This is a genomic window from Mesorhizobium sp. M00.F.Ca.ET.216.01.1.1 (genome assembly GCF_004010325.2).
In the GTDB taxonomy this organism is placed as follows: domain Bacteria; phylum Pseudomonadota; class Alphaproteobacteria; order Rhizobiales; family Rhizobiaceae; genus Mesorhizobium.
Window position 1 is genome coordinate 1 of sequence record NZ_SADR02000013.1, and the last position, 114983, is coordinate 114983.

General features: G+C 60.7%; 107 protein-coding genes and 1 pseudogene (1 of these 108 running past the window's edge). 48 read left to right on the top strand and 60 right to left on the bottom strand.

The genetic code is table 11. From position 1 onward, the window contains the following. Both EN859_RS17725 and EN859_RS17740 read left to right on the top strand, forming a co-directional pair. Positions 1-233 (top strand): transposase (locus EN859_RS17725; protein ID WP_145971997.1); only part of this gene is annotated, 233 nt, incomplete at its 5' end. Between the two features lie 1064 nt (positions 234-1297). Continuing rightward, positions 1298-2266, top strand: coding sequence for a glycosyl hydrolase (locus tag EN859_RS17740; RefSeq protein WP_127854356.1), 969 nt, complete (start codon positions 1298-1300; stop codon positions 2264-2266). Positions 2267-2303: 37 nt separating this feature from the next. Here the strand turns inward: EN859_RS17740 and EN859_RS17745 are convergent, their stop codons facing one another. Genes EN859_RS17745 through EN859_RS17775 form a run of 7 tightly spaced genes read right to left on the bottom strand, consistent with a single transcriptional unit; the run spans position 2304 to position 9738 of the window. After that, entirely contained in the window at positions 2304-2825 is a 522-nt protein-coding gene (locus EN859_RS17745; protein WP_127854355.1) for a DUF995 domain-containing protein, read from the bottom strand. 36 nt (positions 2826-2861) lie between these two features. Next, complete coding sequence (locus EN859_RS17750; protein ID WP_245525598.1) at positions 2862-3830, bottom strand: glycoside hydrolase family 26 protein; 969 nt, start codon at positions 3828-3830, stop codon at positions 2862-2864. A gap of 22 nt (positions 3831-3852) precedes the next feature. Beyond that, the gene (locus tag EN859_RS17755) at positions 3853-4443 is read right to left on the bottom strand and encodes a DUF995 domain-containing protein (protein WP_127854354.1); all 591 of its coding nucleotides are present in this window, start codon (positions 4441-4443) and stop codon (positions 3853-3855) included. Positions 4444-4455: 12 nt separating this feature from the next. Then, positions 4456-5829 carry a UDP-glucose/GDP-mannose dehydrogenase family protein gene (locus EN859_RS17760; RefSeq protein ID WP_127854353.1) on the bottom strand — a complete coding sequence of 458 codons (1374 nt, stop codon included), beginning with the start codon at positions 5827-5829 and terminating at the stop codon, positions 4456-4458. A 29-nt stretch (positions 5830-5858) separates the two neighbouring features. Beyond that, positions 5859-7649 (bottom strand): glycosyltransferase family 2 protein, encoded by a 1791-nt coding sequence (locus EN859_RS17765; protein WP_127854372.1) that lies wholly within the window; start codon positions 7647-7649, stop codon positions 5859-5861. A gap of 56 nt (positions 7650-7705) precedes the next feature. After that, on the bottom strand, positions 7706-8692 hold the full coding sequence (gene galE / locus EN859_RS17770; RefSeq protein WP_127854352.1) for a UDP-glucose 4-epimerase GalE: 987 nt from the start codon (positions 8690-8692) through the stop codon (positions 7706-7708). After that, positions 8692-9738: a UDP-glucuronic acid decarboxylase family protein gene (locus EN859_RS17775; protein WP_127854351.1), complete on the bottom strand. Its 1047-nt coding sequence runs from the start codon at positions 9736-9738 to the stop codon at positions 8692-8694. The genes galE and EN859_RS17775 overlap by 1 nt, the downstream gene beginning before the upstream one ends. A 371-nt stretch (positions 9739-10109) precedes the next feature. Between EN859_RS17775 and EN859_RS17780 the strand changes: the two genes are divergently transcribed. Continuing rightward, a complete protein-coding gene (locus EN859_RS17780) occupies positions 10110-11261 on the top strand; it encodes an AraC family transcriptional regulator (protein WP_127854350.1) in 1152 nt (383 codons plus the stop codon). Between the two features lie 27 nt (positions 11262-11288). On the opposite strand, the gene EN859_RS17785 is transcribed toward EN859_RS17780, so the two are convergent. The 6 genes from EN859_RS17785 to EN859_RS17810 form a co-directional block, all read right to left on the bottom strand. After that, positions 11289-11627, bottom strand: coding sequence for a hypothetical protein (locus EN859_RS17785; protein ID WP_127854349.1), 339 nt, complete (start codon positions 11625-11627; stop codon positions 11289-11291). A gap of 8 nt (positions 11628-11635) precedes the next feature. Continuing rightward, on the bottom strand, positions 11636-12205 hold the full coding sequence (locus EN859_RS17790) for an ATP-binding protein (RefSeq protein WP_127854348.1): 570 nt from the start codon (positions 12203-12205) through the stop codon (positions 11636-11638). Positions 12206-12209: 4 nt separating this feature from the next. Next, positions 12210-14579 carry a SpoIIE family protein phosphatase gene (locus EN859_RS17795; protein WP_127854347.1) on the bottom strand — a complete coding sequence of 790 codons (2370 nt, stop codon included), beginning with the start codon at positions 14577-14579 and terminating at the stop codon, positions 12210-12212. Then, on the bottom strand, positions 14576-15760 hold the full coding sequence (locus EN859_RS17800) for a class I SAM-dependent methyltransferase (RefSeq protein ID WP_245525599.1): 1185 nt from the start codon (positions 15758-15760) through the stop codon (positions 14576-14578). Before EN859_RS17800 ends, EN859_RS17795 begins: the two co-directional genes overlap by 4 nt. Further along, positions 15757-16284, bottom strand: coding sequence for a ubiquinone biosynthesis methyltransferase UbiE (locus EN859_RS17805; RefSeq protein ID WP_245525600.1), 528 nt, complete (start codon positions 16282-16284; stop codon positions 15757-15759). Before EN859_RS17805 ends, EN859_RS17800 begins: the two co-directional genes overlap by 4 nt. 96 nt (positions 16285-16380) lie before the next feature. Beyond that, positions 16381-18033, bottom strand: a complete 1653-nt coding sequence (locus EN859_RS17810; RefSeq protein ID WP_127854369.1) for an EAL domain-containing protein — start codon at positions 18031-18033, stop codon at positions 16381-16383. Positions 18034-18268: 235 nt separating this feature from the next. On the opposite strand from EN859_RS17810, the gene EN859_RS17815 reads away from it, so the two are divergent. After that, on the top strand, positions 18269-18463 hold the full coding sequence (locus EN859_RS17815; RefSeq protein ID WP_127854346.1) for a hypothetical protein: 195 nt from the start codon (positions 18269-18271) through the stop codon (positions 18461-18463). Here the strand turns inward: EN859_RS17815 and EN859_RS17820 are convergent. The 6 genes from EN859_RS17820 to EN859_RS17845 form a co-directional block, all read right to left on the bottom strand. Beyond that, positions 18443-19585 carry a hypothetical protein gene (locus tag EN859_RS17820; RefSeq protein WP_127854345.1) on the bottom strand — a complete coding sequence of 381 codons (1143 nt, stop codon included), beginning with the start codon at positions 19583-19585 and terminating at the stop codon, positions 18443-18445. The genes EN859_RS17815 and EN859_RS17820 overlap by 21 nt on opposite strands. 175 nt (positions 19586-19760) lie before the next feature. Further along, the gene (locus EN859_RS17825; RefSeq protein WP_127854344.1) at positions 19761-20285 is read right to left on the bottom strand and encodes a prepilin peptidase; all 525 of its coding nucleotides are present in this window, start codon (positions 20283-20285) and stop codon (positions 19761-19763) included. 1 nt (position 20286) lies between these two features. Continuing rightward, entirely contained in the window at positions 20287-20820 is a 534-nt protein-coding gene (locus EN859_RS17830; protein ID WP_127854343.1) for a tetratricopeptide repeat protein, read from the bottom strand. Positions 20821-20887: 67 nt separating this feature from the next. Next, positions 20888-21844 carry a type II secretion system F family protein gene (locus EN859_RS17835; protein WP_189502061.1) on the bottom strand — a complete coding sequence of 319 codons (957 nt, stop codon included), beginning with the start codon at positions 21842-21844 and terminating at the stop codon, positions 20888-20890. Between the two features lie 12 nt (positions 21845-21856). After that, positions 21857-22828, bottom strand: coding sequence for a type II secretion system F family protein (locus EN859_RS17840; protein WP_127854342.1), 972 nt, complete (start codon positions 22826-22828; stop codon positions 21857-21859). Next, entirely contained in the window at positions 22828-24213 is a 1386-nt protein-coding gene (locus tag EN859_RS17845; protein WP_127854341.1) for a CpaF family protein, read from the bottom strand. The genes EN859_RS17840 and EN859_RS17845 overlap by 1 nt, the downstream gene beginning before the upstream one ends. A gap of 532 nt (positions 24214-24745) precedes the next feature. Here EN859_RS17845 and EN859_RS17850 point away from each other — a divergent pair. The 11 genes from EN859_RS17850 to EN859_RS17900 all read left to right on the top strand — a co-directional run bounded on the left by EN859_RS17850 (position 24746) and on the right by EN859_RS17900 (position 33326). After that, on the top strand, positions 24746-24940 hold the full coding sequence (locus EN859_RS17850; protein ID WP_127854340.1) for a Flp family type IVb pilin: 195 nt from the start codon (positions 24746-24748) through the stop codon (positions 24938-24940). 74 nt (positions 24941-25014) lie between these two features. Next, positions 25015-26067, top strand: coding sequence for a Flp pilus assembly protein CpaB (cpaB, locus tag EN859_RS17855; protein ID WP_127854339.1), 1053 nt, complete (start codon positions 25015-25017; stop codon positions 26065-26067). Positions 26068-26124: 57 nt separating this feature from the next. Then, positions 26125-27570: a type II and III secretion system protein family protein gene (locus EN859_RS17860; protein WP_127854338.1), complete on the top strand. Its 1446-nt coding sequence runs from the start codon at positions 26125-26127 to the stop codon at positions 27568-27570. Continuing rightward, the gene (locus tag EN859_RS17865) at positions 27557-27841 is read left to right on the top strand and encodes a hypothetical protein (RefSeq protein WP_127854337.1); all 285 of its coding nucleotides are present in this window, start codon (positions 27557-27559) and stop codon (positions 27839-27841) included. The genes EN859_RS17860 and EN859_RS17865 overlap by 14 nt, the downstream gene beginning before the upstream one ends. Positions 27842-27905: 64 nt before the next feature. Beyond that, positions 27906-29438, top strand: coding sequence for a pilus assembly protein TadG-related protein (locus tag EN859_RS17870; RefSeq protein ID WP_127854336.1), 1533 nt, complete (start codon positions 27906-27908; stop codon positions 29436-29438). Between the two features lie 5 nt (positions 29439-29443). Beyond that, entirely contained in the window at positions 29444-29968 is a 525-nt protein-coding gene (locus EN859_RS17875; RefSeq protein WP_281015615.1) for a TadE/TadG family type IV pilus assembly protein, read from the top strand. Positions 29969-29970: 2 nt separating this feature from the next. Further along, positions 29971-30606, top strand: coding sequence for a TadE/TadG family type IV pilus assembly protein (locus tag EN859_RS17880; protein WP_127854334.1), 636 nt, complete (start codon positions 29971-29973; stop codon positions 30604-30606). Further along, complete coding sequence (locus EN859_RS17885; RefSeq protein WP_127854333.1) at positions 30603-31766, top strand: AAA family ATPase; 1164 nt, start codon at positions 30603-30605, stop codon at positions 31764-31766. The genes EN859_RS17880 and EN859_RS17885 overlap by 4 nt, the downstream gene beginning before the upstream one ends. Continuing rightward, positions 31750-32334 (top strand): L,D-transpeptidase, encoded by a 585-nt coding sequence (locus tag EN859_RS17890; protein WP_127854332.1) that lies wholly within the window; start codon positions 31750-31752, stop codon positions 32332-32334. The genes EN859_RS17885 and EN859_RS17890 overlap by 17 nt, the downstream gene beginning before the upstream one ends. Then, entirely contained in the window at positions 32331-32951 is a 621-nt protein-coding gene (locus EN859_RS17895; protein ID WP_127854331.1) for a hypothetical protein, read from the top strand. The genes EN859_RS17890 and EN859_RS17895 overlap by 4 nt, the downstream gene beginning before the upstream one ends. 27 nt (positions 32952-32978) lie before the next feature. After that, entirely contained in the window at positions 32979-33326 is a 348-nt protein-coding gene (locus EN859_RS17900; RefSeq protein ID WP_127854330.1) for a hypothetical protein, read from the top strand. Here the strand turns inward: EN859_RS17900 and EN859_RS17905 are convergent. The 6 genes from EN859_RS17905 to EN859_RS17930 form a co-directional block, all read right to left on the bottom strand. Then, positions 33301-33699, bottom strand: a complete 399-nt coding sequence (locus EN859_RS17905) for a hypothetical protein (protein ID WP_245525603.1) — start codon at positions 33697-33699, stop codon at positions 33301-33303. The two genes, EN859_RS17900 and EN859_RS17905, sit on opposite strands and share 26 nt — an antisense overlap. A gap of 300 nt (positions 33700-33999) precedes the next feature. Continuing rightward, positions 34000-34473: a DoxX family protein gene (locus tag EN859_RS17910; RefSeq protein ID WP_127854328.1), complete on the bottom strand. Its 474-nt coding sequence runs from the start codon at positions 34471-34473 to the stop codon at positions 34000-34002. Between the two features lie 11 nt (positions 34474-34484). Beyond that, positions 34485-35363 carry a DNA-binding domain-containing protein gene (locus tag EN859_RS17915; protein ID WP_348632929.1) on the bottom strand — a complete coding sequence of 293 codons (879 nt, stop codon included), beginning with the start codon at positions 35361-35363 and terminating at the stop codon, positions 34485-34487. After that, the gene (locus EN859_RS17920; RefSeq protein WP_127854326.1) at positions 35257-36282 is read right to left on the bottom strand and encodes a DUF692 domain-containing protein; all 1026 of its coding nucleotides are present in this window, start codon (positions 36280-36282) and stop codon (positions 35257-35259) included. Before EN859_RS17920 ends, EN859_RS17915 begins: the two co-directional genes overlap by 107 nt. A gap of 42 nt (positions 36283-36324) precedes the next feature. After that, on the bottom strand, positions 36325-36594 hold the full coding sequence (locus EN859_RS17925) for a DUF2282 domain-containing protein (RefSeq protein WP_127854325.1): 270 nt from the start codon (positions 36592-36594) through the stop codon (positions 36325-36327). 234 nt (positions 36595-36828) lie between these two features. Continuing rightward, on the bottom strand, positions 36829-37893 hold the full coding sequence (locus tag EN859_RS17930; RefSeq protein WP_245525604.1) for a hypothetical protein: 1065 nt from the start codon (positions 37891-37893) through the stop codon (positions 36829-36831). Between the two features lie 498 nt (positions 37894-38391). Here EN859_RS17930 and EN859_RS17940 point away from each other — a divergent pair, with 498 nt between their 5' ends. The 5 genes from EN859_RS17940 (at position 38392) to EN859_RS17960 (ending at position 42316) form a co-directional block, all read left to right on the top strand. Further along, positions 38392-38667, top strand: a complete 276-nt coding sequence (locus EN859_RS17940) for a hypothetical protein (protein WP_127854324.1) — start codon at positions 38392-38394, stop codon at positions 38665-38667. A 238-nt stretch (positions 38668-38905) separates the two neighbouring features. Next, the gene (locus EN859_RS17945; protein WP_127854323.1) at positions 38906-39820 is read left to right on the top strand and encodes a LysR family transcriptional regulator; all 915 of its coding nucleotides are present in this window, start codon (positions 38906-38908) and stop codon (positions 39818-39820) included. A gap of 191 nt (positions 39821-40011) precedes the next feature. Further along, positions 40012-40512 carry a cupin gene (locus EN859_RS17950; RefSeq protein WP_127854322.1) on the top strand — a complete coding sequence of 167 codons (501 nt, stop codon included), beginning with the start codon at positions 40012-40014 and terminating at the stop codon, positions 40510-40512. 91 nt (positions 40513-40603) lie between these two features. Continuing rightward, positions 40604-41806, top strand: a complete 1203-nt coding sequence (locus EN859_RS17955; protein WP_127854321.1) for an MFS transporter — start codon at positions 40604-40606, stop codon at positions 41804-41806. A gap of 45 nt (positions 41807-41851) precedes the next feature. Continuing rightward, entirely contained in the window at positions 41852-42316 is a 465-nt protein-coding gene (locus EN859_RS17960; RefSeq protein ID WP_127854320.1) for a DUF302 domain-containing protein, read from the top strand. Positions 42317-42374: 58 nt separating this feature from the next. Here the strand turns inward: EN859_RS17960 and EN859_RS17965 are convergent, their stop codons facing one another. Then, complete coding sequence (locus EN859_RS17965) at positions 42375-43289, bottom strand: LysR family transcriptional regulator (RefSeq protein ID WP_127854319.1); 915 nt, start codon at positions 43287-43289, stop codon at positions 42375-42377. Positions 43290-43553: 264 nt separating this feature from the next. On the opposite strand from EN859_RS17965, the gene EN859_RS17970 reads away from it, so the two are divergent. The 5 genes from EN859_RS17970 to EN859_RS17990 all read left to right on the top strand — a co-directional run bounded on the left by EN859_RS17970 (position 43554) and on the right by EN859_RS17990 (position 49172). Continuing rightward, positions 43554-44336, top strand: coding sequence for a 3-hydroxybutyrate dehydrogenase (locus tag EN859_RS17970; RefSeq protein WP_127854318.1), 783 nt, complete (start codon positions 43554-43556; stop codon positions 44334-44336). A gap of 27 nt (positions 44337-44363) precedes the next feature. After that, on the top strand, positions 44364-45521 hold the full coding sequence (locus tag EN859_RS17975) for a patatin-like phospholipase family protein (protein WP_127854317.1): 1158 nt from the start codon (positions 44364-44366) through the stop codon (positions 45519-45521). A gap of 52 nt (positions 45522-45573) precedes the next feature. Next, positions 45574-46968: an NAD(P)/FAD-dependent oxidoreductase gene (locus tag EN859_RS17980; RefSeq protein WP_127854316.1), complete on the top strand. Its 1395-nt coding sequence runs from the start codon at positions 45574-45576 to the stop codon at positions 46966-46968. 18 nt (positions 46969-46986) lie between these two features. After that, positions 46987-48333 carry an NAD(P)/FAD-dependent oxidoreductase gene (locus EN859_RS17985; protein WP_127854315.1) on the top strand — a complete coding sequence of 449 codons (1347 nt, stop codon included), beginning with the start codon at positions 46987-46989 and terminating at the stop codon, positions 48331-48333. A 140-nt stretch (positions 48334-48473) separates the two neighbouring features. Continuing rightward, positions 48474-49172 (top strand): peroxiredoxin-like family protein, encoded by a 699-nt coding sequence (locus EN859_RS17990; RefSeq protein ID WP_127854314.1) that lies wholly within the window; start codon positions 48474-48476, stop codon positions 49170-49172. Here EN859_RS17990 and EN859_RS17995 read toward each other — a convergent pair. Then, the gene (locus EN859_RS17995) at positions 49156-50061 is read right to left on the bottom strand and encodes a LysR family transcriptional regulator (protein WP_127854313.1); all 906 of its coding nucleotides are present in this window, start codon (positions 50059-50061) and stop codon (positions 49156-49158) included. The two genes, EN859_RS17990 and EN859_RS17995, sit on opposite strands and share 17 nt — an antisense overlap. A 444-nt stretch (positions 50062-50505) precedes the next feature. After that, on the bottom strand, positions 50506-51414 hold the full coding sequence (locus EN859_RS18000; protein WP_127854312.1) for a LysR family transcriptional regulator: 909 nt from the start codon (positions 51412-51414) through the stop codon (positions 50506-50508). A gap of 109 nt (positions 51415-51523) precedes the next feature. Here EN859_RS18000 and EN859_RS18005 point away from each other — a divergent pair, with 109 nt between their 5' ends. Continuing rightward, positions 51524-52003 (top strand): cupin domain-containing protein, encoded by a 480-nt coding sequence (locus EN859_RS18005; protein ID WP_127854311.1) that lies wholly within the window; start codon positions 51524-51526, stop codon positions 52001-52003. A gap of 129 nt (positions 52004-52132) precedes the next feature. Here the strand turns inward: EN859_RS18005 and EN859_RS18010 are convergent, their stop codons facing one another. The 4 genes from EN859_RS18010 to EN859_RS18025 all read right to left on the bottom strand — a co-directional run bounded on the left by EN859_RS18010 (position 52133) and on the right by EN859_RS18025 (position 54912). Continuing rightward, positions 52133-52540 carry a PIN domain-containing protein gene (locus EN859_RS18010; RefSeq protein WP_127854310.1) on the bottom strand — a complete coding sequence of 136 codons (408 nt, stop codon included), beginning with the start codon at positions 52538-52540 and terminating at the stop codon, positions 52133-52135. Beyond that, positions 52530-52760, bottom strand: coding sequence for an AbrB/MazE/SpoVT family DNA-binding domain-containing protein (locus EN859_RS18015; RefSeq protein WP_127854309.1), 231 nt, complete (start codon positions 52758-52760; stop codon positions 52530-52532). The genes EN859_RS18010 and EN859_RS18015 overlap by 11 nt, the downstream gene beginning before the upstream one ends. 154 nt (positions 52761-52914) lie before the next feature. After that, positions 52915-53580: a PQQ-binding-like beta-propeller repeat protein gene (locus EN859_RS18020; RefSeq protein ID WP_127854308.1), complete on the bottom strand. Its 666-nt coding sequence runs from the start codon at positions 53578-53580 to the stop codon at positions 52915-52917. 111 nt (positions 53581-53691) lie between these two features. Continuing rightward, positions 53692-54912: a helix-turn-helix domain-containing protein gene (locus EN859_RS18025; RefSeq protein WP_127854307.1), complete on the bottom strand. Its 1221-nt coding sequence runs from the start codon at positions 54910-54912 to the stop codon at positions 53692-53694. Between the two features lie 162 nt (positions 54913-55074). Here EN859_RS18025 and EN859_RS18030 point away from each other — a divergent pair, with 162 nt between their 5' ends. From EN859_RS18030 to EN859_RS39285, 3 genes are read left to right on the top strand one after another with little or no spacing between them, the layout of a single operon-like run. Continuing rightward, entirely contained in the window at positions 55075-55800 is a 726-nt protein-coding gene (locus EN859_RS18030; RefSeq protein WP_127854306.1) for an SDR family NAD(P)-dependent oxidoreductase, read from the top strand. Between the two features lie 22 nt (positions 55801-55822). Further along, the gene (locus EN859_RS18035) at positions 55823-56635 is read left to right on the top strand and encodes a thioredoxin family protein (RefSeq protein WP_127854305.1); all 813 of its coding nucleotides are present in this window, start codon (positions 55823-55825) and stop codon (positions 56633-56635) included. Then, the gene (locus tag EN859_RS39285; RefSeq protein ID WP_127854304.1) at positions 56632-56904 is read left to right on the top strand and encodes a hypothetical protein; all 273 of its coding nucleotides are present in this window, start codon (positions 56632-56634) and stop codon (positions 56902-56904) included. The genes EN859_RS18035 and EN859_RS39285 overlap by 4 nt, the downstream gene beginning before the upstream one ends. Here the strand turns inward: EN859_RS39285 and EN859_RS18045 are convergent. The 9 genes from EN859_RS18045 to EN859_RS18085 form a co-directional block, all read right to left on the bottom strand. Next, on the bottom strand, positions 56901-57752 hold the full coding sequence (locus tag EN859_RS18045; protein WP_127854303.1) for an ATP-binding cassette domain-containing protein: 852 nt from the start codon (positions 57750-57752) through the stop codon (positions 56901-56903). The genes EN859_RS39285 and EN859_RS18045 overlap by 4 nt on opposite strands. Continuing rightward, positions 57749-58810, bottom strand: a complete 1062-nt coding sequence (locus EN859_RS18050) for an ABC transporter ATP-binding protein (RefSeq protein ID WP_245525605.1) — start codon at positions 58808-58810, stop codon at positions 57749-57751. The genes EN859_RS18045 and EN859_RS18050 overlap by 4 nt, the downstream gene beginning before the upstream one ends. Next, a complete protein-coding gene (locus EN859_RS18055) occupies positions 58807-59670 on the bottom strand; it encodes an ABC transporter permease (RefSeq protein WP_127854302.1) in 864 nt (287 codons plus the stop codon). The genes EN859_RS18050 and EN859_RS18055 overlap by 4 nt, the downstream gene beginning before the upstream one ends. Before the next feature lie 4 nt (positions 59671-59674). Continuing rightward, positions 59675-60676 (bottom strand): ABC transporter permease, encoded by a 1002-nt coding sequence (locus EN859_RS18060; protein ID WP_127854301.1) that lies wholly within the window; start codon positions 60674-60676, stop codon positions 59675-59677. Between the two features lie 109 nt (positions 60677-60785). Beyond that, a complete protein-coding gene (locus EN859_RS18065; RefSeq protein ID WP_127854300.1) occupies positions 60786-62678 on the bottom strand; it encodes an ABC transporter substrate-binding protein in 1893 nt (630 codons plus the stop codon). A 217-nt stretch (positions 62679-62895) separates the two neighbouring features. Continuing rightward, on the bottom strand, positions 62896-64404 hold the full coding sequence (locus EN859_RS18070; protein WP_127854299.1) for an alpha-N-arabinofuranosidase: 1509 nt from the start codon (positions 64402-64404) through the stop codon (positions 62896-62898). Positions 64405-64519: 115 nt separating this feature from the next. Further along, entirely contained in the window at positions 64520-65494 is a 975-nt protein-coding gene (locus tag EN859_RS18075; protein ID WP_127854298.1) for a helix-turn-helix domain-containing protein, read from the bottom strand. 139 nt (positions 65495-65633) lie between these two features. Then, positions 65634-66005 carry a glyoxalase superfamily protein gene (locus EN859_RS18080; RefSeq protein ID WP_127854297.1) on the bottom strand — a complete coding sequence of 124 codons (372 nt, stop codon included), beginning with the start codon at positions 66003-66005 and terminating at the stop codon, positions 65634-65636. Between the two features lie 72 nt (positions 66006-66077). Further along, positions 66078-66911 (bottom strand): 3-keto-5-aminohexanoate cleavage protein, encoded by an 834-nt coding sequence (locus EN859_RS18085; protein WP_245525606.1) that lies wholly within the window; start codon positions 66909-66911, stop codon positions 66078-66080. 96 nt (positions 66912-67007) lie between these two features. Here EN859_RS18085 and EN859_RS18090 point away from each other — a divergent pair, with 96 nt between their 5' ends. The 9 genes and pseudogenes from EN859_RS18090 (at position 67008) to EN859_RS18130 (ending at position 77730) form a co-directional block, all read left to right on the top strand. Continuing rightward, positions 67008-67898: a MurR/RpiR family transcriptional regulator gene (locus EN859_RS18090; protein ID WP_127854295.1), complete on the top strand. Its 891-nt coding sequence runs from the start codon at positions 67008-67010 to the stop codon at positions 67896-67898. Between the two features lie 10 nt (positions 67899-67908). Then, entirely contained in the window at positions 67909-69240 is a 1332-nt protein-coding gene (locus EN859_RS18095) for an aspartate aminotransferase family protein (RefSeq protein ID WP_127854294.1), read from the top strand. A gap of 93 nt (positions 69241-69333) precedes the next feature. Then, complete coding sequence (locus tag EN859_RS18100; RefSeq protein ID WP_245525616.1) at positions 69334-70287, top strand: TAXI family TRAP transporter solute-binding subunit; 954 nt, start codon at positions 69334-69336, stop codon at positions 70285-70287. A gap of 71 nt (positions 70288-70358) precedes the next feature. Then, positions 70359-72974, top strand: a complete 2616-nt coding sequence (locus EN859_RS18105) for a TRAP transporter permease (RefSeq protein ID WP_127854292.1) — start codon at positions 70359-70361, stop codon at positions 72972-72974. Positions 72975-73066: 92 nt separating this feature from the next. Next, positions 73067-74362, top strand: coding sequence for an ABC transporter substrate-binding protein (locus EN859_RS18110; RefSeq protein ID WP_245525607.1), 1296 nt, complete (start codon positions 73067-73069; stop codon positions 74360-74362). 12 nt (positions 74363-74374) lie between these two features. Further along, positions 74375-75154, top strand: coding sequence for an ABC transporter ATP-binding protein (locus tag EN859_RS18115; protein WP_127854291.1), 780 nt, complete (start codon positions 74375-74377; stop codon positions 75152-75154). Then, entirely contained in the window at positions 75147-75857 is a 711-nt protein-coding gene (locus EN859_RS18120) for an ABC transporter ATP-binding protein (protein WP_127854290.1), read from the top strand. Before EN859_RS18115 ends, EN859_RS18120 begins: the two co-directional genes overlap by 8 nt. A 7-nt stretch (positions 75858-75864) precedes the next feature. Continuing rightward, positions 75865-76752, top strand: a complete 888-nt coding sequence (locus tag EN859_RS18125; protein WP_127854289.1) for a branched-chain amino acid ABC transporter permease — start codon at positions 75865-75867, stop codon at positions 76750-76752. Between the two features lies 1 nt (position 76753). Beyond that, positions 76754-77730, top strand: a pseudogene (locus tag EN859_RS18130) (branched-chain amino acid ABC transporter permease). A gap of 17 nt (positions 77731-77747) precedes the next feature. On the opposite strand, the gene EN859_RS18135 reads toward EN859_RS18130, so the two are convergent. Then, on the bottom strand, positions 77748-78878 hold the full coding sequence (locus EN859_RS18135; RefSeq protein WP_127854288.1) for a site-2 protease family protein: 1131 nt from the start codon (positions 78876-78878) through the stop codon (positions 77748-77750). 210 nt (positions 78879-79088) lie between these two features. Here EN859_RS18135 and EN859_RS18140 point away from each other — a divergent pair, with 210 nt between their 5' ends. From EN859_RS18140 to EN859_RS18155, 4 genes are all read left to right on the top strand, one after another. After that, positions 79089-80606 (top strand): alpha/beta hydrolase, encoded by a 1518-nt coding sequence (locus EN859_RS18140; protein WP_127854287.1) that lies wholly within the window; start codon positions 79089-79091, stop codon positions 80604-80606. Positions 80607-80719: 113 nt separating this feature from the next. Beyond that, positions 80720-81478 (top strand): SDR family oxidoreductase, encoded by a 759-nt coding sequence (locus tag EN859_RS18145; protein ID WP_127854286.1) that lies wholly within the window; start codon positions 80720-80722, stop codon positions 81476-81478. Beyond that, entirely contained in the window at positions 81475-82425 is a 951-nt protein-coding gene (locus tag EN859_RS18150) for a sigma-70 family RNA polymerase sigma factor (RefSeq protein WP_127854285.1), read from the top strand. Before EN859_RS18145 ends, EN859_RS18150 begins: the two co-directional genes overlap by 4 nt. 48 nt (positions 82426-82473) lie before the next feature. Beyond that, the gene (locus EN859_RS18155; protein ID WP_127854284.1) at positions 82474-83412 is read left to right on the top strand and encodes a LysR family transcriptional regulator; all 939 of its coding nucleotides are present in this window, start codon (positions 82474-82476) and stop codon (positions 83410-83412) included. On the opposite strand, the gene EN859_RS18160 is transcribed toward EN859_RS18155, so the two are convergent. The 3 genes from EN859_RS18160 to EN859_RS38140 form a co-directional block, all read right to left on the bottom strand. Further along, entirely contained in the window at positions 83363-84097 is a 735-nt protein-coding gene (locus tag EN859_RS18160; RefSeq protein WP_127854283.1) for an SDR family oxidoreductase, read from the bottom strand. The two genes, EN859_RS18155 and EN859_RS18160, sit on opposite strands and share 50 nt — an antisense overlap. A 243-nt stretch (positions 84098-84340) precedes the next feature. Beyond that, positions 84341-84985 carry a hypothetical protein gene (locus EN859_RS38135; protein ID WP_189502063.1) on the bottom strand — a complete coding sequence of 215 codons (645 nt, stop codon included), beginning with the start codon at positions 84983-84985 and terminating at the stop codon, positions 84341-84343. A gap of 21 nt (positions 84986-85006) precedes the next feature. Next, a complete protein-coding gene (locus EN859_RS38140) occupies positions 85007-85183 on the bottom strand; it encodes a hypothetical protein (RefSeq protein ID WP_189502065.1) in 177 nt (58 codons plus the stop codon). Between the two features lie 322 nt (positions 85184-85505). Between EN859_RS38140 and EN859_RS18175 the strand changes: the two genes are divergently transcribed. Next, the gene (locus EN859_RS18175) at positions 85506-86618 is read left to right on the top strand and encodes an OmpA family protein (RefSeq protein ID WP_127854280.1); all 1113 of its coding nucleotides are present in this window, start codon (positions 85506-85508) and stop codon (positions 86616-86618) included. Positions 86619-86674: 56 nt separating this feature from the next. Next, entirely contained in the window at positions 86675-87886 is a 1212-nt protein-coding gene (locus EN859_RS18180) for a caspase domain-containing protein (protein WP_245525608.1), read from the top strand. 10 nt (positions 87887-87896) lie between these two features. Here EN859_RS18180 and EN859_RS18185 read toward each other — a convergent pair whose 3' ends face one another. Further along, positions 87897-88496: a hypothetical protein gene (locus tag EN859_RS18185; RefSeq protein ID WP_245525609.1), complete on the bottom strand. Its 600-nt coding sequence runs from the start codon at positions 88494-88496 to the stop codon at positions 87897-87899. Positions 88497-88640: 144 nt separating this feature from the next. Next, complete coding sequence (locus EN859_RS18190; protein WP_127854278.1) at positions 88641-90275, bottom strand: caspase family protein; 1635 nt, start codon at positions 90273-90275, stop codon at positions 88641-88643. A gap of 267 nt (positions 90276-90542) precedes the next feature. Between EN859_RS18190 and EN859_RS18195 the strand changes: the two genes are divergently transcribed. Then, the gene (locus tag EN859_RS18195; RefSeq protein ID WP_127854277.1) at positions 90543-91073 is read left to right on the top strand and encodes an OmpA family protein; all 531 of its coding nucleotides are present in this window, start codon (positions 90543-90545) and stop codon (positions 91071-91073) included. 25 nt (positions 91074-91098) lie between these two features. Here the strand turns inward: EN859_RS18195 and EN859_RS18200 are convergent, their stop codons facing one another. The 7 genes from EN859_RS18200 to tagH form a co-directional block, all read right to left on the bottom strand. Continuing rightward, complete coding sequence (locus tag EN859_RS18200) at positions 91099-93432, bottom strand: M23 family metallopeptidase (protein WP_127854276.1); 2334 nt, start codon at positions 93430-93432, stop codon at positions 91099-91101. Next, positions 93429-93839 carry a DUF1036 domain-containing protein gene (locus tag EN859_RS18205; protein WP_245525610.1) on the bottom strand — a complete coding sequence of 137 codons (411 nt, stop codon included), beginning with the start codon at positions 93837-93839 and terminating at the stop codon, positions 93429-93431. The genes EN859_RS18200 and EN859_RS18205 overlap by 4 nt, the downstream gene beginning before the upstream one ends. A 107-nt stretch (positions 93840-93946) precedes the next feature. Further along, on the bottom strand, positions 93947-96286 hold the full coding sequence (locus EN859_RS18210) for a serine/threonine-protein kinase (RefSeq protein WP_127854275.1): 2340 nt from the start codon (positions 96284-96286) through the stop codon (positions 93947-93949). A gap of 4 nt (positions 96287-96290) precedes the next feature. Continuing rightward, positions 96291-97061 carry a protein phosphatase 2C domain-containing protein gene (locus EN859_RS18215; protein ID WP_127854274.1) on the bottom strand — a complete coding sequence of 257 codons (771 nt, stop codon included), beginning with the start codon at positions 97059-97061 and terminating at the stop codon, positions 96291-96293. Between the two features lie 153 nt (positions 97062-97214). Then, positions 97215-100778 carry a type VI secretion system membrane subunit TssM gene (gene tssM / locus EN859_RS18220; RefSeq protein WP_127854273.1) on the bottom strand — a complete coding sequence of 1188 codons (3564 nt, stop codon included), beginning with the start codon at positions 100776-100778 and terminating at the stop codon, positions 97215-97217. 22 nt (positions 100779-100800) lie between these two features. Then, positions 100801-102309 carry a type VI secretion system protein TssL, long form gene (gene tssL / locus EN859_RS18225; protein WP_127854272.1) on the bottom strand — a complete coding sequence of 503 codons (1509 nt, stop codon included), beginning with the start codon at positions 102307-102309 and terminating at the stop codon, positions 100801-100803. 302 nt (positions 102310-102611) lie between these two features. Then, positions 102612-103667 carry a type VI secretion system-associated FHA domain protein TagH gene (gene tagH / locus EN859_RS18230; protein WP_127854271.1) on the bottom strand — a complete coding sequence of 352 codons (1056 nt, stop codon included), beginning with the start codon at positions 103665-103667 and terminating at the stop codon, positions 102612-102614. A 314-nt stretch (positions 103668-103981) separates the two neighbouring features. Here tagH and tssI point away from each other — a divergent pair, with 314 nt between their 5' ends. The 3 genes from tssI to EN859_RS18245 are packed head-to-tail and all read left to right on the top strand — an operon-like array spanning position 103982 to position 107081. After that, positions 103982-106312 (top strand): type VI secretion system tip protein VgrG, encoded by a 2331-nt coding sequence (gene tssI, locus EN859_RS18235; RefSeq protein WP_127854270.1) that lies wholly within the window; start codon positions 103982-103984, stop codon positions 106310-106312. A gap of 8 nt (positions 106313-106320) precedes the next feature. Continuing rightward, the gene (locus EN859_RS18240) at positions 106321-106746 is read left to right on the top strand and encodes a DUF6484 domain-containing protein (protein ID WP_127854269.1); all 426 of its coding nucleotides are present in this window, start codon (positions 106321-106323) and stop codon (positions 106744-106746) included. Then, positions 106743-107081 (top strand): hypothetical protein, encoded by a 339-nt coding sequence (locus EN859_RS18245; RefSeq protein WP_127854268.1) that lies wholly within the window; start codon positions 106743-106745, stop codon positions 107079-107081. The genes EN859_RS18240 and EN859_RS18245 overlap by 4 nt, the downstream gene beginning before the upstream one ends. Before the next feature lie 44 nt (positions 107082-107125). Here EN859_RS18245 and EN859_RS18250 read toward each other — a convergent pair whose 3' ends face one another. The 6 genes from EN859_RS18250 to tssM (EN859_RS18275) all read right to left on the bottom strand — a co-directional run. Beyond that, complete coding sequence (locus EN859_RS18250; RefSeq protein WP_127854267.1) at positions 107126-107902, bottom strand: hypothetical protein; 777 nt, start codon at positions 107900-107902, stop codon at positions 107126-107128. A 125-nt stretch (positions 107903-108027) separates the two neighbouring features. Continuing rightward, positions 108028-109125, bottom strand: a complete 1098-nt coding sequence (locus EN859_RS18255) for a DUF4150 domain-containing protein (protein WP_127854266.1) — start codon at positions 109123-109125, stop codon at positions 108028-108030. Next, positions 109122-110147, bottom strand: coding sequence for a 3-oxoacyl-ACP synthase (locus tag EN859_RS18260; RefSeq protein ID WP_127854265.1), 1026 nt, complete (start codon positions 110145-110147; stop codon positions 109122-109124). The genes EN859_RS18255 and EN859_RS18260 overlap by 4 nt, the downstream gene beginning before the upstream one ends. Next, positions 110144-111244, bottom strand: a complete 1101-nt coding sequence (locus tag EN859_RS18265) for a DUF2169 domain-containing protein (RefSeq protein ID WP_127854264.1) — start codon at positions 111242-111244, stop codon at positions 110144-110146. The genes EN859_RS18260 and EN859_RS18265 overlap by 4 nt, the downstream gene beginning before the upstream one ends. Then, complete coding sequence (tagF, locus tag EN859_RS18270) at positions 111244-111786, bottom strand: type VI secretion system-associated protein TagF (protein WP_245525611.1); 543 nt, start codon at positions 111784-111786, stop codon at positions 111244-111246. Before tagF ends, EN859_RS18265 begins: the two co-directional genes overlap by 1 nt. After that, positions 111768-114983, bottom strand: the 3' portion of a protein-coding gene (gene tssM / locus EN859_RS18275; protein ID WP_127854263.1) for a type VI secretion system membrane subunit TssM. The gene runs 321 nt beyond the window's last position; 3216 of the gene's 3537 nt are visible here — the last part of the coding sequence; the start codon falls outside the window, past its right edge; its stop codon occupies positions 111768-111770. Before tssM (EN859_RS18275) ends, tagF begins: the two co-directional genes overlap by 19 nt.

Here is a 114983-nt window from a genome sequence, read left to right on the forward strand (position 1 = left end):
AGCTCATGGACAAAGCCGCCTATCTCGACTTCGTGGTCGAGATCATCCGTCGATCCGACGACCAGAAGGGCTTCCAGATCCTGCCCCGCCGCTGGGTCGTCGAGCGGACCTTCGGCTGGATGACAAGATGGCGCCGCCTCGTGCGCGACTACGAGCAGCGCATCGACGTCTCGCAAGCCATGATCCTTGTCGCAATGGGCGGCAATCTCATCCGCCGAAACGCTCACCCGTGAATTTCAAAACGGACTCTAAGTCCGGGTCTTGGCGGTGCGGCAAACACCGCCGAGTTGACCACTGCAGTCATCGCTGCACTATCTGGTGTAAGCAGCACTTGTTGCTCCTGAGCGGGCTAGGCATTGGCAGCGCGCCGGTTGCGAGCGTGTCGGATCTCCTCGACGCCGGAAAGTTGTCACGGGTCCTGCCCACATGGTCGACTCCCCTGGAAGCGCTTTACCTCTATTTTCCGAGCCGTCGTTACCAACCAGCGGCATTGCGCGCGTTCATCGCGTTTCTGAAGGGCCGCTCCTATGCTCCACTCCACCTGCATGGTAGGCACGATGGAAACGTAGATGAGCGGGATGGGAGGGTCGGCTGATTGCGATCCGATCGCGTCCGGCGCCGAATTCGCGACCTGGCCGAAGCACCTGGGCATCGACACCTTGCAGCCGAAAAAGGCTTTCGAACCAACCAAGTCATTGCGATTTGAGCCTGCACAACGACGGCACTGCGCCCAGGAGGCTGGCACTGGGGGCGCTTCCGGGCGTTGGAACGTCAAAAATTGCAACCGGGAGCCTTTCGAGGAGTGAAGAGATTTTGGTTACAAACAATCCACATATTTTTGGATGCGCATTAAGCACAATTAAATGTGTCAATGATATAAACGAAAGAAATAGCTGGGGTCACTCGTGATGGAAATATCGAAATCGCTACAGCAAGAACATGGCCGTTCGCTAGTATTTCTAGAGGCACTTAGAGATGGAATCTCGCGTGCTCTGCCGGGGGTTACGCTCGCCTCGGCAACAATTGCGGTACTAGTCTCCGGTTGTGCAATGGTTCCGGGCAAGGCAGTAACCGTGTCGTCCACATCGACAGAGTCTGGCTACCCGGATATGTCTGGTAGCGAAAGGAAGACGATGGCGCCTGAGAAGGCAATCAAAGGGACGCTGCCCATCAGAGTCGCAAGCCACAGCTTCCTTGGCCGCGCGCCCTATATCTGCAGTCCAAGCGGCTTTGGAAGGACGTCGGGTTGCTTTCTTCGCCGAGGCTAGCTTTCTGATACACAGCATAGGCAGGTTCCATGCCGCGTGCGACTATCCTGGCGCTGTGCCTTATTTTTCTGCAACTCGCGCTGCCGGCCGTGTCGGCCGCGGGGCCGGCCCCGGACATCGACACGAGGGAAACAACATCGATCGGACCAAATCGATCCATTGACAGGGCGACCGCGACATTTCGGTCGTTGTTGCTTGGCGTCTATGATCCGCACGACCAGTTGCAGGATTCGGACCGGTCCCGCATCGAGCATGTGTTTGTCTATTGGCAAGCCGTGGATGAGCCAATGCTCACGGCCAAAATGCGCTTCGCAGAGATGAAGGGGCGCACACTCATGGTGACAGTCGAACCCTATACAAAGGCAGCAAACTGGCGCGATGGCGGTGATCATCTGTTCGCGGACATTATGAGCGGGAGATTCGACCGGCAGATTGCTGCCGTTTGCAGTGCGGTAGCGAGCTATCAGGGCGGTTACTGGATCCGCTGGGGTCACGAAATGGAGCAGCCCACAGACCGCTATCCGTGGGCACGCGGCGATGCGCATGGCTACATAGCTGCCTATCGATACTTCGTCGATGCCTGCCGAACGATCGCGCCGCGCGCTCAGTTCGTTTGGTCGCCGAAAGGCGAGCGCGAGCTTGCTGCCTATTACCCCGGCGACGACTATGTCGACCTGATCGGCGTGTCTGTCTGGGGCTTGGAAAAATGGGACCGCGAGCGGTATGGCAAGCCGCGGGGATTCGCGAAGACTTTCGACCAGAAATACCGTCGCGTCGAGAAATTCGGAAAGCCCATCATCGTTGCGGAGTTGGGAGTGGCCGGTCGCAAGGCATATCGCCAGAATTGGATGTCCGAGATTTCCGCGCTCCCGGCAGGCAGCAGTCCATTCCCGCTGCTTGCCGGGATCGTCTACTTCAACGACAAGGAGCCGTACCACTGGCCGGGTGGATATGGCTCTCCGGATTGGCGCATGACTGCGTCAGACCTTGGACTGTAGCTGGCCCTTGCAAGCCAACCCAGCCGCAGCTGAATGTTTATCTGCTGGTGGCTGACAGCTTCGCCTCGATCTTGCCCAGGTTCGCGCTGACATAGTCGCCTGGGTGCAACTTGCGGTATTCATCGCCCACTTTGATCGGCGCGTTCTTGAACGCATACCATTCGCCGTCCGGCTCCCGCTTCTGGAACACGACACCATCCTTCTTGCGGTGGCTGAAGCACGTCAGAGCCGGCGCTGCGCCGCTTTTCACGTGCCATGTGGCCTTGAAGCAAAGCTTGCCTGGATCGGTGAGGAACCAGCGTCCGACACCGTAGGAACCTGCGCTGCCTCGGCCTGTCACGGCGGTGAACCGGCGCTGCTTTGACGGGAAATAGCCCGCCCCGTCCTTCCAGAGCCAGGATCGGTTTGAGTACAATCGAAAGAGCTCTTCGGTCGTCAGCGGTGTCGCCGCTTTCGCGGCGTTGCCCACTTTGCTCTGTGCCGCAGCAGCATCGAACGACCCCACGCCCACGCAACTGCCGATCGCAACGAGCGCCAGCAATTTCCGCAATTTCCGCATTTTCGTTTCTCCTGATTGCAAGGATATCTTCGGCGCCTAGTTCGTGGCCTGTCCAGTGACGACCCGCCAATCGGGGCGGCCATAGCCATCCGGCCAAGGATAGACCTCCCGATCGTTGAAGTAGACAACGGCGCTCAAGCTCGGGAACTCCGGGTGCTTCTGCGCAACAGTCGCAGCCCAGTTCCGCACGTAGGCCTGGTCGCCTTCGTAGCCCAACTCGGCCACCATGATCGGCTTGCCGAAGCCTTCGGCCAGCCGGTAGCCCGGCTCGAGCGCCTCAGCGAACGTCCGGTCCTTTCCGAAATGATCGCGGTCGTACCGCTGGAGGCCGAACACGGAGAGGCCGACGATGTCGACGAACTCGTCGCCGGGATAGAAGCTGACCAGGTTGGGGTTTCCCTTCGGCGACCACATGTACTTGGCTGTCCTCAGGTGCTTGCGGCATTCCGTCACCATTCGACGATAGGCAGCGACGTAGCTCTCGGGTTTCCAGTGTGCCCAGGTGAACTGGTTATCGGTTTCGTCCATCTCCTGCGCCCAGCGAATGATCACCGGGCTCTTCAGGCCGTCAGCGGCCGTGCAGACCGATGCCATATAGGCATCGTAACGGCCGCTGAGGACCCCGTTAAGGAGCTCCTCCGAGGTCACTCGCCAGTCCACCGACCATGACCAGGGCTCGACCGATATGAGCAACGACCGGCCGCGCTGCAGGGCATATTCGTCGGCAATGGCCAGCGTCGACAGATCGACGTCTTCCCAAGGCAGGAAGAGATGCTCGATCTTGACGTTCGGGTCGCTGCCGAAGTCGCCGTGCGGGTCATAGGCACCGAAATCGACCGAGGTCTCGGTGATGACCGGCCGCTTGTCGGTCACCTGGTCGGTCGTCTGCGTGCCGGCAGTAGGAATGCCGCGCGGCACGTTGGCCGCCAGCACCGCCCCCGACAGAGCCAGCGTGGCGAGCGAGAGCGCGATCATTTTCGACGTATTTTTTCCGACAGTCTTCATTGGTGTATCCTCCTGACGGTCTTCACTGTTGTGTACTGAGATTGGCATCGGAGAGTTGCCTTGCCGGCTCGAGCTCGGACTTGATCCGCTCCAGGTTGGAGGAGACCAGGTCCTGGCTGACGAGCTTGTTGAACTCGTCGTTGTCGGCAGCGGCGCCGTGCTTGAAGACATACCAAGCGCCGGACGGCTCCCTCTTCTGATAGACGGTGTCGCCGAGCTTCTTGTGGCTGAAGCAAGTCTTGTTGGAAACGATGCCGGACGATGAGTGCCATTGCGCCTTGAGGCAAAGGCGGCCGCGGTTAGTGACGAGCCATCGGCCTTCTGCCCAAGTAGACTTCTCCCCGGACCCGGCCCACGCCGTAAAACGGCGACCGTCAGTGTGCATCCGACCCGCCCCGTTGGGCCATAGCCACGACTTGTCGTGGTAGAGTATGTACAGCTCTGCGCCCGTCATGGCCCGCGCGTCCGCCGGAGCTACGGAATGTTTGCCGCCGGCTTCAGCCGGGGTTTCGAATGCGCAGACGGCGAGCATGCACGATGTTGCCAGCAGGCAGCCTCGGAGCGCCGCTGCGGTCCGCGTTTCCCAATTTGCGATGGGTGACTTTTCCATCATTTCAGTCCTCACTCACAATGGTCTCTGGACATCATGCGTCGGGGCAGGTCTGTTGCCGGACATGGAGCCGGCACGCTGCGGCACAGGTCGGCCGATACTCGTTACTTGAAAACCGGCCGCCTGTGCCGCGCCCCGCCCAAACGCGTTACGAAGATCGATGAGGATCGGAGACCGCATCACCTGCCTCAAGCGATAGAGATCAAGCTGGCGGATACTCTCCCATTCGGTGACGACGATGACGCAGTCCGCGCCGCGGACGCATTCATAGGGATCGTCGAACAGCGCGACATTTTCGAAGATGCGCGCTGCATTCTCCATGCCGATTGGATCATGTGCGCGGATGGTGGCGCCGAACCTCTGCAGCGCCTCGATCAATGGCACCGAGGGTGCATCGCGCATGTCGTCGGTATCCGGCTTGAAGGTCAGGCCGAGAATCGAGATCGTCAGCCCATCGACATCTCCCCCGACAGCATCGACGACCTTGAGTGCCATCTTCCGCTTGCGGGCTTCGTTTGCGGCCACTGTCTCTTCGACGATGCGCAGCGGGACGCCGTAATCCTGCGCTGTCCGAAGGAGCGCCAGCGTATCCTTGGGAAAGCATGAGCCGCCATAGCCCGGTCCAGCATTCAAGAAGGCTTTTCCGATACGGTGATCGAGGCCGAGACCCAGCGCCAGTTCACTGACATCGGTGCCGACCTGCTCGCAAAGATCGGCAAGCTCATTGATGAAGGTGATCTTCGTCGCCAGGAACGCGTTCGACGCATATTTGATCAGCTCAGCCGCGCGCCGCTGGCTGATGATAATTGGCGTATTAGCGTCGGCGAGTGGACCGTAGAGGGCCAACATCGCTGTTCGCGCATGTTCGTCCTCCGCGCCGACGACAATGCGGTCTGGAAACAGGAAGTCGTCGATTGCCGCCCCTTCGCGAAGGAACTCGGGATTGGAGACGACAGAAAAGCTTTCCGGCGGGCGGACTGTGGAGATGATCTTTTCAACAATGTCGCCCGTACCGACCGGGACAGTCGATTTGACAGCCACGACCGCATAGCCTTCGAGCGAAAGCGCGATCTCCTTGGCCGCCGTATAGACGAATGAAAGATCGGCATCGCCAAGTCCGGGGCGGGGCGGAGTTCCGACCGCGATGAAGACAATGTCGACACCCCTCATGGCGGTGGCGAGATTGCTGGTGAAGGACAGCCTGCCAGCTGCCCGGTTGCGCCGCACAAGCGTCTCCAGGCCGGGCTCGTAGATCGGCAGCTTGCCTTGCTTGAGCTGCGCGATCTTGTCGACATTCTTGTCGACGCAGACGACCTCGTTACCCCATTCGGCAAAGCAGGTGCCGCTGACGAGACCGACGTAACCAGTTCCGATCATTGCGATTTTCATTTTTCAGCGCCTTCTGTGCCTTCTTGCGTCTACAGCGTGGAACCCGGCTCTTGCCGGAGCCATCTGGGATTGAATGTCGTCTTGCTAAGACCTGGTCCGCCGATGCCGGCCCCGGCGACGGAGTATTTGACGTCGAACAGGCTGAGGCGTCCGGCGCCCCAAGCAAGCGATTCAATGCCGTCCCTCCCACGCTCGGCCGTTGCGATTCCGGGCAACATGAAGAGTACCAGCAAGCTGGTCGCCATCGCGGGCCGGTAGGAGCGCTTTGTAGTCCTGACTCGGTTCTCGCGACCGTGCTGGACTACGATGACGAGGAGCAGCAGTGCGTACAGCACCGAATTGATGATTGCGAAAATGTAGAAGCCACGGGTTTCGCCGGCGTCGCCTATCAGCAGCACGGGCAGCGCCGATGCGATCGACAGAAATCCGTAGGGTGCAAGAACGCGCGTCGGCAGCGGCTCGACTTCCGACGTTCCCTTCGGAGTAATGCGGAAATCAACGAAGGAAGCTGTCAGCCAGTCGTGTACTGCAGCGATCGTCCCCGCCAAGGCCCAGGGCCAGCGCGCGAAGAGAAAGAACATGCTCTCCCAACTCAGGACCTTTGCGTCAAACGGCCTGAACGAGCCGGTTGCGCGCCAGCGGAAGGCCACGACGACCAGGATCATCGAAAGCGGTGCGAAATGCACCAGGAAGTCGGGGTAGGTGACTGCGACAAAGTTTTCGCGGCGCACGAGCGCGATGATCGGCAGCGCAAACATCAGCGTCATGAAAAGTGCAAAGAGCGGGTACCAAAGCTGCGAAAACAGGAACTGGAACTTCAATCTGGCTGGCAGGCGCGGGACGAAGGTTGGGGAATACTTGAGGAGCAGCATCACCAGGCTGCGTGACCACTGAAACTCCTGGGTGACGAGATCGGCGAACGTGCGCGGACCGTCGCCATGGGCAATGGCGTCCAGCGCGTGAGCGCCACGCCAGCCATAGGCGTTCATCATCAGGGTCGTAGAATGGTCTTCCGCAAGCTCCGGTCCGAGACCACCGATCTCTTTCAGCGCGGCGCATCGCACTGCATAGTGCGAGCCGATGCAGAGAGGGGCGAGGCCGCCGTTGTAGCCGGCCTGGAGCGAGCCGTGGAGGCTGGCTTCGGCGTAGAGTCGCCCACGTGCGGACCAGCTTTCGGCTGCGTTGCGGTCGCAAATACTGGGCGCCGATACGTAACCCACCCTCGGGTCGGCAAAGGGACGCAGCATTTCGTGCAGATAGCCCGGCTCCGGCACGTGATCGGCATCGAGTTGCACGACGAAATCGTAGCGCTCATAACCGTAGTGATCGTAGAAGAAGGCAAGGTTGCCTTCCTTACAGCGCGTGCGCCGCGGCCATGTCGCGCGGTGGTAGTCGCTTCTGCCTTTGCGCGTTGAAACGAAGACGCCATGCCGCCGGCACCAGTCCAACGTTTCCGGGGAAGGATCTTCGTCGGCAAGCCAGGTATCGTGCGGCACGTCCTGGGCAAGCATCGCGTTCAACGTCACGGCCACGATCAAGAACGGTTCGGAAGGCGCCTTCGTCACCACCATGGCGACGCGGCTTCCGACCGGCAGCTGCAATGGCCCATTGGGTCTACGGCTGCGATAGAAGATGACCATGAAATATGCCGGCAGCAGCGTGACCCAGGCAAGGACTACTGTGACGCTCACAAATCCGAAGAGACCCACATAATGATCCGGCTCGAGCCACCAGACCCAGAAGTTGACGAGCGCCACCAGCCACGCAAACGCGCCGACGAGAAATTCGGCACGCCGGCGATCGGTCAGAACGGGCACCATCAACGGCGTGGTCGGCCGTCGACCAGCATTCCTCGTCAGTTTGCCGATAGCGGTGGTCACGCCTGCGCCTCCCGTCCAAAGAAGGGCGCAGCGGTCCGTACGATCGTGTCTAGGTCGGAATACTGCGGTGAGAAGCCGAGTGTCTCACGGGCGAGGGTCGGATCAGCGTAGAGCACCGGCGGGTCGCCGGGTCGCCTCGGATGCAGTTCGATCGGCACCTCACGTCCTGTGATCCTGGCAACGATATCCAGGATCTGGCGTATGGAGGATCCTCTCCCGGTCCCGAGATTGACGGCCAGGTTTTCACCGCCGCCAACAAGATGACGGAATGCAAGCACATGCGCCTGCGCCAAATCGGTCACATGGATGTAGTCGCGTACGCAAGTGCCGTCCGTGGTCTCGTAATCGTCGCCGAAGACCGCCAGATGCGAAATTCGACCCCCGGCAGCAAGCAAAGCTCTCGGGATCAAGTGGGTTTCGGGATCGTGCCACTCGCCGAGTTCGCCGTCGGGATCGGCGCCGCAGGCGTTGAAGTAACGCAAGGCCACATACCGCAAGCTGTAGGCCGCCGAGAAATCGCCCAACATCTGCTCGGCGATCAGCTTCGTCCTACCGTAAGGATTGACCGGGTTTTGCGGCGTCCCTTCCCTGATCGGGAGAGCGGCAGGGATGCCGTAAGTCGCGCAACTCGATGAAAAGATGACCTTGTCGACCTTGGCTTCGCGGCAGGCATCCAGCAGCGACAAAGTTCCCGCGACATTGTTCTGATAGTATTTCGATGGATCCTCGACAGATTCGCCAACATAGGCGGAAGCCGCGAAATGAATGACAGCATCTGGCTCGAACAGCGCGAGTGCTCGCGTAAGATGAGCTCTATCGAGAATGTCGCCCTGCACGAACGGGCCCCAGCGCACAGCCGATCGATTGCCGGTCGTCAAATTATCGTAGACGACCGGCTCCACCTCACCAAGGCTGAGCAGCTTGGCAGTGTGACTACCGATGTAGCCGGCCCCGCCCGTCACTAAGACCCTATGCGCGGACATCACGCCGTCTCCGCAAGCTCTTGCGATTCCGAGATCAGGAGGCGGTCGAAGTAGGCGATCGTCTGCGCAAGGCCGTCGGATAGTGGAATCTTCGGCTGCCAATCCAATTCGCCCATAGCGAGCGAGATGTCGGGCCGACGCTGGCGCGGGTCATCGACCGGCAGCGGACGGTGCACGATCCTGGAGCGCGAGCCGGTCAGAGCGATCACTCGCTCGGCCAGTTCCCGAACGGTGAATTCTTCGGGATTGCCCAGGTTGACGGGACCGGTGAACGACGGCGGCGAAGCCATCAGCCGGACGAAACCGTCGATCAGGTCGTCGACGAAGCAGAACGAGCGGGTCTGCGAACCATCGCCGTAGATGGTTATGTCGTTGCCTTTCAGCGCCTGGACGATGAAGTTCGATACTACGCGTCCGTCGTCGGGTCGCATCCGGGGACCATATGTGTTGAATATCCGGGCGACCTTGATCTCGACGCGGTGCTGTTGATGGAAATCGAAGAACATCGTTTCGGCGCAACGCTTGCCTTCGTCGTAGCAAGAGCGCGGACCAACCGGATTGACGTTGCCCCAATAGGATTCGGGCTGCGGATGAACGTGCGGATCGCCGTAGATTTCGGAGGTCGAAGCCTGGAAGATCTTTATGCCGCGCGTCTTGGCCAGTTCGAGAAGATTTAGCGCGCCGAGCACGCTGGTCCTCATAGTCTGGATGGGATCGGCCTGGTAGTCAGGCGGCGATGCTGGGCAGGCGAGATTGTAGATTTCGTCGACGTCGATAGTCAGAGGCAAAGAGACGTCGTGCCGGACGACCTTGAAGTTCGGCCTGCGTCTCAGGTGGTCGAGATTGCGGATACGGCCTGTCGTGAAATTGTCGACGCACAGCACCTCGTGGCCCTGGCCGAGCAACCTCTCGCACAAATGTGATCCAAGAAAACCTGCGCCGCCAGTGACAAGAATACGTCGAGCTGCCCCATCTTGGCGCAACAAGCGCAAGCCGCTCGAGGCATCTCCAGCAGGGCGCCCATGTATTTCCGGTAAACTATTCATCGCCCGATCCACAAATAATAGTCTTTGTTATATCCAAAGAAATGCTGCGTCAGCTCGGCGTCGCGGAACGCCTATTGCGGTGTTGCGCAACAGTGCCGAGTGTTTAGCCAGAGATTTCTTTTTAAGAGGAGAAATTCTAATGGTTAACCGCCACGTATTTCCCTTCCAGCCATATCTTCTATATGTGTAGGGCTGGCGATTGTCGTTAGCGCGGTATCCAGAATCTTATCCTGGAATACATATATTGAGGTAGTTTAGCATGACCGCATGTTCACAAGCCTTGTGATCCTCTCAAGGCTTGTCATTTTTCCAAGCACACAACATAATTGGACTTGGCGGTGGGTTGTCGGAATTGAATACGACAGCGTTTGATGGACCCGCGCAAGAACTCAGACGGCACGTCCAAAATCGCGCGACCGCTAGGGCGCGAACAACGCCGTTGGCCGCGCTTGCCCTCATCCGAAGCAGAGGTGCCCGACCCGCAAGATCCACCGGCACTCGTTCCGTTGTCTTTTTCCACCCGTGACCTAGTGCGGGAAGACCAGTTCGGGGCTTGGCAAACCCTTTTGGCGCCACTCGTTGACGTTAGGTTGCCGGATGGCGTCTTTCCGAGCGACGGTTTTCCCGCCGACCACACCGCCTGGAACCTGGGCAGTATGCTCATTGTTCAGCAGCGCGCTCCGGCCCATAGCTACATCCGTTCGGACACTAAACTCCGATCCAGTTCGATCGATCACTGGTACGTTGCCCTGCTGCGTACAGGTCGAGCTTGGACAGAGGTCGATGGCCGGGTTGCGCTAGGCAAGCCTGGTACGATGGAGCTTAGATCGCTTGGCCATCCGTTTCGCGGACGGACGACTGAATCTGAAAGCCTCTTCCTTTACCTGCCTCGTGAACTTTTTGAACACTCGGCAGCGGCGCTGGATGCGAAGAACAATTCAACCCTGTCAGGGAACGTCGCCAACCTCCTCATCGACTACATAAGTGGAATAGAGGCGAGGTTGCACGCTCTCAGTGCTAACGATCTTCCCCGTATCGTGCATGCGACGCGTGACATGATCATGGCCTGTTTTTCACCGTCGAAAGATCAAACTGCAGTGGCAGAGCATCTGGCAGGGGTAGCCTTGATGGAGCGGGCCCGCCGATACATTCAAGGCAATCTCGACGCAATCGACCTGACACCCGACACGGTGTGCCGAGCGCTCGGCATCTCACGTACCCGCCTTTATCAGCTGTTCGAGCCAAATGGTGGGGTCAGCCATTATATTCAAAGACGACGTCTCCTGACGGCTCATGCCGCGCTGAGCGACCCGGAGGAAACTCGCCGCATCATTGATATTGCTGAAGCTGTCGGGTTCAACTCGGCGGCTAATTTTAGCCGCGCGTTCAGCAAGGAGTTCGGCTACAGCCCGCGTGAAGCTCGCAACGCGATGGCGATGCCTCGTTTCGTTCACTCGATCTCTGCTTTTGAGCGAGACACGCCCCATTCTTTTGAGGATTGGCTCAAAATGCTCGGAAGTTGATCCAAACCGGCATGACGGTATAAGCAGTCAATCGATTAGAAATGTCAGAGCTGGGTGCAGCTTCTTTAGGTTTGGTAAAGATTTCGATTGCCAAGGAACCTCCGAAGTTCCGCGGACAATAAATTTTACATCTGGATTCTTACGGATCTCAATTGTAAATTTTGCTAGAAGATTAATTCCAGAGGAATTTAGAAATTCAAGATCCCTAAGGTCAAGTGTAATAGAGGTAGGCTTTGAATAAAGTACACTTGTCATCAAAGACAGAACTGGTTTATAATCTTTAGAGTCCGCCAGCCGCATTACTCCATCAAAATAGATATCGCTACCCTCATTCCAAACCCGATAGTCTTCCGTTTTTATTTCCATGAGCAGTCCTACCCCATTTCGCTACGAGCGTTTGAGACTGGAATGGAAGCGTATGCTTCCACCCAGACCCGATCGTTTTCTTCGGTCGGGCTGAAGATCCAAGCCAGACGCGCCCCATAATCACTCATCAAAGTGAGCAATCCAAGACCGGACTGCGTGGCTTCGGAGTCAGCAGCATTCGCCTCAATTCGCTGAATCAGCAGTTCGCCCGGATCCCCGACGGTAATCTCGGAAAGGAGGTTCTGAAACTCAGAAGCGATGTCGTCGACCGCGAGGTTCGACACCTTGACCTTGAAACTCTCCGAATCGATGGACGCTTCGATCAGAACCTCGCCTGGCGCGCGGAACTTCATCGCATTCTCCACGAGCTCGTTGACCAGATATCCGATGCTGTGCCGCACCTCCTTGTAGTCGTTGCGCGACGCCTGGAAGCGAAGAGCGAAAAGGTCGGCGATGAAGTCTGAAGTCGTAGCGCAGTGATGCCAGCTCAGTTCGAGCGGACCGTCGAACAGTCGCACGCGGCTCACGCTGTCTCTCATACCTATCGCAATATCAGCCGGCCCAAATAGAGTAGTCATTTCTTCACCTGTGCTTCATGACCAGTAGAGTGATATCGTCGTGAATTTTCCGGGATCCGATATACGCCATGAGATCGTCGACAATTCCGCTTTTGATCTCCTCGGCGGTCCGGCCATGCCGCAGGCGTGCGCTTTCGCAGAGGCGATTCAAGCCAAATAGCTTTCCGTCTGAACCCGTGGCTTCGGTCACCCCGTCTGTGTGAAGCACAATCACATCGCCGCTATCGAAACGGATATCGCGGGTCGCGACAAATGGCGAGATGTCTCGTTCGAGGCCGACAGGTAGACCCAAGTCCAGTGTTTCGATGCGCTCGACTTCTCCGTCAGCCCGAATGACCAGCACGTCCTCATGTTGGCCCGACAGGATCACGCGCTCGTTTTCAAAGTCGAGGAACGCCAGTGACAGAGACTTATCGGAATTTGTACGCTCTATGTTCTTGAATATCGCGCGGTTGAGCCGATCAAGAAATCGGCGCGGGTCGCCTTCGCCTGTCTCCAGCAGAGCGCGTGCGACAGATTGGACCATCAACATCAGCACGCCGCTCTCCAGTCCATGGCCGGTTACATCGCCGATGCCGATTTTTACGCGCGACCCATTCTGAAGGACGTCATAGTAGTCGCCGCCCACCTCATCGGCTGGTCGCATATAGGCCGCAATCTCGAGCGAGGTGATTGCCTCGAGTTCGTGAGGTTTTGGCAGTACCATCATCTGGATCTGGCGCGCGACGTCGAGTTCTGCGCCAAGGCGCACGTTTTCATCCCGCAGTTTGTCGTTCAGCTCCAGAATTTCCTCATTTGCGTGTTCGAGCTCTTGGGTGCGCTCATCGACCAGCTGTTCGAGATTTTCTGTATGAAAGCTGATCTGCTCTGCCATTCGGTTGAATGCGGTGCCGACCTCTCCAACTTCGTCGCGAGTCGGAATGTCGACGCGGACCGAATAGTCTTTCGCCTGCAGCCGCTTTGCAGCGCTAGCGAGCGAACTGAGGCCCGCAGTGATGCGCTTGGATATGCCGAAGACCGCCGCGAAGACGATCACAAGCGAAACGAGGATCGCGATGATCTGGTAAGTTATGATTCGGCTAGTTGCGCGGGAAATGCTCTGCTGCGCCGCAAGCAGGGAGGCGTAGATTTCCCGCTCGGGGACGACCATGCCGATCGACATCGCTTCGCGCCGCACCGGTCCCCTACTTCCCGGCTCTGCGCTCCACAGGTTTGTCGGCTTTAATTTCTTGAGAACAACGACGTAAGGAACGCTTCCCACTTGCTGGTCGAGATTGATGTGCTGAACGATGCCATCATTGTCCTGGCCCAAAGGCAGCGCAGCGATAGCTGGCTGCCGACTTTTGCGAAGGGATCGGTCGAATACGGACGGCTCCGAGTTTTTGATGCCAAGCGTCTTCTCGCCGTCCGGTGAGACCGCGAGGACATTGCCGTTCGACATGGCAAGGAACGCAAAACCGGTATCGGCAATCCTCACGCTCTCGACGATGTCGGCCATCTGATCGAGCGTCAGGTCCGCTCCGACCACTCCGGAGATATCCTTGCGGTCCTTCGTCCACACTGGGTGAAAGAAGCTGACGATTAGCTTCCCGGTGACGCCGTCCATGTAGGGCGACAACGTGGTGATGTCACCGCTGACGGGCCTGCTCGAAGGGTCCTTGATCCACTCTTGCCAATCTTCGTAGAGATCGGGAAAGAAAAAGTCCCACCAGTTGGTCTGGTTGTGGCCGGGGTAAACACGATCAAACGTGGCACCCTGGTTTGTATAAGGCGTCGAGCGCAGGATCGGAGCTCTCTTCGGTCCCATATAATAGACTTGCAGCTTTCGGGTGCCGGCTGCCTGGACGGCAGGACCGAAGATGTTGAAGGCCGTGCTGTCACGCACTTCGGCGGCAACATCCGGCGGCAATTTCCGGCTGGCATCGAGGAGATAACCCCAGACGGTCACCGCTGACGCCTCGCCAGGCTGGTTCTGCCACCAGTCGCTGGCGGAATTGTAAGCGAGCGAAGTGGAAAAGGACGGATCCTGCTCGAGCACCTCGCCGAGCGCTGTCTTGACCTGCGGGTGATCGACCAAACTCTGCATCGAGCCTGCGAGGATGTCGACCTCCGTGTGGATGCGGTCGATCAGCAGATTGGTCCGCTCTGCCGTACTCTCCGCGTACTTCTGCAGGTATTCGCTGGTGGCCTTGGTCAGGCCAACGCCAACCTGTTGTGTTGCGTCATTCGACAGACGGTTGACGTTCCAGATGGCGATACCACCGCCGATCATCAGATCGAAGAGGACGGCGCCGCCGACTATGAGCAGGAATTTGGCACGGAAACTGTTGAGCCTTAGGACAGGCCGAGAAGGCGGAAGAGCCGAGTCGGTCATAGCGGCTTTCGCCCCGAGGCGACCCAGATCGGCCAGCCCGCATAACCCTTCGGGTGGAGAGCCGCGAAGATATGGTCCTGGAAGCCCCGTCGGAACCGCTTGATAAATTCTGGACGGTCACCGCGTTGCTGGGCCATCTCACCGGCAAACGTGTCCTCCCATGATTGCACGACGTCGGCGAACTCCTGAGGATCGCCGTCGAGATTTGTCACCATGAAGGATTCGCCTCGAATGTCCTCGAACCCTGCCTCGACCAGGCAGCGGCGGTTCTTTGGGCCCAATTCGAGGTCCATTTCGAAGTGAGCGAAGAGCTTGGAGAGTTCGTTATAGGTCCACTGGATGGTTTCGCTGCGGGGCTCGCCAAGACAATGCGATATTTTTTCATTCGTGATGTATACGCGTCCGCCCGGTTTGCATATGCGGTAGAGCTCCTTGAGGATGAGCTCCGGCCGGTTGAAGATTTGCAGCGAGTGTCGGCATGTGACGAGGTCAAACTGGTCGTCCTCGAGCAGCATCGCGGCTGCATCGCCATACGTATATTCAATCCCGCGGATGTCGAAGTCCGCTGCTATTTGCCGAGCATAGGCAAGGCTCGACTTGGAATGGTCGAGAGCGACGATCCGTGACGGTTGGAATTCCTTCTGCACGAGCACGGCGAAGTCACCGATCCCACAGCAAATATCAGCCATCGTAATGCCGGATCGCATGCCGTGCCGCGGCAATATCGCGCGCTCGTGACGCCACGTCATATTTGTCTGGGTGCGCAGGATCGGGATGAACCCGCCTTCTTCGAGGAAGCTCTGCCCAGGGTAGAACGCACTGTCATATTGCTCGACCGTGATGGTTGGCTCGACGTGGCTCAAGCGACCGAATTTTCGCGTCGTCCAGCCGACAACGCTCGATGTGATGATCACGAATTTAAGGTCCGGTCGCACGCGGCAAGCGTCGATAATCACCCGTGCGAACGCGTGGAACGCGGTGTTGTTCATTTGGGCGAGCCGCTTGACGTTCACGTAGAGAATACCGCGCACACGGTCGATGGAGTCCTTCAGCAGAGCAAGGCTAGGTGCAAGCTCTTCGATCGTCTGTGGCCGCACGGACCCGGAAATCGAGAACTCCTGATTGTTGGGATCATATTGCGCTTTGAAGCGCGTCAAAGGGCCATGCGCGAAGAGGCTCAATTTGCCAGACCTCCAAATGGAAGATCCACGACAAGCGTGACGGTGTCGGCATCAACCGCCTCGAGGCGAAGCGTTGCATTGTAATCGACAGCCAATTCTAGAAGCACCATGTCTCGGCTTGGCGCGACATCTCCTGACAACGAAACGAGATATCGCTCCTGGGCACCGGCGCCTTGGGTCTGCGATATCGCATATTCGTAGAACTGCTGCTCTTCTGGAGTGCAGGGGAACGTTAACTCGATCCTGTCCGTCTCCCCGTCACGGGATACCCTGCAAGCGAGGACGCCTGCGGGATGTCGCGTTCGGAAAGCGACCTCCAGTAATTCATTGAACGCTGATGAATACAAATTGGAATATAGCACCGAATCCGGGCGATTATGGCTGACCGTGCGTGCCAAGTAATTTGAGATATAGGCGCAGTGCCTCCACTCAGAGATAAACGAGTTGAATTCAATATCAAACTCGATCATCTTGCAAAATGAGGTCTCAATTACATTGTTCTGCGAGGTGACATTTCTAGGCATGCTCTATCCTGCTGTCTGTCATGGGGCCACAGAGAATACTCAAACAAGCGTTCGACTGATCTCGCTTTGGCTCGGAGCGGGCCGATGGGCTGAACATTACAACGCTCGATCCTCTCTCTCCCTCACGTCTGGTTGAGTCTGTGACCGCCGAATGAAATCGTATGTTGCCTCCGTTCCCATCGAGCGACCGAGATAATTGCCCTGAAGGCAATCGCAGCCTTGCTCCATCAGCCACCGCACTTGCCCTGCCGTTTCGACGCCCTCGGCCGTGACGCTGATCCCTAGGCCATGAGCCAAGCCAATAATTGACCGCACAATCGCCTGACTCTTCGGGTCGGTCTCAAGATCACTGATAAAATATTGATCTATCTTTAAGGTGTCGAATGGAAAATTCTTAAGGTAGGCGAGCGATGAATAGTATGTTCCAAAGTCATCTAGTGAAATTCTTACTCCAAGTACATTAAGGGTATTCAATGTATCGAGATTATCTACTGTCTTCTCAAGGAGGACTGTCTCCGTAATCTCAAGTTCAAGCCGGTCGGGCTGAATATTTGAGGAGTCGATGACCTGGGCAACGGTGTCAGTAAGCGAGCCGCTGAGGAACTGCGCCGGCGAAAGATTCACCGCCAGGGTCAGTGAGGAAGGCCAAGTCATTGCTTGGCGGCATGCCTCCTCGAGAACCCAGTGGCCAATGTCGTCCATGAGGCCGTCCGCCTCGGCGATCGGAATGAATACGCTGGGTGGAATCACCCCGATTTCGGGGTGTTTCCACCGCAATAGCGCTTCAAAACCCATCACCGACGAACGCGGTCGAAAGAGCGGCTGATACTCAAGAAAGAGCTCATGGCGCTCAAGCGCCATGCGCAGGTTACGCCTCAGATTCTCGCGTTGCTCGATCAGAAGCAGCATGGAGCGGTTAAAGACTCGTGCGCAGCCACGGCCTGCGCGCTTGGCCGCGTAGAGAGCGATATCCGCCGCCTTCATCAACTCCTCGCTCTCCGCCCCATGTTCAGGTCCGAAGGCGATACCGATGCTTGCACCGACAAAGAGCGACATCCCGTTGATGACGAACGGCGCCTTAAGCGCATCGACCAACGACTCGGCTACCCGCTCGGCGCTGCCGGGTTGTTCCTTTCCTGATTGGATGACGGCGAACTCGTCCCCGGCGTACCGGTATGCGGATTCGCCGTCCTCCAATGCGTTCCTGATTCGGTCGGCAGCGAGTTGGAGCAACGTATCTCCAGTACCGTGGCCGAGGGTGTCATTGACCGATTTGAAGTTGTCGAGGTCGATCTGCAGCAGAGCTGTCTTTCCCTTTGATCTTTCGACCTCAGAGAGTGCCTGCTGCAGCCGATCGCTGAATCGTCTTCGATTCTGCAGGCCGGTCAAGGCGTCATGCGCTGCCTGATGGATGAGCAGGACATGCTCCTGGATCTGAGCCGCGATCTGCTCGCTGTGCTCCGTTCCTCTGAGTTCGACGATCCCTATGCCGTCCCCCGCGCCAAAGATGAGGGCGGACCAAGGCACCTCGTTTGGCGACTGCCGCAGGTCGACGCGTATCGCAGAGCCGCCGCCGAGTACGCGATGAATTTCGTGGCGAAGCTCGGTTTTGAGCAAGCTTGGGTAAATTTCCCAGATGGAGGCTCCCGTCGCCAACACGTCTCCGCGGATGCTTTTCAGCTTGGCTGCGTAATGTGTGAGACGGAGGCCGCTGTCATAGAGCGATACAAGGTCGGTGATGTTTGCCAGAACGGTTGCGAGGCGCGCATCGCTCTCAGAGGAAGATTGGGCCGAGAAAAGCCTCGTCCGCTTCGGCCGATTACCGGATGCTTTCGGATTTAAGAGCCTGCTCCAAAAGCGATACAAATCCGCATCTCCTCCTTTCTTATGGATAACATAACTACAGAAATAGTTGCAAATCTCGGTGTATTTTGGAGTGATCCGCTCCGGTTTTCTGCCCTCGCGGTCCGGGTCGAGCGGCGCCTTGCTGCGTCAGCTGATGGTGGCGCTGCTGCGCAAGAACGGAGTGGACGATGCCAAGGTACGGTTCGTCAATATCGGCGCCGGCGTCGATGTCCTCCGCGCCACCGTCATGGAAGCGTCGATGCCGGAACCGGCCAGCTGGCGATCATCGACCAGCAGGGCCTCCAGGCAGGCGCTAGCGGAACAGATATTTTGACACCTCTGGGTTGCCGCGCCGCCACATGACGTTATCCAGAAAGTAGTGATGCACGTTGATAAATATCCACGCTATGAAGAGGAACAGCGACGAGCCGAGCACCTCTTTGTTATAGGGAACTAAAGCACTCAGTGCGATTGGGACTAGCCAGAAACCGAGAATTCCAAGAATTCCACCAACGATGATAAATCCCAAAACCCGCAGCCTATACATTGGGCCAAGAATGGACAGGACTTTGAATTCGGGATCTCTGACAGCATCTGCACGGTCGCGCTCAACATTGGTTTGATAACGCCAGACCACCGCCAGGTACTGCAACGAATGGAGCGCCGGCACCACGAGCAGCCAGAGCGGGTTTATCCCCACAAATAGAATCCAAGCGTATAGGGACACGACGTAGGCGACGACCCCGTTGTACGGCAACGTGCCTCCATGCTTGCGCCAGCGACTGATCAACATCACAACCGTGGCCGCTGTAGAAGCAGCGGCGGCCAATACGGCAAAGTTGGTTACCCACGAGGGGGCAGCAAATGTGTAGTAGTCCAAGCCCCAGAATTGCCTTTCGGTGATCACCGCATTTGTCCGAAGCCATGCGAACAGCCATACGGCATAGCCGTTGAATAGCAGCACTTTCTTGTCTTGATCGTTGAAGAACTTGCGCTTCAATACGGCGTCCACCATCAGCATGCCGTAGCCTTGCTTGACGTAGTGCCAGCCCACAAAAAAGGCCATCGCATTGCTCGCATATCCCAGCAGGCGAGTGTTTCCCGATATTGAACCGTAAGCAAAAAAACCGCCCATGATCAGCGGAACGATAATGCCCGCGAAAATGTAACGAATCTGGAGGCTCTTGTCGTATCCGTCTCCGCGCACCTTCCGCCCAAAATTGCGATAGAAAAGTTGGTACGAGTGGGCAAAGTGCGGATGGTTTATTAGATTAGCCAGCAAGAGCATTGCTGCCGCTACAAGCCCTTCGTACTTAAGAGGCACGAAGAATAGGATTGGCAGGATCAGAAACGCGCTCCCGCCAAGCATGAGAAAGTCGGTGAGCGGACCAAAAAGATACTTTTGTGGTGCCTTCGCTATAGGAGCCGGAGCATCCGCAGAAAGGTGAAGTGCCATATTTATGCCCCCCTTTGAAGGTTAGATTTAACCACCGACCCGGTCTCTCGACAAGATCATCGTTTCCGAACGGTTAACGTGAAGCAGTGTCTGGGCGTCATTGGATGTGGATCCTAGCTGCTCATCGACCTCAGCACTGGTGCACAGCCAAAGCCGTTGCGGCAATCCCGTCTGATCAGATCGCCGGGCCAGCGTGGGGCATCAAGTTGATATAAATCTGAAACGCTATCGTGCAGATCGCTGCGACCGAGATCGGCACGCCGAACGGCACGACGCCTTTGCGGTCGAGATGTTGAACGTAGAGTCGGAAGGCGCCCGCGGGCAGCATCAAAGGGTTCTTCACGACCATCGCCGTTGCGAGCGCGAAGACCAGCAGAAGCACGGAAAACACGGCGAGACCGTTGCCGCCGACCAGGAACGGCACGACCGCCATCAGCTTGACATCGCCGGCACCGACCTTGCGCAGGGCCCAGAACGGGAACAGCGCCACAAACAGCAGAAGGCCGGCAAGTGCGCTCAGGCCCATGTCCCACCACGATCCGGATTGGACCGAGAGGAGCTGGAGCGATCCAAGCCCGAGGCACACGAGCAGCAGCACATTTTGGTTGGATATTTTCTGAGTGGTGAAATCGCGCCAGGCGATCCTCGCCAGCAGCGGGAGGGCAAGCGCCTTCAGCAGCAATGATGCGAAAAGCAACATGCTACCGCTCGACGTTCTGCACGCTGGACGACAGGAGCTGCAGATTGTTGGCAACGGTCGGGTCGTTGGGTGCCAGTTCGTATGCCTTCAGGAAATTGCTGCGTGCGTCCTGCAGCTTACCGCGCAGCAGATAGGAATAGCCGACATTGTTGTAATATTCCGGCGTCGCGCCAACCAGTTTGAAGGCTCGGGCGTAGGCGCGGTCGGAGAGGTCGAAGCGACGGATACGATCGCTGCAGGCCGCCAGCCCCATCCAGGCACCACCATCATTGGGTGCCAGTTGCGTCGCCTTGTAGAACAGCGCGCCGGCATTGCCGTAGTTTTCCGCGCGGAACTGGTTCTTGGCTTCGGCAACCGCCTGGTCAGAAGCATAATATTCGACGTCGCTGACCGTCTTCAGCCCGTCGAAGGCATCGCCAAACGCTGTGAATTCGCCTTTCGCCGGCTCGTTGGTGCGAACGACACCGGTGGTATCGGCCGTCTGACAACCGGAAAGCACGACCACAAGCACACTGGCTGCGGCTGCGAGACGCATTGGCCTTGTCATCTTGTCCCCCAAGAGTCCTCCGACTCTATTTTTTCAAACCAAAGCATATGTGCAGCTAGAAGAAAATGCCCTTCATTCGGATGATCACCGGCAGCATCACAACCATCATCACCACTGGAAAGATGCAGAGCCCCAACGGGATCATCATTTTAACCGGCAACGCGTTGGCCTGCTCCTCGGCACGCATGATTCTTTGGTTGCGCATTTCGTCGCTGTAGACGCGCAGAGCCTCCGTCAGACTGGTGCCGAGTTCCTCGGATTGCCGGAACAGAACCGCCAACGCCCGCGCCTCTTCAAGGCCGATGCGGTCAGACAGTTCGCGTAATGCCTCGCGCAACGGTTTGCCGGCGCGCAACTGCAAATTCATGATCGCAAGCTGGATGCCGAGCCATTTATGGGTGCCGGCCAGTTCATTGCTGACGCGCTCGACCGCCGCTTCGAGGCTCATGCCTGCATCGGCGCAAGTGATCATCATATCCATGAAATCTGGAAAGCCGCGACGATAGATCTGCTTCTGTCCATTCTCGAAACGGTCGAGAGCAATGCTTGGGATGACTATGCACCCAAGCCCAAGCAAGGCTGACCCTCCAAAGGCGAAAAGACTGGGCAATTGGGCCGGCAAGATTCGCGATAAGAGTGTATAGGTCACAACAAAGCCTACGCAGACCGCGCCGAGGCGCGACAGAGTATAGATCAGCGGCGCGCTTGCCTGATAGAAGCCGGCGCGAAACAGCTTCGCGTCAAGGGCGCTGGGCTCGTCCCGCTCCTTTTCGATCGATCGAAAATACGCCTCGACTGGCCGCTGCGCTGAAATCCTGGCCAGTTCTTCCTGTCCGACAAGCGAGCGGCGGTTGGGAATACCTTCGGCCATCAGGCTTTGCGCAACCAGTTTCCGCGTCTGCAGCGCCGGCATGAAGACAAGCGCGCCCAATAGGAAAAGCGCCACGGCCGCTAGGAAAACCGCAATGGAGACCAGAAGGCTAAGATCCTGGGTATTCGAAAACAGGTTCATGGCTCGCCCCTGTCAAAAATCGAAATTGACCATGCGATACATGATGAAGTCACCCAGCAGCGCCCATAATCCGAAAATCAAAAACGCCGGCATGACCAGCGGGTTGCCCCATACATCGCCATAGTAGCTCGGGGCGAGGCCCGTGAGAATGGCGAGCATCAAGAGCGGAAACAGGGAAATGATCCATGCGGACATTCGCCCCTCGGCCGAGAGCGCCCTAATCTTCAACCTGAGTTTCTGCCTTTCGCGCAGCACCGATGAGAGGTTCGACAGAATCTCGGTCAAATTGCCGCCAGTCTTGGCCTGAATCGACAGGGACACCGACAGCAATTGAAGGCCCTCGAAACCGACGCGTTGCGAGAGTTTTCGCACCGCGTTTTCAAGGCTGAGGCCAAAGGTGATCTCGTCGGAAACAATGCCGAATTCGGTGCCGAGCGGATCCGGCATTTCTCGGGCGACAAGGCCTATGGCTACGGAAGTCGGATGACCGGCTCGCAGCGAACGCACGATCATATCGAGTGCGTTGGGAAGCTGGGCGGCGAATTTCTGGATTCGCTTGGTGCGCGCACGGCGGAGAACCAGAAACGGCAAGAAAAATGCGATCAGAAGGAAAATGGCAAGCGAAACGATGGCGGAGAAGTTCAGCAGAAACACAAAAATGAGCGCCAGTGCCAATCCGGCGAGAATAAATATCGCGACAAACGACAATGGATTCCCGGTAATGCCAGACTGGGTGTATAGTCTGTTCAGCCCGACGGCGCTAAAAAGAAAATCGCCCGAGCTAGTTAGCCCACGTTCTCGCAGCAATCCCTGCAAGGTCTGCTCGGCCGGAGCCTCGTCGGCGAGCCGCTTCAGCCGACGGTTTATCGTGCTGACCCGCGAGCGGCGTTTGGCATAGGTCACGTACAGAGCCTCGGCCGCGAGAATGACCGACGCCGCCGCAAGCACATAGACGAAGTAAAGCAGCGTCTGACCGGTCGGCATCAGAGCGGAACCTGCGGATTGAACGCATCCTTGGCGAAATGATGGCCGAGTGTCGCCGCTTCCTGGGCAAAGCGCGGACGGATGCCGGTGGCACGAAACTCTCCGATGATCTGCCCTTCCGCCGTGACATCGCGGCGAACGAAGTGGTAAAGCTCCTGAAGCTGCACGACATTGCCCTCCATACCGGTCAGTTCCGATATCGAAACAACCCGCCGGCCTCCGTCGGACAGGCGTTGTGTCTGCACGATGATGTCGATGGCCGACGCGATCTGTGCCCTGATTGAATCATGGCTCATCGGCATCCCCGCCATGCCGACCATCTGTTCCAACCGCGATATCGCATCTCGCGGCGTGTTGGCATGGATGGTGGTCATCGAGCCTTCATGGCCGGTGTTCATCGCCTGAAGCATGTCGAAGGCCTCTTCGCCGCGGACCTCGCCGACGATGATGCGGTCCGGCCGCATGCGCAGCGCATTCTTGAGCAATTCGCGCTGGCGAACCTCGCCCTTTCCCTCGACATTGGGAGGACGCGTCTCGAGCCGGCCAACATGCGGCTGCTGCAATTGCAGTTCGGCAGCGTCCTCGATGGTGATCAGGCGTTCCCTGGCTGGGATATAGCTCGACAGCGCGTTGAGCAAGGTCGTCTTGCCGCTGCCGGTGCCGCCCGAAACCAGGATCGACTTGCGTGCCTGCACCGCAATGCGCAGCAGATCGATCATTGGCTGGCGGATCGAGTTGAACGCCATCAGGCGTTCGAGCGAATAGGGGTTCTTGGAGAATTTGCGGATAGACACCAGCGGGCCATCCACCGAGATCGGCCGCACCGCAATGTTGACACGCGAGCCGTCTTCCAGGCGCGCATCCACCATCGGCGCCGATTCATCGACACGCCGGCCGATCGCCGAGACGATCTTGTTGATGACACGCATCAGATGCGCCTCGTCGCGGAAACGGATCGACGTTTCCTCGATCACGCCACGCCGCTCGATGAAAACACGGTTATGGGTGTTGATCAGTATATCGGAGATCGAATCATCCTTGAGCAACGGTTCGATCGGACCGAGCCCGAGCATCTCGTCGGCGGTGTCGCTGGTCAATTGATCCAGCTCGCGAGCATTCAGAGGCACGTTGCGAGCGCGGACGAATTCACGCACGATCGGCCGGATCTCATTCAGGATCTCATCCTTGGACGCGTTTTCAAGGGCGGTCAGGTTGAAGCGATCAATGAGGTGGCGGTGGAGCTCGACCTTGAGCGTCAGGAAATCGTCACCATGCGGTTCGAAGTCGGCAAGGGAAAGCGCGGGGGCAGCGGGCACAACCGCCATCGGCTCGAGCTTTCGCTCAGTCCGCGGCTCGCTTGGCCCCTTGGTAAACCGCCCCAGCATATCGCGTTATACTCCCCGAAGAATCCGCCGCCGCGGAAAGTAAACGTTAACCACGCAGGGCACAAGCGCCGAGCCCAGCCCGATGCAGCCAATACTTCAGACATAGTTAAGATCAAGACCCGGAAAACGCGACGTTTATTTGGTCAGTGGCACTGCCCTAAATGAAACATCGCGCTCCAATTTTCGACGCAAGTGCCTTTTTTGCCACAAAGGTGTCATGGAACTCGCGCAATCCCCTAGATATAATGGCATATGCATTATCGCTAATGTCACCCCAGTTTCGCCATACCCACGGCCAAATTGTGAACGAATGGTTAAGAGGCATGGAAAAATCAAACGAATCAGTGTCTTGGTCAGGACGAGACTGGTAATATTCTTGCCATGTCAGGTATAGGAGAGTTAAGGAGCCATTAATCCCATTTGACTCTGCTTTTTTGTGGGACTTAGGATCGAGATGACGGGGGATGCTTGGGTATGGATTTCATCCTTGGCTCGTCTCGTCGGGTTCAAACCTCCAAAGGGAGAAATTGGCATGAAGAAGCTCATGACGATGACCCGGCAGTTCCGCGACGACGAAAACGGCGCTGCCATGGTCGAATATACCATTCTGCTCGGTATCATCACCGTGGCAGTGATCGCTACCATCATTCTTGTCGGCGGCTGGGTCAGCGGTCAGTGGACAGGGCTTTATGCGCTGTTGCCCGTCGCACCGACGCCCACGCCTTGATCGTTTATCATCGACGCCGGGGGCATGCCCCCGGCGTCGATCAGCTAAGGCCAACGTAGTCTGGGGGGAAAGAAGTGCGCGCAAACACCGTCATCATGATTGTCCTCGCCGGCGTGTTCGGCGTGCTCGCGGTGGTGCTCGCCAATATCTGGCTGGCCAGTCAGCGCAACGCCATGGCGCGCACGGATGAAGTCCAGCGCGATACGGTCGTCGTGGCGGCTGTACCCTTGAAATTTGGCGACTCTCTGACCGATGACAAGCTGCGCGAAATCGCATGGCCGGCGGGCGCAGTGCCGGCGGGCGTCTTCAAGACGACGAAAGATTTACTCGCCGGCGAAGGGACAAAGCAGGCGCTTCAGGCGATCGGTGTCAACGAGCCCGTTCTCGCTACCAAGATCACCGGCCCCGGCCAGCGCGCCACGCTTTCTGCAGTGCTCGGCGAAGGCATGAAAGCCGTTTCTATCAGGGTCAACGACGTGCTTGGCGTCGCCGGATTTGTCTTCCCCGGTGACCGCGTCGATGTGTTGCTGACGCGCAAGGTGCGAACTGCCCAGGGAGCGGACCAGAGTTTTGTCGACGTGCTGTTGCAGAGCATGAAGGTGCTCGCCGTCGACCAGGTCGCTGACGAAAGCAAGGAAAGTCCGACGGTGGTAAAGGCGGTCACGCTCGAAGTCAGCACCAAGGACGCCCAGAAACTTACCCTGGCCGCCGATGCGGGCCAGTTATCCCTGGCGCTTCGCCAGGCCGCCGCCAGCAAGGGCGAGACGACCGAGCGCATTACGCTTTCCGATTTGACCGGTGATACGCCGGACGATGTCGCCGCCAGGCAGGCCGAACTCGCCAAAAAGGCAGCGCTCGAAGCTGAGGCCGCAGCGGAGCGCAAACGCGCCGAAGACAAGCTGGCTGGGTTGGCTCAGGCCGTGGAACGGGTGGGAAGCCAGATCGACCAGTTGAGCAAGGTGAAGCCGGCTCCCGCCCCGGCCCCGGCCGTAGCGCCGGCGCCCGAAGTGCGGGAAGTCGTCAAGGAAGTGGTCAGATATGTGCAGCCGGAGCCGCCGGCTCGAGCGACGGTCAGCGTCTATCGGGGCGTGAAGTTCGAGACATACGACGTGCCGCGACAAAAATAATACCGGCGCATTCGGACAGGGGATGTCTGGATCAGTCGGCAACGGGGGATAGTGTAGATGCGCGTGTTCTGGGGACGACTGGTGGCGGCCGCACTGGCCTGCTCTGCGACGTTGCTGTTACTAAGCCCCGCGGCTCTCGCGGCCGACCGCAGCATCGACGTGTCGAGCCCCAGCGTGCACCGTATTTTCCTGCCGATGTCGCAGTCGGTGACTGTCGCGGTTAACGCCACTCTCGGCGACATCGTCGTCGGCGACGACAAGATCGCCGACGCCCAGCCGATGACAGACCGCACGCTCTATGTCATCGGCAAGAGCGCCGGCACCACGACCGTCAATCTGTTTTCCGAGGACAAGCGCTCGCTCGGCGTCATCCAGATCGAGGTCGGTGTCGACGTTAGCGACATGGCGCAGGCGATCCACCAGGTGGCGCCCAGATCGCGCGTCGAAATCGGCTCGGTCAACGGCAAGGTCAGGCTTGGCGGCCACGTCAAGGACGGCGCCACGCTGGCGTCTATCCTGGAAGTTGCCCAGCAATATGGTCCTGACGCCATCATAAACGCCGTCATCGTCGACGACAGCCAGCAGGTCAATCTCGAAGTCCGCGTGCTCGAAGCCAAGCGCAATGCCGACCGCGACCTTGGCGTGTCTATCGCGAGCACCAATAACAGCGGCACGACCCGCACCGGAACTGGGATTGCCGCCGTCGACAAAGACGGTGTGGTGCTCGGATCGGGCGGTCTACTCAGTGGCCTACTGTCCAACTCCACTCCCTTCGGGGCCCTGCTCACTCGCGTCATCGACAGCAACATCAAAGTCGACTTGTACATCGAGGCGCTCGAGGCCAAGGGTGTCGTGCGCATGCTCGCCGAACCCAATCTCACCACGCTTTCCGGCGAGCCGGCTAGCTTCAACGCCGGCGGCGAAGTGCCTATCCGCAGCATCGACAGCGATGGCGAGATCCAGATCGTGTACAAGCAATTCGGCGTCAATCTGCTGTTCACGCCGATCGTGCTGAACGACGACAAGATCCATATCAAGCTGGCGCCGGAAGTCAGCGACCTGACCAGTTTCACCCCCGCTGGCGACCCCATCTTTACCAACCGCAAGCTGTCGACCGTCGTCGAATTGCGCGACGGCCAGAGCTTCGCCGTCGGCGGCCTGTTGTCCAGTAAGAACACCAAGATTCAGAAACAGGTGCCGTGGCTCGGCCAGGTGCCGATCGTGGGCGCGCTTTTCCACAATTCGAGCAACCAGAAGGAAGAGACCGAGCTGGTCGTCATCGTCACGCCGCACATCGTGCGGCCGGTAAAACCCGGCGAGCAGTTGGCGACGCCATTCGACAAGACGCGGCCCGCTAACGACCCCGAGTTTTTCGTGCTCGGCCAACTCGAAGTGACCAAGGACATGGTTCGCAAATATGAACTCGGCGAAGGCGTCGTCGGTCCCTATGGCCACATGCTCGACCTCAAATCGAAGGACAAGCTGCTCTATGTCAAGAAATAGAACCTTGATCCTCCTGTTGTGTGCCGGCGCGCTGACGGGCTGCGCCGACTATCTGAACCGCTACGACACGGTGACGCTGGCCGCCGGCGACACGCAGAAATACAATTCGCTTCTGCAGACGGTCGATCCGCTCAATCCGTCGTCGAGGAACACGACTATTGAAGGCGACGGCGCGCGCGCTGCCGCTGTTGCCCAGGCCTACAAATTTCCACCGCCACCACCGCCGCCGCCGGCCATCACGGTCAGCACGCCGACCAACACGGCGGATTGAACAGAAGGATCAGCGCGTCAGGCAAAACGAGGGATCCTGGCGTAAGGGGAGCAAAGAGTAGGCCATGTTGCGAATTGTTCGCGCCTTCTGGCACGATCAGAGGGGAATAGCGCTGATACTCGTCAGCGTCATGCTGCCGGCAATCATCGGCTTTTCCCTGCTGGCGATCGACATGAGCCGGGTCAACAACCTGCACAACGACTTGCAGAAGGCGGCTGATGCGTTTGCGCTCGCCGGCGCGGCTGAACTGGATGGAAGCAGCGGCACCTGGGCACGGGCAGAACGCGCCATGGCCACGCTGGTCGCCAATGAAAGCTACTTCTCGACTTCAGGAAGGTTCACTCTGACCTCCGGCCAACCGGGAGGCACACAGAGGTGCAACAGTGCCGGAAACATTTCGTGGTGTTTCCTGAAAACTATTCCCGATGACAACGTGGCAATCACTACGGCCAATTTTGCCGATGCCAATCCAACCGTCGGAGAAATACAAACGCGGTTTATCCAGGTGACGGTCACGCCCACTGGCTTCGCCGCAATCTTCCCGGCTTCCTTTTTGTCATCCGGCGCCAGCAACAGCTTCAATGTCGGGGCGGTCGCCGTGGCGGGGTTCACCTCCGGCGTTTGCGATTTCACGCCGGTCTTCATGTGCAACCCCTATGAGATGGTGAACGGCACCAACGATGCTGGCGGATACACACTGGCGCAGGCCGTTTCCAATCCGGCCGTCCATCGTCGACTGATCGAACTGAGGAAGGTCGGAAACGGCGCGGCCGCCGGTCCAGGCAATTTCGGCTTCCTTGAGCCCCCGTCAGGTGTCGGAAACGGTGCTCAAGCCCTCGCTCAGACAATCGCAACATCAAAGCCAATCGGCTGCTACAATTCCGCGAACGTTTCAACGAAGACCGGTCAGAACGCTGGTCCTGTGCAAGACGCCTTCAATGTTCGTTTCGGGATTGCAGCTAATGGCAGCCATTTCAATGACCCGGAATACGGTCCGGCCGACAATGTCCGAAAGGGTGCGTCGTCTGGAGGAAACGGAAACGGCAATGGCGGTGGCAATCAGTGCCCACAATACAACCAGTTAACCTTCAATGCCGCCGGCAACATGGGGCTTCCGCGCGATGCGACAACTCCGTATTTGGGCGGCAGGATGGGCGACGGGAACTGGAATTTCTCCAGCTATTGGAGCACCAACTTCGGTTCCGCTTCTTATCCATCTTCATGGGATACGACCAAGCCGACGCGCTATGAGGTCTACCGTTACGAGGTATCGGCCGGACTGGTTGGCACGGCGTCGACAGGTGGAGAGATTGGAACCCCGCCGGCAGCTTGCCAACCGCCTGTCACGACAGTTGATCGCCGGTTGCTTTATGGCGCGATCCTGAACTGCAACGCACTTGAAGCTGCGGGCAAGGATTTGTCCGGCCATAGCACCGATCTGCCGGTCGAGGCCTTCGGCAGCTTCTTTCTCACTGAACCTGTTGCGTCAGCGGCCGATGATGCGTCGGTGATGGTCGAACTGGTCGACATAACCGGTCGCGGCGGCCAGGGCACACTCGACAATTTCCTCCGCGACGAAGCCCAGCTTTACCGGTGATGGCGATGATTGGAACGCTATGCCGACATCTCGATAGATTTCGCCGCGACCGTCGAGGCGCGGTGCTCGTCGAAATGACGCTGATCACCCCGCTGATGCTTATCCTGTCGGCGGGCGTGTTCGAGTTCGGCAACCTGATCCACGAAAAGCTGCTGATGGAGGCCGGACTTTCGGATGCAAGCCGCTTCGCCGCGCGCTGCAACAGCCAATTGTATACCCAGGCCGGGCTGACGATCGACTGCGCCGATATCGCAGCCAACATAGCCGTGTTCGGCAATGCGGCAGGGACAGGCAGTGCGCGCGTCAGCGGCTGGCAAAAAGCAGATGTGACAGTGACCATCGCCGCCCCCGCTTCCTGTCATGACGCTGTGGTCGCCAGCGTCACCAAATATCGTTCTACCACTGCGCAAGTCTGCATCGTCAGGGCAGCGGGTAGCTTGGCGTACAGCGGCGTCGGGATGTTGGCCTTCATCGGCATCGGCCCAATCACCCTCAACGGCTTTCACGAGGAGCGGTTGATCCGGTTCTGATCATGATCAAGCGCTTTGCGAAATCAGAGGACGGTGCGGCGATGGTCGAAATGACCATCGTGTCGACGCTGCTGTTTGCCCTTGTCCTCGGTTTCGTCGATTTCGGCAATGCATTCTATCAATGGAACGCGGCGACGAAGGCCGTCCAGGTCGGAGCACGGCTTGCTTCGATTTCCAATCCGGTTGCAACCGCACTTGCAACAGCCGCGCCGATCGCGACACCGGGCGCGCCGGTCGTTGCCGCCGCCTATGGCCCTTTCGCCTGCACATATACCGCTGGCGCGGGCGCTTGCAGCAATGGCGGCTCATTCGATGCAGCCAACTTCAGCCGCATCTTTCGTGGTGACACGGCCAACACCAACGACGACGCCTGTCCCGCACTGGCCACAGGCCAGCGGCCAGGCATGTGTCATTTCTTCCCACGCCTGCACCGCGACAACGTGGTGGTTACCTACAGCGCCACCGGTCTGGGCTACCAGACCCGGCTGGGCGGACCAGTGCCGACAATAACCGTCAGCCTTCAGAACGTGACCTTCCAGTTCTTTTTTCTGCAAGGACTGATGGGTTTTGCGAATATCACCATGCCCTCCATGCTGAGCACGGTTACGGGCGAAGACCTGAAGAGCACATCGCCATGAACGCCATGAACACCAAGGTTCTGCCGACCAAGCGAAAGCAGGTGGCCCTGTTTTCGTCGGATCCGAATTTCAAGCGCGAGGTGGCGACACGGCTCGACGCGCTGGCGATCTACGATGTCAGGATTTCAGGGACCGGCGACTTCCTCCAGGGCCCGCCTGCCGATACGCGCCCGGGCATCGTCATCCTCGACCTCGGCGATGGCGAGTTGCTCGACAATGCGGGAATAGTCGCGGCGCGCGCGCTGTGGGCATCGGTGCCGCTAATCGCGGTTTCCGACCAATTGACGTCCGAGCAGACCCGCGTGTTGGTGCGCATGAACGCCTCGGACTGGCTGCACAAGCCGCTCGATGCCAAGGAGCTGCTCAACGCGGTCACCTTCCACGACACCGGCAACCAGGGGACCAAGAGCCGCATCATCACCTTCATCAGCGCCAGCGGCGGCGCCGGCGCCACGACGCTCGCTTTGTCGGCGGCGGAATTCCTGGCCTCGAAATCGGCCGAGCGCGCGGCTTCGACCTGCCTGGTCGATCTCGATTTCCAGAGCGCCAATTGCGGCGCCTACCTCAACCTGTTCAACCAGTTCGACCTCGCCGGCATCATCGGCCAGCCGGACCGGCTCGATGTCGAGCTGATGGATGTCATCAAACTTTCGCGCCCCTCTGGCCTGACGCTCTATTCCTTCGAGCGGCCGCAGCTGCCGTTCGAGCCGCAAGGCGCCGATTTCGTCTTCCGGCTGCTCGACCTCGTCGCCTACCGGTTCGACGACATCGTCATCGACCTGCCGAACATTGAAACCCCCTGGCAGAATTCGGTGCTGTCGACGAGCGACGAGATTTTCATCGTCTTCGAGCTCAACGTCGCCTCGCTACGGCAAGGCAAGCGGCTCTACAAGAAGATCCGCGAGCTGCGCGGCAATGCGGTGAGCATCACGCTGGTCGCCAACAAGCACAAGCGCAAATGGTTCGGCAACCACTTCTCGCGCAGCGAGCTGGAGAAGATTTTCAAGGCGCCGCACATCAAGTCGGTCGCCCTGGACAACGCGCTGCTGACCGACGCGCTGAATCGGGCCATCCTGCCTTCCGAAGTGGATGGGCGGGCGCGCTTCAACAATGATCTGAAGCGGATGTTCAAAGAACGGCTCGATGATGCTGCCCGCTAGAAATCGCATCGTCGCCGCCGGCGCCTGCATCATGGGGCTGGCGTTGGCATTGTCGGCGCAGGATTTCGCCCACGCCCGGTCCGGCGTTGCGGGCCTCCCGCCGCTGCCGGCGATGGGGCCCAGCCTGCGCAAGACGGTCGCCTTCGAAACCACCGAGCAGGCCGGCACGATCATCATCCGCAAGGACGAGAAGGCGCTTTACCTGGTGACCCGCCAGGGCCAGGCGCTGCGCTACCAGATCAGCGTCGGGCGCGACGGCTTTGGCTGGACCGGCACCGTCAAGGTCGGGGCGAAAACGGAATGGCCGCAGTGGCGTCCGCCCAGGGAAATGCGCGCCCGCCAGCCGGAGCTGCCGGAGATGGTGCCTGCGGGTCCCTATAATCCGCTCGGCGCCAGGGCGCTCTATCTGCTGCGGGACGGGCGCGACACGCTCTACCGCATCCACGGCACCAACGATCCTTCGGGCGTCGGCTTCGACGGAACATCGGGATGTTTCCGTCTCACCAACACCGATGTCATCGATCTTTTCAAGCGCGTCCCAATCGGCGCAAAGGTGGTGGTCCAATGACGATGATCAGCGACCCTGACATGCCGGCAATCAGCATTGGGCCGGCAATCAACATTGGGCCGGCAATCGAAGCTCGGCCGGCAAACCATATTGGAGAGCGCGCCGGCAAGCCGAGCAATCGGCGGCTGGTCGGAGTTGTCGTCGCTGGCGTCTTGCTGATCACGGCGGTGAACATGACAGCCGCGATCTATCTCTACCGCGGCATCAGCGACCTGCGCTTCGTCGAAGGGCGGCTGGAACAGCTCGGCGCCTTCGAGCAGCGCATCGCCGCCCGGCTCGATACGGTCAATAACGGCTTCCAAAGCCGGTTCGAGAAACTCGACAGCCAACTGCAGGGCAGCTTCAACGAGATCAACGCCAGCATTGCCCGGATGGAGCAGAACTCGCCGCCAGTCGGCGACGATCGCATCTCGAGCATAGCGGAACCTTCGGTGGTGACGACCACCGTGGCGGAAGCACCGGCCGTTATCGAGGATGAAATCGCGACCGAGCCCAGCGTCATCGATATGTCGCGTCCGCCGAAAAGGCGGGTGGCAGCGGCGGCTCCTGCCCCGAGCCCTAACTATCAGCGCATAGAGCAGGCGGACGGCAAGGTTCATTACAAGAAAATCAATTAGCAGCGCGACCGGTCGAGGATGACGGCTTTGCGTTCAATCGCCTTCCGGATTGCCGTCCTCTTGCTGGCAATGCCGTATGGCAGCGCAACGGCAGCAACCTGCTATCATGTCGTCAATGTCGACTTCTGGGACATGCTTTATATCAGAACGCAGCCAAGCCACCTTTCCAGGGCGGCGGGCGCTATCGCTCCGGATCACTACGGCATCATCGTCGCCACGGGGCCGTGCAAACCGGCCGGCGCTGACCGGAAGCGGCAATGGTGCCCGGTCACTTACTACCCGCTGCCGTCAGTCAGCCGGCATGGCTACGTGAAAGCCTATTTCGTGGAAACCGCGGCTTGCCCGGATCCTAAAAATCCCGTTGCAGAGCAATAATCCGAATAGCCCGTGCTTCGGAACGCTGGCGGGTTTCGCCGAGGAAGGCGACATGACAGTAGGCGCAGGCCGCGGTGCCAAGAAAGAGCACAAGACTGTTCTGCCATGTGAAATCGACCCTCAGCGAGAATGGCAACCCGCTGGGCGCGGTGAAGGCTGCAATCGTGCTCGCCGTTTCCGAATGGCTGCTGACAGCGATCATCAGCCCAGCGAAAAGCAAGGCGACATGATTGGCAAGGAAGAAAAAAGCAGCCGACCGTTGCGTCCGGCAAGCCATCCAGCAGACGACCGATGCAGCGGCCAAGATGGCGAGGTCAAGGGCCATTGAACCGCTGAGATAGAGGTCGACCTGTTGCCAGAACAGCGCCGACAAGGGGCGCAGTTCGAGCCAGATCCGCCACATGGTGGGGCTGGCCGGATAGGTTCCAAGCAGGAATGTCGCTGCTCGTTCCCCAGCCAGAACCAGAAGGACGAAGGCCGGAAAGGCAAAGAGTAAAAACGACTTGCGTTTCATGTCACCCTCGACAATCTGATACCGAGGATAGGCTGGAGAGATTGCGCGAAGCTTAACGGGAACTTGGAAGGGTGGAGCTCTACGGGAAAGCTGGTGCTGGAGCCATAAGGCAGATTGATCAGCTCTATCGATCAGCGGGATCGCTTGGTGCTCAGATTTTCATCTGCTCCACCTAAAAATCCGGCCGGCGACATAGTCAAACGAGATGACACCGGCGCCGCGTGTCAGCACCACAAGCAGCAGCGAAGCCCACAGCAAATGTTCGGCCCAGTTCTCCGGATAAACGAAGATCTGGATAACCGAAATAACGCTGAGGAGCATCAGTGCGCCGACGCGGGAGAAAAGCCCGAAGAAAAGCAGCACCGAGCCGGTGATTTCGGCAGCCGTGGCCAACGGCGCAGCGATCGCCGGATCGACGAACGGCAAATTGTATTCGTTGGCGAACAACTGCAGCGTCACCGGCCAGGATGCAAGCTTCGTTTGAGCAGACTGCCAAAAGACGAGCGCGATAGCGACACGGGCAGCGAGCTGTACGAGCGAAAACGGTATGCGCTCCGCCAGCTTGATGACACGTCTGTAGAGGCCGACAAGGCCGGCCGGGGTGGACGAGGAATATTCTGGTATCGCGGTCATGACTATCTCCATCAGATTGGGAAGGGATGTGCTGAAACCCGCACGTCGGTAACGAGCCCGTCGCCGAACAAGCGGACGAGCGCGGATACAAGGTCGAACATGGGATCGAGCGCCACGGCTCGGGATATGGCCTGTTCCAGGCCAAAGCCGTGCTTGAGTGCGTGCAGAAATGCAAAATTCGAGCGGTCGAGAAGTATCAGGCGCACGCTCTCGCCGCTCCGCCACAGCGCGACACGTTCAGGCCGACGCATCCAGCCGCCAAATTGTTCAGCCAGGGTTGCCTTTTGATGAGCCTTCCACACCGACATAACTGACCAGTGCGAAATGATCAGCCGCAGGGACGGCTGCAGCAGGATATCCGGCGACATCCCCAAGTCGGTGTTGTCATATTCAGCAAGCGTGCGCGGCGGCAAGGATGCCGCGTCGAGCGCTTCAGCGATGGCCCATTCAAGGCGCGCGGTTTCGGCGACGACCGGCATGTCGGACAGCGTGTCGATCGACTTCAGGAACCGCGGAAAGCCGGCACCATAGCGCGCCAACCGCGACTCCACCGGCGGATATCGCCGAATGAACTCGCTTGCCACGAAACGAAAGAAGCGCTCGTCGACAAGGCGAACAGTGACAGGGAAGACTGCTATCAGCACCGCGGTAAGCGAGCTGCGCGTGTTGTTCCGGTAGATGCGAAGCCGTGCGAGCGGATCGGCCTTGCCGGCGGTGAGCAGGTTTGCCGACACGAATGGCTCTTTCGCAAGTACTGAGCGCGCCATCATGGTCTGAAGGAGTTCAAGCGGCAGCATGGTATCCCCCCTGCCTGTCGTGCGGCAGTGGTACGATCCGACCGGCCCTGACGGCTGCGAAAGCTGCGAGCACCGGCATGCCGCTCCCCCCATTCTCGAATGAAAGAACTGTGGGCACCGCCCGTGGCTTGGTTACGGCGGCGCGCCTGGCTGTCTGCTTGCGGTTGAACATGATCGAAGCGGACAGCATGTCGGCCCACATCGCTTCACCGAGCAGCACATCGAGAACCGGAACATCGGTGTCCCACTCGATGAGGGTAGGACGAGGTCCCAGCCTGCTTATGGCGTGATGATAGAGCGACCATACGACCGGCGGCACGCGCGAGCCATGGTCGTCGATGAGCACCGTGTCGGCACCGACCTGGTTGGTCGCGTGGCCGGCAAGATGGATCTCGCCGATGGCCTCGGCCGGTAGCGCGTCGATGAACGTCTTGGCGTCGTACTGGAGGTTGTGCGCCGAGACGTGGACGTTGTTCACATCCAGCAGCAGGCCGCAACCGGTCCTTGCTACAAGCTCGGCCAGGAATTCCGCCTCGTTCATCGAGGAGTCGGCGAAGGCCAGATAGGCAGAAAGGTTCTCGATGAGTACCTGGCGTTTGAGGACGTCCTGGACAGTCTCGACATTGCGCGCCACGACCGCCAAAGCCTTTTCGTCGTAGCGAAGCGGGAGCAGATCGTTCAGATAGGCGCCGTCGGCAACGCTCCAGGCCAGATGCTCGGAAACGAGATCGGGCTGGAAGCGCTCGCAGACCTTGCGCAGCCGCTCGAGATGGCTGCGGTCCACACCTTGGGCGCTTCCCAGGGACAGGCCAACACCATGCACCGAGAGGGGATAGATCTGGCGCAGTCTTTCCAGCGCCTCGACGCCGGCGCCTTCGCCCATGTAGTTTTCGGCATGGACCTCAAGCCAGCCGGCAGAAGGCCGGCGGGTCAGCATTTCGCCGATATGACGGGAGCGAAGACCGATGCCCGCAGTAGCGGGGATCGCGAGAGACTGAAATGTGCGTGACATCGGTCGACTCCATTCGAAGGGTTGGCGTGAAGTTTGGCTTGCTCAGGCTTTCGGCTTGTCCATGCCGCCGGCGATCTTTCCGCAGGTGCCGGCGGGAACGTAGAGCCAGGAATCCGGCTGGTTGTCGGCGGTGGAGGTGCCGGCACAGGAATGCGTCGCGGTTTGACAGTCGTTCTGGCCGGCCTTGACGACGCCGTAGCACTTCTCGAACGAGTAGTTGGGCTTGGCGGCGGGACCGCTGTAGGCGGCCGTCGCGGCGAGAGAGGTGGCGGCTGCGAGAGCCGACCCGATGAGCGTTCTGGTGTTGATCACTTGCATGTCTCCTGATCTGCTTTTCGAGGGAAAGACTGGCCCTGCGGCCCGTCTGCAAGCAGTTTCCCCGATCAGGCCCCCAAGCTGAAATGCTGTCTCGGCATGGATTTGATACGCGCTCACTATGTCGAAGGAGGAGAGGCAAAAAGCCCTCCGGCGGGGAGACCGGAGGGCTTGTGGCGCCTGCCTTCGGGAGGGCAGCGGGGCAAGCGCGGCTAGGCGGGAGGGAGGCGCCTAGACATATCGGTTGACGGTATCGACGGCCGGTTGTGGGTCGACAAAGGCATAGCTGGCTTCGAGCCATTTCCCGGCTCGTTCGCGTCCCCTGTCACGCGCGTCGGTCAGCCTGCCCCAGTCGGTCCAGGGCCTCGTGAACAGGGCTGCGCACGCCCGGTGCTGGTTATCGACTATGGAATGGATCGGGATGGGCGTTGCCGCGCGATGGCTGACGGAGAGCCTGGAGTCTGCTGTCCAAAGCTCGACCGGCCTGCCGACGATGATCAGCACATCGGCGGCATCGCCCGATCGGACCGGCGGCAAAGCGGAAAGATCGCTGTGGCCCCAATATACCTCCCCGTCAATCTCAATGGCCGGAAACAGGAAAGGGATCGTGGCCGCAGCGAGAACCGCGTCGATCGACAATTCATCGCCGGCGAACACTTTCACCACATCGGTTCGGGCATTCGAAGCGAAAACGCTGAGCTCTACCGGGCTCTTGCGGATATCATCGATGTCGATCGACTGTTCCAGTATCGATTTCAGGGGGTTGGCTATATCGGCTGCGAACATCGACGCATGGCTGACGCGCCGCCAGAAATTGGTGAGCGCTGTCCGTGCGCCGCGCCGGCCGCCGAGCGCCAGGCCATAAGCCAGAACCGCAGCCTCCGCCGCACCGAACCCCGCCGCAGCGATATTGAGGAAAGGAAAGTCGGGTTCGTCCAGAAAGCGGTCGAGCACGCCCCAGACAAACGCGCCGTGTGCATCACTTGCCAAAGCAAGGTTGATTGGTTGCTTGCCGTGCGCGTTCGTTGTGCCATTCAGCAAGCGCTCGGCATCCGCCATGATAGTGATGTGGGGTTCGGTTCCGGTTTGAGCTCGGGCACGCATCTTGTGTCTCCATCCCATAACGCCAGGACGGCGCTTGATGGAGAGATTGCCGGACCAGCCTTTGGTTGCGAAATGCCAAGGTGGCATGAACTCCATAGACAGATTGCATTGGCTGCAAATACGCGCGCGCCGCAAGGTTTTGCCCAGGCAAGCAAAAACAACGCGATTTTGATTGCTTCGAACCACCGCCACGACGGTCGCTTGGGCAACCCTTCGGCAAAATAGAGGAGCGTGCCATGAGAATACGAGCTGTGTGTCAGGGGGTGATTGCTCTCAGCCTTCTTGCCGGGGCCGCATCCGCCGACCCCTTTACTGATCTGGGAGCGTTCCCGACTTTCTACACAGATGCTGGAATGAAAACGATGAAGCCGATGGCTGAGTTCAAGAGGGCTTGGCTGCCGTGCCAAAAGGCAAGCGGGACGCGATGGGGAGGACGTGCAACGACGCAGCAATGAGCAAACCTCATGCCGCGTTCTGCGCGAACACGCTGGCGCTCGGCGGCGCCAACTAGTTCCAATGCACCAGCCAGCGTTGGCGAGATGCAGAACCGGCATAAACTCCATACGCAGATGGCATTGGCAAGTTGGCCCCCGATTTCAGCAAAGTCCATCTCGGCAAGGAGGAACCCGAAGAGTTTTAAATTGCTACCGATTATTGGGACGACTGCTCAACCTCAGAGAAGATCATATCATGAATATCAAAGCTATCTGCCTCGGCGCTTTTGCACTTTCCGTTCTCGGCGGCGTTGCGTTCGCCGGTGCGCTCGACGAACCCTCCAACATGCAGCCGTTCTTTACCGACGCCAGCATGAAGACGATGAAGCCGGATACTGAGTTCAAAGCAGCCTGGAATGCGATGTCGAAGGACACGCGGGACGCGATGAAGAAGGAATGCAACGACGCGGCGATGAGCAAGCCGCATGCTGAGTTTTGCGTCAAAGTCCATGAGCTTGGCGGCAACAGCTAACGCCGCTTGGCTTTTTGGCTGCAGATGCGAGCATGATGGCGAGCAATTGCTCGCCATCATCGTTTTTAGGTCAACCTGAGTGGAGATCTAGCCGTGGCGAAGCGATCCGCACGTGACCTCATCAGGTAGCATGACGGCATGCTATGAACTTTATAGCGGCAGTGCATTGGCTCGATGACGCACTTTGCGACACGGTCTGGGTCAGCATAAGGACCATACGCAGTTTGGGGCAATCAGCATGGATATTCACCACATCCGCTATTTTCTTGCCGTGTGCGAGACACGAAATTTCACGCGCGCAGGCGAAAAGTGCAACGTCACCCAACCGGCGCTGTCGCGAGCCATTCAGCAGCTAGAGGAAGAGGTCGGCGGCCTGCTTTTTCGCCGCGAACGAAACCTCACGCATCTCACGGATCTAGGCGTTCTGCTGCGCCCCCGTTTCCAGCAGATCCTTGACGAACTGACCGGTGTGCGGCAAGAGGCGTCAAGGTTTCTCTGCCTGGAAAATGCCAACCTCAAGGTTGGCGTCATGTGCACCATCGGTCCGCGCCGATTCACCGGCCTGCTGGCCGAGTTCAACAGGCGCCAGCAGGGCATCCAGTTGCAACTGGTGGAGGGCGTGCCGGCATCGCTTTCTCAGTTACTCGAATCGGGTGATATCGACGTCGCCATCATGGCATCGAGCGATAACTTTCCGGATCGCTTCGATGTGACGCCGCTCTATCGCGAGCGCTTTGTCCTGGCGTTTCCAAACGGTCATCGACTGGCCCGCAACGACAATGTTGCCATTTCCGAGCTCGACGGGGAAAACTATCTCAGGCGCCTGAACTGCGAATATCGCGATCATCTTGCCGGTTTGTGCAGCGATCGCGGGGTGAAGCTCAGGATCTCCTATGCCAGCGAGCGCGAGGACTGGATTCAAAACATGGTCTCCGGCGGCCTCGGAATTTGTTTTATCCCCGAGTTCAGCGCGGTGATCCCTGGTTTGCAGGTGCGACCGGTTATCGACCCTGAGGTCTGGCGGGAAGTATCACTGGTGGTCGTCGCAGGGCGTAGGTTCTCGCCGGCTGCATTGGCCTTCGTGAGCAGCGTCAAGGCACATGGCTGGACGACGAGCGCCATACCGCTGGCAATCCGCAAAACTGCTGCGTGAAATATAGCCCAAGGATTTTCAGGTTCGAGATATGTTTTCTCGTGCCCCCGCATGCCGTCTCGATTGGCCTGCGATAGTTTTCAGGTATCGAATCGAGAGCCACGTGGCATTTCTCTTTAGTCGCTGAGCCGATCATTCTCCTTGTCATGCCCCGCCTCCCGCGTTGGGCACCGACAAAGGAGAAATACGATATGGCTTCCAAAGCACTTGCTTCCCGCGCGCCGCTCAATCTGGCGCTAGCGCTTGGATTTCTTTCCGCGGTTGCGGCATTTTCTGTGGCGCCGGCTTTCGCCGGAGACTGCCCTGCAGGGCAAGCCACGACAAAGGACATCCAGGATCATCCCAGCAAGCCTGTAGGTGTTACCGACACCGTCCTTTCTGCCATCGATCTCAGCCCCAAGGGCGACGCCTGGAAAGGTAACATGCTGCGCCTGCGTAAGCTGGTCGTGCAGCCGGGTGGCGTCGTGCCTTGGCATGAGCACACGGTTCGTCCGGCCAACATCCTCGTCGTCGAGGGTTCGATCACCGAATATAGCAGCACCTGCAAGGTGGGGATCGAGCATCCGGCTGGTGACGTCAGCGCCGAATTCGGCCAGCTCGCCCATTGGTGGAAGAACAATGGCAAGGTCCCGGCGGTGCTCTATTCGGCCGACATCCTGCCGCCGGCAACGCACGACGGTCACATGATGTGAGCGCGCCTCGCGGCGGCCGCTTCCTAGCAACAGCAACTGAAAGCGCGTCCTCAGGTAGTCGCCTGGGGACGTGTGGCCAAGGAGCCTCGTTATGACGACAAGCGAACAGACTGAACCGACGCGGCTCCGAATGGTTGCCGCCGACAGTTGGCGCTTCGGCATCATCGCCGTGATTGCGTTCCTCACGCTTGTCGATCTCTTCGCCACCCAGGCTATCTTGCCCTCGCTGGTGATGAAGTTCGGCGTCAGCCGCGCGACAATGGGCCTTGCCGTCAATGCCAGCACTTTCGGTATGGCTGTAGCCGGCATTGCGGTCGCGCTTTTCGGTAGGGGCATCGATCGCCGCAACGGCATCTGGATCAGCCTTGCGGCGCTGGCGATACCGACGACGCTTCTGTCGCAAACCGACAGCATCGTCATCTTTGCGGTGTTGCGCATCATGCAGGGCCTCTGCATGTCGACCGCGTTTACGCTGACGATGGCCTATCTGGCCGAACACTTTTCCTCGCGACAAGCAACAAGTGCGCTTGCAGCCTATGTGACCGGCAATGTCGCCAGCAATTTCTTCGGGCGCCTGATGTCGGCTGCAGTCGCCGATACGTTTGGAATCTCCACTAACTTCCTCACATTCGCCGCTCTCAACCTGATCGGTGCCGCGCTTGTCTGGTTCACGCTACAGAAGACATCCGAAATGATGCGCGCCGATGCTGTGGGCGACCATGCGCGCGCGGCCTGGAAAGGCCCGCTGATGAACGCCGAGCTGCGTGCCTGTTTCGTGATCGGCTTCCTGATCCTGTTCGTCTTCATTGGCACTTTCACTTATGTGAATTTCCGGCTTGTCGCCCCGCCGATATCACTGTCGCCAATGGCGCTTGGCCTAGTGTACTTCGTCTTCCTGCCCTCCATGCTGACGACCCCTCTTGCCGGACGTGTTGCTGCCGGCCTGGGCCCCAGGGTAGGGATTGGCGCTACGCTTGCGCTCGCTATTGTCGGGCTGCTTCTGCTGCTCACAACCAATCTGCCGATCGTCCTGTTTGGAATGGCGCTGATCGCCGTCGGCACCTTCCTGGCGCAGGCGATAGCAACCGGACACGTCAGCCGGACAGCCTCGCGCGACCGCACTGCCGCAAGCGGCATCTACCTTGCTTCCTATTATGCGGGCGGTCTCGCCGGCAGCTTCGTCATCGGGCAGGTCTACGACCGCGTCGGCTGGACCCCTTGCGTGGCGGTACTCATCGCGGTTCTCGCCGGCGCAATCGGCGTGGCGCGCGTGCTGCAAACACCAAAGCTGTGAAACCTGCCAGCCCAAGAATCTGACAATCCAACAAAGGAGAGTGACATGACAACATATCTGAAAACCATGATCGCCGGCGCAGCAATGCTAGCGGCGATCATCGCCCCGGCAACCGCTTCCGACGGCGTCGTTACGGTGAAGAGCGACTATCCGATCGCCGAAACCGTTGCGCGCATCAAGAAGGATGTCCTCAAGAAGGGCATCATGTTCTTCGGCGTCATCGACCAGTCGAAGCTCGGCAAGAAGGCAGGCAACGATGTCCTGCCGTCGCGGCTGGTGATGTTCGGCAATCCGGCCCTCGGCACCACCTTCATCACTGCCAATCCCGAAGCCGGCCTCGACTGGCCGGTGCGCGTACTGGTCTACCAAACCGCAGACGGCGGGGTGTATGCCGCCTATAGCGATTTCGACTGGATCGCGAAGCGACACGGGATCACGGATCGCGTGGCGCAGTTCAAGATGGCGACGGAGGTCATACAGTCCGTGACCTCAACGATCAAAAAGAACTGAGCGCGAAGATGTGCTCAAGGTCCGCGCGGGTTCAAACCGGTCGTTTTCCGCAGCGGGATTATTCGGCGGCGGCTGACAATGCTCCCAACCGTTCGCCGAACCATTTCTTCTGCGTAGCCTCGCGGACGAGCGCTCCGACCGCGGGCGAATGCCTGCGGCCGCGCACTGTGACAAGGTTGACCTCGCGCCAGAATTCCGGATCGGTAATCGGCAAGGCGACCACTCCAGCGTGCCTGGCGGTATGCTGCGGCATGAACCCAAAACCAAGCCCCGCAGCGATCATCGACAGGGTCCAGTCGTCACGATCGCTCCAGTAGACCGGGTTAACAGTGACGCCCTGCTCGGCCAGTATGGCGTCGGCATAGCCGGCGAATTCGCAATTGTTGCGGTGGATGTAGCTCTCGCTGCTCATTTCCTTCACGTGCACGCAACGTTGATTGGCCAGTCGATGACCCAGATGGACGGCCATCACCATCTGCTCGCGAAAAAGCGCCAAGGAATGCACCTCTTCGTCCGGTATGTTCGACGGCAACGCGTAGATTGCGACTTCGAGATCTCCGGCAAGCAGCCTCCTACGCAAGTTGGGCGCGTCGGCGTCACATAGATGAAGCTCCACGCCTGGATGGCGAGCGCGGACCGACGAGATGAGCTCAATGACCTCATCGGGAGCGATAGTGCTCATGATGCCAACCCTCAGTGGCGTCTTCTTCAGATGCACATACTCGTCGGCAATCTGCTTGGCCTGGCGCGAATTCTCGAAGACGCCCTGAAGATAGGTCTCGACCATGCGGCCGAGCTCCGTGAGGTGAGTGTGTCGTCGCTCGCGATGGAAGAGAGCGCCGCCAAATTCATCCTCAAGCAGCTTGATGGCGCGCGAGAGTGCGGGCTGCGTGACGTTGCACTCCTCGGCCGCTCGGGTGAAATTCAGTTCCCTGGCGACGGCCAAGAAATATCTGACCTGGCTGATCTCCACTGCACGCTCCCCCCATAGGCGCGCATACGGCACGACCCGCGTTGCGACGCAATCTTACAGGGTGCCGGCAGCAAACAAGCCAAGGCAACAGGGCCGCTTCGGCCATGCCCACCGATGCCCTTATCATCGGCTATCGAATCCATGTTTCAACGGCATTTCCGATGCTTTGGACGGGCCGTCATACTCGTCCTCAACTCCAAACCCGGACGCGGAAAGCCGGCGCTCGCTGTTGTCCGGCTGCGGTTCCGATCGAAGGAAATAACCATGCTCACAGGAAAAACGGCACTCATTACGGGCTCAACCAGCGGCATTGGCCAGGGAATCGCCGAGGCGTTTGCTGCCAAAGGCTGCAACATCGTGCTCAATGGCTTCGGCGATGCCGGGGAAATCGAGATGTTGCGCGCGAAGCTCGCCGCCGATCATGGCGTAACCGTCCGCTATGACGGCGCCGACATGAGCAAGGGCGACGCCATAACCGCGATGATGGACAAGGCGATCGCCGAGTTTGGTGCCGTCGACATCCTGGTCAACAATGCCGGCATCCAGCACGTCGCTCCGATCGACGAGTTCCCGATCGAAAAATGGGAAGCCGTGGTCGCTATCGACCTGATGTCTTCCTTCTATACGATCCGGCGCGCGCTTCATGCGATGAAAGAGCGCAAATGGGGCCGCATCATCAACGTCGCCTCGGCCCACGCTCTCGTCGCCTCGCCGTACAAATCCGCTTACGTCGCCGCCAAGCACGGTGTCGCCGGCCTGACCAAGACCGTTGCTTTGGAAGTCGCGGAACAAGGCATCACCGTCAACGCGGTCTGCCCCGGCTACGTGCTGACCCCTTTGGTCGAAAAGCAGATACCGGACACGGCCAAGGCGCGTGGCATCAGCGAACAACAGGTGATCAAGGATGTGCTCCTGGCGGCACAGCCGACCAAGCAGTTCGTGACGGTTGCCCAGGTTGCGGCGCTCTGCCTGTTCCTGGCCTCGGACGATGCAGCCTCGATCACCGGCGCAATCATTCCGATCGAGGGCGGCTGGACGGCCCACTAATCCTCGGAAACCAGGAGCGAAAAGCCCATGAACAAGATCACCCGAAATCCGCCCGTGTCCGAAGCCGAACCGGAGGTCAGCAGTCCGGGGGACAACGCCGCCAAACGCCAGACCGTACTGGTCCTTCAGGGCGGCGGCGCGCTCGGTGCCTATCAGGCCGGTGTCTACCAGGCACTCGTCGAAGGCGGCATCGAGCCGGATTGGGTGATCGGAACGTCGATCGGCGCCATCAACGCCGCGCTGATCGCCGGAAACGAACCGCAAGACCGCCTGCCGAGGCTTCAGGAATTTTGGGACGGCGTCAGCCGGAGCAGCCCGCTCGACGAGTTTTTCCAGATGATGGTTCCAAGCAACATCTTCGCCAACATGGGAACGATCATGCGCGGCATCCCGGGCTTCTTCGAGCCGAATCCGAGCGCCATGTTCGGGGTGAACCGTGAGGTAGGCGTGGAGAAAGCCTCCTACTACACCACCGATCCGCTCAAGCGAACGCTGAGTAACCTGATCGACTTCGACTACCTCAACCGGCGCCACACGCGGTTGACCGTCGGCGCAGTGAACGTCAACACCAGCGAACTCAAGTATTTCGACACCCGTGAGATGAGCCTGTCACCGGCGCACATTATGGCCTCTGGCGCATTGCCGCCTGCCTTTCCGGCTGTCTGCATCGATGGCGAGCCCTATTGGGACGGCGGCATCTATTCCAACACGCCCATTGAGGTCGTGCTCGATGCGCGACCGCGGCGCGATGCGCTGATCTTTGCGGTCAATATGTGGCAACCCCGCGGCACCGAGCCGAAATCGATCTGGCAGGTCATGGGACGGCAAAAGGATCTTCAATATGCCAGCCGCGGCAAGAGCCATGTGGCCCGGCAGGAGCAGTTGCATCGCCTGCGGCACGTTGTGCGCGAATTGGGAAAGTACGTCCCTGAGGAGCGGCGTGAAGATCCGATGTTCAAGGAACTCGCCTCCTATGGCTGCCCTTCTGTCATGCACCTGGTCCGGCTGCTCTCGCCGCGCCTCGACGGCGAAGACCATACCAAGGATATCGACTTCACTCGCTCAGGCATCCGCACGCGATGGCAGGCGGGATACGAGCACGCTCAGCGCGTGCTCTCCGAAAAGCCGTGGGAATGCGACGTCGACATGCTGCAAGGCATCGTGGTCCACGAGTCGGAAGAGTGACTTGTTTCGGCGTGCGGCCACGCCGAACAACGAGATCGAGACGGAGACCCCGATGGAAATCATCACTCCTGGGATGCGGCTGGTTCCAGAAGCAGTGCTGGCCAACGATGCAGCGCTGTTCCGCAAAATTCCGGAAACCCCGTCCCACGCCGATCGTTCACTGCATCGTGTGGTAATCGTTGGCGGTGGCGCAGGCGGGCTGGAGCTTGCAACGCGTCTCGGCCGCAAGTTCGGCAAGCGACGCGTGTCGATCACCCTCGTCGACCGCAACCGCACACATGTCTGGAAGCCGCTGCTGCACGAGGTCGCGTCGGGCACGCTGAACGCATCGAGCGATGCAGTGGAATATATTGCGCATGCCAGCCGCCACCATTACCGGTACCGGATCGGCGAAGTCGTCGGCATCGACCGCGCGAAGCGCCAGGTCTTTGTCGCGCCCAGTTTCGACGACGATGGCAGGCAGATCATTCCGCCGCGGGTGCTCGGCTACGACACCCTGGTCATGGCCGTCGGCAGCGTCTGCAACGATTTCGGAACGCCGGGCGCCATCAGGCATGCAATTGCGCTCGATACTGCCGCCCAAGCTGCCCGCTTCAATCAGCGCATGATCAACGCCTGCTTGCGTGCCAACGCGCAATACGAGCCTCTGTTGCCGGGGCAGCTTCACTGCGTTGTCGTTGGCGCCGGAGCGACCGGCGTCGAACTGGCGGCAGAGCTGCACAAATCGATGCGGGAAATCGCGTCGCACAATCTCGACAACATCGATTTCGACAAGCTGATCCGCATCACGATCGTCGAGGCGGGGCCGCGTATCCTGCCGGCTTTGCCGGAGCAGCTGGCGCGCGCTTCGGCACGTCTGCTTCGCGACCTCGGCGTCCAGATCCGTTGTGGGGTGAAGGTCACGGAAGTGACGGCGGAAGGGGTCAGACTTGGCGAAAAGCTCTTTGTCGCCGCAGAGCTTGTCGTCTGGTCTGCGGGCATCAAGGCACCGGATTTCCTGAAGAACCTTGACAGCCTCGAGACCGACCGCATCAACCGCCTTGTCGTCGACGAGACGCTGCGAGCCAAGGGCGACGAGAATGTGTTTGCCATCGGTGACTGTGCGAATTGCGTTCTCCCCGGAGAGAATGACCCACTGCCGCCGCGCGCGCAGACAGCCCATCAGCAGGCTGACCACCTCGTCAAGGCCATTGCCGCGCGCGTCAAGGGACAGCAGGCGCCGGCGTTCCGCTACCGCGATTACGGCTCCCTGGTTTCGCTCGCCGATTACGGCTCGTTCGGCAATCTGATCGGCGGTTTGAAGATTGGAGGCCTGATTGCCCGGCTGATGTACCGGTCGCTGCACAAGATGCACCTCAAAGCAGTGCACGGCACTCTAAAGACCGCGCTGGATACGTTCGCTGAGATCCTGGCGCGCCGCACCAAGCCTCGGGTCAAGCTGCATTGAGCATCGGAGCGCAACACGATGAAAAAATATGATGTCGTGATCCTTGGCGGTGGCAATGCCGGAATGGGCGTGACGGTCGCGACTCGCGCGGCCGGCTTGTCGGTGGCAATGATCGAGGCTCGCGATCTTGGCGGCACCTGCCCCAATCGTGGATGCACACCGAAGAAGGTTCTCGTTGCCGCCGCGCATGCGCTCCATGACATCGACCACGCCGCTGAGCATCAGATCACCGTCAGCGAACCGTCACTGAATTGGGCAGCGTTGATTGATCGCGAAAAGGGGATGGTCAGGGAGATTCCTGACCGCCTTTCCGGCTTGATGGCGAAGCGCGGCGTGGACGTTATCTTCGGGGAGGCTGCATTTGCCAGCGGCAATGAGATCAGCGTCGGCGGGCGAAAACTGGAAGCCAAGAACATCGTCATCGCAACCGGCTCGAAGCCGCGCTCGCTGCCCATCCCAGGCGCCGAGCATATGATCACTTCCGATGACGTACTGAACGATCCTGTGCTGCCTGATGCGGTCGTATTCGTTGGCGGCGGCGTCATCGCCTTCGAGCTAGGTCATGTGTATGCGCGCGCCGGCGTCAAGGTCACCATCCTCGAGGCGCTGCCGCATCTGCTCGGCAGTTTCGACACTGATGCTGTCGCACAGATCTGCGGCGAGGGTGAGCGCATAGGTATCCGTCTGCACACACTTGCCTGGGTCAAAAGGATCGACAGCGTCGACGGTCGCTTGCGCGTGACGTTCGCAAAGGAAGGTCGCGAATGCGTGATGTACGCCGATCGGGTGGTCAACTGCGCCGGCCGAATAGCCAATGTCGACGGGCTCGATCTTGGTGCGGGCGTTGTCGTGCATCGCGAAGGACGCATCGAAATCGACGACTACCTGCGCTCACGCTCGAATCCGGATGTCTATGTATGCGGCGATGCCTTGTGGAATTCCCCACAGTTGTCACCCGTGGCGACCTACGAGGGAGCAATCGTCGGCCGCAACATTGTCGATGGGCCAAAACACCGGCCGGACTATGCGCAGATACCGACGTCTGTCTACACCATTCCGGCGGTTGCCAGTGTCGGACTGACTGAGGCCAAAGCGAAGGAGCAGGGGCTTGCCGTCACAGTTCACGTAAACGACATGCGGGGCTGGCTGTCAGCCAAAACCTATGCCGAGACGGTGGCATGGTCGAAGATCATCGTGGAGGCAAAGACAGATAGAATCCTGGGCGCCCATATGGTGGGACATGCGGGCGAGGAGCTTATCCACCTCTTTGCGCTTGCGATGAAACACGGCATCACGGCGTCGCAACTGTCCGAAATGGTTTATGGTTTCCCGACATTCTCATCGGATATCAGGAACATGATGTAACGAATTGGGCGGTACGTGCGAACAGGATGCGACCGTTGGGTGCAGGAATGCACGCCACTCATGGAAATCATGTGAAAAGAGCATGGCCTTGGTCATGCGTCTTCGATGATAGGCTGGATGCGACCTATGAAAGTGCCGAAATGGTTGCCGATGACGAGGCTATGACGTTCGAACAGTCCGTGCAGGCTGCCATTGAACTTGATGCGCCGCTGAATGAGCGGCTGGAGGTGGTCGCAAGGGCTGTCCGCCGGCTCAACGCTGATTTTGCCGATGCGGTAGACCGCCTGGTGGCGCGCTTGCAGGAACAAGGGATGATGTCGCCGGCCCCCGGCGATGTGATGCCCGCGTTCCTCCTGCCTGACGACAGCGGCAAACTGATCGGATTGGCGGATCTCCTTGAGCAGGGGCCGGCGGTAATAACCTTCCAGCGCGGTCACTGGTGCCCTTATTGCCGCTTGAATGCGATCGGGATCGTGGAGGTCCAGGAGGAGATTGCCGCACTGGACGGCCAAGTGGTGGTGATCATGCCGGAACGGCGCAGGTTCGCGAAGGCGATGAAGGCTGCGGTAGGCGCCCAGTTTCCATTCCTGATCGACATAGACAATGGCTATGCGCTCTCACTCAACCTTGCGATCTGGGTCGGGGCTGAGATGGAGAGGTTGATGGGCGTTGGTTATGATCTCCCCAGCTATCAGGGTAACGCCAGCTGGTTTCTTCCGATCCCAGCGACTTTCATCGTCGGTACGGATGGGCGGATCACAGATCGCTTCGTCGATCCGGACTACCGCCGGCGAATGGATATCGATTACCTGATTGCGGCGCTTAAGCGGGCTCGCTAACGCCAAATGACGACCAGTCGGTCGATCGCAAGAGGTTGAGCAGCGTCGTTGCAACCGGCGAACGATGCCTGCCTGCGACCGCATACACGGCGACGGTCCGTGAGATCTCGACGTCTCGCAGCCTGAGCCTGCGGATGTTCGGCGACCGCGGCGCTGTCATGGAGACGAATCCCACACCGGCGTTGGCCTCCAGCAGCGCCAACAGGTCGTGGTCAGTCTCGACTTCATGGGCGGTTCGGGGCGTCAGCCCTTTCGCAGCGAGGCACCGAGATAGCTCCTCGCTTGTCTCCCAATCGACCCGGCTGAGCACCGGCTCACTGGCGAGTTGGCTTACCATCACATCCGATTCATTGCGGCGGCCGAGCGGGTGCTCGGAGTTCACCACCAGCTCGATCTCCTCTTTGAAAAGCGGCCAGATATCGAGCCGGTCCCAGGCCGGACCGAGGGGACCAGCTACCGCCAGTTCGACATCACCATTTTTCAGCGCATCGACTACCGTCGTAGGCGAGCCGCGGCTGATCTTGAGATGCACACCCGGATAGGCTCGGAAAAGTTCCGTAAATGGCGAAACAAGCAGCGCTATGTTGACGCTGTTGGAGATGGTGACGTTAAGAGGCGCGACGTCGCTGCTTTGCACGGCCTTGGCGAGTGATTTCGCAGAACTGGCGGCGTCATAGCATTGCTGCAGCAACGGCAGCATGCGCCGTCCAAGTTCGGTCAGGTGGGAGTGCTGGCGCTCGCGTCGAAGAAGCTCGCCGCCCAGTTCGTCTTCAAGCGTCTTGATGGCGCGTGTCAGCGCAGGCTGCGTGACATTGCATTCTTCGGCCGCCCTGGTGAAATTCAGCGTGTTCGACAGGGCCAGGAAATAGCGGACCTGCTGCATCTCCATGAACTTTCGCCCCCCTCAGCGAAATAGTCGATCCGGAATTACGGCTTTTTTGCAGACTAACGCAATGGAAGGCATGAGGCAAAGGCGGGCGAACAGCGGGCTTTTACTTCTTGGCGAAAGGTCGGTGGCGAACGCATGTTCCAACGATTCGCTATCCCAATCGCAATCCTTCGCGGCCATGGCAGATATGGTTGCGAATGCGCCGGGCGCCCGCCTGCGGGGCCAACGCCGGCACGCGTTGAAGTACAAACACTCGCCTCGATCAGTCCCTGCTGGCCGAGATCGAAGCCATCGGCTGATCGATGCCCTTGAAGATGGCGCACAAGCTTGCGTACTTCCGCGTGCCGGATTTCCTTTGACCATGTCGCGCTTGCAACCTCGGGGGCGGCATTTGCTTCAGGCTGCCGTTTGCCAAAGTAGGGTGATCCAAAAAGGGCGCTCTTCTCAAAGGCCTTCATCCCAATACGGCGTGCGCCCGATGCACAGCGCAAGGTGGTCGACGAAGGCACGGACCTTCATCGACATCAGCCTGTTGCCGGGATAGACGGCATAAATCGTGCTGGCTGGAGGCTCCCAGGCATCAAGCACGCGTCGCAGCGCACCCGTACGCAGCGGCTCCGCGACCGCCCAAGTGGGCAGTAGGGCGATGCCGATGCCGTCGAGCACTGCTGCGCGCAGCATCTCGGCATTGTTGCTGCGAAAGCTGCCGCCAACGGCCACCCGCACCTCGCCACGTTTGCCGGCAAGGCGCCATTCGTCGCCCCAGGGCAGCAGGTTTGTGCAGAGGCAGTTGTGCTTCGCAAGGTCGCCCGGCTCGCGCGGCACCCCATGCTCATTGAGATAGGCGGGCGTAGCACAGGCGACGAGCCGGGATGGTGCGAGCTTGCGCACGACAAGCGGCGAATCCTCGAGCACGCCGATACGGATCGCCAGATCGAGCCCTTCGTCGACGAGATTCACATGCGCCGGGCTCAAGGTGATATCGACGGAAAGTTCCGGATAGCGCCTCAGGAAGTCCGGGACGGCCGGCGCCACATGCATCCAGCCGAAGCTGTCGGGCGCCGAAATGCGAAGCGTGCCGCGCGGCTCGCGCTGCAGCGCGCTCGCTGCCTGCTCAGCAGCCTCGGCTTCGGCAAGGATCCGCGCACAGTGGCGGTAGTAGGCTGCGCCCGCTTCGGTCATCGAGAGTCGACGCGTGGTGCGGTTGAGGAGGCGAATGCCCAACCGCTCTTCGAGCCGCTGCACATGGGCGCTGACAGCGGATTTGGAGATTCCGAGCCGATGTGCCGCAGCCGAGAAGCTGCCGCTGTCCACCACGCGAGCGAACGCGGCGATGCCATCGAGCGGGTCCATAAGTTAATTGTCCTGAAATCCGGACAGGAAGTCCACACAATTCCGGCTAATCGACGGGCGAGAACGGGACTATCGCTTGGTCAGCCACCCGAACCACAGGAGATGGACGATGGATGTCAAAGTCGCAGCAACTGAACCGTTCGTTCGCGAGCCGGCGGCCGGTTCGACGCTCAACGTTCTGGGCGTCACCCATATCTACAAAGCCACCGGCGCTGAAACGGCCGGATCCTTCTCGCTCTGGGAGGCGGTCTTTCCGCCGGGCACGGGTGCGCCACCGCACACCCATGCTAGTGAGGATGAAGCCTTCTATGTGCTGAGCGGCGAACTCGTCATCGAATTCGAAGGCGAGTCCGCGCCGCACCGCGTTGCGCCCGGCGGCTTCTTCTTCGGCGCACGCGGCCGGCGCCATGCCATCCGCAATGTCGGCGACAAGCCAGCCCGGGTGCTCGTCCTTTGCGCGGCGAGTTGCGGCCTTGACCAGATGTTTGCCGAACTGGACGCCGCGACCGCCGCCGGCATGCCGGAAATGGGAAAGCTCGTGGCCATCGCCGCCAAATACGGCGTTACCATCGAGCCGCCGGCTGCCTGAGATATCGTTCCAGACAGTCGGCGGCGTCCGGTCGAACTCTATGCCGCTGGCTCGGCAAGCCCCACCGGTAGCGGCATCAAGATTTTCAGCTGCGCGAGCAGCCATGCCCCTTTGTTTTCTTGTCCATGGTCAGCTCGCAACGCGAAAGGGATTGACGATGCGCAAGCCTTCGTCGAGCGCCATTCCGTGCTGCATATCCTCCGACCAAAGTGTGTCGCAACCGGCGTGAATCGCTGCGGAGGCGATCATGGCGTCATAGGTGGAAAGGCCATACCGCTCGGCGAGCCTCAATCCTGTTTCGTGGGTCTCGAGCGTGAGCGGGTGAACCGTCAACAGGCCGCGCAGTGTGGTAAGCAGCGCATGTGTGTCGGCCCAGGACATTTGCATCTTCCGACGCGCGACGTTGGCGAGTTCATTGAGAACCTGCACGCTGATTGCTCCCCCAGCGGCGATGGCCGCCTCGGCCCGATCCGCCTTCGCCGTATCGCCTGACACGACATAGACAAGGACATTGGTGTCGAAAAAACTAACGGGCATTAGCCTCGTCTCGATCGAACTTGAAGTCAGCGGGAAGCCGACCGCGGAAGGCGCGGAGACGCTTCAGCAACTCATCGCGCCCGGGCTTGCGCGCGACGCCAAGCTGGCGGGCGTCAGCGACATGGATTTCGATCTCGTCGCCCTCCCTGAGCTCAAGCGCTTCGACCACAGCGGCAGGAAGGCGGACGGCGAGACTATTTCCCCATTTGGCGACCTGCATGTCATTCCCTCCTTTGGATATACGATGGAAGATATGTATATCCAGGAGTTGTCGAGGTCAAGGATCGTCGGATGTCGCCATAGACCGCGTATGATTGAGAGGTTGTCGACGATCTTCTCTTCGTTGGCCCAACGAGACGATTCTCGCCGGAGCTTTAGTCCTCGGAGCCACCGCCCGCCGCAGAGGCTCGCCTGGGCCGGCGGACGGCTCGCACCTTGCCGCTGCTTCCGCCGCCGCAGAAGAACTGATCGTTGCCATCGGACTCGAGCCCCGACACGCCCACTCCGGGCGGCATCTCGAGCTTTTCCAAAACCTCTCCCGTTCGAGGATCGATACGCCTCACATCGCTCTCGTCACCTTCCCAGGTGCCATGCCAGAGCTCACCGTCGACCCAGGTGACCCCGGTAACGAATCGATTCGATTCGATGGTGCGAAGAATCATCCCTGTCTGGGGATCGATCTGATGGATCCTCCGGTCCTGAGCCTGCCCCACCCAGAGCGTCCCTTCGGCCCACGCGAGCCCGGAGTCGCCGCCACCGCCGGGCGCCGGAATGGTGGAAAGCACACGGCCGGTCTCAGGATCGATCTTCTGGATGCGATCCTCTGCGATCTGGAACAGATGCTGGCCGTCGAATGCCGTTCCCGCGTGTGCTGCGACCTCGATCGTGCGCACCGCCTTGCCGCTTGCCGGATCGAAGGCGTTCAGCCTGTCTCCCGAGGCGAACCAGACGTTCTGGCCATCGAAGGTCAGGCCAGCCACACGCTCGGCGCCCGGAAAGGGTCCATATTCGCGGAGGATTTCGGCAGCGGTCGGTTTCATCCGTGCGTCCTAAAGCATTTTGTAGCCAGATGGAATCATCGGTGTCCGCATAAATCCGGCAAAACAGATAATTAGAGCGATTATCCGGTTCCGGACGAACCGAGAACTGCTCTAGTCGTTCGGCAGCGGGCCGGGGAGTAACAAGATTGTCGGGAAACCCGGCACCTGCGGGGTCATCCAGCGAAGCGCCCGCCCACGCCCGAACGACTGCACCTTGCCCGCCTGCGCCAGCTGCTCCAGCGCCCGTTGCACAGTGCGCGGGCTGGCGCCAAGCGCGATCGCCAGGGCTGAGCTCGACCATGGCTCGCCATCGGCAAGCAAGGCCAGCACCTGCGCATTCTCTTCGTCGGCGGGCGGCGCCAGTACCACGACCGCGCCGGCGTGGCGCGATGAGAGCGCGAAGCCGCGCTTCGTCGCCTTCACCTGTGCGAGCATGCCAAGCTCCGCACGCAGCCGCCCGGCCTCGACCCGCAGCCGAGCGCGATGCGATTCATCGGCGTCCTTTCCCCGGAAGGCGCGTGCGATGAGCGTACTTCTTGCCACGTCCGAGGGCCAGGCTTCAGCCAGCGCGCGGGCCAGCGCGAACAGCACCGGGCGGGTCGCCAGCGAGATCACCGTGCCTGCATTGCGAACGACGTTGCGGCAGGCATCAACCACCAATGCCCCCGATGTCAGCAGCGCCTCAACCTCTTCAAGCAGCAGCGGGCGTTCGCCGCCGCGCGCGATGAGGCGCGCCACCGGCGCGTCCAGCACCAGCGATGCGCTCTCCACCTCGGCCATCAGTGCCGGGATGCCAGACGCGCCCGCGGCCTGCGCCGCGCGGGCGAGTGCTTCGCGTGCCGGCCTGGTCCGCAACCGCCGGATGGCAATGCCCGCGACCGCCAGTTCGTGGGCGGCCCGCGATGCCGGTGGCAGCGGCGAAGGGTCGAAGCCGTCCAGCCTGCGCTCGGCCTCATCGAGATGGCCGATCAAAAGCAGGCGCCGCACAGCGAGATTGCGCGCATGAGCGGCGTTGACGCGGTCGCCATGCGCTTCGAGCGTAGCGCGCGCCTGATCGAGCGCCTTGACCGGCCAGGAGAGGTCGCGCGAAACGAGCGCGATCTCAGCCTCGGCCACGACACAGCGCGCGCGGGCCACCGCCTCCCTCGGGCTGAACGCGCGCGCCGCACTTTTCAGCAGCGCCTTCGCTCGGACGAGATCGCCGAGTTGCGCCATGGCGATGCCGCGCAGCGCCAGTGCCGGCGCGTCGTTGCGCAGGGCAACCCGCTTCAAGGCGCCGAGCGGATCACCCGCCGCAAGCGCATGCGCCGCAGCGGTGATCAGCGAGTCCATCGGAATCCCGTCACACTTGTCACTCCCATGGTTCCGATGACCAGCCCTAAGTTTGTCCCGTGACCAACCCAGTCCTATCGGGAACGGCAACTGTAGCCAACCTGAATTGCGGCGCGATTGCGGACTGAGTTCGAACGCAACGACAGGCACTAGGAGACGGCAATGAAGATCGCAGATTCAACAATTCTGGTGACTGGGGCCAATCGGGGCATCGGTCGGGCACTGGTCGAGGAAGCCTTGGGGAGAGGGGCGAAGCGCGTCTTTGCCGGAACGCGCAAGCCCATGGCTCACTCGGACCGGCGCGTTACATCTCTGACCGTGGACGTGACGAGCGCAGCGCAGATTCGGCGAGCTGTCGAGGAGGTCGAATCTCTCGATATCCTCATTAACAATGCCGGCGTATCGCCTTTCGATGACCTCAGCGATCGTCGTGTGCTCGAACAACTGCTCGCCGTCAACCTCTTCGGCCCGTATGACGTGACCCAGGCTCTCCTGCCGTTGCTGGTTAGGTCGCGGGGAGCCATCGTCAACGTTCTGTCGTTGTCGTCGCTTGCCGCCGTGCCGTTCAGTCCAGCCTACTCAGTCTCGAAAGCGGCCGCGTTCTCTCTGTCACAGTCGCTGCGCACTCTTTTGGCTGGACGAGGTGTCAGCGTCCATAGGGTCCTTCCCGGCCCCGTGGACACGGACATGACACGAGATCTGGACATACCGAAGGCCTCTCCGGAGTCTGTTGCGCGCGCAATCTTGGACGGAGTGGAGAAAGGGGAGGAGGAAATCTTCCCAGATTCCATATCAGAGTCCGTGGCGGACGGCTGGCGCAGCAGTGCGGTCAAGGCGCTTGAGCGCCAGTTTGCTGCGTACGCAGAGGCAACGCCCGTCAAGTCATGAGTACGAAAGAAGGAGAAGAACGATGACACACAGGACCGGAACACGTGAGGAGTGGTTGGCGGCACGCCTTGATCTGCTCGAGGCGGAGAAGGAGCTCACGCGCAAAAGCGATGAGCTGGCGCGGCGGCGGCAGGAGCTGCCGTGGGTTCGGATCGACAAGCAGTATCGGTTCGACACTGACGGGGGGAGCGCCTCGCTGGCAAGCCTCTTCCAAGGGCGCTCGCAGCTCCTCGTCTACCATTTCATGTTCGGGCCCGACTACAAGGCAGGCTGTCCGTCCTGCTCGGCGATCGCGGACGGCTTCAACGGCATCGTCGTCCATCTGGAAAATCACGACGTCGCATTCTCGGCGGTGTCGCGCGCCCCGCTCGCCACGCTGCAGGCTTACAAGCGGCGGATGGGATGGACGTTTCCCTGGGCGTCCTCGCTCGGCAGCGACTTCAACTTCGACTTCAACGTTTCGCTCACCGAGGAGCAACAGCGCGAGGGAGCCGCCGAATACAACTACCGGCGCGAGTCGGCATGGGCGGAAAGCGGGATCGGCGACTCACTGACGAAAGGCGGCGAGGGGCCTGTCGCCGAGATCGCGGCCACGACAGGAACCGATGTGGCCACCTACACGCGCGAGCGGCCGGGCATGAGCGCGTTTGTGCTCGAGGACGGCGTCGTCTACCACGCCTATTCGACCTATGCACGCGGACTGGACGGCCTCTGGGGCATGTACCAATGGCTCGACCGTGCCCCTCTGGGGCGCAACGAGAACGGCATCTGGTGGCGCCGCCACGACGAATACGACAAGCGTCGAGCGATATCGCGGGGAGGGTCGCCACAATGATTGGCCAGCCTGAATCTGCAGGGGCCTCTGATGGATGCGGCGGTGCGGCAGCCCTTGGCGCCGCCGACTGGCTGTCCCTCGCGGCTGCGCCGACATTCGCAATCATGGCGCTGCTGACGCTTCTTGGCGGGGCGCCGGATATGATGTGCTCGGCCGCGCAAGATGCGTCACCGCTGAACGGAATGGTGCCGATGTACTTGCTCATGACTGCCTTCCATTCGGCGCCTTGGCTGAAGCTGGTTTCCAGCCGACAACGCGGTGCCCGTTAGCGTGACATCACCTCACGACCTTGTCCGGGCCCCGTCGTCTCCTCGGCGCCGGCACTGTCAGCTGAAAGTACCGCGCTCTTGAGGAGCTTCGAATATGGATGCTGCGGAGCGTCGAGCACTGTGCGGGCATTGCCGGCCTCCACCACACGTCCTTTCTGCATGATGATGATGCGATCGCTGATGTAGTAGGCGGTGGCGAGATCGTGGGTGATGTAGACGATCGACATGCCGAACTCATCGCGGAGCGTCTTGAAGAGGTAGACGATGGACATGCGAAGTGAGGCGTCGACCATCGAAACCGGCTCGTCGGCGACGAGCAGAGCGGGCCGGGAGATGAGTGCGCGGGCGATCGCGGTGCGCTGCAACTGGCCGCCGGAAAGCTCGTGCGGGAAGCGTCCGCGGATTTCGGCGAGCGACAGGCCGACCTGCCGCAGTGCTTGGTCGCACGCGCTGTCCATCCTGTCCGAGCTTACACGCGCCAGATGGTGAGCCGTCGCGTATAGATAACGGTCGACACGCTTCAGCGGGTTGAAGGCTTCATACGGGTTCTGGAAGATCGGCTGCACCTGCCGCATGAAATCGAGCCGCGCCCGCCGGCCGCGGATTGTCGCGAGCGCCTTGCCGCGGAAGCGGATTGTACCCGCGCTCGCCGAAACCATGTTGAGGATCATGCGGGCAAGCGTCGTCTTGCCGCTGCCCGACTCACCGATGATGGCGAAGATCTCGGGCCGCGACGCGTCGAGCCCGAAGCTCACATCGTCTACGGCCCTGAAGCTTGTCCGCGCAAACAGCCCGCCCGACGAGTAGCTCCTCGTGACGTGATCGAGGTTGAGCAGATCCTCCGTCATTGAACAAGACCGCTCCGCTGTCCCAGGTTTTTCGCGAACATTTGTTCTCCGCCCGGCCGCACGACCGGATTGACCGCGTGGCAGGCGACGCGATGGTGCGGATCGGCGGCGATCATCTCGGGGGCCAGTTCGCGGCAAATGTCCATGGCCAGCGGACAGCGCGGATGAAACCGGCAACCGCTCGGTGGGTCCGCCATGCTGGGCGGCGCGCCGGTGAGCGCGGTCCTGGGCGAATTGTCGCCGATCCGCGGCAGGCTGGCTATCAGGTGCTGCGTGTAGGGGTGCTTCGGGTTTCTGAAAACCTCGGCCGTTGGCGCCTCCTCCACCAGGCGTCCGGCATACATGATGCCTAGCCGATCGGAGATATTGGCGTGAACGGCCATGTCGTGGGTGACGAAGATCATCGACGAGCCAATTTCCCGTTGTGCCTCACGGATCAGTTCCAGCACACTTTTCTGGACAACCACGTCGAGCGCCGTCGTCGGTTCGTCGGCGATGATGAAATCAGGCCGGCAGACCGTGGCGAGCGCGATCGCGACGCGCTGGCGCATGCCGCCAGAGAGCTCGTGGGGATAGGCGTCGAGCACGCTTGGCTTAAGCTGGAGACGCTCCAGATGCGCGATGACGGCGTTGGAGAACTGCTGCTTCGGCAGGCCCATATGGGGAAGGGCGAAATCGTTGAAGGATTCGCGCACGCGCCTGACCGGATTGAGCACGTTCATCGAGCCTTGCGGGATATAGGAAAGATGGCGCCAGCGGATCGACGACAGGGCGGCACGGTCCAGCCGATAGATGTCACGGTCCAGAAAGCTGTAGCGGATAGAGCCGCCGACGACGGTCAGCGGCGGCCGGATGGCCGCGGCGATGGTCTTGACGAAAGTGGTCTTGCCCGAGCTCGATTCGCCGGCAAGCCCATAGATTTCGTTGCGGCCGACCTCAAGCGAGATGTCGTCGACGGCACGCACCTCGCGCTGTGTGCCGAAGTAGCGCATCACGTAGTAGGCGCGCAGGTGCTCGACGGCGAGCATGACCTTCTTCGATCCGTTGGCTCCAGTCATACCTTGCTGTCCATCCGCATCAGCCGGCTCCTCGGATCGATATACTCGTTCATCGAGACCGACAGCAGGTAAAGTCCAAGAAAGGCCATGATGACCAGCGCTACCGGGAAAACGATCCACCACCAGACACCGGCGACCATCGCCGTATGCTGGTTCGCCCAGTAGATCATCGTGCCGATGGTCGGCGTCTCGATGTTGGTGAAACCGATCACCGAAAGGGTCACCTCCAATCCGATCGACCAGTTCATGTTGTTGAGCGTGGTGGAGAAGACGATGGGAAGAACATAGGGCAGATGTTCTTCGACGAGTATCTGGCGGGCGCTCATTCCGGAAAAGACGCTCATTGCCGTGAATTCGCGCGTCCTCAGGCTGAGTGCTACCGAGCGGATCAGCCGCGCGTCGTAGGGCCAGCCGAGCGACGCCATCGCGATCGCGAGCAGGGGCCACGACATCTGGTCGTGCATCATGAAAAAGAACAGCACCAGGATCGGAAACAGCGGGATCACGACGAAGGTATCGTTGATCGTCATCAGGACGCGATCGACCACGCCGCCAGCATAGCCGGCGACCAGCCCGATCAGAAGCGACAGGATGCGGCTCATCAGGGCGACGGAAAGGCCGAACAGGAGCGAATTGCGGATGGCAAGCGTAAGTTGCCAGAACACATCCTGCCCGCGCGAATTGGTGCCGAACGGATAGGCCCAGGAGGGCGGTACGTCCGGAGGCACGACATAGCTGTCCAGCGGCGGATAGGGCGAGAAGAACGAGGCGACCGCGAAGCCGAACACGACCAGGATCAGAATCGTTCCGAGTGCGAACTCGCGATTGTAGCGGAACAGGTCGCGGACGATCTTCAGCACGACCTCACCCCTGCACCACGCGCGGGTCAAGCAGCGGATAGATGATATCAATGACCAGGATCGCCGCCGCCACTGCAATGATCGACACGGATGTGATGCCGAGCACCAGGCTGTAGTCACCGGCGTTCACGGCCCGGACCAGCAGCGTGCCAAGGCCAGGATAGCCGAACACGACTTCGGTGATGATCGCACCGTTGAAGATGGCGCCGAGCGACAGGGCGAGCCCTGTCACCTGTGGCGAGAGCGCATTGCGCATGACGTAGGAAAACAGGATGCGGCGGCGATCGACGCCGCCAAGCTCGGCATAGGTGACGTAATCCTCGGTCACGATGTTTGAGACGAGCGAGCGCATGCCGATGAACCATGCGCCCATCCCGACGAGCACCAGCGAAAGCGCGGGTAGGATGGAATGCTGGATGATGCTGGCGGCGAAGGCGAAGCCTTGCCGGTCGATATTCATCTCGGCTCCGCCGCTGATCGGAAGAACCGGCCAAAGGAAGCCGAAGACGATGAGAAGGATGAAGGCGACGATGTAATAGGGGATCGGCTGCAGGCTCATCGCGACAATCCCCAAGGCCTTGAGCAGGATGTTCCTGCGATAGTAGCCGGCAAGGCCGCCGAGGAAATTGCCGACCATCCAGGCGATGAGCGTCGAGCAGACGAGCAGGCCGACCGTCCATGGCAGCGCCTGCCAGATGAGGGTCGAGACAGGCGTCGGGAATGCGGAGAGCGACGGCCCGAAGTCGCCCGTCGCCAGGCGCTTCCAGAACGTGACGTATTGCTGCGGGGCTGACCCTTCTAGGCCGTAGAGTTCGCGCAGCGCCTTGCGCATCACCTCGACCATCTCGGGGCTGGATTGGCCGAACATGGTGACGGAGCTGATCGCCTGCTCGACCGGATCGATCGGTGTGAGATGGGTGATGAGATAGGCGACATTGATGCCGATGAAGACGACAAGAACGAACTGCGCGAGGCGACTGACGAAATAGAGAGCGTAAGTTCTCATCGCTTCGGCCGTGCCGTTGAATGCATCATCTCGTCCTGCGTCATCTCGTCTTGCATCTGCTGCGCACCGGGCGAGGCGGGGTCCGCGCCACCTCGCCCGGCATGTGCCGCTATTGCCTCTTGGCGGGCTTGAGCTTGACGAACATGTATTTGGTGTTCGCCCAGTTCGGGACCGGGTCGGTGTAGGGATCCGTCTCCGCGTTCGGGTATCCGGTCCAGTAGGTCGTATCCATCATCGTGAATACGTTGTAGGACATCAGCGGGATGATCGGCATCTCCCTGACGGCGAGCTTGATGTATTCCTTGCCGAGTTCCTGCCCCTTCGGATCGTCGAAGCCGATCGTACGGATCTGTTCGATGATCTTGTCGAGTTCGGGACTCTTCCACCGCTGGCGGTTGCGCGGCGGCTGCCGCTCGCCTCGCGGCTTCAGGAATTCCGAGTGCCAGCTGTCGAGGAAAAACGACAGGTCGGGATGGCCACCCCAGGTTTCCACACTCCAGCCGATCGCCGCCTCGTAGTCTCCCGATTCGATGCGTGGGAAGAAGTCCGAGGGATAAGCCTGCGTCTGGGCGTCGATGCCGAACTGACGCCACTCCTGTGCTATCATCGTGCCGGCGCGGGTCATCACCGGCCGCTGGTCGCCTTCGACCAGAAGCGTGATCTTGAAGCGGGTGCCGTCGGGCTTCATCCACTGGTCGCCTTGCTTGGTGAAGCCGGCGCGCTCGAGAAGCTCGGCGGCAGCCTCCGGATTTGGCTTCCACCAGCCGCGCCCGAACGCATTCGCGATCGCCTTGGCATCGGTCGGGATCTGGTCCCCCATCGATGGCCTCAGCATGTCGGCGATCTGCTGGCCGACGGTCGGATCGTAAGGCTTGTATTTGCTCTTGCCGGTGTCGATCTCGAAGTTCTTGAGCCAGTCCTCCATCGGGTCGAAATAATATTTGCCGTAGAGCCCGGTCGGCGGGACGCCGATGGCCGAGATCGTCGCGGCGCCGCGGTAGGAAGCCATCGAGACTGCCTTGATGTCGATCAGCAGCGCGAGCGCCCAGCGCACGTCGGGACTGTCGAACGGCTTCACCTGGTGGTTGAAGAGCACGGCCGGCAAGGTCGGGTCAGGATGGGCGTAGGGAAAGCCCTTGAACCAGCCGTGCGACGACGGCGACTGCTTGACCAACGTGAACACGCCCTCCGGCGACGTGTCGTGGATGATGTCGAGCTGGTGGTTGAGCTGCAGTATGACGCGCTTGTCAGGCGGTCCCGGATCGATATAGGCCGCATATTTCGGCCCAGGCTCGCCATAGCGGGCAATCGAGGTGTGCTGCCAGTCCTCGCGCTTCTCCCAGATGTACCATTTGCCGTTCGGATCGAAGCTGTGAAGCTTGTATGGACCGATCGTGACCGGCGGGTTGAAGTCGAACTTGGTCGGATCCTTCACCTTTTCGAATATGTGCTTCGGCATGATCCAGGCCGCGTTCCAACGGACAGTGAACGTGGCGTGGAAGCGCGAGTTGGGCCGCTTCAGCTTGAACACCACGGTGTGCTTGTCGGGCGCAGTCACCTTGTCGACGCTGGCGCCAAAGGCGGCGCCCCAGATCATGCTCGGGTTCTTGATCTGCGTCTCGACCGTGTAGACGACGTCGTCGGCGGTGAATTCCACGCCGTCGCTCCAGGTGATGCCATCCCGCAGCTTGACCGTCATCTCGGTGAAATCGGCGTTGTATTGCGGTTTGTCAGCAGCCAGCGAATTGTCCCATACGCCGTCGATGCCGGCGTCTGCATCGATGTACCAGAGCGTATCCATTCCGAGCTGCTGCAGCCCGGTCGAGTTGCCGCCGCGCGCCACCATCCAGATGTTGAACCAAGAGGGATTGGTTATCGTGCCCTGCGGGTTCTCGATGATGATGGTCTGTTCACGCGGCAGGTTCGAAATACCTTGAGCAAGCGCGGATTGTCCCATCAACCACGCGCTTGCGATGAACATCAAGGCTCGCATGATGCGCATTGCTCTTCCTCCCTGTGCCAACCCGATCCGTGTTCGAATGGCTTATTGTCGCTGGGAAGCTAACCCGGTCGTCCGAACTGGTCAATAGAACCTGATATGTATCGTAATCGGCGATATAAACACGCGCTGCCGGTGAGGATTTCCCATCGTTTCCGGCGCCGCCCGAAACCGAACGGCAAGTGCCCCACAGAGGGTGCCCAACCCCAAAGGAAGGGCATCAGACCGACAGCCGGATGAGATTGTAGGAGCGCGGCTTGAGACGGCATGACAATCGGCTCTCCTCGACGACCGAACCGTTCTGCTGCCGCGGTTTCACCACATCCGGCGCGTCGGCGCTGTTCACGGCCCTCAGGTCCGGATGGTGGATGATGGTATGCTCAATCAGCCGGGCCGATGCAAAGCCGGCAAGATCGACAGTAAGTTCGGTCTCCTCGTCTGGATGCTTGTTGACGACGAATAGCGCGATCGTGCCACCTGCCAGGTCATGCACCGCGGCGACGTCGACATAGGGCACGTCGTCGGCCGCCTTGGCGTCGTAACGCGGCGTGTCGACTGCAATGGACAGGCTTTCGCCACGACCATAGCGAGAGGCGAACAGATACGGATAGTAGATGGTGTGCCGGAAGGCGCGGCCGCCACGCTCGGTGGTTATCGGCGCGATGGCGTTGACCAGCTGCGCGATACAGGCGATCCGCACGCGGTCGGCGCGGCGGATGAAGGTGTTGAGGATGCAGCCGACGACCAGCACATCCTCGAAATTATAGACCTCCTCGAGCAGCGCCGGCGCCACCGGCCAATCCCAATTCTTGAAATTGTCGTGATCCTGGCGGCGCGCATGATACCAGACATTCCATTCGTCGAAGGAGATATGGATGTCCTTCTTCGATCGCTTCTTGGCCTTCACATAATCGATCACACCGCTGACGGTCTGGATATAGCGGTCGAGAATCACTGGCTTGGCAAGAAAATTGAGATAGTCGTCCTCGTAATTCTCGAAATACATGTGGAGCGACAGGTAGTCGACGTTGTCGTAGCACTCGTCGAGAACGTCGGCCTCCCATTGCGGATAAGATGGCATGGAACTGTGCGAACTGCCGCAGGCCACGAGCTGCAGCGTAGGATCGAACGCCTTCATCGCCTTTGCCGTCTCGTTGGCGATCCGGCCATATTCGTAGGCAGTCTTGTGGCCGACCTGCCATGGTCCGTCCATCTCGTTGCCGAGGCACCACAGACGCACGTTATAGGGTTCGCGCCGGCCGTTCTTGATGCGCAGGTCGCTCCAGCGGCTGCCGCTCGAATGGTTGCAATATTCGAGAAGCCCGCGCGCAGCATCGAGGCCGCGTGAGCCGAGATTGACGGCGAGCATCAGCTCGGTTCCAGCGGCCTCGCACCATGCGGCGAACTCGTCGATGCCGACCTCGTTGGTTTCCTTGGTGCGCCAGGCATAGTCGAGCGCGGCCGGCCGGCTCTCCTTCGGCCCGATCCCGTCCTCCCAATTGTAGGCCGAGACGAAGTTGCCGCCGGGATAGCGGGTGACCGGGACGTTCAGCTCCCGAACCAGCTCGATCACGTCGCGGCGGAACCCGCGCTCGTCGGCGGTCGGATGGCCGGGCTCGTAGATGCCGGTATAGATCGCGCGTCCGAGATGCTCCAGAAATGCGCCATAGACGCGGTCGTCTATCCGGCCGATGCTGAAATCCTTGTGGATGGAAGCTTTTGCTCTCATTGCGTTTCCTCAATCATATCAAATCTGCGGATATGTATCCGTATTATCTGATCCTGATCAGGGCGGGTGAGTCAACCCGTTTCAATGAGGGCTTTTCGAAATGCCGATGCCGGCTTCAGGCAGGGATTTTGCCGCGCTCGCCATCCCGCCGAACATACAGTCGCAGGATGATGTCTTGATCGTGATTGCCGAAACCCTTGCCGAAGATATTAACGCCGCCCGGATGTTCGGCGTGCTCGTCGATGCCAACCCGCAGCCGGATCGAATGGTGCTCGGCGAGGTGAAGCTGTTCGAGCGTCACCTCCGACGTCTTCTCGCCGTCGAGGAAAGTGCCGCTGTCGGTGATTTTCCAGGTCTTCAGGTGGCCGTATTGCGAGCCTTCGAGCTTCCACCAACGCGGCGTGTAGATGCCGCGCTTGTCGCCGAAATCGCCGGGCGATGTCCATGTGCCGACCAGCACGTCGTTGACCCAGACGCTTACGTCTGAAGGCCAGTTGGCGTTTGTGCCCGGAACTTCCGAGGAAAGCTCCATGCTGAACTCCAGCGCCTCGATCTCTGCCTGCAGGATCTTGGCGTTGTTCGGGAATTTGTACTCGACATGGCCGCGCTCGAACCAGATCAGTCCCGCCTTCATCCTGTCCGGGTCGAGAAAGAAATCGGGCACGTCGAGAAGACCGATGACGGACTCGCTGGAACATAGCCCGCAGGGCGGCGACACGCTGCAATTCGTGTAGAGGCCGAGCGGCATGGAAAGCTCGACGACATTCGATCTGGCCTTTACGTCGTAGTCGTCGAAGCGCAGCACGATCTCGTCGAAGCGCGCCGCACAGATCTTCTGCTGGCCCTTTGTCGCCTTCACTGTTTCGGTGCGGATCAGGTCGCAGTTCTCGAGCACCTGAACGTTTGTCGCAACCGTCGACTGCGGCAGCGAGAGGGCCTCGCTGATTTCGTTGACGTTGAGTGGCCCGCGCGCGTGCAGCAGCCTGAGGATGCTGATCCGCACGGGCGAAGAGAGGCCTTTCAGTACCCCCAGCCCGTCCGTGGCGTTGATCGTCAGGAAGTTGCGATTGTTCTTGTGTGGCAGGTCCATGGCGCATCCAGGGTCGCGCCCAGCACGACCGTATCAGAAGTTCTGATGCATACCAGAAAATGGCGATCCTTCAAGGTCAATGCAGTGCCGGGACCATGCGGTCAGGGCATTGGGGCAAGAGGCTGGAATTCCTGGTGAGCTAACTGAGAGAAGGAATTTGCTGGACAGACCAGGTGTTGCCGTCGGGATCTTCAAAGAAGACGAATCTACCCCATGGGAAATCCTCAACGTCGCTGGCCGGGACACCTCGGTCGACCAGATGCGTACGTGCCTCATCAATATCGGACACGACCAGCTGCAGACCCCGCATTGAACCCGGTGTGCTGTCAACGATGCCCTTGCCCATGGCGATCGAACAGGCCGAACCGGGCGGCGTCAATTGCACGAACCGTGTTTCGTCGTTTACCGTGTGATCATGATCGAGATGAAAGCCCACCTTCTCGACATAAAAGGCAATTGCACGGTCGACGTCTGTTACAGGTACGGGAACCAGTTCTAGTTTCCAATCCATGGCAAGCCTTTCCTACGCGGTAGTAAAGGGACGGCGACGGGCCTCAATGGCTACGGACAAAAAGCAAACCTCCTACATCCCCCACTGTGAGGCAAGTTCGGCTGCGTTCGCGATCTCCAAGCCGCAGGCGCCGAGCGCCCGCGCGACGGCGGCGACGAGATCTGCGTTGGATGCAGCCATTGTCCCGTCCGGCAGCAACAGATTGTTTTCGAAGCCGACCCGGACGTGACCACCGAGCAAGGCGGCAGCGGTCACGCAAGCAGCTTCGTTGCGGCCGAAGGCGCAGACGCTCCAATGATTGAAGCGCGGCATCTTCGTGGCGAGGAATGGAAGAAGATCGGCGGGAGCTGACATCTGTCCCTGTGTGTAGCGGCCGAGCACGTAGAGAACCGGCACGCTTGCCCAGGGGACAAGGCCGCGCTGCTGCAAGCCGGATAGCCTGACGGCCTCCTCGGGCGAATAGAGGATGATCTGCGGTGCCACCCGCTCGGCGTGCAGCCATGCCAGGAAGTGTGCGAACGAAAGCTCCGATTCGGAATCCGGAACGATTTCGCGGAGCGCCAGGGAGACGGCTTGCGGCTTTACATCTCGCACGACAGCCATCTGTTCGGCTGGCGAATAGATGCCTAGCGCTTCGGATGTGATCTGCACCACCAGCCTCTCGCCGACAGTATCGCGGATGGCGGCGATTGCTTCGCGGTAGGCGTCAGCGTCGAGCAGATGTTTGCCGTTTCTGTCACGGACATGGACATGGATCATGGCAGCACCGGCCTCGGCGCATTCGGCGGCAGTGCGCGCCAGTTCCGCCGGCGTCAGCGGTATAGCCGGATGGTCGGCTTTGGTGCGGCGCCCGCCATTCGGCGCGACGGCGATGGCGACGGGATTCAAGCTGTGGGCTGATTCCACCGGCGTGCCTTGAGTACAGAAAGATTCATATGGATCATCCATTGATCATATTGAAACATATGTTGCAATCCTCGACTCGGCGGGATAGCAATATCCATGGACCAGGGAGAGCTTGCGGAACAGATCGTCAATGCGTTCGACGGCATGTCAGCGCAAATCCAGTCCGCCGCCCGTTATGTTCTGGATAAGCCCCACGATGTCGCGCTTCTCACCATGCGCGAACAAGCGCGGCAAGCCGGAGTACAGCCGGCGACGATGACACGGCTGGCCCAGCATCTCGGCCTTGATGGCTACGAGACGGTGCGCGAGATCTACGCCGCCGCGATCCGGGGTGGCGAGATCGGCTTCGCCGGCAAGGCCGGTGTCCAGGTCGCCAGCCAGAAGCTCAAGGGCGATCATGCGCTGGCGATCGACATCCTGCATTCGATTTCCGGCCAGGTTGCCTACCTGGCCGAAAGCAGATCGATCGACCGGCTGGTGGCAACCGCCAGGGCGCTGACGGCGGCGCGTCGTGTCTATTGCCTCGGCCTGCGCTCGAGCCACGCGGTGGCCTGGCATCTGCATTACATCCTGTCGCTGATCGGCGAGAAGTCGATCTTGCTGCATGGCATCGGCGGAACCGAGGGCGATGCTCTCCGCAGTGCGACCAAGGACGACGTGCTGATCGCCGCCAGTGTCCTGCCCTACACGCGCTTCACGATCGAGCTTGTCGAGTTCGCCGCCAGCCGCGGCGTGCCCGTCGTCGCTGTCACCGACAGCGAAGTGGCCCCGCTTGCGCAACTGGCCGACCATCTCGTCCTCGTGCCGACAGGCAGCCCATCCTTCTTCCACACCATGACGCCGGCCTTCATCGTCTCGGAAATCCTCGGTGCCCTCGTCGCGGGCCAGGCAGGCGACAGCGCCGTCGAGGCGCTGCGACGTTTCGATGAGCAGGGCGTCGCCCTTAACACCCATTTGAATCAACGACCGCCCAGGAAAGTGCTCTGAGAGACAGCCGATGACACACATCCTCCATCGAACCATCCACTCGACGCTGCCGGTCGCGGTTCGCGGCCAGGGCATCGAACTGTTCGATGCCGAAGGCAAATCCTATATCGACGCGTCGGGCGGCGCCGCCGTGTCCTGTCTCGGCCATGGTCATCCCGACGTGATTGCCGCGCTCCACGCCCAGCTTGATCGCATCGCCTACGCCCATACCGCCTTCTTCACCACAGAGGTGGCGGAGCAGTTGGCGGATCGGCTGATCGAGGACGCGCCGAGAGGGCTGGACCACGTCTATCTGGTCAGCGGCGGCTCGGAAGCGATCGAGGCCGCGCTCAAGATGGCCAGGCAATATTTTGTCGAGAAGGGCGAGCCGCGGCGGCGCCATGTCATCGCGCGCCGGCAGAGCTATCATGGCAACACGCTCGGTGCTCTCGCCACCGGCGGCAACGAATGGCGGCGCGCCCAGTTCAAGCCGTTGCTGATCGAGACCCATCACATCGATCCCTGCTATGCCTACCGCTATCAGCAGGAAGGGGAAAGCGACGAGGCCTACGCAGCGCGTGCAGCGCAGCAGCTCGAAGACAAGATCCTCGAACTTGGCGCGGACGAGGTCATCGCCTTCGTCGCCGAGCCGGTGGTGGGTGCCACGCTGGGCGCTGTGCCGCCGGTCGCCGATTATTTCAAACGCATTCGCGCGATCTGCGACCGCTACGGCGTGCTGCTTATCCTCGATGAGGTGATGTGCGGCATGGGCCGCACCGGCACGCTGCATGCGTGCGAGCAGGACGGCATCGCTCCCGATTTGCTGACCATCGCCAAGGGTCTCGGCGGCGGCTATCAGCCGATCGGCGCGGTGCTGCTCGGCCGGCATATCTTCGATGCCTTCGCCAAAGGCTCGGGCTTCTTCCAGCATGGGCATACCTACATGGGCCATCCGATGGCCGCCGCCGCAGGTCTTGCGGTGCAGGAGGTAATCCGGCGCGACGGCCTGCTCGACAACGTCAAGGCAATGGGCGCACGGCTGGACGAGCGCCTGCAGCAGCGCTTCGATAATCACCATCATGTCGGCGACATTCGCGGGCGCGGCTTGTTTCGGGGAATCGAACTCGTACTCGATCGTGCAACCAAGGAGCCCTTCGATCCAAAGCTCAAGCTTCACGCCCGCATCAAGCGCGAAGCGATGGCCCGCGGCCTGATGATTTATCCGATGGGCGGGACTATTGACGGTGTGCGCGGCGTTCACGTGCTTGTTGCGCCGCCTTTCATCATTTCCAAACAGGATATCGATCGGATCGTCGAACGGCTCGGTGAGGCGATCGACGCGGCGATCGCTTCAGCGGCCTGACCTGCTCGACGCGGACCGCCTCAACCCAGTTCCAATGCGTTACCGGCGACAGGCCGGGACAACCACCAGAGAGGAGAAACCATGTACAGTTCAATGAAGACACTGATCGGAGCGGCAGCCTGTATGCTGCTAGCGCTGCCGTCCGTGGCGGCCGAGCAGCGCTTCGTCACCGTCGGCACTGGCGGGGTCACCGGCGTCTATTACGCGGTCGGTGGCGCCATCTGTCGGCTGATGAACAAGGACCGGCAGAAGACCGGCATCCGATGCTCGACGGAGTCGACCGGCGGTTCCGTGTTCAACGTGAATTCCATCCAGACCGGCGATCTCGATTTCGGCCTCACCCAGTCGGACGTCCAGTACCAGGCCTATGAAGGAACCGGGAACTTCGACGGCAAGCCGTTCAAGGATCTGCGGGCGGTGTTCTCCGTTCACCCGGAGCCGTTCACCGTGCTGGCAAGGCCCGACGCCGGCGTCACCAAGTTCGAGGATTTCAAGGGCAAACGCTTCAATGTCGGCAATCCCGGATCGGGCACGCGCTCGTCGATGGAAGAGTTGCTGAAGCAGATGGGCTGGAAGCTCGGCGATTTCTCGCTTGCCGCGGAACTGAAAGCGGACGAGCAGGGCAGCGCGCTGTGCGACAACAAGATTGACGGCTTCTTCTACGGTGTTGGTCACCCTTCCGCCGCCATCCAGGATCCGACGACCGCCTGCGGCGCCAAACTTATTGCGCTGACCGGCCCAGCCGTGGACGCGCTGGTGGCCGCGCATCCCTACTATTCGATCGCCACCATCAAGGGCGGCATGTACGCCAACAATCCGGATGACGTGACGACATTCGGCGTCCGCGCCACGGTAGTGGCGAATGCCAGCACGCCCGATGAGGTGGTCTACGAGCTGGTGAAGTCGGTCTTCGAAAATTTCGACGATTTCAAGAAGCTGCATCCGGCCTTCGCCAATCTCGATCCCAAGGAGATGATCAAGACCGGCCTGTCGGCGCCGCTGCATCCGGGCGCCGAGCGCTACTACAAGGAAAAGGGCTGGCTCTGAGCCCTGCAATGCGAGGCGCCCACGGGCGCCTCGCATTGCAACCTTAAGAGGAAAAAGTGATTGTGGGAACGATGACAGATCGAAGCCAGCAGGCGGAAGCGCCTGACCAACCCGTTATCGACATAGACAAGCTTAACGCGATCGTCGCCGAGGCCGACACCGGTGGGCGCAAGCCAACCGGCCTCACCGCGAAGCTGATCCTCGGCGTGTCGCTGGCATGGTCGCTGTTCCAGCTCTGGTATGCCTCGCCCCTTCCGTTCATGCTCAATTTCGGTGTCGTCAGCGACGGCATCGCCCGCTCCATCCATCTGGCCTTCGCCCTGTTTCTGGCGATGCTGACGTTTCCGGCCTTCAAGGCCTCGTCGCGCAGCCGGGTGCCGCTGCCCGACTGGGTGCTAGGCATTGCGGGGGCAGCGTCCGCTCTCTATCTGCTGGCCTTTTACAGGGATATCGCGCAGCGGCCGGGTCTTCCCACGACGGCCGACCTGGTCGTCTCCATCGCCGGTGTCCTCATCCTGCTCGAGGCCGCGCGCCGCGCCGTCGGGCCTGCCATCACCGTCATCGCGGCGATCATGCTGGTCTATATCTTCGCCGGGCCTCATCTTCCTGGCCTGCTCGGCCACAAGGGCGCGACGTTGTCGCGCGCGGCCTCGCAGATGTGGCTGACGTCCGAGGGGGTCTTCGGCGTTGCGCTCGGTGTGTCGACCAATGTCGTCTTCATGTTCGTTCTGTTCGGGACGTTGCTGGAGCGTGCCGGCGCCGGCGGCTTTTTCATCCAGCTTGCCTTCTCGCTGCTCGGCAAATACCGCGGCGGTCCGGCCAAGGCCGGTGTGGTGGCCTCAGGCCTGACCGGGATGATCTCAGGCTCTTCTATCGCTAATGTCGTGACCACCGGAACCTTCACCATCCCGCTGATGCGGCGGGTCGGATATTCGGCAGTGAAAGCCGGCGCCATCGAATGCGCGGCCGGCGTCAATGGTCAGCTGATGCCCCCGGTCATGGGCGCAGCGGCGTTCCTGATCGCGGAATATGTCGGCATCTCCTACGCCGAGGTAGTCAAGCACGCCTTCTACCCCGCGCTGCTGACCTACGGCTCGCTGTTCTATATCGTCGACATCGAGGCGATGAAGATGGGGCTGAAAGGCCTGCCGTCGCGCAGCACCCATACAGCGTTTCAGGGTGCGCTGCGCGGACTGATGGGCGTATGCGGCTTCATCGTCCTGGCCGGCCTGGTCTACTACGGCATCGGCTGGACCAAAGTGGTGTTCGGCGCCGCTGCGACCTGGATGATCGGCGCCGCACTTTTCGCCGTCTATATCGGCCTTGTCGCCCACCGGGCGCGCTATCCCGACCTGCCGCTCGAGGATCTGGAAGGCAAGATCCTCAGAATTCCGCATTTTGGCGAGACGGCGCGCACCGGCCTGCATTTTCTGCTGCCGGTGATCCTGCTGATCTGGTGCCTGATGGTGGAGGAACTGTCGCCCGGCCTCTCGGCATTCTGGGGCGTTGTCGCCCTGATGGCGCTGATCGTCACGCAGCGGCCGCTTACCGCCTTTTTCCGCAAGGACCGGGCGCTGGCACCGCATTGGCTTCACGGTCTCGACGATCTGGTCGGTGGGCTGTCCGCCGCCGCGCGCAACATGACGACGGTCGGCATCGCCACCGCGACGGCCGGCATCATCGTTGGCACGGTCCTGCTCACCGGCATAGGACTGGTGATGACGGAACTGGTTGAATTCATCTCGGGCGGCAGCTTCATCGTCATGCTTTTGTTCACTGCGGTGATCTGCATCATTCTCGGCATGGGCATGCCGACAACCGCGAGCTATGTCGTCGTCGCCACCTTGATGGCGCCGGTCATCGTCGATTTGGCGGCGCAAAACGATCTTGCCGTGCCGCTGGTCGCGGTCCACATGTTCGTGTTCTATTTCGGGTTGATGGCGGATGTGACGCCGCCAGTGGGGCTGGCAGCCTATGCCGCAGCGGCGATTTCCGGGGCCGATCCGGTTAAGACCGGAATACAGGGTTTCAAGTATGAAATCCGTACCGGCCTATTGCCCTTCATCTTCATCTTCAACACCGGCTTGCTGATGATCGATCTCGAAGGACCGTTCGACTTCGTCGCGATGGTGGTGACGTCGACATTGGCCATGGTTTCGTTTGTCGCAGCGACGCAGAACTGGATGCTGACCCGCAATCGCTGGTACGAGACGGTCGCGCTGCTGCTGGTCTGCTTTATCCTGTTCAGGCCGGGACTCTTCCTCGATCAGGTGAGCGAACCTTACAGGGCAGTACCTGCCTCCGAACTCGGCCGTATCGTCGACGAAACCGCCGAGGGAGGCGCAATTCGCCTGCGCCTGACGACACTGAACCTCAACGGCGACGAGATATCGAAGCTGGTGCGGCTAGAACTCGGGCCTGGAAATTCAGCGGCAGAACGCTTGAGGGCTGCGGGCCTGGACGTCAGTGCGCTCGGCGACAGCGTGACGGTCGGGGTGGTGCGACTGGGCAGCCAGGCGGCCAAATTCGGTCTGCAGCCCGGCGACGAGATCAACCAGGTGCTGGTGCCAGCCGAGCGACCGTCGCGCTACTGGTTCGCCATTCCGGCCATCCTGTTGCTCGGCCTTGTTTTCTGGATTCAGAGGCGCAGACGCCGGTCGCCGCCGGTTCGCCCCCAGATGGCCTAGCTCGGGCATGTTGCAACCTTTTACTAAAGTAGCCGTTCTCGCGTTGCCGAGCGATGTTACGCTCGGCAGGATGTGCATACCCAGCCGCGGCAATGCTGCGTGATTTTTGCATCGGACAAGGCGAGTGGCCGCAGGCCATTCCTCGAATCGTCGCAGACAGCCGTCGACATTTCGCTCGGTGGCCGACCACAAGGGAGGAAGTCACCAATGAAGGCATCTATCTCGTTTCGGCCGTGCTTCTTGCAGCGACCGCGATTCCCGCCTCTGCCGCCGAAATTTCCGACGGCAAGGTGAAGATCGGCATCCTCAACGACCAATCGGGCGTCTATGCCGATTTCGGCGGCAAGTGGTCGGTAGAGGCAGCCAGGATGGCGGTGGAGGATTTTGGCGGCAAGGTGCAGGGAGCGCCGATCGAGGTGATCAGTGCTGACCACCAGAACAAGCCGGATATCGCCTCCAACATTGCGCGGCAGTGGTATGACACCGAGCAGGTCGATTCCATCATGGAACTGACCACCTCGTCGGTGGCGCTCGCCGTCCAGGGGATTTCCAAAGACAAGAAGAAAATCGACATCGTTACCGGCGCGGCGACCACGGATCTCACCGGCAAGCAGTGCTCGCCCTACGGCTTCCACTGGGCCTATGACACGCATTCGCAGGCGGTGGGGACCGGCGGCGCGCTCGTGAAGCAGGGTGGTGACAGCTGGTTCTTCGTCACCGTCGACTATGCATTCGGCTATTCGCTCAAGGAGCAAACCGCCAAGTTCGTCGAGGGTCACTATCCGCTCGGTGCGACCGACTATTCATCCTTCCTGCTGCAGGCGCAATCGTCGGGTGCCAAGGTCATCGGGCTGGCGAACGCAGGCCTCGACACTTCCAATTCCATCAAGCAGGCGGCCGAATTCGGCATCGTGCAGGGCGGTCAGCGCCTGGCGGCGCTGCTCTTCACGCTGGCCGAGGTGCATGGGCTCGGCCTTCAGGCGGCGCAAGGCGTGGTGCTGACCGAAGGTTTCTACTGGGATCGCGACGACAAGAGCCGCGAATTCGCCCAACGTTTCTCCAAGCGTACCAACCGTATGCCGAACATGATCCAGGTCGCCACCTACTCGGCGGTGACGCAGTACCTGAAGGCGATCGACAAGGCTGGGACCGACGAGACTGAAGCCGTCGCCAAGCAACTGCATTCGATGCCGGTGAACGATATTTTCACGGCCAACGGCAAAGTGCAGTCCGACGGCAGCATGGTCCACGACATGTATCTTTATCAGGTCAAGTCGCCCAACGAGAGCACCAGGGATTGGGACTATTACAAGTACCTTGCCACCATCCCCGGCGACGAGGCGTTCCTGAGCCCCAAGGAAAGCGGCTGTCCGACGGCCAGCCAGTGATTGGCGCGGCCGATGACGCCGCCTGACCTCAACGGGAACGGACCGCGGGTGGTGCTTTCCGCTCGCGGTCTGCGGCGCGACTTCGCCGGCTTCGTGGCGGTCAACAATGTCGACCTCGATGTTTACGACGGCAACATCCATGCGTTGATCGGGCCCAACGGCGCCGGCAAGACGACCGTCTTCAATCTGCTCACCAAGTTTCTGTCACCGACCAGCGGCAGGATCGACCTGCTCGGGCACGACATCACCCGTACGTCGCCGGCCAAGGTCGCGCGGATGGGCCTGGCGCGCTCGTTTCAGATATCGGCGATCTTTCCGCACCTCAGCGTGCTCGACAATGTGCGCATCGCGCTGCAACGGCCGGGCGGGCTTGGCGTTCAGTTTTGGCGATCCCTGGCGGTGCTCGATCGATTGACGCCGCGTGCCGAGGAGCTTCTGCGGTCGGTCGGTCTCGACGATGCCAGGAACAGGCTCGCTGGCGATCTCTCTTATGGCAGAAAACGCGTGCTCGAGATCGCCACGACACTGGCGCTCGACCCGAAAGTGCTGCTTTTGGACGAGCCGATGGCCGGCATGGGGCATGAGGATGTCGGCACGGTTTCCGACCTTATCCGCTCGGTGGCCAAGGACCGCGCCGTGCTGATGGTCGAGCACAATCTGACGGTGGTGGCTGATCTTTGCGACTGGATAACCGTCATGCAGCGTGGCGAGGTCATTGCCGCCGGCGACTACGCCACGGTCAGCCGCGACGAACGGGTGAGGATCGCCTATATGGGCACCGCCGATGACTAGCGCAGCGCCTCTCCTTGCTATCCGCGGCCTCAATGCCTGGTATGGCGAGAGCCATGCGCTTCACGGCGTCGACCTGGAGGTGTTTCGCGGCGAGACGGTCACGCTGCTCGGCCGCAACGGCGTCGGCAAGACCACGACGTTGCGCGCCATTATGGGGCTGATCCGCCGGCGAACCGGCCACATCGTTTTCGACGGCCAGGATTTGATGCGCTTGCCGCTGCACCGGACCGCGCATCAGGGCATCGGCTTTGTGCCGGAGGAACGCGGCATCTTCGCGACGCTGACTGTCGACGAGAATCTGGTCCTGCCGCCGGTCGTCGCCCAGGGCGGCATGAGCGTCGAGGAAATATTCGATCTCTTCCCCAATCTGAAGGAGCGACGCAACAGCCCCGGCACAAGGCTGTCGGGCGGCGAACAGCAGATGCTGGCGATCGCGCGCATGCTGAGAACCGGAGTGAAGATGCTGCTTCTCGACGAGCCGACCGAAGGTCTGGCTCCCGTCATCGTGCAGCGCATCGGCGACTTGCTGGCGACACTGAAAAAGCGCGGCATGACGATCCTGCTGGTCGAGCAGAATTTCCGCTTCGCCAGCCGTGTTGCCGATCGTTTCTACCTGATGGAGCACGGCAAGGTCATGGCCGAGTTTCCGGTCGGCGAACTGTCGGAGCGCATGACGCTGCTCCACGAAGTCCTGGGTGTATGATGCCGCCATGACGATGATCTTCGGAATCCCCGTTCAGGCCTTCCTCGGCCAGTTGCTGGTCGGCCTGATTAATGGCTCTTTCTATGCCATGTTGAGCCTCGGTCTGGCCGTCATATTCGGCCTGTTGCGCATCATCAATTTCGCCCACGGCGCCCAGTATATGCTCGGTGCCTTTATCGGCTATTTGCTGCTCACGCATGTCGGCATCGGCTACTGGCCCGCCCTGATCCTTTCACCGCTGATCGTCGGTGTCTTCGGCATCGTGGTCGAGCGCCTGGCGCTGTCGCGGCTGTACAATATCGATCCTCTCTACGGCCTGCTCTTTACTTTCGGCCTCGCGCTCGTGCTCGAAGGCGTGTTCCGCTATTATTACGGCGTCTCGGGAAATCCCTATTCCGTGCCGCCGCTGCTCTCCGGAGGCACCAATCTCGGCTTCATGTTCCTGCCCAATTATCGCGGCTGGGTGGTGGTCGCTTCGCTGATCGTCTGCGTCGGCACCTGGGCATTGATCGAGAAGACCAGGCTGGGTTCCTATCTGCGCGCGGCAACTGAAAATCCCCGTCTCGTCCAGGCTTTCGGCGTCAACGTGCCGTTGCTGCTGACCCTCACCTACGGCCTCGGCTCCGCTCTTGCCGGGCTTGCCGGAATTCTCGCCGCGCCAATCTATCAGGTGAGTCCCTTGATGGGCTCGGATCTCATCATCGTCGTCTTCGCGGTGGTCGTGGTCGGCGGCATGGGATCGATCCTCGGAGCGATCGTCACCGGCTACATGCTTGGCCTCGCGGAAGGCCTGACCAAGGTCTTCTATCCCGAAGCCTCGAACCTTGTCGTCTTTGTCATCATGGCGATCGTGCTTCTGGTCCGGCCGGCCGGTCTGTTCGGAAGGGACATCTGACATGGCCGAACTGACGCTTCGCCAGACGCGCGCCAGGGCCTCGGTATGGCTTGAATGGTCGCTGGTGGGGCTCGGCATCCTGGCGCTGCTGGTGGCGCCTTTCTTCGTCTATTCGATCTTCCTGATGAAAATGCTGTGTTTCGCGCTGTTTGCCTGCGCGTTCAATCTTCTGCTCGGCTACACCGGGCTCTTGTCCTTCGGCCACGCAACCTTCTTCGGTGGCGCAGCTTACTTCACTGCCCATGCCATCAAGGTCGGGGCTGGCCGCCGGAAGCGGGCATTCTGCTCGGTGTGGTGGGCGCGGCACTGCTCGGCCTGGTCATGGGCTTCTTTGCTATCCGACGGCAAGGCATCTACTTCGCCATGATCACGCTGGCGCTGTCGCAAATGTTCTTCTTCTTTTGCGTGCAGGCGCCCTTCACCGAAGGCGAGGACGGCATCCAGGGTGTGCCGCGCAGCACCCTGCTTGGCATCCTCGACCTGAACGTCCCGATGAACATCTATTACTTCGTGCTGGCGGTATTCCTGATCGGCGTGTTCGCCATCTGGCGCATCATCAACTCGCCCTTCGGCATGATCTTGCGTTCGATCCGGGAAAACGAGAACCGCGCCATTTCGCTTGGCTATTCGGTCGCCAACTACAAGCTCGCGGCCTTCGTCATGTCGGCGACATTGGCCGGACTGGCAGGCGCGCTCAAGGCGATCGTCTTCCAGTTTGCCACGCTCACCGACGTCACCTGGCAGATGTCGGGAGAGGTGATCCTGATGACGCTTCTCGGCGGCATCGGCACCATGGTCGGGCCGATCGTCGGCGCAAGCCTGGTCGTCGGCCTGGAAAGCGCGCTCGCCACATCCAATTTTCCAGTGACCATTGCCACCGGCCTGATCTTCATGGTGTGCGTGCTGATTTTCCGCCGCGGCATCGTCGGCGAGCTTTATGCGCGGCTTCTCGACCGCGTGATTGGCGCGCGACATTAGCGCCGGTTTGGACGTGCTCAGATCCGCGCTGATCGCGGCTTGCCACCACGCAAGTGGCCAAAACGGAAGCCCTCCGCCACGGCGGCGCGGACCATCAGCATCTCGCCGATCGTTTCGTGCGTCATCAGCCCAACCAGCCGTTCGGCGTTGTCGACGACGGCGACGGCCGGCACATTTGCCTGCTGCATGAGCCGCAGGCTTTCCTCGAGGCGCTTGCGGTGATGTATCTTCGGGATGTCGGTCCGCATAGCGCTGGCGGCGGGCGCAGCAGGTCCTTTTTCCTTCAATATCCGGATCATGTCGTCGCGCATCACCAATCCTTCGAAACGGCCGGCGGCATCGACGACTGGAAATTCGTGCTGCGTGGTGGCGAGCAGCATCTCGATTGCCTCGTCGAGCGTTGCCGACTGTTCCAACCGTGCGAACTCGGTGATCATCACATCGTCGACCAGGACGCTTGTGGCCACCTCCCGGATTTGCACGTTCTGCGCTTCTGCCGCTGCTGCAAGATAGACGAAGACGCCGACGAAGATCAGCAGCGGGTTGTAGAACAGTCCAATGAAAGCGAAGACAAAGGCCAGTCCTTGCCCGATCGTGGCAGCGATCTGGGTTGCGCGCGACCAGGAAAGGCGCGCGGCGAGCGCGGCGCGCAGGATACGGCCGCCGTCCATCGGGAAGGCGGGAATGATGTTGAACAGGACGAGAAACACGTTGGTCCCGGCGAGCCTGGCGAGAAAGCTCATGCGGGGGTCCTCGATCGCGGCCAACTGATCGACGCTGGCTGAACTGCCGAGCACCGCAAAGATCAGCGCGGCGATCGCCACGTTGACCAGCGGCCCGGCGATGGCGATCACAAATTCCTGGCCTGGCTCTTCCGGCATACGCTCAAGCCTGGCCACGCCGCCGATCGGCAGCAGCGTGATATCAGGTGTCTTGATGCCGAAGTAACGCGCGGCGGCGATGTGGCCGAATTCATGCAGCACCACGCAGGCAAAGACGGCGATGACGAAGGCAACGCCTTCCCACGCCGCCGGCGCGCCGCCGATCTGGTAGTAGCTCAACCATATCCAGATGAGCAGGAGCAGGAAGGTGAGGTGAACGCGCACGGTCGTGCCGGCGATCGTCCCGAGGTTCAATGACCAGCCCATGATTTTTCCTCTCCGAGGGGCCCGCCTTCAACATAGGCTTCGGACGGCCCCTTTCAATCATCCGGGAAATCAGGCGCATATTCGCTGGCTGCGAATGCGCGCCGCTAGATGTCCTGGGAAAGGCGTTTCGACGCCCGCACGGTACCGTTATTTCGGCTGGGCCATCAGCGTGGTAGCTTCCAGGCAAGTCGTTCCCGCTCCGGAGGCATCATGCGTAACAAGCTGCAAGAAATCATCCTTGTTCTGTTGCTGCTGCTCGGCGGGTTTACGGCCGGCCACGCAGAGGAGGCCAGGCGGCCGCCGCCCTCAGGCGGGATTCTGTCGCTGCTTCCGCCTCCGCAGACCTCTGATCATTCGATCACCATCGCCGGACGCACATTCGACTATCAGGCAAAGGCAGGCACGCTGTCGCTGCTGTCCGGCAAGGGCGACGTCACTGCTGAAGTTTTTTATGTCGCCTACGCATTACGCTCCGAAGCAAGCCAGTCGCCCGATCCCGGGCGTCCCATCACCTTCGTGTTCAACGGTGGGCCCGGAGCGGCTTCGGCTTATCTCAATCTTGGCGCACTCGGTCCGCGTGTCATCGCGACGGCGGCCGACGGAGGTTTTCTGCCGTCGCCGCAGAGGCTTTTGGACAATCCGAGCACATGGCTCGACATGACCGATTTGGTCTTTGTCGATCCCGTCGGAACAGGTTACAGCCGCGAAGCACCCGGCCACGAAGCGCACGAATTTTGGGGCGTCAACCAGGATGCTGCCTCGATAGGCGCCTTTATCCGGCTTTATCTGGCCCAGACGGGCCGCACAGGGTCGCCAGTATTTCTTGCCGGCGAAAGCTATGGTGGGTTTCGGGCGGCATTGCTTGCCAGAACGCTTCAGGAAGATGTCGGCATCAGTCCGAGCGGCATCGTGCTCATCTCGCCGGCGCTGGAATTCACGCTGGTGCGCCCCGACGAATTCCAGCCGCTGCATTGGGCGCTCGAGCTCCCATCCCTTGCGGCGGTGCGCTTGCGCAGCGAAGGCGTCTCCGGCTCCGCGTTTCGCGAGCGGCTGGCCGAGGTCGAACGCTACGCACTTGGCGATTATCTCGCAGCCCTTGCCGGCGGGCTCGAGCAGGGTGGGCGCCTGACCAGCCAGCACGTGGCCGAAATCACAGGTCTGCCCATCGCACTCGTCGAACGAAACTTTGGACGCATTCCTACTGCACTCTTCGCCAAGGAGTTTGCACGCGCAAGGGGCAATGTTCTCAGCTCCTATGACGGCACGATCGAAACGGCTGATATCAACCCGGAAAGCCCAAGAGTCAGTGGCCCCGACCCAGTGCTCGACAGAAGCGTGCCCGTGCTCACCTCCGCCTTCGTCGGCTATGTGCGCGACGAGTTGCGTTTCCGCACGGATCTGAGCTATCGCCTTCTCAATCCTGAAGTCAGCGGCAATTGGGATTTCGGCACGAACCCGACGCGTCAGGGCTATGCCGGCGTGATGGATGACCTTCAGCGGGCGCGCGTACTGAACCCCGCCCTCAGCGTGCTGATCGTCAACGGCTACACCGACCTGGTGACGCCCTATATGATATCGCGTTATTTGGTGGGCCAGATTCCTTCCCTTCCCGGCGCAAAACCTATTCGCGTCGATCTGCTGGAAGGCGGCCACATGATGTATTTCAGGCCGGATGGCCGGCGCGCGCTGAAAGAGGCCGCATCCGAGCTTTACCAAGCGCCAGAATGAAACAGTTGAGGCTCTGACTCCGCGCTTGGCTCGCCGACCTTTGATCAGCCGCGCCTGACTCCTTTTGCGAGCCTCGATCGTCTTAGCTACATCTGGACACTGGAGTAGAGCCGATGAGCCTCAAGGATAAGAATGTCGTCGTCACTGGCGGAAGCCGTGGCCTTGGGCTGGGACTGGTCGAGGCCCTGGTCGCACACGACGCACACGTGACGGTGGTTGCCCGCAGCGCCGATGCGCTCGGCGCCGTCCGCACCCGACTGGGCGTCGCCACGATCCCCGCCGACGTGACGGACGAGGCTGCAGCCCATTGCATCCTTGCCGAGGTCCGCCCGGACATCCTGGTACTGAACGCCGGCACGCCGCCGCGCATGGCGCGCTTCGATCAGACGAGCTGGGCAGACTTCACCGCGCCCTGGGAGACTGACGTTAAGGCCGGGCTTTATTGGCTGCAGGCGGCGCTCAACCTGCCGCTCAGGCCCGGCAGCCGCGTCCTGGTGGGATCGAGCGGCGCGGCTGTGAACGGATCGCAGATGTCGGGCGGTTATGGCGGCGCCAAACGCATGCTCTGGTTCATGGCCAAATACGCCAACGGCATCTCGAAACAGAAGGAGCTCGGCATCCGTTTCCAGGCGATCGTGCCGCGGCAGATGGTTCTCGGCACCGGGATCGGCGACGCGGCCGCTAACGCCTACGCGCACGACGCGGGTATCAAACCGGAAGACTTCGTGGCCCGGTTCGGCGCGCCGATGCCGCCCCGGGAGTTCGGCGAGAGGGTTGTTTCCGTGTTGGTTGACCCGCAATATGCCGAGGGCTTCGCCTTCGGTCTCAATGGCGATGCTGGCGTCACCATCATCGAGGGGATGGCGGCTTGAGTTCAGGACAGCACTCGCCGAACAGCGACAGCCGGGCGCAGCTCCTCGCCCTGGCCGGCGAGCTACGGCCCGAGCTGCACCGCTATTGCGCGCGTCTCATGGGATCGGTCATCGACGGCGAGGACGTCGTGCAGGACACGCTCGTCCGAGCGCTCGCGGCGCTGCAGGACGTAGAGTTGCAGAACTTGGAGGAGACACCGCCGCTTCGACCCTGGCTGTTCAGGATCGCCCACAACCGCGCTCTCGACCTGCTGCGCAGCCGGGCCGTGCGTATGGCCGAACCGATCGACGCCGCCTCGGACGTCGTCGACCTGGCCAACCCTGATCCCGTGGAGACGCTGATGCGCCAGGAAGCGGTCAAGACCGCGGTGTCGCGCTTTGCCGAACTCCCTATCCTTCAACGGAGCGTCGTCATCCTGAAGGATGTGCTCGGCGAGTCGCTGATGGAGATCGCCGCTCTCCTCGACCTCACGGTCGACGCCGTGAAGGCCCATTTGGCGCGAGGTCGCGCGCGTCTTCGGGAGATCAACGCGCAAGCCGGCCCGCTTGCGAAAGCATTGCCGGCGTCCGCTGCCGTGGCGCGCTATGTCGCGCTGTTCAACCAGCGGGACTGGGACGGCCTGCGGGCGCTGCTGGCCGACGACGTCAAACTCAATCAGTCCTCGCTCCCGCTTCGCGTCGGCCGCGCGGACGTCGGCTTGTTCTTCACCATCTACGCCAAGATCGATGGCGTGTGGCTCGCCCCGGCCTGGCTCGAGGGCCGGGAGGTGATCGCGGTCTTCGAGGACCGTGCCGATCCGAAGCCGAGCTACATGATGTGGCTCGAGTGGCGCGACGGCCGGATCAGCTTCATCCACGACTACCGCCATGTTCGCTATGCCGCCGCTGACGCAGAGCTGACGCTGGCGCCGGAGGCCAAATTCGCGACCGACCGCGCCGCGCACTGACAGCGCGCATAGCCAGATCGTCAAAGATATCCACGGAAGGGTATTCCAATGCATCCAAGATTGCTCAAGACATTCCTCGCGGTCGCGCGAAGCAGAAATATCACCCGTGCGGCAGAGGAGGTTCACCTCGCGCAGTCGAGCGTCAGCGATCAGATTCAGTCCCTTGAAGCCGAGCTTGGGGCTGAGCTCTTTACGCGGTCGAAGCTCGGCCTTGAGGTGACGCGAGCCGGCGAAACATTGAAGCCCTATGCCGAGGAAATTCTGATGCTGGTGGACGAGGCACGCGCTGCTGTGGAAGCAACCACGCAGCGGACGGCCGGAATGGTGACGATCGGCGCGCTGGAGACGGTTGCTTCGATGAAGCTTCCGCGATGGCTGTCGGCTTTCCAGAACGATCATCCTAACATCAATCTTCGGCTGAAGATCGCGGGCAGCGGCGACCTGCTGCGCAAGCTGGAAGACGGCGAGATCGATGTCGCCTTCTGCTTCGACAAGGGCGGCCTCGACGAACGTCTCGCCAAGCGCACGATATCGGCGGAGCCATTGATCCTTGTTGCGGCTCCCGGGGAAGAATTCACGTCGGGGGGAGGCGATTTGACCGCACTTGCCGCCATGAGCTTCGTCGCGACGGAATCCGGATGCGTCTATCGGCACCTGCTCGACAAGGCGTTTGCCGAGGCTGGCATTGCAGCCCCGAGGCTCGCCGCCGAAGTCGGCAGCATCGGGACGATCGCGCGCCTGGTGACGGCTGGCGTGGGCATCGGGCTTGTTCCGCGCCTTGCGGTCGCCGAGGCGCTCGATCGCGGTGAGATTGTCGAAATGCCTTGGCCGGGGCAGGTTGCAACGGCTTCGCTCGTCATGATCTGGCGCCGCAGACGTGTTCAGGCGCCAGCGCTGAAATTGCTGCTGGCGGCCGCGAGCGAGAATTTCGCGCCGGTCAAATCAGCCGGTGACCACCCTCGACATGCAGTATCGTCCCTGTCGTAAAGGCGTTGCCCATCAGAAAGCTGATGGCATCAGCGATATCGTCGGGCTGTCCGACGCGTCCAACCGGCAAGCGCTTCGCCATTGCGCCCAGCGTCTCGTCTTTTTTGTCGCCGGCAACGAAGGTCCAGATCGGCGTGTCGACCCAGCCCGGCGAGACCGCGTTGATCCGCAGCGGCGCCAGTTCGACCGCAAGCGCCCGGACAAGTCCTTCGAGCGCAGCGTTGACGGCGGCGACAACCGAGCCGCGCTCCGATGGCCGGTAGGCGGCGATGCCGGACGTGAAGGTGATCGAGCCTTTGGCGGAAAGCATGGGTGCGCCATATTTGGCCAGCAGCAGCGGCCCGTAGATTTTGCTCTCCACGACCCTTTGCGCTGCCTTCAGCTCAAGCGAAGGCAGTAGCTGATAGGCGCCTTCAATCTCCGCTGCGGTGCTGACGATATGGTCGAGCCGGCCGACCTGCCTGAACAGATCGGCGACGTGGTCCTCCTGCGTGATATCGGCCGTGATCGTGTGTAGCGTCGCATGGTTCTGCAATGCCTCGCGGGCGCGCTTGAGCTTGTCCTCGTTGCGTCCGACGATGCTGACGTTTGCACCGGCGTCCAGGCAACGCTTTGCCAGCGCCAGGCCCATTCCGGAACCACCGCCGGCGATAAGGACTTTCGTATTCACGATTTCTTTTGCCATGTCTTCCATTCCGAACGGTGAAACGCTTCGGCCAAGAATTCGCAGCTTGGGGTGAAAAGAGGAAACGGGAGAAATCGATAATGCCATCGGAGGCTCCGATGATTACCGTCATCGAGTGGGGAGCTGATGAAGTCGTCTGGCGCATGGCCTCCGAAGAACCGGAATCGGCATTGCTGCTGCGCCGAACTTCGGCTCGGAACGGATCATGCGCCGGTTCAAAGTGTCGGAGCATTCAGGCGTCAGCTAGAACCGATAACGCACTCCGACAGTATTTGCGTTGGAACCCTCTCCCATGTTTCCAAACGTACCACCGGCGCCGGATCTGTGGTGGAGCTGATAGACAAGCTCAAAATTGGGGGCCTGCCTCAGCCTGAAAGAAAGCTCCGCGCCGATAAAACCAAGGAACGATGCATCGCCGTCGTAATAGATTTCGCGGGCGCGCTCGATCTCGGTGACGCCCGTAACGGCACTCAATCCGGCCGTCAGCGCCGGCGCAATCGCCAGATCCCCGATGACAAGGCCCTGGTGGCGAAGCCGCATCCCGGCCCAAAGTTCTCCGGATGTATCGTCGTCCTCGCCAAACCTTATGGCAGCCCCAGTCACACAGCCAAGAACAAAACCGGCGCCAACATCGGCGAAGTCACGGCCGTAAGCAGCTCCGATCATGTAATTGTTGGTATAGTCGGCCCCGAAGACGTTGATGGTATCCCCGAAGGACCCGGTCGCAAAGACACCACCGAAAACATAGATGTCGTTCTTCGTCGGCTGACCGGCAGCGAAAGGATCTTCGGTGGCAAAATAGATGAAGGGAGAATTGTTATCGGCGAGGGCGGAAGTAACTGAACCAGTCAGGATCAGCGCAGCCAAAACCGCTTGCACGCCGCCCATAGACAAGCTCCGAATCAATCCTCAGTCGATCATCATTCTTCCGGTATTTTCACGGGAAGAAACAAGGTCTCTGCTCCAGGAATTGGAAAGGGCCCTGTCTTCTTGTTCGATCAAGATTTTTTGCGAATCTTGGTCAAGTGAAAAACCCGGCGTCTGCCCGATTGACTGCGGCAACGTGATGGTCGTGCCGGGCGACATCGTCGTTGCCGACGATGACGGGGGTCGTGACCGTGCCGGTTGCGTAGCAAGGCGGTGACCTGCGGAAATCCAACCTTTGAAGAAGGACGTGAAAGAAGAATATCAGGCATGGCGCAAACGTCAGGTCTAGCGCAGTGGGAAGAACCTGGCTCGACGCTTCTCCCGCGGTCGAGCGCCGTCAATTGCCCGACGCCATTAAGAATAAAGCGGCCGCTCCACGAACGGTCTGCGGATATGCTCGCAAAGTGGAACCAAGTGTTCTATGCTGATAGCCGGCAGCGCGTGGCCGTGATGTCGCTGTTGTCTTGGGCAGGGGGGTTCCATGTTCGAAGTCGTCGAGTTCTGGTGGAAAACAGGACTGAGAGGCTGGTGTTTCGCCGCCAGGATCCCGGGCTTGATCGTCGCGCTGTCCGGGTTGCTTTTGCTCGGACCAGGCATCGCAAATGCACAGCCGAATTGGACGCTCGATCCGTCCGCTTCGGTACTCACCTACCAGTCCGTCAAGAAGAACACGATCGTCGAGACCAACAAGATCAGGAACATCGCCGGCACCCTCTCATCCGCGGGTGATGCCAAGGTCACCTTCGACCTCAATTCGGTCGATACGGGTGTCGACCTCCGCAATGTCCGCATGCGGTTTCTGTTCTTCGAGACATTCAAATATCCGTCGGCCGAGCTGACCGCAAAAGTGGACCCTGCCGCATTCGCCGACATCGCGGCGAAGCGAAGGGTGAAGGCGGTGTTGCCGTTCCGTCTCAACCTGCACGGGGTCGAAAAGGACCTCGAGGCCAGCGTCGTTGTGACCATGATCAGCGACAACATGGTCTCGGTCGCCTCGGAGGCTCCGGTCGCCGTGCATGTCGAGGACTTCGGCCTGCTGCCGAACGTCGACAAGCTCCAGCAGGCGGCCAATGTGACCAATATTGTTCCGACAGCATCGGTGTCCTTCGATTTCGTCTTCACCGCCGACGGCAGCAAGCCGGCTGGCGTCCAGACCGTTGCGGCAGGCGCCGCCGATCTCGGACCCGTCGCCACCGATGCCGCGAAGGCGAACTTCAGCGACGAGGAGTGCCTGAACCGGTTCGCCGTGCTTTCCCGCACCGGAGCCATCTACTTTCGAACTGCGAGCGCGCGGCTCGACGCACAAAGCCGTCCGCTGCTGGCAGAAGTCGTCGGTGTTGTCGGCAAGTGCCCAAGCCTGAAGGTCGAGGTTTCCGGCCACACCGATTCCGACGGCTCGCCAGACGCGAACAAGCTCCTGTCGGAGCGGCGGGCCGAGGCGGTTGCCGACGCTATTGTTGCCGCGGGCATTCCCCGCACCCAGGTCACCGCTGCCGGCTACGGCGAGGAGCGCCCGGTTGCGGCCAATGACACGCCCAAGAACAAGGCGCTCAACCGGCGGATCGAGTTTTCCGCCTCCAAGCCTGTCAACTGAGGAAGGACCTGTTGTCTCGGTGGGGTTTTGATCCGATCGCCTGTTGCGGCAGCTTCATGCGCAGCATCGGGCTTGCAGCGCTCGCCTTGCTTTTGACCTTGACGGCCGCCAATGCCGAACGCCGTGTCGCCCTGGTCCTCGGCAACTCCCAGTACCAGCATGCGCCGGCGCTGGCCAATCCGGTGCGCGACGCCGGGGCCATGGCCGAACGCCTGAAGAGCTTGGATTTTGAAGTCGTTTCCGGCTTCGATCTCACCAAATTGCAGACGCAGGCGACGATCGCGCAGTTCGCAAAACAGGTGCGCGGCGCCGACATCGCCCTTTTCTTCTACGCCGGCCATGGCTTGCAGGTCTCGGGCAGCAACTACCTGCTTCCGGTCGACGCCGCGCTGGAGGATGAGACCTCCCTCGACTTCGAGGCGGTGCCGGTGGATTTCATCCTGCGGCAGATGTCGCGCGAGACCAGCATAAGGCTGGTATTTCTCGACGCTTGCCGGGACAATCCCCTTGTCGAGGTGTTGGCCAAGACCGCCGGCGTCAAGGGCGCAAGCAGCGGCCTCGCCGAAATCCCGATCGAGAATGGCGGTGCCGGCACGCTTGTTGCTTTCGCCGCCAGTCCCAACCAGCTTGCCTATGACGGATCGGGCGAACATTCGCCTTTCTCGTCGGCGCTGCTGGCGCATATCGGTGAACCAAATGTCTCCATCACCGAAGCGATGAACCGGGTTACCGCCGATGTCTTCAAGGCGACCGCCGGCAAACAGCGCCCCTGGAGCAACGTTTCGCTGACCACCGAGGTTGTTCTGCACAAGATCGATCTCAACGCGCCGCTGATCGTCGGTGAGGCGAGCGCCCCACAGGCCGAAGGTGGTTCGGAGGCGCGCAACGCCACCGCGGCGGCAAGTCCATCAGGCTCGGATGATGATCAGCTTGCACTCAATGTGCTGCGTCAGAAAATCCCTAAGCTGGCTTCGGACGACCCGATCTTTTTCGACCATCCCATCGACTTCGGTGATCCGGCAATCGACGGCAAGAGCATCGCCCAGCTGATCAAGGGCAAGCCGCGCTTCAGTCCGGTGGAAGGGCTCGACAAGTCAATATGGGAGGACAAGCACTGCGATGGCTGTCATGAGTGGAACGAAGCCCGGCTGTGCGAACAGGCGAAAAATTTCGCTACCAACGATGTCTCCGTGTTGCGGCTGGAACATCCGCTGGGGACACGCTTCAAGGTAGCGCTGGCCAAATGGGCCCAGGGTGGCTGCAAGTAAGGAAGCGGACTTAATATGATGCATCCGCAGATTGGCGCAGCGCCTCGATCTCCGCCATCTGGATGCCCATCTCGACAAAGGCGGAAAGAACGGAAAAACGGTCCGCGAGCGCAACACGCGCCAGCCCGGCCAAAACCCCCGCGTTGACGGCATGGGCGGCCGGCAAAGGCCGCAAGCCCGTTGCGTCCATAGCTGAACCGTTGTCATGCCATCCTGCAGCCAGGGCAATCCAGGCGGCGGGCGTTGTCGGCGGCATTGCCGCAGCTTTGCTCACGGCCGCACGATGGTGAGGACTGTCCGGTTCGCTGACCCAGTCGCGAACAAGCGCGAGCAATTCTCGATCCTTGCCGTCGAGCAGCTCGGTCAGGTGATTCAGGCACTCATGGGCCCACCAGACCGCGGCCCGCTCGGGAAGCAGATAGGCGCAGAAGGTAATGGCTTCCTCGGGTGTGCGCCCGCAGAGAAGGTCGCGGCAAAACTCGATCGAAGCCTGTTCGGTCGGAAGGGCGGTCATGTCCCTGGTAACAGCGGGACAAGCCATGAAAAGATGCCGTGCCGTTTTGAATCGGAGCCCATTGGCCATGACCGCCACGCTTTCATCAAGGAGCAACCGGCACTCAAGCCCCCGGCGAGGCACGGGTCAAGTCTCAGTCCATGGCAAGCGGCAGCCGCCGATCAGGTCGGCATTCTCGCACGGCGCTGAATTCAGGGTCGATCGGCTGAAGTTTGGAGGATTGTTGTAGGTAGCCGGCCTTCAGTTGTTGTTGAGCACGCCACCCACCGCCACGCCGGTGCCGAAGATCAGCGCCTTGGTCAGGAAGTCGTTGTCCTGCGGCGGCGGGGGATCGTCCCGTCGCACCACGGTCTCGCGGTTGCGCCTTTTCTGAACGACCTGCTCTTGTTTGCGGGTCTTCTTCTGCGCCACCGGCTTTTGCGGGCGGGCCTTCTGCGCCACCTGCTTTTTCGGCTGTGCCGCACGGGCCTGATCGGCGGCATGTCTGGCGCGCACCGATTCCATCATCGGATCTGTCTGGATCACAAGGAACGACAGTTGCTCGCGCGTCAGATAGGTGGTCTGCGGCAGGCCGTTCTTCGCTTGCCAGATGCCGATCGCTTGGCGTGTCTTCGGGCCTATGTTTCCGTCGATACGGCCAAGTTCGTTGCCCAGGGCCTCGATGCGCAACTGCAGATCGATGCGGCCGTCGCGGTCGAGACCGATCGCACTTTCCGTCAACTCGGTACCGGGGGTTTGCTTCACATCGTCCGAAACGCCAACCGAAGTGCGCACGGCAGAACCGGATTTGGCGTTCGCCTCGTCCGTATCGAGTGCCGCGACCTGCCGGTTTTCGGCTTTCGGTTCCTTCAATTGATCGATGTTCAGGCGTGCCACTGTGGCGAAGCGGCCGCCCGGGAACTGTTCGAGATAGGCTTCGTAGAACGGCACGGAATTGCGCTTCGAAGCTTCATCCCAGAGGCGCTGCTCGACTTCCCAGGCAGGAGGTTCGGCAGCGACCACGGGAGCAGGAGCGGGTGTTGTCGCGGCGTTGGATGCGTCGGCGACGGGTTTTGCGGCGGGCGCCGCTTCCGCGACGGATTTTCCAAGGAAGACCTCGCGCCCCAGTGACGCGTTGTGCCAGGGCCGCTGGCGACCTTGCGTGGTCTCGGTCACTTCGCCGCGCACGCGCGTCAGCGCGCTCTGGATTTCAATGCCGGGTTCGGTCAGGTGCCTGGCCAGCGCCGTGGAGTACGGACTGTCGACGCCGTTGCCGTCGAAAGCGATGGCGCCTGGATCCGTTGCATAGGCGATCAGGATGCCGCCGGTTCCAACGCCGTCTGACTTTGCTTGTATCGGCGCCAGGCCCGAGCCCAACGAGGTGGAGCGGCTCTTCGGCATTGCGGCGGCCAGCGTCCTGGCCAGCGGATTGTCGCGGCAGGCATCGAGAATGATGATGCCAACCGCCGGTTCGGGCGGCAGCGCCGCCATGAAGTCGTCGATCTGGATGGTGCGGGTCTTGAGATAAGCGGGCGATGTCAACTCGGCGTCGACCGGAATCAGGAAATTCTTGCCGTCGACCTGCATGCCGTGGCCGGCATAAAAAATCACCGCGAGATCGGCGTCGTAGGATTGCTCTGTAAACCGGCTGATCAGGCCGCGCATGCCTGCATTGTCCTGATCGGTCCCCTCGATCACCTGGAAGCCGGCATTGCGCAGCGTGGACGCGATGAGGTGCGCATCATTGGCGGGGTTGGCCAAGGCAACGGCATGGACGTATTTGCTGTTGCCGATGACCAGCGCGACGCGTTTGGCGTCGGGCGCCGCAGCCTGCGCGCCAACCGAGGCGATGACAAAAAGAACAAGCCCGATCAGAAAGACGACATACGCTTTCATGGATCAGTCCTCCACGCGCCGAGGCGCGCGATTTACCTTGCGCCAGGCCGTTTCTTGCGACAAGCCGTTTCTGCAAGAAAAACACCGGCGGGTATGTGATCTTGGTTACAGTTGGAGAATTTGCCGGCGTGTAGAGAACGTCTGCGAATGTTGATTTGGCATCGTACCCGCTCGCCGGAAAGCCAGTCGGATCGTTGACAGACAACCGTTTCAGAATTTGGTATGTTTCACGGCCAGCGAAACCGGATGCTCACAGGAGTGACCGTTATGCAGTGGGGCAGCTCAGCCTTTGTGTTGGCGGTCGTGCTTTTGTCGACCCACGTTTCCGCCGACCCGCTTCAGAAATCAGAAGACATCGTGAAGTTCTTTGGCGGCGCTGCCGATCTCGGCAAGTCGCGTGGAATTTGTGTCGGCACCGAGGACGAGTGCAAGAGCAAGACAGACGACGCTCCGGCCGAAAAATCCAGCCTCGATATGCTGATCAATTTCGGGCTGGATTCGGCCGAACTCGACGCCAAGGCGCGCGCTGAACTCGACGAGTTCGCCAAGGCGCTGAGGGACGATCGGCTGAGCACGCTCAGCTTCGTCGTCGAAGGCTACACCGACGCTTCCGGCTCGGCCCGCTACAATAGCGGACTGTCGGAACGAAGAGCGCAATCGGTGACAGCTTTCCTGACGTCCAGCGGCATCGAACCTGCCCGCATCAAAGCGATTGGCTTGGGTGAAACGCATCCGCGCAACCCCAACCCGTATGATCCGGTCAACCGTCGGGTGGAAATGCGGATAAGCGCGCAGTAGCTTCCCAAGCAGCCGCGCTCCGTACTCACAGCGTGTTCTGAACGGAGCCCACGATAGCCACGATTGCCTGCTTGTATTTTTCGAACTCGGGCGATGTCTGCCGGACCTCCGTCGTAGTCGTCGTCTGCTGGCTCACCGCAGTCGTCGCCGAGCTCAGCTTGCGGCCCATTTTCCGTTCCGCCCAGTCAACGACATAGCTGGCGGTCTTGCCGGTCAGAAACGGGTTGGCCTGAATGACGGCAGACCCAAGCACGATGCTCAATTGCGCCGGACCCGGCGCCGCCAACACCTGATGCGCGCCTTCCATTCCCAGGAAATGGCAGAGATAGAGCCGGCCGGCCGTGATCTGGTGGCCGCGCGCCCGAAGATAGGCTTCGCCTTCGCGGGCCAGATTGCGCACCATTTCGCGCGAGATCGTGGCGTCGTAGCGCAAAGCGAGCAGGTCGGCGGTCGACAGGGTCCGCGCAAGTTCGGGGCGGTAGGTGTTCATCATCCTGATCCAGGTCTTTGTTATGAACTGACCGGCGCCGGTCGCCGAAGAAAGCGGGTTCTTGGCACGGGCACTGCCGCCGCTTTCCACATGAACGATACGGTCGGTCAGTGTCTCGACAGCGGAATCGTCCGTTGCGACTACGGCAACCGTGCCCAGGGGGTCGATAGCTCCGCCGTTCTGATAGAGTTCGAAATGCAGATGCGGCCCGGTCGAAAGCCCGGTGGTGCCGATGTAGCCAATGATGTCGCCGGCCTTCACCTTGGTGCCGACAGCGTTCTTGACCGCGAATTTCTGCATATGCGCATAGCGCGTCTCGCGCCCGTTCCCGTGCGAAATCTTCACCAGGTTGCCGTAGCCGCCGCCATCGCCCTGAAAGACGATTTCGCCATCGAAGGCCGCTGCAATCGGCGTGCCCACGGGTGCTGCCCAGTCGACGCCCTTGTGGATGCGAACGGTCCCGAGGATCGGATGCTTGCGTGGCCCGAACGTGGATGTCAGCACCCCGTTGACCGGCGTCACCATGCCGTTGGTAACCGTCAGCGAGCGGACCTGGTCGTCGCCGCTAACGCAGGCGAATTGGCCGTCGCCCTGCTGGAAGACGAAGCAGTCGAGGGTTTTTTCCGTACCCTGGACGCCCACATACAGCACCCGTCCCGCGGTCTCGTCCTTGCCGCGCGGTGTCTGCGAATAGATCAGCACAAGACGCTGGTCTTCGCTGGCGAAGGCATCCAGATCCTGTCCTCTCGACAGGTACATGATTGCTTCTCCGATCACGCCGCTCGGAACCTTGTTGCGTGCAGCCGTCGAATAGATTGCGTCGAGCAGGCGGTATTGCCTCTTATGCGTGCCTTCCTGCGGCGCGCCGGAGTAATTGAACAGGTCTTCACGGACCCACGGGTCGACACCCGACACAAACGCACCGGCGGCACTGCGCGTCAGCGTTCCGACAAACACGTTCTTGGCGTAGATCGAAACCTGCATGAGCGACATCGTTGTCGTCTCGCGCGTCGGCCTGAAACCGCGCATCGCGACGACATAACCCGGCTCCAGGCTATCCCGGTTGAAAAGCGCCTTCAGGGCTTCGCCTGCCAGCTTGGCGTCTTCAGCGGAGAAATGCGCATCCAAGGCAATGCTGTCCAGACTGCGGTCGTTAAGGATCTTCACGAACGTGTCTTCGGTCGCCTCGAAGCGTTGATATTCACTCGTGACAGTTGCGACGCTCGTGTTGTTTTCCACCTGGGTCTTCTGGAATGCGGGAAGGGCTGCCTCGCCTGCATCGATTGTCTCGCCCCAGCCGGCTTCTGGATCGCTGGCGTCCGCTTGCGGGTCCGATGCAGCCGGGGCCTCGTCTGGAACGGGCGATGGCTGAAGATCGTTTTGCAGGTCGCTGGATGGCGCCGGGGCGGTCTGCCGCTGCGCCTGGAAGAATGCGAAATCTTCTTGCGTCGACGGTATCGTCGTCATGAATTTTTCGCTGGCGCTGAGCATCACGTCGGACAGGATTTCGATCTCGGGAGAGACCCCGGCCTGATCGAGCTCTGCCGGTCGCGCCATCGAATGGCCCTTCGTTGCGCTATCGGCGTCGGGAGCAAGGGTAATCCACATCGGGTCCCCGGCGAGATCGATGATGGCTGGCACATAGACCGACGCATCGGCCGGCATATCCTCCGTCCCTTCGACCGCGTGCAGCTCTTCATCCTCGTCGCCGAACGACCAATAATCCGCGGTGAGATAGAAGCCGGCGGCGATCGAAAGCAGGACGATCACAGAGAGGCCGACTATGAGCCTGCGCCAGAGCTTTCGTCTGCGAAGCGCGAGACGCGCCTGCTTCTTCAGCTTGAAGCTCGCGTCGATACTGTGCGTCATGGCCTGTTTCCGGTCAGGAAAAAGGTCCACCGCACCTGTTCGAGCGTATCGACTTCAACAAATCGTGCCGCGATATGGCCGCGCTGCCAACATTCATCGATGCCGCGTATCGAGAAGCGCCGCCGGTCGATGCACATTTCGATCGACCCGGTCAGGACCGCGTGACCGAAGACGTCCGTCGCATAGATGTAGACGTAGCGGTTCTCCAACTCCTCGCGAATGACGTTCACGCACTGGTTTGCGCCGATGGTCCACCAGCCGTCGGTCTGGTCGGCATTGTCGACCTTCTGGCCGACGGCGAGATTGACGACGTCGAGCGTCTGATTGCAGACGGTGAATTCGGCGCGCGCTTCATGGGGCAACAGCACAGCCAGCAATGCAGCGCCCGCGATCGCCGCAAGCTTCATCCGACCTGTCAGGACGAGCAGGGTCCGGGCCCAATCACACTGTTTTTTGGGCTGGACGGCGGGCGGCAAGGAAAAACGCGAGCGGCGGAGTTCCATCGGCGTCCATGCTACCCGCCGAGCCGGAAATACTTGGCCGTCGCGGAGAATTCAGATCCCGTGATCCCGATTTCTTCGAGAATTTTGGGCAGCAGTACCGATGCTGGCGTCGGCGTTGAGAACGCAGCCGCTTCAATATCCTGAGGCCCAGTGATCACCATTATGATCTGCGGCACGGCCTTGCGGGCTGCCCTGTCGGCGGCGCCGAGGCCGATCGGGATACTGAAGGTGGCCTTGTCCGACTGAGCGACAACACGGTCATCGAGATTGAAGGCCATGCCTTTGTGATCGATCAACAGCACGCTGGAAATGAGCCCGCCACGCGTCACCAGCGTGCCGCCTATCGGCGAACCGTTCGGCACGGATGTTCTATCGAGAACAAGCTGCGGCCTGTCGGCTCCTGTCTGGCCCAGAAAGCGCAGAAAGTTGGTGACTTCGCATTGGCTTGGTTCGATGAGGCGGACGCTGATGTCCGGCTCGACATGGAACTTTTCCCGGAAATCGCCAAGCATCCGCTCGAACGGCTGCACTGCCGTTCCAAATCCTTCGATCGCGACGGCCTTGTCGGTTGCCGGCGTCATCGCCGCATAGAAACAATCGCCGCCGCTGAAGTCGCGTACCCAGGAGACCTGTCGCGCGACGCCGTCGGCGGCCGGTGGAATTTCCGGTTTGGGGACATTCAAGGCGACAGCGGCGTCCTCAGGCTGCTTGCCCGCAGGCGGTTCGGCCTGCTGCCCCTTTGCGGTATCCGTCTGGCTTGCAGTGGGTTCGGGCGCTTGCGCGGCCGCCTTGGATACCCCCTGCTGGTCGGCTGGTTGCTCGGGCTTCTGGTTCTGCACGACAACCGGCTTCTCGGCCGGCGACGGGACTGGAGCGATCTTGCCGGGCGGTGGGACCGTCTTCTCGCTGGTCACCGTATCCGGCTGAATTGTCGGTGGGGCTTTTTCGGCTGGCGCCTGCGCCTCGGCGGCCGGCGGCTCGGGGGCTTTACCCGTTGGCGCGGGAAGTTTGGCGGTTGGTGTCGGCTCTGGCTTTTGGCCGGCTGCGGCATCGGCCTGATTTTCAGCTGGCGGAGTTGCCTTCAACCGCTCGTTGTCTGGGGCGTTCGCAACATTATCGACAGGATCTGGTTTCGCTATCTCTGGTGCGGACAGCGACGTCTCGCCGGCCGTCGGCGTGGAAGGCGCCATGACGCCGCTCAGGTAAATGCCTGCACCGGAGGCGACAGCCAAAATTGCCAGGGCAGCGATCGCGATGGATCGTGTCTTTGCGGACTTTCCGGGGAGATCAGGCGTGGCCGCGCGGGCAGCGCCGGCGGCTGCCGAAGGCCGCGGTTCGGACAGATGCGCCGGCCGGACGTGTGGGACGAAGCGCTGCTCAGCTGGAGCCGAAGGTTGGCCCTGGATCTTGGAACCCGGCGCAAGTGTTCCCCCGGCTCGCGGCAAACTAGGCCGGTCACGGGGTGTGATGGACGTCGGTGGCGTTGTCCCCTCGTTCTCATCACGCGTCGTCCTGGCGATTTCAGCCATGCTGATCGGCCGGTCTTGCGGGTCCGGTTGCAGCATCGCCTCAACAAGTCCCCGGAAATCGGCATCGATGTCGGACAGGTCCGGCACGGTCCGGCGCTTTTCCACGATCTCGAACTGGGAGCCGCCCATGTCGATCGGCTTCCCGCGCAGGACGGCAGCCAATACCAACCCGAGGCTGTAGATATCGGATTGCTCGCTGACATCGCCGCCGTACAGCCCGAGCTGCTCGGGAGAAACGTAGTTGTACTTTCCCGCGAACTTTCCGCCGATCAGCGTCTCACCGCCCACCGTGGCCGACCGCGCGATGCCGAAGTCGATGATCTTTGCGCGGTCGACCCGACCCCCTGGCAGGATGATATTGTCCGGGGAAAGGTCGCGATGTATCGCTCCCGCCTGGTGCACGGCGCTCAGGCCGGACGCGAGGCGGTGACAAAGCTTACGCACGTCCTCCGTCGGCATCGCGCCGCGTCGCATGACATCGAACAGCGACTCGCCGTCGACGAACTCCATGGCAAGGTAGGGGCGGCCGATCCCGGGATCGATCGTGAAGACGTGATATCGCACCACCGCATCGTGCGACAGGTGATTGAGGATCGACGCTTCCTTGCGGAACAGCGAAAGAATCGTCTGGTCACGGGCGAATTCGGGCAAGACGATCTTGATCGCGACATGGTCGCCGGTCTGGATGTTGTGGCCACGGTAGACCTCGCCCATGCCGCCGAAAGCGATCCGCTCGTCGAGTTCGTAGATGCCGCTGAGCTGCGTGCCTACGGCGGTACTGGCCAGGTTCGGCGATATTCGCGTCTTGTCGTCGGCGCTCATAGCCTCAGCCCTCCGCCCTGGACAGGTCCGGATGCTGTCGGCCGTTGCGCCCGGCTCCGGCCTTCACGAGCACAATGGTGACATTGTCCGTTCCGCCTCGCGCCAGCACCATTTCCAGCAGGTTTTCGCACGCCGCCTGCGCCGTCGCCGACACAGCTGCCGCCTCGATCTCGGCGTCGGTGACATGCGCCGTCAGCCCATCGGTGCTCAACAGGAAAATGTCTCCCGGCATGATTTCGCCCTGCTGGAAGTCGATGACGATCTCGTCGCTGACGCCGACCGCATGCGTGATGACATTGCGGCGCGGCCAGGTGAGCGCTTCGGCCGCGCTGATCATGCCCCGGTCGAGAAGTTCCTGGACTTCGGTGTGGTCCTTCGAAATCTGCGAGATCGAGCCGTTGCGGATCAGATAGACACGGCTGTCGCCCGCCCACAGGCAGGCAAACCGCCCATCCATCGCCAGCAGGGCGGCGACAGTGGATCCAATGGTTATGCCGCGAGATTGGGATATCCTGCGGATTTCGGCATTGGCCCGGCTCAGCCGGTCCTCGAAGCGCGCGCGAAGATCCGGTGCCGAGCTTGCAATGCCGATCGTTGCCAGATGCTCGACAATGCTAGCCGAGGCGACTTCTCCGGCTTCATGTCCGCCCATTCCGTCGGCCACCACCCAGAGGCCGGCTTGCGGCTCGACCAGATAGTTGTCTTCATTGTGCTCACGGACACAGCCTTTGTGGCTCACGCCGAAGCTTTCAAAGGGAGGAGCGACATCGTTCAATTTGTCACCAAGCGCTTCGCAAGCGTCCTCTGCGACGCACCGTCGGGCGCCACTTCGCGCCACTTTGCCACAGGCCCGAACATTAAAATATCGAAATTAATGTCCGAACATCTGTCGGCAGGCGTCGCCATGCTGAAAAGCTCAAACGCCATCTCAAAACGCCTTCGGACAACTGAACCCGGAAAGCGCGGGAAGGAAGAAGGGGTTGGGGCCTGATCCGGTCTGGATCGTATAGGCGACATCGCGTCCGCCGATCACGAAGCGCGCTTCCGTGTTGCCGCCGTTGCTGGTGATATCAGCCTTGTCCAGCAGCCGCATCAGCGCCCATGGACCGTCGAACCTGAAGGCGGACTCGCGGCCCGGCATTTCCGGCGTGAGGCTTAGACTGGCGGATGCGGAAGCCGTGCCGTTCGGCCAGGCCACAGTGCTCGGCGCATTGCCCGCCTGGTTGCTTTGGACGATCTGGCCATCGACTTCGAGCACCGCCGTATCGGCGTCGCCATGCAGCGAAAACGGCGTAAAGGTGATGCTGATCGACGGGGTCGAGCCGCCCAGGGGAAAAAATGCGTTGCGGATTTCCGCAGCCAGCTGGAAGTCTTTCAAGGTCGACTTCGAGAGGTCGCGCCCGAAGCGCGCATCCTGTTTCCAGCTCCAGTCCTGGCCAGTCATATCGATCAGCGATGCGAGATTTTGTGCGAAGAACCGGTCCATCAGTCCGCCGGGAGCGAACAATTTCGCGAAATCCGCCATGGTGATGTCCTCGCTGCCGTTGTCGGCGAAAGGATAACGGCCGGTGACCACTTCCTCGCAGGGGCGCGTGACCGCCTGGTCAAGCAGGTGGTTCAAATTCGCGACCGAGGTCTCGGCGACGTTGCCCTCAAACTCGTCGGCCGTCGCGGTGATTATCCTGGCGAGTTGCTTGGGCAGGCGCGAGACATTGGCGCGAAGGGTGGCTATCTGCAGCTGCAGGTTCATGTTGACGCGTTCCGTCTGCGACGGGACATCGGCCGCCAGCTGCAGGCTTTGGTAGATGTCCCGGAAATTCTGCGTCAGCGCATCGATCGGCCGGTGCCCGGCAGGACCGTTCACCAGGATCTGGAACGGCCTGAACTGCGCTTCGATATTCGCCCCGGGATTCTGGTTTTGCGTGCTCGCCGACCCTGTGCCGGCCCGGCTTTGCGATTTGCCGGTTGATATTTGAATGCCGATGCGGGCCAGACCCTTGGCAATGTTTGCGGCACCCTGTGGCGGGTGTTCAATCATGCCGGGTGGATCCCCGGTGCCTGAGCCATTGCTGGACCCGGGGTCGCGCGTCAGGGCCGTTTCGTCGGCGATGGCCGTAAAAAGTTGCTCGGTCGGCGAGGTTGGCGATGCGGCGGCGGAAAGCGCAAGATAGTGCGGCTTGTCCTTCAGCATCGCCTTGAACTTCAGTCTGTCGAGAACGCCGTTCCACGCCGTGGCGAATTCTTTCCCGTAGCGATCGAGAAGTTCGGGGCCGAGCTTGAGCAACTCCTGATCGATACCGCCTTGCTCGCCGCCACCGCCGAGCACCCACTGGTCATCGACAAGCGTCTGCGCAATGCGCGCGAGTTGTCGGAGATAGAAGTCGTTGAAGCCGGCATAAGTATAGATACCGGGAACGCGCAGCCCTGACAGATCGCTGCCATCGATGCGCTCGAACAACAGCTGTGCTTCCGGGCCCGCCTTCGCGGCCACGGAAAAATCGTCCAGCGCTGCCGCGTATACTGCCGACTTGATCAATGCCGAGGCACGATCGGCAAGGCTCATGCGTCCGAGCGAGCGCTGAGCGGATTCGATCAGCGGCTGGTCAAGTTCGAAGGCCGGGTCATAGGCATCGTCCAGTGCAAGCATGGCGCGCAGATGCTTTTCGAGCTGCAGCCGTCCGTCGCGATTGTTCTCGCCCGGATACCGGTTCTGCTCCCAATCCTGCCTCATCCAGGAAACGATCAGTTCGTCGTCGACTTTCGGCGCCTTGCCGCCAAGCATCAGATAGATTTTCAACGGTTCGTAGAGGCTGGCGGGATCAGCCATCCTGGCCTGGATCGTGCGCTCGGCCTGCAGCAACAGGCGCGAGCGGAACGTTCGCTCCAGCGCTTGCCGGTAGGCCGTCTTGGATGCCGAAAGCAGTCTTTGCCGCTGACTGAGGCCGAACGTCTCCTCGATCGGTGTCGGCATGTCACTGGTTTCGAAACCGGCCGGCAGATTGCGCAACTGGTCTAGCGGGCCAATGGCGTTCTCGAGATCGACATCGGCGACCTCAGTGCTTTTGAGCAGTGCGGCGGCCGTCTCGCGATACTGGCTGATCGCTTGCGTGGTCGATGCGATCAGCGATCTGTTGGCCGTAAAGCTCAGCGCCAGGGCGCCGAGGGCCGTGGCAGCGATCGATGCGATCAGGCCAAGGCCGCCATATCTGGCGACCACCGCACGCCTTTCAGTTGCTCTGTCGTACGAGACCCATCCGGATTCCGCAAAAATCACGCCGGTCAGAAGATCGTGCAAAAAGAAGCTTTTGCCGGTGCCGGAAAGATGAGCCTGGGAGCTGCTGCCGAAACTGCGACCCATTGCCCCCAGCACCTGATCGATCGGGGTTCCCTCCTGCGTGCCCGACGAAAAATAGAGCCCACGCAGGCCGACGTTCACCTGGCTGCGGGCTGGATCGAATATGCCGGCGACAAAACTGGTAATTCGGCCCTTCAGCGCGCCAAACTGCGCCGGAAAACCAAAGATGGATATGCGCGCGACCGGATCAGCTTCTTCCTGGAGGCGGTCGGCCATCTCCTCCGTCAGCCGTTTGGCCAGTGCGTCGAACTCGGCTAGAGCCTCACCGGCCATGTTCCTGCCGCGATCCGCGGTCTGGAATGTCGCGCCCCAGACCTTGCGCCGGCGCGGCTCGTCGAAGCTGCCGAAATAGTTCATGAACCCGGAGACAAGATCGGCCTTGGTGAACAGCAGGTAGACCGGAAACTGGATTTTCAGCGTCTCGTGGATTTCCCGCAGGCGACTGCGTATTTCGGCGACACGGGCATCAAGCTGCTGATCGTCGAAGCTCATCAGATCGGCAAGGCTGATGGCCAGGATGACACCGTTTATCGGTTGCCTGGTGCGGTGTTTCTTGAGCAGCGACAAAAAGGCGAGCCAGCTTTTCTTGTCGCTTTGCGCGTTTGATTCCTGCGTCGTGTAGCGTCCGGCTGTATCGATCAGCACAGCCTCATCGGTGAACCACCAGTCGCAGGACCGCGTGCCACCGATGCCGGCCACCGGTTGCGCGTCACCGGAACCGGCAAGCGGAAATTTCAGACCCGAATTGACCAGCGCCGTGGTCTTGCCCGCGCCGGGCGGGCCTATGACGATGTACCAGGGGATCTCGTAGAGGAAGTTGCGCTTGCCGCTCGACCGCTTGAGCGCCGCGACGGCCTCGTTCATGCGGGTCTCGAGCACCTGCGAGTCGTCGTCCCTGTCGTCGTTGCGGGCAATTGCCGTCTCGAGCGCCCTCTGTGCCTTTCTCATTTTCAGGAAACGAAGCCCGTAGAAGAGCGCGACGATCGCCACGGTCACGCCGATGATCGTCGCGCGCAGCCAGACCGGTCCCAGCGGGCGGATATCGGCAAAGCCGATCAAGGGTCCGGCAAACCAGACCGCTACCGCGAAACCGGCCAACGCGATCGCGCTGAATATCCGCAGCAGCCAACGCGTCATGGGAACTTCCAGCCGACCGTGCTCACAATGTTTCTTCCCTGGGGATAATCACATCGACACGGCGGTTCTTGGCGCGGCCTTCCGGCGTTGCGTTGTCGGCGATCGGTTCGTCTTCGCCCTTGCCATCGACCGCTATGCGCGAGGGGTCGCTGAATTGCGGGGCCATCACGGCTTCGACAGCCTTCGCCCGGGCGACGGAGAGGTCGAAGTTCGACTTGAACGCGCTCGATTTTCGCGGCTTCACATTATCCGTATGGCCAACGATCCTGATCGGTCCCGGCTCGGCCCGCAGGGCTGTGGCGATGTTCGCAGCGATTGGCTGGAACTCGGGCTTTATCTCGGCCTTGCCGGGCTGGAACAACAACAGATTGCTGATCTCCACCACGATGAAGTCACCCTTCGTGCCGATGGTCAGCCCGCCGCCCGCCACTTCCTTGGCCAGCGCCGAACGGATGCGATCGATCTGGGTGCTGGCGGTAGGCGGGGTGACTTTCACCGGCGCGGCCAATGGTGCCACACTGGCGCGCTCGATGGTGATCGGCGTCGATGGATTGAGCGCCAGCAGATCGCCGGCAAGGGCATCGCCCTCATTGGTGATGACAACGCGCATGGCAAAGAATGCCGCCGTCAGCGCTGCTGATGCAGCCGCAGCAACGGCCCAGAGCGGCAGCCGGGCCGATGACTGCGCCATCGTCGCCGACAAGCCCTGCCAGTGGGGAGAGATGTCTTCGCCGGCACGCGCCCTGAAGTAGCGAAGCGTCTCGTAGACGTCGCGCCGAACGCGTTCGAGGTTGTTGTCTTCGCCCGTCACACCTCGATACTGGCCTTCGAACCCCAGCGACAGGCAGGCATGCATCAGTTCGAGCAGATCGTAGTGCGTCTGCGGTTCGGCCAGTATCTTGTTTAGGGCTTCGTAGAAGCCTGTGCCGGTGGGCTCGAGATGAAAGAACCGCGACAGCATGCAGTGCATGGCCCAGGCGTCTGTCTTCGGCCAGGGCAGGTTGCCGATGAGATCGTCGGCGGTCTCGCAGAGGGCAAATTTTGCGATCCGCGCATCCTCTTCGGGAACCCCGGTTTTCTCCGTTGCGCGGTCGAATTTTTCGATCGCCTCGGCGACATGCTCCGCCAGTGGCTCGGCTCGTCTCTCGACGGGTACAAGCCTGAGTTGGCCGAGCAGCATCAGCAAGGGCGCGGCTGCTGCCAGGATCGGGTTTGCCGCGGAATATTTGACGCTGTCCACGGCGTTGAGCAGGATCTCCTGCTGCATGGCAGGCGGCGCGGCGGCGAAAGAGCCCGCCGCCGTCGTGGCGTCGGGAGCCGCCTCCTGATAAATCACGGTTCCGGATGTCCAATCCGGCGGCATATGCAGGCCGACGCCGGGATCGAAAACCGTTGATTCCTTGGCCTGTGAGTGCTGTCCGGTATGCGCCACAGATCCTTGGGGGGCCGGCGCCGATTTTTGCTCACGCCGCGGCGTCGCGCGAATGACGGTCTTGCCCGCAGGGCCGAAAGCGTCGTCCTTTGAGCTCATTGCCGGTCTTCCGTCCACGCACGACGCCCGCGTTTGCGCCAGATGGGCGCAAAACAGTTCCCGGTCACGTGCAGGCAATGCAGGCGCTGCTGGTGAGGGCAGTGTCCGGAGGAAGGTTGGCTACAAGACGCTATCCCGCCGTAACATGACATTTGCCGCAGACCCCCCAGGTCAATCAGCCTTACCCGCTTGGCGAACTGTCGTATGTGATCGTAATCTCAGAAACCGTCGATTGGAACGGGATCCAGTGCGCCGACGAGATTTTCTTCGCAGCCCCTTTCGCCAGCTTTCGTCTCCCCGGCCTATTTGTGCTTGTCGGCTTTGGCATAGGCTTCGCTGAAATAGGCCAGGAATATGTCCAGCATGCCGTTCTCGTGTGTCTCCTCCATTGTCCGCCATGTCGCGACAAAAGCGTCCCAGGCCTGGCTTTTCTTCGAAGTGAATGACGTGGGCGGCAGTTTCTTGCCGATAGCCTCAGGCGACAGGTCATCGAGCAGCCGGGAAAGAGCAGCCTGCATGGCTGCATAGGTGGCAAATTCGTGCGCCTTGAGATCGCGGAATGCATCCTCGACACTGTGCCTGGCGTCAAGATAGCCGGCTCTGCGCCGTGCGAACATGATTTCGAGGATGTCGTCGGTTGCCGGCACGAACTTTAACGGATTGTTGTCCGTGGCGCTTATCATCGTGCGGTGTGTGCTCTTGGCCAATATCTTCGCCGCCGCGCGTGCTTTCAGCAGCAAGGCCAGTTCCTCGACCACAATCCGCAGCACCGAGCCGATTTCGGCGGTTACTTCATGCCGCTCGCGCGATTGAAGCAATTCCGGTGATATGCCGGCCGCAATCGCGATTTCCCGCAGCACCTCGTCTGCGTCAGGACGCTGGCCGGCCGAGGGGAGGGGCGTGGCCTGTCGCGGCGTTGGCGCTCGCTGCTCGGCCGGAGTGAAGAAAGGCTTGTCTCCGAATTCCAGAGGCTGGCCTGTCGTGGCCGGCATTCCTCGTTGCGTCGAACCGTGGCTGCTCTCGGGATACCCTGTCGCGGCGCGCTCGCCGTCGATCGATACCACGATGACATAGCGGCCGATCAGCAACCGGTCGCCATGGTCGAGCCGGTGCCGGCCGGTCATGCGCTGGCTCGATCCGTTGATGAAGGTGCCATTGCGTGAGATATCGTGCAGCCAAAACGCGCCTGCCTCGTATCGAACCTCGCAGTGCCGGCCGGAGATGAACTTGTCCGGGTCGGGCAAGATCCAGTCGCAATTTTCGCGTCCGATTTCGAAGCTGCGATCACGCGACCTGTAGCCGAGCGAAACGCCAGCGGGCAGGGCATCGACGTTGCTGATCTGCAGACTGATTAACATCCGGAATCGCCTGTCAATTGTCGATCGCTGGCGGCCTCGTCGATACGATACTCCATCACGCTGGTGTGGCGAATCCAAAATTCGGATCACGTTGGCGCAGCGCAGCGAGCCAACTCTGGATTCTGGCAAAAGTCAGGGCCCGTTCCGTTCTACCGTCCTCTTTGGCCAGCGCAAAAACATGTGGTAGGCTCAACACGGACTGGCAAACCAGCGAGAATTTAGTGTGATTTTGAGTTCCTGAACGTGATGTCGTTAATATAGCAGGGCCTTCGAATCCACGACACTGGCGGCCGCGTCCAGGAGGGGCACAACCCATGCCGAGTGAACAACGCGCCACGGTGGTGCAGACGCCGGTTGGCGCTGAGTTGCTGACCTTCACGCATCTTATCGGGCGCGATGAGATCAGCCATTGTCTGGCCTATACGGTCGGGTTCGTAAGTACCAGCCCCGATATCGATCCGCTGAAGATGCTGGGTGGTGCCGTCTCGATCGAAGGTGAGTCCGATCCGAAACGCTGGTTCAGCGGTCTCGTGTCCGAGTTTCGGCTCACCCGGATCGAGGACCGGCTGGCTTATTACGAGGCGGTAGTCAGGCCGTGGCTCTGGTTCCTCGGAAATACGACCGATTGCCGTATCTTCCAGAACATGAGCGTCATCGAAATCGTCGAGGAAGTGTTCTCGAAATACAGCACCGCAAAATTCGAGAAGCGCCTGCAAGGGTCCTATCCGCCGCGCGAATACTGCGTGCAATACGACGAGACCGATCTCGATTTCGTGCAGCGGCTGCTCGAGCACGAGGGCATCCTGTATTTCTTCGAGCATGACGAGGGCAAGCACACGCTTGTGCTGGCCGATGCCATGAACAAGCTGAAGCCGGCGCCGGGTTATGAAAAAGTGCCTTACCACTTTGAAGGGCAGGGCTCCCGGCGCGATGTCGAATATATCACCGACTGGGTGCCGGGCAGTTCGGTGCGGCCCGGGGCCTATGCGCACACCGACTATGATTTCAAGAAGCCGGGCGCCGACCTGATGGCCAAATCCGCCCAACCTTTCGGTCACAAACTGGCCGCGGGCGAGAATTACCGCCAGCCCGGCGCGCATCTCGAAGTGGCGCGCGGCGACAGCCTGGCCGCGATCAGGCGCGAGGAAATCCAGGCCGTGCACCAGCGCATCGCTGCGGTCGGAACCGTGCGCGGTCTGTATTCGGGCTGCACGTTCAAGCTGGACGGCTTTCCGCGCGAGGACCAGAACCAGGAGTATCTGGTGGTCAGCGCCGAATACAGGCTTTTCGATCCGGGTTACAAAGCCCATGCCGACGTCGACAGCGAGAACTTCAAGGTGATCCTTGGCGTGGCACCGACTGCCTTGCCCTATCGTCCGCCGCGGATCACGCCACGTCCGATCATGCGCGGCCCGCAGACGGCGACGGTGGTCGGTCCGTCCGGCGAGGAGATATTCACCGACAAATATGCCCGGGTGAAGGTCCAGTTTCACTGGGACCGTCTGGGCAAGAAGGACCAGAACAGCTCCTGCTTCGTGCGGGTTTCGCAGACCTGGGCCGGCAGCGGCTGGGGGTTCATCCAGATCCCGCGCATCGGCCAGGAGGTGATCGTCGATTTCATCGAGGGTGACCCGGACCTGCCGATTATCACTGGCAGGGTCTACAACGCCTCCCAGATGCCGCCTTACGGCCTGCCCGGCAGCGCCACCCAGTCCGGCTGGAAGTCGGACTCCTCCAAAGGTGGCGGCGGCTACAATGAGTTGATGTTCGAGGACAAGGCCGGCTCCGAACTGGTCAACTTCCAGGCGCAGAAGGACCATAACCTTCTGATCAAGAACGACCGCACCAAGCTGGTGCAGCACGACCAGTCAGACCGCATCGACCACGACGCCAAGCACTCCGTCGGCCACAACCTCGACGAGGACGTCGGCAACAACAAGACGGTCAAGGTCGGCGTCGACCAGACGACGAATATTGGTTCGAACGATACCGAGACGGTGGGCGCGAACCGGTCGCTGACGGTGGGCGCCAACGAGACGATCCACGTCGTGGCGAATTCGACTGAGAATATCGACATCAACCACTCGCAGACCGTGGGGGCGGTTCAGACGATTACAGTGGGCGCGGCTCGCATTGATTCCGTCGGTGCCGCGGAGACCCGAACCGTCGGGGCTTTTCAGATTAACACGATCGGGGCGGCGCGGTCGATGACCGTTGGAGCGGGCCAGACCCACAAAATCGCCGCATCAGATACGTGGCGGGTCGGCGCAAGCCAGGCTGTCAAGATTGGGGCCGATCAGAGCTTCGATGTGGGAGGAGCTCATGCGACCAAGATTGGCAAGGGACGTCAGGCAAGCGTCACCGCCGATGATTTGACGGATGTCGGTGGGGCCTACGCGTTGCAGGTCGGGAAGAGCGGCAGCATCACGATCAAGGAGAATGGCTCGATCGGCGTGGGCAAGAAGCTTGTTATCGATGCCGGAGACGAGATTACGATAAAATGTGGTGATGCCTCTATCATCATGAAGAAGGATGGGACGATCGGCATTAAGGGCAAGGACATCACTTTGACCGGAAGTGGCAAGATCACGGCGAAGGCTTCGTCTGATATTGTCATGAAAGGCTCGGAGATCAAACAGAACTGAGGTTTTGGATGGCGAAGACAATTCAGCGTGTAGACGGTGTAGTGATCGGCGTTTTCCTAGGCTTTGACGACGCTGGACCTCTGGTCGTATTCCCAGGGAATCCAAGGGACACCGCTCTTTCGGCACACACACTGGCTGATCTGACGCCTGAGATGATCGGGTCGGAAGTCGCGTTGCTGTTCCAGGAAGGCGATGTGACAAAGCCGCTCATCGTCGGACGGATCGTTAAGCCGCCTCGCAAATCGAAGGCGCCTCAGGAAACCAAAAAAAGCGATACTGTGACAATCTTCGGTGACGATCGGATCGAGCTGCGATGCGGCAAAGCTGTCATTATCATGGAGAAGGATGGCCGCATCACCATCCGCGGCACATATTTGACTAGCCATGCGAGTGCCACCAACCGTATTCGCGGCGGCTCAGTGAATCTGAATTGATGGCGCCGCCGGTTCTTTACGAGATCGTCAGGCAGCATGCGGAAATGGCCGCGTTTCTGTGGACCGTCTACGACTACAATTTGCTCCACCCAGGCGAGAATCCGGACATGGATGACGAGCGCTTAGCGCGTGTCGTAGACCGGCTAGAGGCCCATCTGGACGGTTTGTTTGTGGCGGGGGATGTCGGCAAAAAGATTGCCCAAGAGCGCTATGACGAATTTCCAGAGCAGGGGGAATTGTTCGTCGTTCGCATGTTGGCAAGCACGGTGCCAATCAAGGTAGCCGATCTTGATCTGGAAAAGGTGCGCCGCTATCTGGCGGCGGCCGCAAGATAATTGGACAATAGAATTCTAGTGTTACAATCTAGCGATGAAAGACTCTAATCGGGTATCTGATGGCCAAAGAAATAACGTTGGCCCGTGACGAACCGGCTCAGGTCGACTTCGTCGAAAAACTCCTCCATTGTCATTCCCGCAGCGATAGGATCGAGAAGGAAGTCTTTGTACATAGCAGTTAAGTCAAACCCTGTGGCTGCCTCAAGCATAGATCGGCCAATTACGACCTCTTCCACATCTCGCCGTTCGGAAACGAGTTCCAGGGTTCTGTGAGCAATCTTGTCGAAATCGAGAGGTGAGCCCTCGAATATCGCGTCTGTCTCGGGATTTGAAAGCGTTGAGGCCACCGCCGTATGCCGCGCTGTGACCATCGCGACATATCCTTCGTCGTCGTAGTGAAATGGCGCATCATACCACTCTGGCCAACCGTCCTCTCGAATCTTATCGGGACCATCCATGATCAGGCCACGCTCAGATTCGAGGAGGAAGGACAGGTATGTAGGAATTGAAAATTCCTTCTCGCGATCAGTCTGCACCTTCATGATGTTCAACGCCACGGGCACTGTCCAACTCAGGCCGGAACTCAACAGTGTCTCCGACACCCACTGTTGTACGAAGGTGTCTCGTAGGTGAAAGATTTCGGGAGCGAACGATTCGACCAATTGCCGCAGGATTTTGCCGGAACCGGCTCGCGACAGCAGTAAGGATGCGGCGCCCCAGACGATGCCGTAGTCGTAGCGCTTGATAAGAGGAATCAGCGAAGAGCATTCGTCGAATCGACCCTCCCGGCAGGCTATCAGCACGTCTTCACAGACGGTCATCGGATTGTCCCTTGCAGTTGCGGGGATGGCGCTGCCTGTCATGCGCCAATGGTCGCGTGGGAAATGGAAAGCTGCACCGCGTTCGAGGAGCGGGTGCTGCTGCTTCCAGTTTGGCGGTCGTGGGCTTACCAATCCTTCTCTCCGAAATCGTGAAGCTTCGTTTGGGCGGCGTCAACCTTCTGGCATTCGGGCGCAAGTGCGCTATTGGGGACCAGATTGCTTTGACTTGTCGGACAGCCACCGGCTTGAAGCGGTGTTTTGTGGTTTACCGTCTCGCCCTTGGCCTTGATTGGGCTCCCGTCAGGCTTTGTATGGCTAGCGATGCTGACCTGACGAACCGAGTCCTTAAAACCCAGAATGTTCTCGCGGTAGAAACTCTTTCGATTGGACTTTCCAACGACCGATGGAGGAACCATGCTGTCGAGAGAATGCGGCATGTTGAAATGAACGCCGCAGCCCATGTCTGCCGGATCGTGAAGGTTGGGACAAGGGGGCTTCTGAGCTCGCGCATTGTCAATCGTCGCCTTTGCGTCCTGAGCGTCCTTTAGCTGCTTGTCGCAACCGTCCCTGACTTTCTGTAGGGAGGTCGGATCCAATGTGTACTTATCGCCTCTTTCTATATCTTTGGCGATACTGTCGATCTTTGCCTGTCGGTTTTTGACGATGTTGTTGTAGAAGTCATCTTCTTTGATTGGCTGCAGCATGTCGCCATTGCCGTCGACCTGGTTTGCGTGCGCCGGCTGAGCGCCACAGCAGGGACATTTCGTTTCGGGCTTGGCGGGATTGACGAACGCGCCGTTTGAGATGAACCCGTTTGGAATGACGTTTCCCATGGGCGAACTATGATTGTTTGTTGCCATGTCGACGAAACGGCTGACCGGATTCTTCTCGAACTTTACGCTCCCGGACCAAGCGATAGCATATGCCTTGCCGGTGTTGTTCGAACTAATAATGCCTTTCTTGGCAGCGCGGCCCGCTTCAGTTCCCTTGGTATCTTCGTAGTACGACTTGTTTTTCTGCGAGACATTTTCACCGCGAATCTTAACGGTGCCCGTCCCCTTATCAGTCGTCTTGTCGAAGCCAAAGGATGGGTAGGGCACGGGAACGCCAGGCGGCGTGGCTGGATTCTCGGGAGGAGTGAAGCAGACGTCTGGAAAAGAAGCGATAATCTTGTTGGACTGCTTCTTGCAGACGATCTCCAGTCCATTGGCGTATACGGTCATCGGACCGCCCTCGCGACAAGAACCGCGGCGCCGCAGGCACCGGCATCGCTTGACGCCTCAATCAACACGGGATTGCCGGCCGCATAGCCTTTCTGCGCGGCCACATAGGCCATTCCGAGCATGACAGGGACAACGGCGGAACCGATATTGCCAAGGCTCTCAGCGGGAGACCAAAAATCCTGAAAATCGTGCCTGCCACGCAGATGCCTCATCTGCGCCAATGCGCTTTGCTTGAACCAATACTGCTCGCCGATTAGATCCGAGATACGGTATCCTAGCCGGTTCATGCCTATCCCGCTCTGGGACAGCGCTGCGTCGTATGCGGAGGCCATGCCGTCGCCTCTCAACGGCAGATCTTGCTTGTTGTAGATATTTGCGTGTTCTCTGGCGAGCCCAAGGCCCGTCAGCCGAAAGCCGCCATAACTTGGTGCGCCGCAAAGCACTGCTGCTGCGGCCTCGCCAGGGATAAATCCGTTTGGTTGTTCTGGGGTGAGCAGCCTCTTGTCCGCAAGATAATGCATCGTCGACCCGGCCGTCAGGTAGCTGTCGACACCTGCAATCATCACGTATCTGAATTCGCCGGCGGCGATCATGCGGCCAGCGTGATCGAGCGCGACGTGCCCCGATGGACGTCCGTGCGCCACGATCCGGGAGCGACCTACAGTCTCCACCTCGGTGTACTCGGAGATGCGCTTGAGTAGTCGCACCATGTTGCGCACAGGCCGACCTGGCCGATCTTCTTCCGCCAGGCATAGTATTAAGGCCGTTTGGCCTCGCGCTCCCGGGACCTGATCGAACGCCTCCCCGATTGCCCCGGACACTAGATGCGCCAGCCGCTTCTCGCCGATCCAGTCCCGGGGCAGCGGTACTGGGGCGCCAACCAGTCTCTCGCCGTTGGGAACGACAAAACGCGTCTCTTGAAATCCATCAATCCCAGCGCGCATTGCTGCGCAACTTGACGGCGCATCGAGGCCGACGGCGGTGACCATGCCGACCGACAGAATATCCACCACCGCCGTCATGCGTCTTCCGGCATTCTGCGTGTACGCGCCTGGACACGGACATAACGCTTCTTGGAGCGGACAGCTCTAAGCATACCCTTAGTCGGCGGTCCGATCCATATTTCGGAAAAATCCAGAAGCGTTCGGTGGATGCGCTGCGAGGCACGCCAGACCAGCGAAACCTTGCGAACCTCCGGGTCAAAAAGAATCGTGTCTGGTAGGATCTGGCTCTCGGAGCTTTGCCGTCGATCCTTGAAAAAGGTGATGGGCAACCCCATCGCCGGCAGGCGAAAGCTCACCTTCCCCTCAGGCGTCAGGTTTACCAGCTGCACCTCTTCGCCGCCTCGCGGATGGTCGATCTGCTGGTCAGGCGGGGCCATCTGGAAATAGCGCTCGTCGAAGTCCGGCGGCAGGAACGGGAATATGTTCTTCGTCCAGTTGTCGTCATACGTGCCGCCATACTCGATGCGGCCGGGCCAGCCGCGTCCCATCGGGCCGAAGCTCATGGGCTTGTAGTCGCCGAAGGGCGATCGGATTTCCTCGCCGACGGCTTGCGTATTCGGCAGCCGCAGACCCGGAATGAAGCGCTGGTTCTTCGTGCGAGACCAGCCGGTCCCGACCGGATTGTATTTGTAGCTGGCGGGGAGCTTGTCCTCCGGATCCAGCCTGTCGACACCACCCCAGGCGACGTCATAGGAGATGGGCAGTTTCAGGAAGGGTTGCGGCGACGTGGCGGTAAAAACCGGGCCGATGGAGCGCCATTCGCGGTGGCCGACGACCTCGAACAGTTTCGACCAATTGCCAACCTTGATGCCAACCGGCACGCGCTCCGCCGGACGCCCGCCCGGCGCGTAGGCGCAGCCATTGGCGATCACATCGCAGCGCGGCTTGCGGAAGGCGAAATCGGTCTCCCAGAACGTTGCCGAATAGCCGGGCGTGCCGGTGTGCGTGTCGGCGAAGACGAGCGGCGCCTGCTTGGTAGATTTGCGTACTTGTCCGCCGGGTGCTTCCGGAAAGTCGAACGTGCCTTTGATCACGATCACAATGTACTCATGGCCGGCCTTGTCCATGCCCATGGTGAATTGATGCGGATACCCCATCTGGTTCCAGATCTGCATCAGCCGGTCTCCCAGCTGGCGGCGAGGATTTGCTCCAATGTCGCTTGCGGAAACTGCGGATCGATATCGAAAATGTCGGACTGGCTTGTCCACATCACCATGCCGCTGATGAGCTCTTCGCCCTGCTCGACAGGCGGCACCGGCAGTCCGGCCAGCGCGGCATCCAGTTCGTCGGGCGTCATCTCGCCGCGCTGGGCGGCGATGGCCGCTTCTTCGATCCCGGAAAACCAGGCTTCGGCGTGAGCCAGTTGAACGGGAGCTTCAGGAAGCTGCGCGACGACGCTCAAGGGGAATTGTCGGCCAACCCTGTCGGCGCTCTGCAAAATGATGCCTGCCGAGGCGCCGAAGGAAGCCGGGCCGGCCAGAAAGCGCAGCGCTGTGGTACGCGGCCAGGATTCGAGGCCAATCAGCGGCACGAGATGCTGCGCCAGCCAGCGGTCCCAGCTGCGAACAAAGTCCCCCGTCAGCCGCCGGCTAACGAAATCGCCGGTGGCGGGAATTTTGCCGTAAAAACCGGGCAGGATCATATCTGCGGCGGACATGTGAACTTCTTGAACATTTGCAGATTGTAGGGATTTTCGACGCTGGCGGCCTTAAGCTCGAAGTCGGCGTACATGCCTTTCGTGCCCAGTCGCAGGCTGTAGACATCGGACAGTGAGGTGCCGGTGAAGCGGCCACTGCGCAGCAGCCTCAGCCACGCCCAGCTGCCGGTCTCGTTGAGCAAGATCTCAGGCGAGCCGTCGATCGGCTGGAAGGCGAGCGATATGACCCCGGTGCCGTCCTTGCCGGGCCAGGTCATCGGTTGCGGCCGCGTCGCGTTGTTGTAGTAGACCAGGTTCTGGCCATCGAGATTGAGCGTCACGCGCGTGACGTTGGGGGACAGGTCCTTGGGTTCGAGCGTGAAGCTCATCACCGGGCCGGTGCCGCCGGGAAAGAGATCGTCGCGGATCCGCCTCGCCTGTTCGAACGCCGCCAGCGCCGAGGGGTCTAGGCCGAAATCGGCGCGCCATTTCCATGGCTGGCTGGCGGTGTCGACATAGCTGATCAGGTGGTCGTTGATGAAGGCGTCGATCAGGCCGGCCGGTCCGAACAGGCGGGCGAAATCGCGGACATTGACGTCTACCGCGCTGTCGGCACTGAACGGATAGCGGTCGTTGAGCGCCGCCTGGCAGAACGGCAGGATGTCGGCGCGCCAGATGGCGTTGAGCTCCGAGGTGACCGCCTTCTGCGTCAGGCCGCTGGTGTCGCCGGCGATGCCGCCGAGCCAGTCGTCGATCGGATCGGGCAGGATTTGCGCCTGCCTAGCGACCGCTCCCGTCAGCTCGGCAAGGCCGCCCTGCTTTTTGATAGCGTCCTGGGGGTCGGGATTGGCGGTGACCGTCTGCAGCACGTTCGACAGTGCCGTCAGTGCCACCACCGCTGCGTCGAGTGCCGGCGGCTGGCCGTCGACCTCGGCGATTGCGCCCTTGAGCGGCTTGAAGTGTTCGGCCACCAGGTTGCCGGTAAGATCCACCTCGCCGGGAGACCCTGCGCGCGGCAGCAGTTTTGCCCCCGTCTTCGCCAGCTTGCCGAGCTTGCCGAGTTTGCCAAGTAGTTTCGAGCCGCCCTTGGCTGCTGCCTTGTCGTCGGCCGGCGCTTCATCGGATCGGGTAAGATCGGTCTCCTGAACGACCGCCGTAAGCAGGCGTTTCAGCGCGGAATCGGCGCTTGAAAGATCCTTCAGGTTCTCGCTGGCGACGTTGAGGTCGGTCAATGGCGCGAGCCGCATATCGCGCAGGAAGCTGTCCCATTGCGCGATGTAGTCGTCGTAATAGAGCTTCAGGATATCCTCGGACAGCGCCGACACCGAAGTCTCGGAATTCTCAGAGCAGCCTCCGGCGAAGACCGCCCGATCCAGCGCCGCCTGGGCGGCGACATCCTCGATCCGGTCGAGAGTGACATCATGGAAACCGGAATAGGTGAAGGCACCCGAAATGCCGACGCGAAGCGTCTTGTCGGAACGCCGCGCGAAAACCTTGGCCCCGTTGGGACCGGCGAAATTCGCCGGGATCCATTCCTTGAGCTCGGCCACCGCCGGGTCGGCCAGCAACTGCTTGTAGCCGCGCGCCGGCAGCGAAATCGTGCAGACGGTTTTGAGCGCCTCGGCAACCAGCGCCTGATCCGGGGCGATGTAACTGTCGTCGACCGCCATGCGGTGGATCGCGGCAAGCTGGTGCTCTTCCGCGTCGGCGGTCGGAAAGGGTGCCGCCGGCGCGAATTCGGGCAAGCTGTTCACCCACCAGTTCTGGGCGAAATCGGGGTCCATCTGCGACAGGCCCGTCATCATGCGATAGGTTTTCAGTGCCCCGAGCATGAAATCCGGATCGCGGATCTGCCGCCACATCGTCGCTTCGAGCAAGGCGACCATGTGCGGCTCGAGAATGTTGCGCAGGGCGTGGTCGTAAGTGTCGGCCTGCGCACGCACCAGCTCCGCCGAGGCCGACGGCCCAAGCAGGTCCTGGGCTGCGCCCGGCGGCATGGTCCGGGCATTTGCGACCTCGGCCATCGCGTTGAGGGCGCCGTCGATCGCGGGCTGCTCCACCGATGCCGGGTTTGCGGTCGCCGAGGTAAGTGGCGTCTGCAGCGCCTCGAACTGGCCTGCCTGGGCTGTGATCGCGTTGCGGTTGTCATAGTAGGACCAGGTGAACAGCGCGCCGGCCAGCAAGGCCGCCGCCGTACATGCGGCAGCAGCGCCCCGCCAGATCCAGGTGCGGCGGCGCTGCGCCAGCGGATCGAACGTCCCCAGGCCTGCTTCCCTGAAGATGACCTCGGTCAGCAGGTTCTTCAGGAAGAAGCTACGTTTTTCAACGCGCGGCGCGGGCATCACCCGTCGCGGCGGAAGACCGAACGAGGAAGACAACGCCGCGGTCAGGCGGTCGATGGGCGCCCCTTCCTGGGTCGCCGACGTCAGATAAAGGCCGCGCAGCCAGGCGGCCTCTTCATATCGGCTTTCGCCGAACATCGCCTCGACCAGCACCTGGATCGGTTCGGACAGAGTTGCGAGCTGGGCGGGAAACCTGAAGATCTCGGCACGGGCGGCGAGTTTGTCCTCGTCCTCCAGGCGCGGCACCAGCCGTCGTTCGAGTTCCGTCGCCAGCGTCGAGATTTCCCGCTCGATGGTCTTTGCGTCGACGCGCGCATCGAGCGCGAAGGTCGTCCCCCACACCTGCTCGCGCGAGGCCGTCGACAGGCCACCGAAGAAGGCCTCGAAACCCTTGATCAGGTCGGCCTTCGTCAGCATCAGATAGACGGGAAGGCGGATCTCGAGTCGGTCGTTGAGCTCGGCCAACCGACGGCGGATCTTGCGGCCATGCGCCTTGATGGCTTCGTCGCCCTCCGAAAGTACGTCGATCGAAAGCGCGACGATGACGCCATTCAGCGCCCGGCGGCCGCGGTGCTTCTTCAACAGCTCGAGGAAGCCCAGCCATTCCGCCGCATCGACGTCGGGCTGGCTCTCCTGCTGGACATAGCGGCCCGCCGTGTCGATCAGAACCGCGTTCTCCGAAAAGAACCAGTCGCAGTTGCGCGTGCCGCCAACCCCCTGCAAGTCGTCGGTAAGGTCGATCGGAAAGTTCAGCCCAGACTGGCGCAGCGCCGTGGTCTTGCCGGTGGCCGGCGGCCCGACGATCACATACCAGGGCATTTCGCGCAGGAACTTGCGTCCGCCCAGTTTGCGGCGCTTCAGTTCGGCCATTACCTC

Excerpts from the sequence above, each read along its gene's own strand:
- EN859_RS17740 (WP_127854356.1), top strand. The coding sequence starts at position 1,298 with ATGCCGCGTGCGACTATCCTGGCGCTGTGCCTTATTTTTCTGCAACTC.
- EN859_RS17745 (WP_127854355.1), bottom strand. The coding sequence starts at position 2,825 with ATGCGGAAATTGCGGAAATTGCTGGCGCTCGTTGCGATCGGCAGTTGC.
- EN859_RS17750 (WP_245525598.1), bottom strand. The coding sequence starts at position 3,830 with ATGAAGACTGTCGGAAAAAATACGTCGAAAATGATCGCGCTCTCGCTC.
- EN859_RS17755 (WP_127854354.1), bottom strand. The coding sequence starts at position 4,443 with ATGATGGAAAAGTCACCCATCGCAAATTGGGAAACGCGGACCGCAGCG.
- EN859_RS17760 (WP_127854353.1), bottom strand. The coding sequence starts at position 5,829 with ATGAAAATCGCAATGATCGGAACTGGTTACGTCGGTCTCGTCAGCGGC.
- EN859_RS17765 (WP_127854372.1), bottom strand. The coding sequence starts at position 7,649 with ATGGTGCCCGTTCTGACCGATCGCCGGCGTGCCGAATTTCTCGTCGGC.
- galE (WP_127854352.1), bottom strand. The coding sequence starts at position 8,692 with ATGTCCGCGCATAGGGTCTTAGTGACGGGCGGGGCCGGCTACATCGGT.
- EN859_RS17775 (WP_127854351.1), bottom strand. The coding sequence starts at position 9,738 with ATGAATAGTTTACCGGAAATACATGGGCGCCCTGCTGGAGATGCCTCG.
- EN859_RS17780 (WP_127854350.1), top strand. The coding sequence starts at position 10,110 with ATGGACCCGCGCAAGAACTCAGACGGCACGTCCAAAATCGCGCGACCG.
- EN859_RS17785 (WP_127854349.1), bottom strand. The coding sequence starts at position 11,627 with ATGGAAATAAAAACGGAAGACTATCGGGTTTGGAATGAGGGTAGCGAT.
- EN859_RS17790 (WP_127854348.1), bottom strand. The coding sequence starts at position 12,205 with ATGACTACTCTATTTGGGCCGGCTGATATTGCGATAGGTATGAGAGAC.
- EN859_RS17795 (WP_127854347.1), bottom strand. The coding sequence starts at position 14,579 with ATGACCGACTCGGCTCTTCCGCCTTCTCGGCCTGTCCTAAGGCTCAAC.
- EN859_RS17805 (WP_245525600.1), bottom strand. The coding sequence starts at position 16,284 with ATGCCTAGAAATGTCACCTCGCAGAACAATGTAATTGAGACCTCATTT.
- EN859_RS17820 (WP_127854345.1), bottom strand. The coding sequence starts at position 19,585 with ATGGCACTTCACCTTTCTGCGGATGCTCCGGCTCCTATAGCGAAGGCA.
- EN859_RS17825 (WP_127854344.1), bottom strand. The coding sequence starts at position 20,285 with ATGTTGCTTTTCGCATCATTGCTGCTGAAGGCGCTTGCCCTCCCGCTG.
- EN859_RS17830 (WP_127854343.1), bottom strand. The coding sequence starts at position 20,820 with ATGCGTCTCGCAGCCGCAGCCAGTGTGCTTGTGGTCGTGCTTTCCGGT.
- EN859_RS17835 (WP_189502061.1), bottom strand. The coding sequence starts at position 21,844 with ATGAACCTGTTTTCGAATACCCAGGATCTTAGCCTTCTGGTCTCCATT.
- EN859_RS17840 (WP_127854342.1), bottom strand. The coding sequence starts at position 22,828 with ATGCCGACCGGTCAGACGCTGCTTTACTTCGTCTATGTGCTTGCGGCG.
- EN859_RS17845 (WP_127854341.1), bottom strand. The coding sequence starts at position 24,213 with ATGCTGGGGCGGTTTACCAAGGGGCCAAGCGAGCCGCGGACTGAGCGA.
- EN859_RS17850 (WP_127854340.1), top strand. The coding sequence starts at position 24,746 with ATGAAGAAGCTCATGACGATGACCCGGCAGTTCCGCGACGACGAAAAC.
- EN859_RS17860 (WP_127854338.1), top strand. The coding sequence starts at position 26,125 with ATGCGCGTGTTCTGGGGACGACTGGTGGCGGCCGCACTGGCCTGCTCT.
- EN859_RS17865 (WP_127854337.1), top strand. The coding sequence starts at position 27,557 with ATGTCAAGAAATAGAACCTTGATCCTCCTGTTGTGTGCCGGCGCGCTG.
- EN859_RS17870 (WP_127854336.1), top strand. The coding sequence starts at position 27,906 with ATGTTGCGAATTGTTCGCGCCTTCTGGCACGATCAGAGGGGAATAGCG.
- EN859_RS17875 (WP_281015615.1), top strand. The coding sequence starts at position 29,444 with ATGATTGGAACGCTATGCCGACATCTCGATAGATTTCGCCGCGACCGT.
- EN859_RS17880 (WP_127854334.1), top strand. The coding sequence starts at position 29,971 with ATGATCAAGCGCTTTGCGAAATCAGAGGACGGTGCGGCGATGGTCGAA.
- EN859_RS17885 (WP_127854333.1), top strand. The coding sequence starts at position 30,603 with ATGAACGCCATGAACACCAAGGTTCTGCCGACCAAGCGAAAGCAGGTG.
- EN859_RS17890 (WP_127854332.1), top strand. The coding sequence starts at position 31,750 with ATGATGCTGCCCGCTAGAAATCGCATCGTCGCCGCCGGCGCCTGCATC.
- EN859_RS17895 (WP_127854331.1), top strand. The coding sequence starts at position 32,331 with ATGACGATGATCAGCGACCCTGACATGCCGGCAATCAGCATTGGGCCG.
- EN859_RS17910 (WP_127854328.1), bottom strand. The coding sequence starts at position 34,473 with ATGACCGCGATACCAGAATATTCCTCGTCCACCCCGGCCGGCCTTGTC.
- EN859_RS17915 (WP_348632929.1), bottom strand. The coding sequence starts at position 35,363 with ATGGGGGGAGCGGCATGCCGGTGCTCGCAGCTTTCGCAGCCGTCAGGG.
- EN859_RS17920 (WP_127854326.1), bottom strand. The coding sequence starts at position 36,282 with ATGTCACGCACATTTCAGTCTCTCGCGATCCCCGCTACTGCGGGCATC.
- EN859_RS17940 (WP_127854324.1), top strand. The coding sequence starts at position 38,392 with ATGAATATCAAAGCTATCTGCCTCGGCGCTTTTGCACTTTCCGTTCTC.
- EN859_RS17945 (WP_127854323.1), top strand. The coding sequence starts at position 38,906 with ATGGATATTCACCACATCCGCTATTTTCTTGCCGTGTGCGAGACACGA.
- EN859_RS17950 (WP_127854322.1), top strand. The coding sequence starts at position 40,012 with ATGGCTTCCAAAGCACTTGCTTCCCGCGCGCCGCTCAATCTGGCGCTA.
- EN859_RS17955 (WP_127854321.1), top strand. The coding sequence starts at position 40,604 with ATGACGACAAGCGAACAGACTGAACCGACGCGGCTCCGAATGGTTGCC.
- EN859_RS17960 (WP_127854320.1), top strand. The coding sequence starts at position 41,852 with ATGACAACATATCTGAAAACCATGATCGCCGGCGCAGCAATGCTAGCG.
- EN859_RS17970 (WP_127854318.1), top strand. The coding sequence starts at position 43,554 with ATGCTCACAGGAAAAACGGCACTCATTACGGGCTCAACCAGCGGCATT.
- EN859_RS17975 (WP_127854317.1), top strand. The coding sequence starts at position 44,364 with ATGAACAAGATCACCCGAAATCCGCCCGTGTCCGAAGCCGAACCGGAG.
- EN859_RS17980 (WP_127854316.1), top strand. The coding sequence starts at position 45,574 with ATGGAAATCATCACTCCTGGGATGCGGCTGGTTCCAGAAGCAGTGCTG.
- EN859_RS17985 (WP_127854315.1), top strand. The coding sequence starts at position 46,987 with ATGAAAAAATATGATGTCGTGATCCTTGGCGGTGGCAATGCCGGAATG.
- EN859_RS17990 (WP_127854314.1), top strand. The coding sequence starts at position 48,474 with ATGGTTGCCGATGACGAGGCTATGACGTTCGAACAGTCCGTGCAGGCT.
- EN859_RS17995 (WP_127854313.1), bottom strand. The coding sequence starts at position 50,061 with ATGGAGATGCAGCAGGTCCGCTATTTCCTGGCCCTGTCGAACACGCTG.
- EN859_RS18000 (WP_127854312.1), bottom strand. The coding sequence starts at position 51,414 with ATGGACCCGCTCGATGGCATCGCCGCGTTCGCTCGCGTGGTGGACAGC.
- EN859_RS18005 (WP_127854311.1), top strand. The coding sequence starts at position 51,524 with ATGGATGTCAAAGTCGCAGCAACTGAACCGTTCGTTCGCGAGCCGGCG.
- EN859_RS18010 (WP_127854310.1), bottom strand. The coding sequence starts at position 52,540 with ATGCCCGTTAGTTTTTTCGACACCAATGTCCTTGTCTATGTCGTGTCA.
- EN859_RS18015 (WP_127854309.1), bottom strand. The coding sequence starts at position 52,760 with ATGCAGGTCGCCAAATGGGGAAATAGTCTCGCCGTCCGCCTTCCTGCC.
- EN859_RS18020 (WP_127854308.1), bottom strand. The coding sequence starts at position 53,580 with ATGAAACCGACCGCTGCCGAAATCCTCCGCGAATATGGACCCTTTCCG.
- EN859_RS18025 (WP_127854307.1), bottom strand. The coding sequence starts at position 54,912 with ATGGACTCGCTGATCACCGCTGCGGCGCATGCGCTTGCGGCGGGTGAT.
- EN859_RS18030 (WP_127854306.1), top strand. The coding sequence starts at position 55,075 with ATGAAGATCGCAGATTCAACAATTCTGGTGACTGGGGCCAATCGGGGC.
- EN859_RS18035 (WP_127854305.1), top strand. The coding sequence starts at position 55,823 with ATGACACACAGGACCGGAACACGTGAGGAGTGGTTGGCGGCACGCCTT.
- EN859_RS39285 (WP_127854304.1), top strand. The coding sequence starts at position 56,632 with ATGATTGGCCAGCCTGAATCTGCAGGGGCCTCTGATGGATGCGGCGGT.
- EN859_RS18045 (WP_127854303.1), bottom strand. The coding sequence starts at position 57,752 with ATGACGGAGGATCTGCTCAACCTCGATCACGTCACGAGGAGCTACTCG.
- EN859_RS18050 (WP_245525605.1), bottom strand. The coding sequence starts at position 58,810 with ATGACTGGAGCCAACGGATCGAAGAAGGTCATGCTCGCCGTCGAGCAC.
- EN859_RS18060 (WP_127854301.1), bottom strand. The coding sequence starts at position 60,676 with ATGAGAACTTACGCTCTCTATTTCGTCAGTCGCCTCGCGCAGTTCGTT.
- EN859_RS18065 (WP_127854300.1), bottom strand. The coding sequence starts at position 62,678 with ATGCGCATCATGCGAGCCTTGATGTTCATCGCAAGCGCGTGGTTGATG.
- EN859_RS18070 (WP_127854299.1), bottom strand. The coding sequence starts at position 64,404 with ATGAGAGCAAAAGCTTCCATCCACAAGGATTTCAGCATCGGCCGGATA.
- EN859_RS18075 (WP_127854298.1), bottom strand. The coding sequence starts at position 65,494 with ATGGACCTGCCACACAAGAACAATCGCAACTTCCTGACGATCAACGCC.
- EN859_RS18080 (WP_127854297.1), bottom strand. The coding sequence starts at position 66,005 with ATGGATTGGAAACTAGAACTGGTTCCCGTACCTGTAACAGACGTCGAC.
- EN859_RS18090 (WP_127854295.1), top strand. The coding sequence starts at position 67,008 with ATGGACCAGGGAGAGCTTGCGGAACAGATCGTCAATGCGTTCGACGGC.
- EN859_RS18095 (WP_127854294.1), top strand. The coding sequence starts at position 67,909 with ATGACACACATCCTCCATCGAACCATCCACTCGACGCTGCCGGTCGCG.
- EN859_RS18100 (WP_245525616.1), top strand. The coding sequence starts at position 69,334 with ATGAAGACACTGATCGGAGCGGCAGCCTGTATGCTGCTAGCGCTGCCG.
- EN859_RS18105 (WP_127854292.1), top strand. The coding sequence starts at position 70,359 with ATGACAGATCGAAGCCAGCAGGCGGAAGCGCCTGACCAACCCGTTATC.
- EN859_RS18110 (WP_245525607.1), top strand. The coding sequence starts at position 73,067 with ATGCTGCGTGATTTTTGCATCGGACAAGGCGAGTGGCCGCAGGCCATT.
- EN859_RS18115 (WP_127854291.1), top strand. The coding sequence starts at position 74,375 with ATGACGCCGCCTGACCTCAACGGGAACGGACCGCGGGTGGTGCTTTCC.
- EN859_RS18120 (WP_127854290.1), top strand. The coding sequence starts at position 75,147 with ATGACTAGCGCAGCGCCTCTCCTTGCTATCCGCGGCCTCAATGCCTGG.
- EN859_RS18125 (WP_127854289.1), top strand. The coding sequence starts at position 75,865 with ATGACGATGATCTTCGGAATCCCCGTTCAGGCCTTCCTCGGCCAGTTG.
- EN859_RS18135 (WP_127854288.1), bottom strand. The coding sequence starts at position 78,878 with ATGGGCTGGTCATTGAACCTCGGGACGATCGCCGGCACGACCGTGCGC.
- EN859_RS18140 (WP_127854287.1), top strand. The coding sequence starts at position 79,089 with ATGCGTAACAAGCTGCAAGAAATCATCCTTGTTCTGTTGCTGCTGCTC.
- EN859_RS18145 (WP_127854286.1), top strand. The coding sequence starts at position 80,720 with ATGAGCCTCAAGGATAAGAATGTCGTCGTCACTGGCGGAAGCCGTGGC.
- EN859_RS18155 (WP_127854284.1), top strand. The coding sequence starts at position 82,474 with ATGCATCCAAGATTGCTCAAGACATTCCTCGCGGTCGCGCGAAGCAGA.
- EN859_RS18160 (WP_127854283.1), bottom strand. The coding sequence starts at position 84,097 with ATGGCAAAAGAAATCGTGAATACGAAAGTCCTTATCGCCGGCGGTGGT.
- EN859_RS38135 (WP_189502063.1), bottom strand. The coding sequence starts at position 84,985 with ATGGGCGGCGTGCAAGCGGTTTTGGCTGCGCTGATCCTGACTGGTTCA.
- EN859_RS38140 (WP_189502065.1), bottom strand. The coding sequence starts at position 85,183 with ATGTCGCCCGGCACGACCATCACGTTGCCGCAGTCAATCGGGCAGACG.
- EN859_RS18175 (WP_127854280.1), top strand. The coding sequence starts at position 85,506 with ATGTTCGAAGTCGTCGAGTTCTGGTGGAAAACAGGACTGAGAGGCTGG.
- EN859_RS18180 (WP_245525608.1), top strand. The coding sequence starts at position 86,675 with ATGCGCAGCATCGGGCTTGCAGCGCTCGCCTTGCTTTTGACCTTGACG.
- EN859_RS18190 (WP_127854278.1), bottom strand. The coding sequence starts at position 90,275 with ATGAAAGCGTATGTCGTCTTTCTGATCGGGCTTGTTCTTTTTGTCATC.
- EN859_RS18195 (WP_127854277.1), top strand. The coding sequence starts at position 90,543 with ATGCAGTGGGGCAGCTCAGCCTTTGTGTTGGCGGTCGTGCTTTTGTCG.
- EN859_RS18200 (WP_127854276.1), bottom strand. The coding sequence starts at position 93,432 with ATGACGCACAGTATCGACGCGAGCTTCAAGCTGAAGAAGCAGGCGCGT.
- EN859_RS18205 (WP_245525610.1), bottom strand. The coding sequence starts at position 93,839 with ATGAAGCTTGCGGCGATCGCGGGCGCTGCATTGCTGGCTGTGCTGTTG.
- EN859_RS18210 (WP_127854275.1), bottom strand. The coding sequence starts at position 96,286 with ATGAGCGCCGACGACAAGACGCGAATATCGCCGAACCTGGCCAGTACC.
- tssM (WP_127854273.1), bottom strand. The coding sequence starts at position 100,778 with ATGACGCGTTGGCTGCTGCGGATATTCAGCGCGATCGCGTTGGCCGGT.
- tssL (WP_127854272.1), bottom strand. The coding sequence starts at position 102,309 with ATGAGCTCAAAGGACGACGCTTTCGGCCCTGCGGGCAAGACCGTCATT.
- tagH (WP_127854271.1), bottom strand. The coding sequence starts at position 103,667 with ATGTTAATCAGTCTGCAGATCAGCAACGTCGATGCCCTGCCCGCTGGC.
- tssI (WP_127854270.1), top strand. The coding sequence starts at position 103,982 with ATGCCGAGTGAACAACGCGCCACGGTGGTGCAGACGCCGGTTGGCGCT.
- EN859_RS18240 (WP_127854269.1), top strand. The coding sequence starts at position 106,321 with ATGGCGAAGACAATTCAGCGTGTAGACGGTGTAGTGATCGGCGTTTTC.
- EN859_RS18250 (WP_127854267.1), bottom strand. The coding sequence starts at position 107,902 with ATGACCGTCTGTGAAGACGTGCTGATAGCCTGCCGGGAGGGTCGATTC.
- EN859_RS18255 (WP_127854266.1), bottom strand. The coding sequence starts at position 109,125 with ATGACCGTATACGCCAATGGACTGGAGATCGTCTGCAAGAAGCAGTCC.
- EN859_RS18260 (WP_127854265.1), bottom strand. The coding sequence starts at position 110,147 with ATGACGGCGGTGGTGGATATTCTGTCGGTCGGCATGGTCACCGCCGTC.
- EN859_RS18265 (WP_127854264.1), bottom strand. The coding sequence starts at position 111,244 with ATGCAGATCTGGAACCAGATGGGGTATCCGCATCAATTCACCATGGGC.
- tagF (WP_245525611.1), bottom strand. The coding sequence starts at position 111,786 with ATGTCCGCCGCAGATATGATCCTGCCCGGTTTTTACGGCAAAATTCCC.